Annotated in this window: 105 protein-coding genes and 1 tRNA gene (1 of these 106 cut by a window edge); 70 read left to right on the top strand and 36 right to left on the bottom strand. The window is 68.8% G+C overall.

Annotation, left to right across the window (positions count from 1 at the left end; all coding sequences use genetic code 11):
• The 14 genes from hisD to ACWD3H_RS13820 form a co-directional block, all read left to right on the top strand.
• Positions 1-213, top strand: partial view of a histidinol dehydrogenase gene (hisD, locus tag ACWD3H_RS13885; RefSeq protein WP_355550888.1) — the end only. Its footprint begins 1,095 nt before the window's first position; only the last 213 of its 1,308 coding nucleotides appear in the window; its start codon lies beyond the left edge, outside the window; the stop codon is at positions 211-213.
• A gap of 38 nt (positions 214-251) precedes the next feature.
• Positions 252-1,322, top strand: coding sequence for a histidinol-phosphate transaminase (locus ACWD3H_RS13880; RefSeq protein ID WP_355617863.1), 1,071 nt, complete (start codon positions 252-254; stop codon positions 1,320-1,322).
• Positions 1,323-1,324: 2 nt separating this feature from the next.
• Complete coding sequence (gene hisB / locus ACWD3H_RS13875; protein WP_037971621.1) at positions 1,325-1,939, top strand: imidazoleglycerol-phosphate dehydratase HisB; 615 nt, start codon at positions 1,325-1,327, stop codon at positions 1,937-1,939.
• A 28-nt stretch (positions 1,940-1,967) separates the two neighbouring features.
• A complete protein-coding gene (locus tag ACWD3H_RS13870) occupies positions 1,968-2,123 on the top strand; it encodes a hypothetical protein (RefSeq protein WP_355550884.1) in 156 nt (51 codons plus the stop codon).
• The gene (gene hisH, locus ACWD3H_RS13865; protein ID WP_350922862.1) at positions 2,117-2,752 is read left to right on the top strand and encodes an imidazole glycerol phosphate synthase subunit HisH; all 636 of its coding nucleotides are present in this window, start codon (positions 2,117-2,119) and stop codon (positions 2,750-2,752) included. The genes ACWD3H_RS13870 and hisH overlap by 7 nt, the downstream gene beginning before the upstream one ends.
• An 18-nt stretch (positions 2,753-2,770) precedes the next feature.
• Positions 2,771-3,112 (top strand): hypothetical protein, encoded by a 342-nt coding sequence (locus ACWD3H_RS13860; protein WP_355550881.1) that lies wholly within the window; start codon positions 2,771-2,773, stop codon positions 3,110-3,112.
• A 4-nt stretch (positions 3,113-3,116) separates the two neighbouring features.
• The gene (gene priA / locus ACWD3H_RS13855; protein WP_355550879.1) at positions 3,117-3,839 is read left to right on the top strand and encodes a bifunctional 1-(5-phosphoribosyl)-5-((5-phosphoribosylamino)methylideneamino)imidazole-4-carboxamide isomerase/phosphoribosylanthranilate isomerase PriA; all 723 of its coding nucleotides are present in this window, start codon (positions 3,117-3,119) and stop codon (positions 3,837-3,839) included.
• Between the two features lie 10 nt (positions 3,840-3,849).
• Positions 3,850-4,620, top strand: a complete 771-nt coding sequence (gene hisF / locus ACWD3H_RS13850; RefSeq protein ID WP_350922857.1) for an imidazole glycerol phosphate synthase subunit HisF — start codon at positions 3,850-3,852, stop codon at positions 4,618-4,620.
• Positions 4,621-5,029: 409 nt separating this feature from the next.
• The gene (locus ACWD3H_RS13845; RefSeq protein ID WP_451955195.1) at positions 5,030-5,230 is read left to right on the top strand and encodes a hypothetical protein; all 201 of its coding nucleotides are present in this window, start codon (positions 5,030-5,032) and stop codon (positions 5,228-5,230) included.
• A 168-nt stretch (positions 5,231-5,398) separates the two neighbouring features.
• Positions 5,399-7,726 (top strand): xanthine dehydrogenase family protein molybdopterin-binding subunit, encoded by a 2,328-nt coding sequence (locus tag ACWD3H_RS13840; protein WP_451955194.1) that lies wholly within the window; start codon positions 5,399-5,401, stop codon positions 7,724-7,726.
• A gap of 64 nt (positions 7,727-7,790) precedes the next feature.
• The gene (locus ACWD3H_RS13835; protein ID WP_451955193.1) at positions 7,791-8,759 is read left to right on the top strand and encodes an FAD binding domain-containing protein; all 969 of its coding nucleotides are present in this window, start codon (positions 7,791-7,793) and stop codon (positions 8,757-8,759) included.
• Positions 8,756-9,223, top strand: coding sequence for a (2Fe-2S)-binding protein (locus ACWD3H_RS13830; RefSeq protein WP_451955192.1), 468 nt, complete (start codon positions 8,756-8,758; stop codon positions 9,221-9,223). The genes ACWD3H_RS13835 and ACWD3H_RS13830 overlap by 4 nt, the downstream gene beginning before the upstream one ends.
• A gap of 118 nt (positions 9,224-9,341) precedes the next feature.
• Positions 9,342-9,875, top strand: coding sequence for a SigE family RNA polymerase sigma factor (locus tag ACWD3H_RS13825; RefSeq protein ID WP_355550863.1), 534 nt, complete (start codon positions 9,342-9,344; stop codon positions 9,873-9,875).
• A complete protein-coding gene (locus ACWD3H_RS13820; RefSeq protein ID WP_451955191.1) occupies positions 9,872-11,065 on the top strand; it encodes a hypothetical protein in 1,194 nt (397 codons plus the stop codon). Before ACWD3H_RS13825 ends, ACWD3H_RS13820 begins: the two co-directional genes overlap by 4 nt.
• Before the next feature lie 18 nt (positions 11,066-11,083).
• Here ACWD3H_RS13820 and ACWD3H_RS13815 read toward each other — a convergent pair whose 3' ends face one another.
• The 4 genes from ACWD3H_RS13815 to ACWD3H_RS13800 form a co-directional block, all read right to left on the bottom strand.
• A complete protein-coding gene (locus ACWD3H_RS13815; RefSeq protein ID WP_451955190.1) occupies positions 11,084-12,490 on the bottom strand; it encodes a glutamine synthetase family protein in 1,407 nt (468 codons plus the stop codon).
• A 111-nt stretch (positions 12,491-12,601) separates the two neighbouring features.
• Positions 12,602-13,180, bottom strand: coding sequence for a hypothetical protein (locus ACWD3H_RS13810; RefSeq protein WP_451955189.1), 579 nt, complete (start codon positions 13,178-13,180; stop codon positions 12,602-12,604).
• 317 nt (positions 13,181-13,497) lie between these two features.
• Positions 13,498-13,659: a hypothetical protein gene (locus ACWD3H_RS13805; protein ID WP_169750203.1), complete on the bottom strand. Its 162-nt coding sequence runs from the start codon at positions 13,657-13,659 to the stop codon at positions 13,498-13,500.
• A gap of 434 nt (positions 13,660-14,093) precedes the next feature.
• Complete coding sequence (locus tag ACWD3H_RS13800) at positions 14,094-14,726, bottom strand: TIGR03085 family metal-binding protein (protein WP_451955188.1); 633 nt, start codon at positions 14,724-14,726, stop codon at positions 14,094-14,096.
• A 168-nt stretch (positions 14,727-14,894) separates the two neighbouring features.
• Between ACWD3H_RS13800 and ACWD3H_RS13795 the strand changes: the two genes are divergently transcribed.
• Complete coding sequence (locus ACWD3H_RS13795) at positions 14,895-16,694, top strand: ABC transporter ATP-binding protein (protein ID WP_451955226.1); 1,800 nt, start codon at positions 14,895-14,897, stop codon at positions 16,692-16,694.
• Positions 16,691-18,463: an ABC transporter ATP-binding protein gene (locus ACWD3H_RS13790; RefSeq protein ID WP_451955187.1), complete on the top strand. Its 1,773-nt coding sequence runs from the start codon at positions 16,691-16,693 to the stop codon at positions 18,461-18,463. Before ACWD3H_RS13795 ends, ACWD3H_RS13790 begins: the two co-directional genes overlap by 4 nt.
• A gap of 65 nt (positions 18,464-18,528) precedes the next feature.
• Here the strand turns inward: ACWD3H_RS13790 and ACWD3H_RS13785 are convergent, their stop codons facing one another.
• The 4 genes from ACWD3H_RS13785 to ACWD3H_RS13770 are packed head-to-tail and all read right to left on the bottom strand — an operon-like array spanning position 18,529 to position 21,916.
• Positions 18,529-19,086, bottom strand: a complete 558-nt coding sequence (locus tag ACWD3H_RS13785; protein WP_451955186.1) for a GNAT family N-acetyltransferase — start codon at positions 19,084-19,086, stop codon at positions 18,529-18,531.
• Positions 19,083-20,078: an ABC transporter substrate-binding protein gene (locus ACWD3H_RS13780; RefSeq protein WP_451955185.1), complete on the bottom strand. Its 996-nt coding sequence runs from the start codon at positions 20,076-20,078 to the stop codon at positions 19,083-19,085. The genes ACWD3H_RS13785 and ACWD3H_RS13780 overlap by 4 nt, the downstream gene beginning before the upstream one ends.
• Before the next feature lie 27 nt (positions 20,079-20,105).
• Positions 20,106-20,870, bottom strand: coding sequence for an amino acid ABC transporter ATP-binding protein (locus tag ACWD3H_RS13775; protein WP_451955184.1), 765 nt, complete (start codon positions 20,868-20,870; stop codon positions 20,106-20,108).
• Positions 20,867-21,916, bottom strand: a complete 1,050-nt coding sequence (locus ACWD3H_RS13770) for an amino acid ABC transporter permease (RefSeq protein ID WP_451955183.1) — start codon at positions 21,914-21,916, stop codon at positions 20,867-20,869. Before ACWD3H_RS13770 ends, ACWD3H_RS13775 begins: the two co-directional genes overlap by 4 nt.
• Before the next feature lie 334 nt (positions 21,917-22,250).
• Here ACWD3H_RS13770 and ppk2 point away from each other — a divergent pair, with 334 nt between their 5' ends.
• Positions 22,251-23,198, top strand: a complete 948-nt coding sequence (gene ppk2, locus ACWD3H_RS13765; protein WP_451955182.1) for a polyphosphate kinase 2 — start codon at positions 22,251-22,253, stop codon at positions 23,196-23,198.
• A gap of 11 nt (positions 23,199-23,209) precedes the next feature.
• Here ppk2 and ACWD3H_RS13760 read toward each other — a convergent pair whose 3' ends face one another.
• The 4 genes from ACWD3H_RS13760 to ACWD3H_RS13745 form a co-directional block, all read right to left on the bottom strand.
• A complete protein-coding gene (locus ACWD3H_RS13760; protein ID WP_451955181.1) occupies positions 23,210-24,019 on the bottom strand; it encodes an ABC transporter permease in 810 nt (269 codons plus the stop codon).
• Positions 24,016-24,891, bottom strand: a complete 876-nt coding sequence (locus ACWD3H_RS13755) for an ABC transporter permease (RefSeq protein WP_350922819.1) — start codon at positions 24,889-24,891, stop codon at positions 24,016-24,018. The genes ACWD3H_RS13760 and ACWD3H_RS13755 overlap by 4 nt, the downstream gene beginning before the upstream one ends.
• A 121-nt stretch (positions 24,892-25,012) precedes the next feature.
• The gene (locus ACWD3H_RS13750) at positions 25,013-26,245 is read right to left on the bottom strand and encodes an ABC transporter substrate-binding protein (RefSeq protein ID WP_451955180.1); all 1,233 of its coding nucleotides are present in this window, start codon (positions 26,243-26,245) and stop codon (positions 25,013-25,015) included.
• Between the two features lie 16 nt (positions 26,246-26,261).
• Entirely contained in the window at positions 26,262-27,290 is a 1,029-nt protein-coding gene (locus ACWD3H_RS13745) for an ABC transporter ATP-binding protein (RefSeq protein ID WP_350922814.1), read from the bottom strand.
• 151 nt (positions 27,291-27,441) lie between these two features.
• On the opposite strand from ACWD3H_RS13745, the gene ACWD3H_RS13740 reads away from it, so the two are divergent.
• The 15 genes from ACWD3H_RS13740 (at position 27,442) to ACWD3H_RS13670 (ending at position 38,960) form a co-directional block, all read left to right on the top strand.
• Positions 27,442-28,197: a FadR/GntR family transcriptional regulator gene (locus ACWD3H_RS13740; RefSeq protein ID WP_350922812.1), complete on the top strand. Its 756-nt coding sequence runs from the start codon at positions 27,442-27,444 to the stop codon at positions 28,195-28,197.
• A 29-nt stretch (positions 28,198-28,226) separates the two neighbouring features.
• The gene (locus tag ACWD3H_RS13735) at positions 28,227-28,934 is read left to right on the top strand and encodes a cache domain-containing protein (RefSeq protein ID WP_451955179.1); all 708 of its coding nucleotides are present in this window, start codon (positions 28,227-28,229) and stop codon (positions 28,932-28,934) included.
• Positions 28,924-29,271, top strand: a complete 348-nt coding sequence (gene hisI / locus ACWD3H_RS13730) for a phosphoribosyl-AMP cyclohydrolase (RefSeq protein ID WP_350965339.1) — start codon at positions 28,924-28,926, stop codon at positions 29,269-29,271. The genes ACWD3H_RS13735 and hisI overlap by 11 nt, the downstream gene beginning before the upstream one ends.
• Positions 29,268-29,843, top strand: coding sequence for a Trp biosynthesis-associated membrane protein (locus ACWD3H_RS13725; RefSeq protein WP_355559863.1), 576 nt, complete (start codon positions 29,268-29,270; stop codon positions 29,841-29,843). Before hisI ends, ACWD3H_RS13725 begins: the two co-directional genes overlap by 4 nt.
• Before the next feature lie 182 nt (positions 29,844-30,025).
• Entirely contained in the window at positions 30,026-30,454 is a 429-nt protein-coding gene (locus ACWD3H_RS13720) for a DUF4190 domain-containing protein (protein ID WP_451955178.1), read from the top strand.
• Positions 30,455-30,545: 91 nt separating this feature from the next.
• Positions 30,546-30,986: a DUF2752 domain-containing protein gene (locus ACWD3H_RS13715; protein ID WP_451955177.1), complete on the top strand. Its 441-nt coding sequence runs from the start codon at positions 30,546-30,548 to the stop codon at positions 30,984-30,986.
• 169 nt (positions 30,987-31,155) lie between these two features.
• Positions 31,156-31,965 (top strand): indole-3-glycerol phosphate synthase TrpC, encoded by an 810-nt coding sequence (trpC, locus tag ACWD3H_RS13710; RefSeq protein ID WP_350922798.1) that lies wholly within the window; start codon positions 31,156-31,158, stop codon positions 31,963-31,965.
• 78 nt (positions 31,966-32,043) lie between these two features.
• On the top strand, positions 32,044-33,213 hold the full coding sequence (gene trpB / locus ACWD3H_RS13705) for a tryptophan synthase subunit beta (RefSeq protein WP_355559925.1): 1,170 nt from the start codon (positions 32,044-32,046) through the stop codon (positions 33,211-33,213).
• A gap of 58 nt (positions 33,214-33,271) precedes the next feature.
• Positions 33,272-34,066, top strand: a complete 795-nt coding sequence (gene trpA / locus ACWD3H_RS13700) for a tryptophan synthase subunit alpha (RefSeq protein WP_355559872.1) — start codon at positions 33,272-33,274, stop codon at positions 34,064-34,066.
• A 217-nt stretch (positions 34,067-34,283) separates the two neighbouring features.
• A complete protein-coding gene (locus ACWD3H_RS13695) occupies positions 34,284-34,814 on the top strand; it encodes a MauE/DoxX family redox-associated membrane protein (RefSeq protein WP_355559874.1) in 531 nt (176 codons plus the stop codon).
• Entirely contained in the window at positions 34,814-35,578 is a 765-nt protein-coding gene (locus tag ACWD3H_RS13690) for a DsbA family protein (RefSeq protein WP_451955176.1), read from the top strand. The genes ACWD3H_RS13695 and ACWD3H_RS13690 overlap by 1 nt, the downstream gene beginning before the upstream one ends.
• Before the next feature lie 26 nt (positions 35,579-35,604).
• On the top strand, positions 35,605-36,714 hold the full coding sequence (gene lgt / locus ACWD3H_RS13685) for a prolipoprotein diacylglyceryl transferase (protein WP_451955175.1): 1,110 nt from the start codon (positions 35,605-35,607) through the stop codon (positions 36,712-36,714).
• The gene (locus ACWD3H_RS13680) at positions 36,711-37,430 is read left to right on the top strand and encodes a VIT1/CCC1 transporter family protein (protein WP_451955174.1); all 720 of its coding nucleotides are present in this window, start codon (positions 36,711-36,713) and stop codon (positions 37,428-37,430) included. The genes lgt and ACWD3H_RS13680 overlap by 4 nt, the downstream gene beginning before the upstream one ends.
• Positions 37,427-38,266 carry a hypothetical protein gene (locus tag ACWD3H_RS13675; RefSeq protein ID WP_451955173.1) on the top strand — a complete coding sequence of 280 codons (840 nt, stop codon included), beginning with the start codon at positions 37,427-37,429 and terminating at the stop codon, positions 38,264-38,266. The genes ACWD3H_RS13680 and ACWD3H_RS13675 overlap by 4 nt, the downstream gene beginning before the upstream one ends.
• 73 nt (positions 38,267-38,339) lie before the next feature.
• Complete coding sequence (locus ACWD3H_RS13670) at positions 38,340-38,960, top strand: hypothetical protein (protein WP_350965323.1); 621 nt, start codon at positions 38,340-38,342, stop codon at positions 38,958-38,960.
• On the opposite strand, the gene ACWD3H_RS13665 is transcribed toward ACWD3H_RS13670, so the two are convergent.
• Positions 38,926-40,608, bottom strand: a complete 1,683-nt coding sequence (locus ACWD3H_RS13665; RefSeq protein WP_451955172.1) for a bis-aminopropyl spermidine synthase family protein — start codon at positions 40,606-40,608, stop codon at positions 38,926-38,928. The two genes, ACWD3H_RS13670 and ACWD3H_RS13665, sit on opposite strands and share 35 nt — an antisense overlap.
• Positions 40,609-40,807: 199 nt before the next feature.
• Between ACWD3H_RS13665 and gltB the strand changes: the two genes are divergently transcribed.
• From gltB to ACWD3H_RS13650, 3 genes are all read left to right on the top strand, one after another.
• Entirely contained in the window at positions 40,808-45,313 is a 4,506-nt protein-coding gene (gene gltB / locus ACWD3H_RS13660) for a glutamate synthase large subunit (RefSeq protein ID WP_451955171.1), read from the top strand.
• Between the two features lie 88 nt (positions 45,314-45,401).
• Positions 45,402-46,880, top strand: coding sequence for a glutamate synthase subunit beta (locus ACWD3H_RS13655; RefSeq protein ID WP_355559893.1), 1,479 nt, complete (start codon positions 45,402-45,404; stop codon positions 46,878-46,880).
• 237 nt (positions 46,881-47,117) lie between these two features.
• Positions 47,118-48,788: a S8 family peptidase gene (locus ACWD3H_RS13650; RefSeq protein WP_451955170.1), complete on the top strand. Its 1,671-nt coding sequence runs from the start codon at positions 47,118-47,120 to the stop codon at positions 48,786-48,788.
• Between the two features lie 67 nt (positions 48,789-48,855).
• Here ACWD3H_RS13650 and ACWD3H_RS13645 read toward each other — a convergent pair whose 3' ends face one another.
• Complete coding sequence (locus ACWD3H_RS13645) at positions 48,856-51,000, bottom strand: ArnT family glycosyltransferase (protein WP_451955169.1); 2,145 nt, start codon at positions 50,998-51,000, stop codon at positions 48,856-48,858.
• Between the two features lie 222 nt (positions 51,001-51,222).
• On the opposite strand from ACWD3H_RS13645, the gene ACWD3H_RS13640 reads away from it, so the two are divergent.
• Both ACWD3H_RS13640 and pyk read left to right on the top strand, forming a co-directional pair.
• On the top strand, positions 51,223-51,642 hold the full coding sequence (locus ACWD3H_RS13640; protein WP_451955168.1) for a hypothetical protein: 420 nt from the start codon (positions 51,223-51,225) through the stop codon (positions 51,640-51,642).
• A gap of 259 nt (positions 51,643-51,901) precedes the next feature.
• Complete coding sequence (gene pyk, locus ACWD3H_RS13635; RefSeq protein ID WP_355559905.1) at positions 51,902-53,332, top strand: pyruvate kinase; 1,431 nt, start codon at positions 51,902-51,904, stop codon at positions 53,330-53,332.
• A gap of 80 nt (positions 53,333-53,412) precedes the next feature.
• Here pyk and ACWD3H_RS13630 read toward each other — a convergent pair whose 3' ends face one another.
• The 4 genes from ACWD3H_RS13630 to ACWD3H_RS13615 all read right to left on the bottom strand — a co-directional run bounded on the left by ACWD3H_RS13630 (position 53,413) and on the right by ACWD3H_RS13615 (position 55,897).
• Entirely contained in the window at positions 53,413-54,219 is an 807-nt protein-coding gene (locus ACWD3H_RS13630) for a maleylpyruvate isomerase family mycothiol-dependent enzyme (RefSeq protein WP_451955167.1), read from the bottom strand.
• Positions 54,220-54,328: 109 nt separating this feature from the next.
• A complete protein-coding gene (locus tag ACWD3H_RS13625) occupies positions 54,329-54,919 on the bottom strand; it encodes a GNAT family N-acetyltransferase (protein ID WP_451955166.1) in 591 nt (196 codons plus the stop codon).
• A gap of 70 nt (positions 54,920-54,989) precedes the next feature.
• Positions 54,990-55,760 carry a helix-turn-helix domain-containing protein gene (locus tag ACWD3H_RS13620; protein WP_451955165.1) on the bottom strand — a complete coding sequence of 257 codons (771 nt, stop codon included), beginning with the start codon at positions 55,758-55,760 and terminating at the stop codon, positions 54,990-54,992.
• A 64-nt stretch (positions 55,761-55,824) separates the two neighbouring features.
• Positions 55,825-55,897: transfer RNA gene (locus tag ACWD3H_RS13615), tRNA-Leu, on the bottom strand.
• Positions 55,898-55,990: 93 nt separating this feature from the next.
• Here ACWD3H_RS13615 and ACWD3H_RS13610 point away from each other — a divergent pair.
• The 6 genes from ACWD3H_RS13610 to ACWD3H_RS13585 all read left to right on the top strand — a co-directional run bounded on the left by ACWD3H_RS13610 (position 55,991) and on the right by ACWD3H_RS13585 (position 62,001).
• The gene (locus ACWD3H_RS13610; protein ID WP_350922756.1) at positions 55,991-56,605 is read left to right on the top strand and encodes an ANTAR domain-containing response regulator; all 615 of its coding nucleotides are present in this window, start codon (positions 55,991-55,993) and stop codon (positions 56,603-56,605) included.
• 337 nt (positions 56,606-56,942) lie between these two features.
• Positions 56,943-58,115 carry a branched-chain amino acid ABC transporter substrate-binding protein gene (locus tag ACWD3H_RS13605; protein ID WP_451955225.1) on the top strand — a complete coding sequence of 391 codons (1,173 nt, stop codon included), beginning with the start codon at positions 56,943-56,945 and terminating at the stop codon, positions 58,113-58,115.
• Between the two features lie 158 nt (positions 58,116-58,273).
• Complete coding sequence (locus ACWD3H_RS13600; protein WP_350922754.1) at positions 58,274-59,242, top strand: branched-chain amino acid ABC transporter permease; 969 nt, start codon at positions 58,274-58,276, stop codon at positions 59,240-59,242.
• Positions 59,239-60,408 (top strand): branched-chain amino acid ABC transporter permease, encoded by a 1,170-nt coding sequence (locus ACWD3H_RS13595; RefSeq protein ID WP_451955164.1) that lies wholly within the window; start codon positions 59,239-59,241, stop codon positions 60,406-60,408. Before ACWD3H_RS13600 ends, ACWD3H_RS13595 begins: the two co-directional genes overlap by 4 nt.
• The gene (locus tag ACWD3H_RS13590; RefSeq protein WP_451935899.1) at positions 60,405-61,238 is read left to right on the top strand and encodes an ABC transporter ATP-binding protein; all 834 of its coding nucleotides are present in this window, start codon (positions 60,405-60,407) and stop codon (positions 61,236-61,238) included. Before ACWD3H_RS13595 ends, ACWD3H_RS13590 begins: the two co-directional genes overlap by 4 nt.
• Positions 61,228-62,001: an ABC transporter ATP-binding protein gene (locus tag ACWD3H_RS13585; RefSeq protein WP_451955163.1), complete on the top strand. Its 774-nt coding sequence runs from the start codon at positions 61,228-61,230 to the stop codon at positions 61,999-62,001. Before ACWD3H_RS13590 ends, ACWD3H_RS13585 begins: the two co-directional genes overlap by 11 nt.
• 71 nt (positions 62,002-62,072) lie before the next feature.
• On the opposite strand, the gene ACWD3H_RS13580 is transcribed toward ACWD3H_RS13585, so the two are convergent.
• Positions 62,073-62,633 carry a DUF4352 domain-containing protein gene (locus tag ACWD3H_RS13580; protein ID WP_451955162.1) on the bottom strand — a complete coding sequence of 187 codons (561 nt, stop codon included), beginning with the start codon at positions 62,631-62,633 and terminating at the stop codon, positions 62,073-62,075.
• 287 nt (positions 62,634-62,920) lie between these two features.
• On the opposite strand from ACWD3H_RS13580, the gene ACWD3H_RS13575 reads away from it, so the two are divergent.
• From ACWD3H_RS13575 to ACWD3H_RS13565, 3 genes are read left to right on the top strand one after another with little or no spacing between them, the layout of a single operon-like run.
• Positions 62,921-63,739 carry an ABC transporter substrate-binding protein gene (locus ACWD3H_RS13575; RefSeq protein WP_451955161.1) on the top strand — a complete coding sequence of 273 codons (819 nt, stop codon included), beginning with the start codon at positions 62,921-62,923 and terminating at the stop codon, positions 63,737-63,739.
• 3 nt (positions 63,740-63,742) lie between these two features.
• A complete protein-coding gene (locus tag ACWD3H_RS13570; protein WP_350922742.1) occupies positions 63,743-64,591 on the top strand; it encodes an amino acid ABC transporter permease in 849 nt (282 codons plus the stop codon).
• A complete protein-coding gene (locus tag ACWD3H_RS13565) occupies positions 64,588-65,349 on the top strand; it encodes an amino acid ABC transporter ATP-binding protein (protein WP_355565747.1) in 762 nt (253 codons plus the stop codon). Before ACWD3H_RS13570 ends, ACWD3H_RS13565 begins: the two co-directional genes overlap by 4 nt.
• A gap of 207 nt (positions 65,350-65,556) precedes the next feature.
• Here ACWD3H_RS13565 and ACWD3H_RS13560 read toward each other — a convergent pair whose 3' ends face one another.
• Positions 65,557-65,982: a PaaI family thioesterase gene (locus tag ACWD3H_RS13560; protein WP_451955160.1), complete on the bottom strand. Its 426-nt coding sequence runs from the start codon at positions 65,980-65,982 to the stop codon at positions 65,557-65,559.
• 61 nt (positions 65,983-66,043) lie between these two features.
• Between ACWD3H_RS13560 and polA the strand changes: the two genes are divergently transcribed.
• The 5 genes from polA to coaE all read left to right on the top strand — a co-directional run bounded on the left by polA (position 66,044) and on the right by coaE (position 73,423).
• Positions 66,044-68,737 (top strand): DNA polymerase I, encoded by a 2,694-nt coding sequence (polA, locus tag ACWD3H_RS13555; RefSeq protein ID WP_451955159.1) that lies wholly within the window; start codon positions 66,044-66,046, stop codon positions 68,735-68,737.
• 230 nt (positions 68,738-68,967) lie between these two features.
• A complete protein-coding gene (locus tag ACWD3H_RS13550) occupies positions 68,968-70,092 on the top strand; it encodes a polysaccharide deacetylase family protein (RefSeq protein WP_451955158.1) in 1,125 nt (374 codons plus the stop codon).
• Between the two features lie 220 nt (positions 70,093-70,312).
• Positions 70,313-71,809: a 30S ribosomal protein S1 gene (gene rpsA, locus ACWD3H_RS13545; protein WP_350922732.1), complete on the top strand. Its 1,497-nt coding sequence runs from the start codon at positions 70,313-70,315 to the stop codon at positions 71,807-71,809.
• Between the two features lie 246 nt (positions 71,810-72,055).
• Positions 72,056-72,505: a GNAT family N-acetyltransferase gene (locus ACWD3H_RS13540; protein ID WP_364210302.1), complete on the top strand. Its 450-nt coding sequence runs from the start codon at positions 72,056-72,058 to the stop codon at positions 72,503-72,505.
• A 318-nt stretch (positions 72,506-72,823) separates the two neighbouring features.
• Complete coding sequence (coaE, locus tag ACWD3H_RS13535) at positions 72,824-73,423, top strand: dephospho-CoA kinase (RefSeq protein WP_355565759.1); 600 nt, start codon at positions 72,824-72,826, stop codon at positions 73,421-73,423.
• A gap of 395 nt (positions 73,424-73,818) precedes the next feature.
• Here the strand turns inward: coaE and ACWD3H_RS13530 are convergent, their stop codons facing one another.
• Entirely contained in the window at positions 73,819-76,656 is a 2,838-nt protein-coding gene (locus ACWD3H_RS13530) for a BTAD domain-containing putative transcriptional regulator (protein ID WP_451955157.1), read from the bottom strand.
• A gap of 541 nt (positions 76,657-77,197) precedes the next feature.
• Between ACWD3H_RS13530 and ACWD3H_RS13525 the strand changes: the two genes are divergently transcribed.
• Both ACWD3H_RS13525 and ACWD3H_RS13520 read left to right on the top strand, forming a co-directional pair.
• Positions 77,198-82,930 carry a LamG-like jellyroll fold domain-containing protein gene (locus ACWD3H_RS13525; protein ID WP_451955156.1) on the top strand — a complete coding sequence of 1,911 codons (5,733 nt, stop codon included), beginning with the start codon at positions 77,198-77,200 and terminating at the stop codon, positions 82,928-82,930.
• Between the two features lie 145 nt (positions 82,931-83,075).
• A complete protein-coding gene (locus ACWD3H_RS13520) occupies positions 83,076-83,951 on the top strand; it encodes a hypothetical protein (protein ID WP_451955155.1) in 876 nt (291 codons plus the stop codon).
• Positions 83,952-84,123: 172 nt separating this feature from the next.
• Here ACWD3H_RS13520 and ACWD3H_RS13515 read toward each other — a convergent pair whose 3' ends face one another.
• Positions 84,124-84,345: a DUF397 domain-containing protein gene (locus ACWD3H_RS13515; protein WP_451955154.1), complete on the bottom strand. Its 222-nt coding sequence runs from the start codon at positions 84,343-84,345 to the stop codon at positions 84,124-84,126.
• A gap of 134 nt (positions 84,346-84,479) precedes the next feature.
• Between ACWD3H_RS13515 and ACWD3H_RS13510 the strand changes: the two genes are divergently transcribed.
• Positions 84,480-84,698, top strand: a complete 219-nt coding sequence (locus ACWD3H_RS13510; RefSeq protein ID WP_451955153.1) for a hypothetical protein — start codon at positions 84,480-84,482, stop codon at positions 84,696-84,698.
• 320 nt (positions 84,699-85,018) lie between these two features.
• On the top strand, positions 85,019-85,591 hold the full coding sequence (locus tag ACWD3H_RS13505) for a hypothetical protein (protein ID WP_451955152.1): 573 nt from the start codon (positions 85,019-85,021) through the stop codon (positions 85,589-85,591).
• Positions 85,592-85,701: 110 nt separating this feature from the next.
• On the opposite strand, the gene ACWD3H_RS13500 is transcribed toward ACWD3H_RS13505, so the two are convergent.
• The 3 genes from ACWD3H_RS13500 to ACWD3H_RS13490 all read right to left on the bottom strand — a co-directional run bounded on the left by ACWD3H_RS13500 (position 85,702) and on the right by ACWD3H_RS13490 (position 87,402).
• Positions 85,702-86,073, bottom strand: a complete 372-nt coding sequence (locus ACWD3H_RS13500) for a hypothetical protein (RefSeq protein WP_451955151.1) — start codon at positions 86,071-86,073, stop codon at positions 85,702-85,704.
• Between the two features lie 298 nt (positions 86,074-86,371).
• A complete protein-coding gene (locus ACWD3H_RS13495) occupies positions 86,372-86,593 on the bottom strand; it encodes a DUF397 domain-containing protein (protein WP_451955150.1) in 222 nt (73 codons plus the stop codon).
• Positions 86,575-87,402: a helix-turn-helix domain-containing protein gene (locus tag ACWD3H_RS13490; RefSeq protein ID WP_451955149.1), complete on the bottom strand. Its 828-nt coding sequence runs from the start codon at positions 87,400-87,402 to the stop codon at positions 86,575-86,577. Before ACWD3H_RS13490 ends, ACWD3H_RS13495 begins: the two co-directional genes overlap by 19 nt.
• A 252-nt stretch (positions 87,403-87,654) precedes the next feature.
• Here ACWD3H_RS13490 and ACWD3H_RS13485 point away from each other — a divergent pair, with 252 nt between their 5' ends.
• Complete coding sequence (locus ACWD3H_RS13485) at positions 87,655-88,074, top strand: ATP-binding protein (protein ID WP_451955148.1); 420 nt, start codon at positions 87,655-87,657, stop codon at positions 88,072-88,074.
• The gene (locus ACWD3H_RS13480; protein WP_451955147.1) at positions 88,071-88,307 is read left to right on the top strand and encodes a hypothetical protein; all 237 of its coding nucleotides are present in this window, start codon (positions 88,071-88,073) and stop codon (positions 88,305-88,307) included. Before ACWD3H_RS13485 ends, ACWD3H_RS13480 begins: the two co-directional genes overlap by 4 nt.
• Before the next feature lie 196 nt (positions 88,308-88,503).
• Here the strand turns inward: ACWD3H_RS13480 and ACWD3H_RS13475 are convergent, their stop codons facing one another.
• Positions 88,504-89,898 (bottom strand): hypothetical protein, encoded by a 1,395-nt coding sequence (locus ACWD3H_RS13475; RefSeq protein WP_451955146.1) that lies wholly within the window; start codon positions 89,896-89,898, stop codon positions 88,504-88,506.
• A 406-nt stretch (positions 89,899-90,304) separates the two neighbouring features.
• Here ACWD3H_RS13475 and ACWD3H_RS13470 point away from each other — a divergent pair, with 406 nt between their 5' ends.
• From ACWD3H_RS13470 to ACWD3H_RS13455, 4 genes are all read left to right on the top strand, one after another.
• Complete coding sequence (locus tag ACWD3H_RS13470; protein ID WP_451955145.1) at positions 90,305-91,882, top strand: hypothetical protein; 1,578 nt, start codon at positions 90,305-90,307, stop codon at positions 91,880-91,882.
• A 388-nt stretch (positions 91,883-92,270) separates the two neighbouring features.
• Positions 92,271-92,687 carry an ATP-binding protein gene (locus tag ACWD3H_RS13465; RefSeq protein ID WP_451955144.1) on the top strand — a complete coding sequence of 139 codons (417 nt, stop codon included), beginning with the start codon at positions 92,271-92,273 and terminating at the stop codon, positions 92,685-92,687.
• Between the two features lie 21 nt (positions 92,688-92,708).
• The gene (locus ACWD3H_RS13460) at positions 92,709-92,903 is read left to right on the top strand and encodes a hypothetical protein (RefSeq protein WP_451955143.1); all 195 of its coding nucleotides are present in this window, start codon (positions 92,709-92,711) and stop codon (positions 92,901-92,903) included.
• A gap of 712 nt (positions 92,904-93,615) precedes the next feature.
• Complete coding sequence (locus ACWD3H_RS13455; protein WP_451955142.1) at positions 93,616-94,554, top strand: N-acetyltransferase family protein; 939 nt, start codon at positions 93,616-93,618, stop codon at positions 94,552-94,554.
• 47 nt (positions 94,555-94,601) lie between these two features.
• Here the strand turns inward: ACWD3H_RS13455 and ACWD3H_RS13450 are convergent, their stop codons facing one another.
• On the bottom strand, positions 94,602-94,856 hold the full coding sequence (locus tag ACWD3H_RS13450; protein WP_451955141.1) for a dihydrofolate reductase family protein: 255 nt from the start codon (positions 94,854-94,856) through the stop codon (positions 94,602-94,604).
• Entirely contained in the window at positions 94,853-95,902 is a 1,050-nt protein-coding gene (locus tag ACWD3H_RS13445) for a sigma-70 family RNA polymerase sigma factor (RefSeq protein ID WP_451955140.1), read from the bottom strand. Before ACWD3H_RS13445 ends, ACWD3H_RS13450 begins: the two co-directional genes overlap by 4 nt.
• Before the next feature lie 425 nt (positions 95,903-96,327).
• Between ACWD3H_RS13445 and ACWD3H_RS13440 the strand changes: the two genes are divergently transcribed.
• Positions 96,328-97,065: a hypothetical protein gene (locus ACWD3H_RS13440; protein ID WP_451955139.1), complete on the top strand. Its 738-nt coding sequence runs from the start codon at positions 96,328-96,330 to the stop codon at positions 97,063-97,065.
• Positions 97,066-97,260: 195 nt separating this feature from the next.
• Here the strand turns inward: ACWD3H_RS13440 and ACWD3H_RS13435 are convergent, their stop codons facing one another.
• The 3 genes from ACWD3H_RS13435 to ACWD3H_RS13425 are packed head-to-tail and all read right to left on the bottom strand — an operon-like array spanning position 97,261 to position 100,916.
• Positions 97,261-98,034 carry a sporulation protein gene (locus ACWD3H_RS13435; protein WP_451955138.1) on the bottom strand — a complete coding sequence of 258 codons (774 nt, stop codon included), beginning with the start codon at positions 98,032-98,034 and terminating at the stop codon, positions 97,261-97,263.
• A gap of 17 nt (positions 98,035-98,051) precedes the next feature.
• Positions 98,052-99,302 carry an SPFH domain-containing protein gene (locus ACWD3H_RS13430; RefSeq protein ID WP_355549394.1) on the bottom strand — a complete coding sequence of 417 codons (1,251 nt, stop codon included), beginning with the start codon at positions 99,300-99,302 and terminating at the stop codon, positions 98,052-98,054.
• A 48-nt stretch (positions 99,303-99,350) separates the two neighbouring features.
• Positions 99,351-100,916 carry an SPFH domain-containing protein gene (locus tag ACWD3H_RS13425; RefSeq protein ID WP_355549392.1) on the bottom strand — a complete coding sequence of 522 codons (1,566 nt, stop codon included), beginning with the start codon at positions 100,914-100,916 and terminating at the stop codon, positions 99,351-99,353.
• Between the two features lie 199 nt (positions 100,917-101,115).
• Here ACWD3H_RS13425 and uvrB point away from each other — a divergent pair, with 199 nt between their 5' ends.
• Both uvrB and ACWD3H_RS13415 read left to right on the top strand, forming a co-directional pair.
• Complete coding sequence (gene uvrB / locus ACWD3H_RS13420; protein WP_355549389.1) at positions 101,116-103,227, top strand: excinuclease ABC subunit UvrB; 2,112 nt, start codon at positions 101,116-101,118, stop codon at positions 103,225-103,227.
• A gap of 159 nt (positions 103,228-103,386) precedes the next feature.
• A complete protein-coding gene (locus tag ACWD3H_RS13415) occupies positions 103,387-103,980 on the top strand; it encodes a hypothetical protein (RefSeq protein ID WP_451955137.1) in 594 nt (197 codons plus the stop codon).
• Here ACWD3H_RS13415 and ACWD3H_RS13410 read toward each other — a convergent pair.
• The 4 genes from ACWD3H_RS13410 to ACWD3H_RS13395 form a co-directional block, all read right to left on the bottom strand.
• Positions 103,946-104,563 carry a hypothetical protein gene (locus ACWD3H_RS13410; protein ID WP_451955136.1) on the bottom strand — a complete coding sequence of 206 codons (618 nt, stop codon included), beginning with the start codon at positions 104,561-104,563 and terminating at the stop codon, positions 103,946-103,948. The two genes, ACWD3H_RS13415 and ACWD3H_RS13410, sit on opposite strands and share 35 nt — an antisense overlap.
• 52 nt (positions 104,564-104,615) lie before the next feature.
• Positions 104,616-105,215 (bottom strand): DUF4126 domain-containing protein, encoded by a 600-nt coding sequence (locus tag ACWD3H_RS13405; RefSeq protein ID WP_355549383.1) that lies wholly within the window; start codon positions 105,213-105,215, stop codon positions 104,616-104,618.
• Positions 105,216-105,476: 261 nt separating this feature from the next.
• Positions 105,477-106,610, bottom strand: a complete 1,134-nt coding sequence (locus tag ACWD3H_RS13400) for an NAD(P)H-dependent flavin oxidoreductase (protein WP_451955135.1) — start codon at positions 106,608-106,610, stop codon at positions 105,477-105,479.
• 92 nt (positions 106,611-106,702) lie between these two features.
• Positions 106,703-107,482: a DapH/DapD/GlmU-related protein gene (locus ACWD3H_RS13395; RefSeq protein WP_451955134.1), complete on the bottom strand. Its 780-nt coding sequence runs from the start codon at positions 107,480-107,482 to the stop codon at positions 106,703-106,705.
• A gap of 156 nt (positions 107,483-107,638) precedes the next feature.
• Between ACWD3H_RS13395 and ACWD3H_RS13390 the strand changes: the two genes are divergently transcribed.
• From ACWD3H_RS13390 to scpB, 6 genes are all read left to right on the top strand, one after another.
• The gene (locus ACWD3H_RS13390; protein ID WP_451955133.1) at positions 107,639-109,309 is read left to right on the top strand and encodes a CTP synthase; all 1,671 of its coding nucleotides are present in this window, start codon (positions 107,639-107,641) and stop codon (positions 109,307-109,309) included.
• Positions 109,306-109,953 (top strand): NUDIX domain-containing protein, encoded by a 648-nt coding sequence (locus tag ACWD3H_RS13385; protein ID WP_451955132.1) that lies wholly within the window; start codon positions 109,306-109,308, stop codon positions 109,951-109,953. The genes ACWD3H_RS13390 and ACWD3H_RS13385 overlap by 4 nt, the downstream gene beginning before the upstream one ends.
• A gap of 12 nt (positions 109,954-109,965) precedes the next feature.
• Positions 109,966-110,892, top strand: a complete 927-nt coding sequence (locus ACWD3H_RS13380) for a tyrosine recombinase (protein WP_451955224.1) — start codon at positions 109,966-109,968, stop codon at positions 110,890-110,892.
• Positions 110,893-110,991: 99 nt separating this feature from the next.
• Complete coding sequence (locus ACWD3H_RS13375) at positions 110,992-111,939, top strand: ParA family protein (protein WP_326638505.1); 948 nt, start codon at positions 110,992-110,994, stop codon at positions 111,937-111,939.
• Positions 111,940-111,969: 30 nt separating this feature from the next.
• A complete protein-coding gene (locus ACWD3H_RS13370; protein ID WP_350964019.1) occupies positions 111,970-112,794 on the top strand; it encodes a segregation and condensation protein A in 825 nt (274 codons plus the stop codon).
• A complete protein-coding gene (gene scpB, locus ACWD3H_RS13365; protein ID WP_355549373.1) occupies positions 112,787-113,365 on the top strand; it encodes an SMC-Scp complex subunit ScpB in 579 nt (192 codons plus the stop codon). Before ACWD3H_RS13370 ends, scpB begins: the two co-directional genes overlap by 8 nt.
• 131 nt (positions 113,366-113,496) lie before the next feature.
• On the opposite strand, the gene ACWD3H_RS13360 is transcribed toward scpB, so the two are convergent.
• On the bottom strand, positions 113,497-113,999 hold a 503-nt coding region (locus tag ACWD3H_RS13360; RefSeq protein ID WP_451955131.1), incomplete at its 5' end, for a hypothetical protein.

Here is a 113,999-nt window from a genome sequence, read left to right as displayed (position 1 = left end):
GGTTCCAACCACGTGCTGCCCACCGGCGGCTGCGCCTGCCACTCGTCGGGGCTGTCGGTGCAGACGTTCCTGCGTGGCGTGCACGTCGTCGACTACAGCCGCGAGGCCCTGGCCGGTGCCGCCGCCCACGTGTGCGTGCTGGCCGACACCGAGGACCTGCCGGCGCACGGCGCGGCGATCAGGGCGCGGTTCGCCTGGGAGGTGCCCTCGTGAGTGCCCTTCCCTTTCCGGTTCGAGGTGGAGATCCCGTCGTGAAGCTCGAAGACCTGCCGATCCGAGACGATCTCCGGGGGCGCACGCCGTACGGTGCCCCCCAGATCGACGTCCCGGTCAGGCTCAACACCAACGAGAACCCCTACGGGCCCTCGGACTCGCTGGTCGCCGAGCTGGCGGAGGCCGTACGGGGCGTCACCGCCGACCTCAACCGCTATCCCGACCGCGACGCGCTCGACCTGCGCCGGGAGCTGGCCGGGTACCTCGGTCACGGCCTCGCCGTGGAGCAGGTCTGGGCCGCCAACGGCTCCAACGAGGTGCTCCAGCAGATCCTGCAGGCCTTCGGCGGCCACGGCCGCGCCGCGATGGGTTTCGAGCCGTCCTACTCGATGCACCCGATCATCACCACCGGGGCCTCGACCGAGTGGATCTCCGGGGCCCGTGAGGACGACTTCGGGATCGACCCGGGCAAGGCGGTCGCCGCGATCGAGGAGCACCGGCCCGACGTCGTCTTCCTGACCTCGCCCAACAACCCGACCGGCACCGCTTTGGACCCGGAGGTGATCGCCCGGATCGTCGAGGCGGCGCCGGGCATGGTGGTGGTGGACGAGGCCTACTTCGAGTTCGCCCGGACCGGCACCCCGTCGGCGCTGACCCTGCTGCCGGACAATCCCCGGCTGATCGTCACGCGGACGATGTCCAAGGCGTTCGCCATGGCCGGCACCCGGCTCGGTTACCTGGCCGCCCATCCGGCGGTGGTCGAGGCGTTGCTGCTGGTCCGCCTGCCGTACCACCTGTCCACGCTCACCCAGACGGCGGCGCGCGTCGCGCTCGCCCACCGCGCCGAGCTGCTCGGCGCCGTCGACGAGTTGCGGGCCGAGCGCGACGCCATCGTGGACTGGTTGCGCGCCCGGGGGCTGAAGGTCGCCGACTCGGACGCCAACTTCGTGTTGTTCGGGCTGTTTCCGGATCGGCGCGCGGTGTGGCAGGGCCTGCTGGACCGCGGGGTGCTGATCCGCGAGGTGGGACCGCCCGGGTGGCTGAGAGTGTCCATCGGAACGACAGAGGAGATGGCGGCGTTCCGCGCCGCCCTGGAGGAGATCCTGTGAGCATCACTGCCGGCGGCGAGGCCGCACCGCGTCGCGGTCGCGTCGAGCGCGTCACCAAGGAGACCTCGGTGCTGGTCGAGGTCGACCTCGACGGCACCGGGAACGTCGAGGTGTCCACCGGTGTCGGGTTCTTCGACCACATGCTGAACCAGCTCGGCAAGCACGGGCTGTTCGACCTGGTCGTGAAGACCGAGGGTGACCTGCACATCGACGCCCATCACACGATCGAGGACACCTCGCTCGCGCTGGGCGCCGCGTTCCGTGAGGCTCTGGGCGACAAGTCGGGCCTGCGGAGGTTCGGCAACGCCTCCTGCCCGCTGGACGAGTCGCTGGCGGAGGTCACGGTCGACCTGTCGGGGCGGCCCTACCTGGTGCACAGCGAGCCCGAGGGCATGGCTCCGATGATCGGCCCGGAGTACGACACGACGATGACCAGGCACATCCTGGAGTCGTTCGTCGCCCAGGCCGCCATCTGCCTGCATGTGCGCGTCCCCTACGGCCGCAACGCCCACCACATCGTGGAGGCGCAGTTCAAGGCCCTGGCCAGGGCGCTGCGGGCGGCATCCGAGCGTGACCCGCGTGCCACCGGGGTGCCGAGTACGAAGGGCGTGCTGTGATTTCTCCCGGCCGGAGGGGGCGGAGACGGTGAGCGACAACTGGTCGGCCATCGCGATGGTGTTCGTCGCGCTCTTCTTCGTGGGCGGGATCGTCTCATTCCTCAAACAGGGTCTGAAGAAGGGCGCGGTGCTGCTCGCCGCCCTCGCGGCCCTGGCGACCACGGCGGCGGTGCTCTGGTGGTGAAGAAGGTAACCGTTCTCGACTACGGCTCGGGCAACCTCCGTTCGGCGGAGCGCGCGCTGGCCCGGGTCGGCGCGGAGGTCACGGTGACCGCCGACTACGAGGCGGCGATGGAGGCCGACGGGCTCGTCGTCCCCGGCGTGGGGGCGTTCGCCGCGTGCATGGCCGGGCTGCGCGCGGTGCGGGGTGAGCGGATCATCGCGCGGCGCCTGTCGGCCGGGCGGCCGGTGCTGGGCATCTGTGTCGGCATGCAGATCCTCTTCGAGGCGGGCGTCGAGCACGGCGTCACGACCGAGGGCTGCGGGGAGTGGCCGGGCACGGTGGAGTCCCTGGAGGCGCCGGTCCTGCCGCACATGGGCTGGAACACGGTCAAGGCGCCCGCCGAGACCGTGCTGTTCGCCGGGCTCGACGCGGATACCCGCTTCTACTTCGTGCACTCGTACGGCGTGCGGACCTGGAAGCTCCAGGCGGGGCCCGGGTTCGCCGACCCGCTGCTCACCTGGGCCGAGCACGGGGTGCCGTTCGTCGCGGCGGTGGAGAACGGCCCGCTGATGGCCACCCAGTTCCATCCGGAGAAGTCGGGCGACGCCGGAGCCCAGTTGCTCACCAACTGGCTCGGGACCGTCGGGTGAGTTTTTGATGGGTCTTTGATGAGTAAGGAACGGGCCAGGCGCAGGGCCGAGCGGGAGGCCGAGCAGGCGCGCTTGGCCGCGCTGCGCGCAGCGCGGGAGGCGCGGCTGGCGCGGCGGCGCGAGCGCATCGGCAAGGTGACCGCGTTGCTGCCGGGCAGGCCCGTCCGGATCGTCTCCCAGGGGGGCATCATGGCCCGCCGCCGCCGGGCGCAGAACGGCGTCGCGGCGGTGCTGTTCCTGATCGTGCAGGTGATCGTCTGGCTGCTGTGGTCCTCGTGGGCGGCGCGGTTCGGCGTGCTCGTGCTTTCCTTGCTGTTCGTTCCGCTTTTTCTCACCCTTGTCTTCGACCGGAGGTCTTGAACAGATGTCGCTTGAGCTGCTCCCCGCCGTGGACGTCGCCGACGGTCAGGCGGTCCGCCTGGTCCAGGGCGCGGCCGGCACCGAGACGTCGTACGGCGACCCCCTGTCCGCGGCGCTCGCCTGGCAGGAGGCCGGTGCCGAGTGGATCCACCTGGTCGACCTCGACGCGGCCTTCGGCCGGGGCAGCAACCGCGAGTTGCTCGCCACGGTGGTCGGCGCGCTGGATGTGAAGGTGGAGCTGTCCGGGGGCATTCGTGATGATGTCTCCCTGGAGCTCGCGCTGGCCACCGGCTGCCGCCGGGTGAACATCGGTACCGCGGCGCTGGAGAACCCCGTCTGGTGCTCCAAGATCATCTCTGAGTACGGTGACCGGGTCGCGATCGGCCTCGACGTCCGGGGGACCACCCTGGCCGCCCGGGGCTGGACCCAGGAGGGCGGCGACCTGTGGGAGGTGCTGGCCCGGCTGGAGAAGGACGGCTGCTCCCGCTACGTCGTCACCGACGTCACGAAGGACGGCACGCTGCGCGGTCCCAACCTGGACCTGCTCCGCGAGGTCTGCTCCCGTACTGACAAGCCGGTGGTCGCCAGCGGCGGGGTCTCGTCCCTGGAGGACCTGCGCGCGCTGGCCTCGCTGGTCCCGATCGGCGTCGAGGGGGCCATCGTGGGCAAGGCGCTGTACGCGCAGGCCTTCACCCTCGAAGACGCCCTCGCCGCCGTCCGTTCGTGAGGAGTCGTCGATGAGTGTCGCGGTACGAGTGATTCCCTGCCTGGACGTGGACGCCGGGCGGGTGGTCAAGGGCGTCAACTTCGAGAACCTGCGCGATGCCGGAGACCCGGTCGAGCTGGCCCGCCGCTATGACGCGGAGGGGGCCGACGAGCTGACGTTCCTCGACATCACGGCCTCCAGCTCCGACCGGTCGACGATGTACGACGTGGTCAGCCGGACGGCCGAGCAGGTGTTCATCCCGCTGACCGTGGGTGGGGGAGTGCGTTCGGTCGAGGATGTCGACAGGCTGCTGCGGGCGGGCGCGGACAAGGTGGGGCTGAACACCGCGGCGATCGCCAGGCCCGAGCTTCTGACCGAGGCCGCGCAGCGGTACGGGGCGCAGTGCATCGTGCTCTCGGTGGACGCCCGCCGGGTCGTCGACGGGCCGCCGACGCCGTCCGGTTTCGAGGTGACCACGCACGGTGGTCGCCGGGGGACCGGGATCGACGCGGTGGAGTGGGCTCGGCGGGGTGCCGAACTGGGGGCGGGGGAGATCCTGCTCAACTCGATGGACGGTGACGGGACCCGGGACGGCTACGACCTGGAGATGATCCGGGCGGTACGGGCCGTGGTGTCGGTTCCGGTGATCGCCAGTGGTGGTGCGGGTTCTGTCGCCGATTTCCCTCCGGCGGTGGAGGCTGGGGCGGACGCCGTGCTGGCGGCGTCGGTGTTTCACTTCGGGCAGCTCAAGATCGGTGATGTGAAGGACGCTTTGCGGGGGGCGGGGTATCCCGTTCGCTGACGTCGTTCGCTGACGTCGTTCGTCGTTCGTCGTGCGGCGAGTGGGCGCGTCTGTTTGGTCTTGCCGGTCAGCGTGGTTCGCGCTGCGGTGGGCCGGTGTTCCGGGCGGCCGTCGTGGCGGGGTCTGGTTCTTCAGGCCTCCGGCCTGCTCGGGCGTTTGGGGTTGCGCTTTCTTATACGCCGCCCGGAACACCGGCCCACCTCCGCGCACTTGGTGCTGTTCGTATGGGGTACGGGCCGTAGTCACTTTGTTTCCGGCCGCTCAGGGTGCGTCCTGATGCTGAAGCCTTCGCCTGGGGTGGGTTGAGGGGCGGGCGCCGTAGCTGAAGCACTGCTGCGAGAAGGAGCTCAGGGGGTGGGCTTCCTTCTCGGGGCTGGTTGGGGGTGGGGGTTGGGCGGAGCTGGGCGCTGTGGTCGAACTGCTGCTGTGGGGAGGAGTTCAGAGCCGGGCTTCTTCTTTGGGGCTGGTGGGGTTGGTTGGGGTGGGGGGCGTGGTTGCGGTGCTGCTGGGAGGAGGGGCTCAGGGGCTGGGCTGCTCCCCGGCTTCTCCGAAGCTTGAAGTGGTCGTGCCCTCTTCATTCATTTTATTGATTTGTGAGATCCGGGGATGATTCCTCGTTTGAAGTGAGTGGTTGTCTTGGCGTGGGTGTAGTGGATTTTTGGGGAGATTTGTGCTGTTGGTCTGATTCCAGTGAGCTTTGGGGCAAAGTAATATATAAGTTTTATGGGCATTATGTGAGTTAGAATTGCCGAGCCGAATCCGGGGGGTGGAGGACGTCGTGGCACATGACTGGGCTAGGCGGGAAGACGCGCGGCTGCTCACCGGTCATGGCCGCTACGTCGCCGACATCGCGGTGCCGGGATGCCTGGACGCGGCGTTCGTACGGAGTTCTGTGGCACACGGCCGGTTGCGCGAGGTGGACTGCGCTCCGGCTCGTCGGGTTCCCGGGGTGCGGGGGGCCTGGGCGGCTGCCGATCTTCCGGGGTTGCCGCCGGTTCCCCTGACGGCTCTCGCCGGGATGTCCTCGGCGGAGGTGGTGGCGGGGCGGGTGTGGCCGTCGCTGGCTGCCGACCGGGTGCGGTACGCGGGTGAGGCGGTCGCGGTGGTGGTCGGGGAGGACCGCTACCGGGCCGAGGACGGGGTGGCCGAGGTCGTCGTGCGGACGGATCCGCTTCCGCCCGCGGTGTCGGTGGCCGAGGCCCTGGACGGCTCTGTTCCGTTGTTCGAGGGCTTGGACAACGTGGTGCTGGAACGGTCGGTCGGTGTGCCGATCGACGAGGCCGTCTGGGGGCGGGCGGCGGTCGTGGTGGAGGCGCGTTACCGCCAGCAGTTGCTGCTGCCGTCGCCGATGGAGTGCCGGGCGTTCCTCGCGGTCCCCGAGGAGGACCGGCTGACCGTGTGGTGCTCCCATCAGGCGCCGTACCGGCTCCGGCGGGAGCTGGCCGGGGCGCTGGGCCTGCCCGTTGAGCGGATCAGGGTGGTGACACCCGACAGCGGCGGTGCGTTCGGGTCGAAGAGCGCCACCTTTCCCGAGTACCTCACGGTCGCCTTTCTGGCGGTGACGCTGGGGGCGCCGATCCGGTGGATCGAGGACCGCGCCGAGTCGCTGCTGGCCGCCACCCGGGGCCGGGGGCAGGACCAGCGGGTCCGGCTGGCCGCCGACGCCGAGGGGCTGCTGCTCGCGTACGAGCTGAGGATCGACGCCGACGTGGGGGCCTATCCGCACATCGGGGCGGGGCTGCCGATGCAGACCGCCCGGATGGCCACCGGCGCCTACGCCACGCCCCTGGTGCACGCCACGGTTCGTTCGGTGCTGACCACCACCATGCCGACCTACCCCTATCGCGGCGCCGGGCGGCCGGAGGCGGCGTTCGCGCTGGAGAGGTCGATGGACGTGCTGGCCGATCGGCTGGGCATGGACCCGGCGGAACTACGGCGACGCAACTTCATCCCACCCGAGCGTTTCCCGTACGAGACGCCCACCGGCAGGCGCTACGACAGCGGGAACTACGCCGGGGCGCTGGATCTGGCGCTGAAGACCCTCGACTACGACGGGTGGCGGGCCGAGCGGGCCCGGCGCCGGGCCTCTGTGACCGCCCTGCCCCTGGGCATCGGGCTCTCCTGCTACGTCGAACGATCCGGAGGTGAGGAGGGTGGTCTGCACGAGTTCGGCGGCGTCGAGGCGTGCCCGGACGGCACGGTGATCGCCAGGTGCGGCACCGCCTCCAGCGGGCAGAGCCACGAGACGACCTTCTCCTCGCTGGTGGCCGCCACCCTCGGCCTGGACTCCTCGCGGGTCCGGTTCGTGGAAGGAGACACCGACGAACTGGCCGACGGGGTCGGCTCGTACGCCAGCCGCTCGGCACAGGTGGGCGGCCCGGCCCTGCACCGCGCGGCCACCGCGCTGATCGACCTGGCGCGGGAGCGGGCCGCGCGGCTGTGGCGGCTGCCGGTCGGGGAGGTGGTCTGGTCCGGCGGCAGGCTGAGCTCCCGCACGGACGACGCGGTCGCGCTGGACCTCGGTGAGCTGGTGCGGGTCACCGGGTCGTTGCGGGTGGACGAGCGGTTCGAGTCGGGTATGGCGTTTCCGTTCGGCACCCACGCCGCCGTCGTCGAGGTCGACCCGGGCCTGGGCACCGTACGGGTACTCCGGCTGGTCGCGGTGGACGACTGCGGGGTGATGCTCAATCCGGCGGCGGTCGCGGGGCAGGCCAGGGGGTCGATCGCGCAGGGGATCGGGCAGGCGCTGTACGAGGGGGTGCCCTACGACGAGGCCGGGGTGCCGCTGCTGCCCTACGGCCTGTTGGACTACCTGCTGCCGACGTTCACCGAGATGCCGCCGATGGAGGTGCGGGAGACCAGCACTCCGACGCCGTGGACACCGCTGGGAGCCAAGGGAGCCGGGGAGTCGGGGTGCATCGGCACTCCCGCGGCCATTGTCAACGCGGTCGCCGACGCGTTGGGGGTCACCGATCCTGACCTGCTGCGGATGCCGCTCACCCCGGACGTGGTGTGGCGGGCGGCCCGCGCCGCGACGGTCGCTTCCTCGGCGGTCGGCTCCTCGACGGGGTCGACGGTGGGTCCGACGGTGGGGGAGGGGTCGTGAGGCCCGTTGTCTTCGGCCATGTCGTGCCGGCCACCGGCGCGGGTCCGACGGTGGGGGAGGGGCTGTGAAGCCCGCCGCTTTCGACTACCTCGCACCGGAGACCGTACAGGAGGCGGTGGGCGCGCTCGCCGAGGTCGGGGAGCGGGCGCGGATACTCGCCGGCGGGCAGAGCCTGATCATGGAGATGCGCTGTCGGCGCTGTCTGCCGGAGTTGGTGGTGGACATCAACCGGGTCCAGGGCCTCGATCAGCTGCGGGTGCAGGACGGCGGGTTGCAGGTCGGGGCGCTGGTCCGGCACCGTGCCTTCGAGTCGCCCCGGGTGGCGCCCGGTCCGCTCGGCAGGCTGCTCTCGCGCACCGTCGTCAACATCGCGCACCCGCCGATTCGCGCTCTGGGCACCATGGCGGGCAGCCTGGCCTGGGCGCACCCCGCCGCCGAATGGGGCGCCATCGCCGTCGGCCTGGACGCCGACATCGAGTTGCGCGGGCGCGCGGGCGCGCGAGTGATCGCAGCTCGTGACTACTTCCACGGTCCCCACCGGACCGAGTGCCGGCCGCAGGAGATGATCACGTCTGTCCGGCTCCCGCTGCTCGACGACACCGTCGGGGTCGCGTTCGTCGAGCACCGGCGGACGCACGCCGGCTTCGCCCAGATCGCCGTCGCGGTGGCCCTGACCGTGCTCGACGGAGTGATCACCCAGGCGTTCATCGGACTCGCCAACGCCGCGGACAGGCCGGTACGAGCGCACGCCGCCGAACTGTCGTTGATCGGCGCCGAGATCGGCGCCTCCTTCTTGGGCCCGGCCCTCTTCGGTTCGGCTCGCTCCTACCCGGCGCCGCCTGACGGCCATCCGTTCGATCACGCCGCGCGGATCGCCGCCGAGGGTGACGCCGACCCCTGTGCCCAGCCGTACGCCGACGTCGAATACCAGCGGCAGGTCGTCGCCGTCCTCGTCGGCCGTGCCCTGTACCAGGCGGCCTCGGATCGGCAGGCGCACGCCGGACATGACGGATCAGCGGGGGAGCGGCGATGAACATCACGCTCACGGTGAACGGCCGGGTGCACCAGCTGGACGTGGAACCCCGGCGCGCCCTTGGCGACGTGTTGCGTGAGGACTGCGGGCTGACCGGTACGCACCTTGGCTGTGAGCAGGGAGTCTGCGGTTCGTGCACGGTCGTGGTCGACGGCCGTGCGGTCCGTTCCTGCCTGCTGCTGGCCGTGCAGTGCGACGGGCGTTCGGTGCGTACCGTGGAGGGGTTGGCGGGCCGCGACGGTGAGCCGCATCCGCTCCAGCGGGCGTTCTCCGCCGAGCACGCGCTGCAGTGCGGTTTCTGCACGCCGGGGTTCCTCATGCTCGCCGTCGCCGCGCTGGAGTCCGACCCCGCGATCGTCGAGGATCCGGAGCGGCTGCGGGAACTCCTCACGTCCAACCTGTGCCGGTGCACCGGGTACGAACCCATCCGGCGCGCGATCGAGAGCGCGGCCAAGGCCCTGTAGTGGTTCGTCGGCGTTTCCCGGCTCCTGGGGCGCACGTTCGCGCAAGTCGTTTAATTCGGGTCTGCCACCCAACCTTCTTGCTCCTCGTCGGCGTTTGTACCAGTCGGGAGGAGAAATATTGGATCGCAATGACAGCTTCCGTGAATTCGTGGACGCTCACCAGCAGTCGTTGATGCGCACGGCGTACCTGCTCACCGGAGACGCGCATCTTGCCGAGGACCTGCTGCAGAGTGTCCTGATCAAGATCATCAGGCGCTGGTCGAAGGTGCTGAGCCTTGACAGGCCGGAGGCGTACGCGCGGAAAGCGCTGGTGAACCAGTACATCTCATGGCTGCGGCGCCGGACCGGGCGCGAGCTTCCGCGGGCCGACCCGCCCGAGGTGGCCTATTCGAGCGAGGACTCCACGGTCATCCGGATCGTCGTGCGCCAGGCGCTCCTGCGGCTGCCCCCGAAACAGCGCGCGGTGATCGTCCTGCGTTTCTACGAGGACCGCACCGAACGTGAGACCGCCGAGCTGATGGGCTGTTCGGTCGGCACGGTCAAGAGTCAGGCCCATCAGGCACTGAACCGCTTACGAGTCCTGGCGCCGGAACTGGCCCCCAAATTCTCCGAACTGGAAGATCAGGCCGATACTCAGGAGGCACACCGATGACCTGGCTGCGGCAGGTGCTCGACGACATCGCCGAAGACTCCCCAAGGGTGGATCTGGCCGAGCGGACGATCAGAATCCACGAACGCAGGCGCCGGACCGTCACCGCACTCGTCGCGGCCGTCACGGTCACCGTCATCGTGCTCGGCGCGACGGCCGGGGTGCGGCTGCTGCCCACGGAACGGCAGGACTCCTCCGGGACCGGCGGAGTCGCCGATCTGCCGGACCGGGGAGTGGGCCCGCTGAGCCACGCGTACAAGACCTTCTGCAACCCGTCCGAAGGCGCGGCCCCGCCGGACTGCAGGGACGGCGCCTGGCGGGTGGTCACCCGCGCGGGAAGGACCTACCACGTTCCCGACGCGCTGACCGGCTTCAGCAGCCCGCTGGCGATCAGCCAGGACGGGCGCAGGATCGCCTACTACGCCGTCAAGGAGAGCACCTTCAAGGTCCGTGAGCTGGACAGCGGCGACGAACTGGCGGCTCCCGTCAAGATCCCCACAGCGTGGCTCGGCTCCGTCTCCCACCTCCTGATGTCCGACGACAGCCGCTTCCTGGCGTTCACCAAGCGTCCTCCCCTGAAGGACCCGGCCATGCTGATCGACATGCGCGAGCGGATGACCCGGCCGCTGCCGAACGGGGGGAATCCCATCGGCATCTCCAAGGACGGCGACACCGTGATGCTGGCGGAGTATTCGCCCAAGTCCCGCCTGCAGATGATGTCCCACCTGTGGACGACGTCCACGGCCGGAAACCAGGCCGCGGTCACCCTCCCGCGGGCCTACAAGTTCGGTGCGCTGGCTCTCGACGGCGAAACGGTCGTCGGACTGGAGAACCGTATGACCAGTAGCTCCAAGCCGTGCCTGACGGGTGCCCTCGCACACCTGGACGCGAGGACCGGCAAGGTGCGCCGGAAGGTCACGGTGAGCGGCCTGCCCACGAAGACCCACAACGTCTCCCTGCGCGCCTGGCTGAACCCCAGGGAGATCACCGTCATCGCCATTCCCAACCCGGTGTGCATGGGCAAACGGCTTCCCGCGGCGGATGACGCCCCGGCCACGACGACCGATCCGCCCTATGTGACCGTCACCGCCTATGCGCTGAACGTCGGAACCGGCAAGGCGCGGCGAATCGGCGGCTACACGGCGCAGGACTTCTTCGGCCTGGTCCTGCCGGGCCACGAGGGGACGCTCTGACGGCATCCGGGCCTTCGGTTAGAAGACCCGGAAGTGGTGGAACAGCTCGTAGGCGGTGTTGTGGGCCGCGAAGGAGCGGGCCTCGGAGCGTTTGACGGCGAGGTAGGCGGAGGCGCGCAGCGGGCCGAGGGCGTGCATGAGGAGTTCGTCGGCCTCCAGGGCGTCCAGGGCCTCGTCCAGGGAGGCCGGAAGGCGGGGGACCTGGCCGGCGGGGAGGGTGGCGGGGTCGACGCCGACGGGGGCACCGGGGTCGAGCCGGCGGCGGATGCCGTCCAGGCCGGCGTGGATGACGGCGCCGAGCGACAGGTAGGGGTTGGCCGAGGAGTCGGAGGGTTTCAGCTCCAGGTTGGTGGACGCCGCGGCGTCCCGGCCGGTGGGGGAGCAGATGCGCACCGCGGCCTCGCGGTTGTCCATTCCGTAGCAGGCGTACGCGCTCGACCATGCCCTCGGGGTGAGACGCCGGAAGCTGTTCACCGAGCCGCAGGTCAGCGCGGTGAGCGCGGGCAGGTGGGCGATCAGGCCGCCGATGAAGTGGTAGGCCGTGACCGACAGGCCGTACCGGTCGGAGGGGTCGGCGAAGACGTTGGTGCGCAGGGCGGGGTCCCAGAGGGACAGGTGCAGGTGGGTGCCGTTGCCCGCCTGGTCGGCAAGGGGTTTGGGGGCGAGGGAGGCCCACATCGACATGCGGGTGGCGACGCCCCTGACGGTCTCGCGGTAGATCAGGTGGTTGTCGGCGGCGTGCAGGGCGGCGGCGTGGCGGATCGACAGCTCCTGCTGGCCGTGGCCCAGTTCCGGGTGGTAGTGCTCGACCCGCAGGCCCTGGCTCTCCAGGGCGTGGACCAAAGTCGTCGCGTAGTCGTGGGCCTGGTTGAAGCCGGTCGTCGAGTAGCAGAGGCTGTCGTCGGCGGGGACCAGGCGGTCCAGGCCGCCCTCGGGGTCGGGTTCGCGGCGGCCGAGGGTGAACTCGGGTTCGAAGGCGGCGACGAGGACACGGCCCTCGTCGGCCAGGGCGGCCACGGCCTCGCGCAGGAAGGTGCGCGGGCAGGCGGGCCAGGGGGAGCCGTCGACCTGGCGCAGATCCGACAGCATGGCGGCCGAGCCGGGGGCGTAGGGCAACTGGACGAAGGTGGTCGGGTCGGGGACGAGACGGACCTCGCCGACCGGGCCGAGCCCCTTGACGTCCTGGAGTTCGTCGAGCATGTTCATCGCCATCATCGCGACGGTGTGCCCGATGCCGGTACGGAGCCGTTCGGCCAGCAGGGAGTGGGAGGTGGCCTTACCCCTGATCACGCCGCCGTGGTCGGCGTACAGGAAGCGGATCAGTTTGATGCCGTCGGTGTTGACGCGTTCGGTGACACGTTCGATGACGCGTCGTGTCGCGGAGTCGAGCGTGTCGGCTCCGCCGGCGTCGTGATGATCTCCCACGCTTTCTGCGTAACACGTCTCCGGGGAGAGTGGAAGCACCTTGGTGTTTCCCTCGGATCGGTTCGGGGGGTTCCAGCGGTCTTTGACCTGTTGTTATGTGGTGGAACCCTGCTAGCGCAGGGTGTTCGGCGTCGCGGGGGCAGCCGGAGGGAAAGAGGCCGGGGCCGAGGGGAGCGGGCGGGCGCAGCGGCAGGTGATGGTGATCGTCACCGCGCCGGTGGCGCAGGCGCCGGAGGGAGTGCACGCCTCGACCGGGACCGTCCAGATGCCGGGCACCCGGGAGGCGCCGCCGAGCAGGCCGTCGGCGTCGAGCGTGATCCCGGTGGGCAGCAGGGTGGGGTCGGCCACCCTGAAACCGAGCGTCGCGCCGGTCGGGTTGGCCAGGGTGATCCTGCCCTTCAGTGGCCGGTCGACGGGGGCGCCGAAGTGGCCGAGGAACGGGTGGGCGGAGGGCGGCGAGGGAACGGCGCCTCGCCCGACGGGCCGTTCGGTTCCGTCACCGGCCGCCGTCCCTACCGTTGCCGGGCCCTTGAAGCCGGACGCCGGGGTGGAGGCCGGTGACGGGGCGGGGGACGGTGTCTGGACGGATGCAGGGGTCGCGAAGGCGACCTGTGAGGTCGCCGGTAGGCCGAACGTGACGGCTCCGGCGATGAGCGACCCGACCAGGAAGAAACCCCGCGTGCCCCGCATGAACGATCCCCCCGTACGAGAAACGGACCTTCCCCTCAAGGTGCCGGAAAGATCATCAAGGGAGTGCCGTGATGTTTCCCGTGGTCATCCATGATCGGGTCAGGGCGTTCGCCGCGCGGCTCTGGGCGGCGGGTGGGGTTTCGTCGGGGGCTCACGGGCAGGGGGGGTGGCGGCCTACGGCGATCCTTGTGATGCGCTCTCGGGATCGGCGAAGCAGACGGTGCGGCGGTCTGGTGTCGGGGGAGTGTGGCGCTCCCCCGTGGATCGGTCAGGAGCGCGGATGACATGGTTCGGGGCGGGCGGTTCCCGCCGGTCGGTCAGCTAAGTACTCGTGTCACGAACAGAGCCAACTGGTCTGCTCCCCTCACGATCCCGTCGAAGACTCCGTTGACCGCGCCCGCCGCCTCGGCGGGCTTGGTGAACAGATAGAAGACCACGAACGCTACCCCGAGGTAGGTGAGGACCTTCTTGACCTGCATGGGGGCCTCCTGGCAGTTCCAATCCCAGCCGTATATACCCGAATTTTATCGATCTTTGGCATCTGCGGCCCGGGTGGCTCCCGGATTTTGATGATCATACCCATCCCACGGGGGCGAACCATGGTCTGGTCGCGAGTTTGGCATAGGTCACACCAGCCATCGTGCGGTGGCCGGGGCGCTCCTGTCCAATCCTCACAGCCAGGTATACCGGTAGGGCTAGGGGGAGGCGGTGGGATCGCGAATACCGGTGTGCGGTGACCCCTGCCGAAAAAACCAAGGGGGCTTGGTGTCTGGTGGCATCCGGTCGCCCCGGGCCCCGGGTGAGACCGCGGGCCGATCGCGCGACGCCTGGCGTGTGCGTGTCCCGGCTCGTCACGATCTCGCACGGGCCGTGAGCGAGCCGGTCGGGCGCACAGCCGCCGGGGTGGGGCCGCTCAGACGCCCAGGGGGGCGTCCATCAGCCTGGCCACCGCCTCGTCGTCGCCGCTCAGGTCGACCTTGGCGTGGGCCTGGCGGCCGAAGCAGAACAGCAGCAGTTCCCCGGCCCGGCCCGTCACCTCGACCTGTTGCGTGGCGTCCTTGGAACCGCCGATGGCGACGCCTCCGCCGATGCGGTGCAGGACCACCCGGACGGGGGAGCGGCGGAGGAACACCCGGATGCCGGCGCGGATCTGCTTCCAGAACCTCTCCTCAAGGTCGGCGGGCAGCTCGCGCGGCTCCCAGACCCGCTGTGCGCGCCGCACGTCCTCGTGGTGGATGAAGAACTCCGCCGTGTTGACGGTCTGGTCGAGGCCGGGAAGGCGGTAGAGCCCGGACGGCCCCGAGCGCACGAGCTCGACGAGGCCCGGGTAGCCCTTTCTGGTCTTCAACGACTCCTGCACCCGGTCGGTGTATCCGGCCAGCGGCTTGAGGAGGATGCCTCCGAGCGCGTCGGCGCGGCGCTCGCGCAGGACGAGGTGGGCGGCGAGGTCGAAGGTGGTCCAGCCCTCGCAGAGCGTAGGGGCATCCGGGCCGAGCTGGGCGAACAGGTCGCTGAGCGCGGCGCGTTCGGCACGGGCGTGATTCATTTGATGATCCTAACAAGGTCGTTGTGTGAGCAACCAGAGGTGTGGGTGCGATCTTGTCGGAGGTGGTTCGGGAATAACCGCATGATCCAGGGTGATAGGGACTTAGGTAGCAATGTTTCCCGTCGAAAGGACACCTCCCGCGTGGCGAGCAAGGTGACCACCGCAGTCATGCGACAGGGGTTCGGTGTCCTCGGGGTGGCGATCCGGGCTGAAAAGCCGATCTTCGCTGCCGCGGTGCTGTCCAGCGCCCTGTACGGCCTGATGACCGTCGCCGCGGCGTGGGCGCTCGGCTGGGCGACCGACCATGTCGTGCTGCCCGCCTTCGAGAACGGGCGGATCACGACCGGCGCGCTGGCCTTCGGCGCGCTCCTCATCCTCGGGGTCTCCCTGCTCAAGGCGCTGGGCGTGGCGGGACGGCGGTATTTCGCCGGGGTCATGCAGTACCGGATGCAGGCCCGCTCCCGCCGGGACGTCACCCGGCAGTATCTGAGGCTCCCGCTGGCCTGGCACCACAGGCACCCGACCGGGCAGCTGCTGTCGAACGCCGGCTCCGACGTCGAGGCCGCCTGGGCGCCGCTCGCGCCGCTGCCGATGGCGGTCGGCGTCGTGGTGATGCTGGTCACCGCGGCCGTCGCAATGGTGATCACCGACCCGATCCTCGCCCTCGTCGGTTTCCTGGTCTTTCCCGCGATCGCCGTGCTCAACCTGGTCTACCAGCGAAGGCTCAACCCGCTGGCCACCCGCGCCCAGCAGCTGCGCGCCGAGGTCAGCGAGATCGCCCACGAGAGCTTCGACGGCGCCCTGGTCGTCAAGACCCTCGGCCGCGAGGACGAGGAGACCGCCAGGTTCCTGGCCAAGGCCCATGAGCTGCGCGACGCCAACATCGCCGTCGGCCGGGTCCGCGGCCTGTTCGACCCGGTGCTTGAGGCGCTGCCCACCCTGGGCGTGCTCGCCGTGCTGCTGATCGGCGTGATGCGGCTGGAGAGCGGCGCGATCGGCTCCGGCGTGCTCGTCCAGGTCGCCTACCTGTTCACCCTGCTGGCCTTCCCGATCCGCGCGCTGGGCTGGGTGCTCGCCGAGCTGCCCCGGGCCGTCGTCGGCTACGGGCGGATCAGGGCGGTGCTCGACGCGACCGGCTCCATGGAGCACGGCGCCGTCGAGCTGACCGGCGCCGACCCCGCCAGGCTGGAGGTCCGCGACCTCGGTTACGCCTACGGCGGCGGTGACGGTGACGGTGACTTCCCCGTCCTGCACGACGTGAGCCTGGAGGTCGCCCCCGGCCGCACCGTCGCCCTGGTCGGCCCCACCGGGTCCGGCAAGTCCACGCTCGCCCAGACCTTCGTCCGCCTGGTCGATCCGGCGCGGGGCACCGTCCTGCTGGACGGTACGGACCTGCGCGAGGTCACCAGGGGCGGGGTCAGCGACGCGGTGGCGTTGGTGCCGCAGCAGACGTTCCTGTTCGACGACACCGTACGGGGCAACGTCACCCTCGGCCTGCCGGTCGGCGACGAGGACGTCTGGGCGGCGCTGCGCCTGGCCCAGGCCGAGGGGTTCGTCAGCGCCCTTCCCTCGGGGCTGGACACCAAGGTCGGCGAGCGCGGCACCAGCCTCTCCGGTGGCCAGCGCCAGCGGATCGCGCTGGCCCGCGCGCTGGTGCGCCGCCCCCGGCTGCTCGTCCTGGACGACGCCACCTCCAGCGTCGACCCGCAGGTCGAGGCCAGGATCCTGTACGGGCTGAGGGACGCGGCCCAGGCCTCCACGGTGGTCGTCATCGCCTACCGGATGGCCACCATCGCCCTGGCCGACGAGGTCGTCTACCTGGAGCACGGCCGGGTCGTCGACCGGGGCGGCCACGCGGAGCTGCTCGCCCGCTGCGCGGGCTACCGCAATCTGGTCACCGCCTACGAACGTCAGGAAGCCGAGCGCGAGGCGCTCGACGCCGAGCAAGAGGAAGAGGTCAGCGCTTGAGCTCGCTTCAGGGGGTCGAGCGTTCCGGGGTGGCCACCGTCAGGCACGGGCTGTCACTCACGCCGGAGTTCCGCAAGGGGCTGGCCGGAACGCTCGTGCTGGCCGTGGTCGCCACGGTCGGCAAGATCATCGTACCGATCGCGGTCCAGCAGACCATCGACACCGGGCTCGGCGGAGCGACCCCCGACCTGGCCTACGTGCGCACCGCGGTGCTGCTGTGCGCCGCCGCCGTGGCGCTCACCGCGCTGTGTGGATACCTGATGAACGTCCGCCTCTACCGGGCCACCGAGTCCTCCCTGGCCGCGCTCAGGGTGCGCGGCTTCCGGCACGTGCACGACCTGTCGGTGCTCACCCAGAACTCCGAGCGGCGCGGCGCCCTCGTCTCCCGGGTCACCGGCGATGTCGACCAGATCAGCACGTTCATGCAGTGGGGCGGGCTGATGATCATCATCACCCCGGGGCAGCTCCTGGTCGCCACCGTGCTGATGTTCGTCTACTCCTGGCAGCTCACCCTGGTGGTGTGGGCCTGCTTCCTGCCGCTCATGGTCGTGCTGCCGCGCTTCCAGCGGTGGCTCTCCGGCGCCTACACCCGGGTCCGCGAGCGCACCGGCGACATGCTCTCGGCGGTCAGCGAGTCGGTGGTGGGCGCCGCGGTGATCAGGGCCCACGGCTCCGAGGCCCGTACGGCGGAAAGGCTCGACGTCGCGATCGACGCCAACAAGGCGGCGCAGGCCCGCACCCAGCGGATCGTCGCGACGGTGTTCCCGCTGACCGAGATCGTCGCCTCGGTGGCCCTGGCCGCCGTGGTGCTGGTCGGGGTGCGGCTCGGCCTGGCCGGCGAGATCACCGTGGGGAGCCTGGTCGCCTTCCTGTTCCTCATCACGCTCTTCGTCTCGCCGATGCAGATCGCCACCGAGGTGCTCAACGAGGCGCAGAACGCCGTCGCCGGATGGCGGCGCATCCTCGGCGTGCTCGACACCCCGCCCGACGTCGCCGACCCCGGCCCGGAGGGCGTCGAGCTGCCGCGCGGCCCCATCTCGGTCTCCTTCGAGAACGTCGGGTTCGCCTATCCCGGCGGGGTGCCGGTGCTGCACGAGGTCTCGGCGGACATCCCGCCCCGCTCGCGGATCGCCGTGGTGGGGGAGACCGGTTCCGGCAAGACCACCTTCGCCAAGCTGCTCACCCGCCTGATGGACCCCGTCTCGGGACGGATCACGGTGGACGGCCACGACCTGCGGACCGTCAGGTTCTCCTCGCTGCGCCGGCGCATCGTCATGGTCCCGCAGGACGGGTTCCTGTTCGACGGCACCCTGGCCGAGAACATCGCCTTCGGCCGCCCCTCGGCGACCGAGGAGGAGATCCGGCTGGCCATGACCGAGCTGGGGCTCGCCGACTGGCTGGAGGGGTTGCCCGCCGACCTGTCGACCAGGGTGGGCCAGCGCGGCGAGTCGCTGTCGGCCGGCGAGCGCCAGCTCGTCGCGCTCGCCCGCGCCTACCTGGCGGATCCCGACCTGCTGCTGCTGGACGAGGCCACCTCCGCGGTGGACCCGGCGACGGAGGTACGGCTGGCCCGCGCCCTGGAGGGGGTCACCCGGGGCCGCACCGCCGTCTCCATCGCCCACCGGCTCTCCACCGCCGAGGCGGCCGACGAGGTGTTCGTCTTCGACCGGGGCCGGATCGTGCAGCGCGGCCCGCACGCCGAGCTGGTACGGCAGCCGGGCGTCTACGCCGACCTGTACGCCTCCTGGGTCTCGTCGGCCCGTTCCTAGGAAGTCGGGGCGGTCGGTGTCCGGCAGACGTCCTCTCCGGCGCTCCCCGGCGGGCGGTGGCACGGTCAGCCGGTCCGCGCTTCCCGGATGGTCTTCTCGAAGGGGTGGGGGCCGATCGTCTCGGGATCGGCGTCCTGGTCGTAGAGCGGGGTGTATCCGGTCGCGAGATACAGCCCGGCGGCCTCGGGCTGGCGGGGACCGGTGGTCAGGTAGATCTTGCGGTAGCCCTGCCGTGCGGCCTCCCGCTCCAGCTCCCGGACGACGGCGACGCCCAGGCCGCGCCGCCGGTGACCCGGGTGGGTCCAGATCCGCTTGAGCTCGGCGGTCTCCTCGTCGCGGCGGAAGAACGCGCCCCCGGCGACGGTCTGTCCATCCTCGGCGAGGATGAGGAACGCACCCCCCTGCTCAGGGGCGAACCGCTCGTCGGGGTAGCGGTTGATCTCCTCGTTGGGGCCGTACCGGCTGTTGTACTCGGCGTGCAGGTCCTCAAGGAGCGGCCTGACCCGCGGGTCGCGGACGGCCACGTGGTGCACCTCGACGGTTGTGCCGGTCCGTCGTGGCAGGGGTGTCGTCCGGAGGATGTTCTCGGCTCCGGGGGCGGGCCTGGTGGAGTCGACCGTCACTTGGGCTGCCTCGGCAGGCCGGGCGGGTTGATCAGCGACTTGGGCAGCGCCTCGTTCTCCAGGCCCCAGCGCTTGAGCACCTCAAGATACCTGCCGTTCTCGATCAGCGTGTTGATCGCCTCGTTGACCGGCTGGACCAGGCCGTTGCCCTTCAGGGTCATGACCGCGATCAGGCCCTCGACCGACCCGCCGCCCGAGAGCGTCCCGACGATCCTGCTGTCGCCGCCGACGGCGACCTGGTAGGCGATGGGCGGGTTCGGGCCCAGGTAGGCCTGGATGCGGCCGGATTTCAGGGCGAGCAGGACGTCGCCGTACTTCTGGTAGTACTGGATCTGCGCGGCCTTGAGCCCGGCCTTCTGGTTCTGCGCGTCCCACTCCAGCAGGATCTTCTCCTGGTTGGTGCCCGATCCGACCGACACGTTCAGCCCGGCGATGTCGGCGGGCTTCTCGATCTTGGTGATCGGGCTGGAGGCGCCCACCTGCCAGGCGAGCTGGTCCACCCGGTAGGTGGCGAAGTCGTAGATGTCCTTGCGCTCCTCGGTCACCGTGACATTGTTGAGCACCGCGTCGTATTTGCCGGACTTGACGGCCAGGAACAGGTTCTCCCAGGAGGTGTTCTCCTCCCTCACCTTCAGGCCCAGCACGTCGGCGATCAGATGGGCGATATCGGTCTCCACCCCGATCAGGGTGGTGTCGTCGTCGGCCAGGGACACCAGGGGCGGCGCGCCCTCGCCGTTGAAGCCCACGATGAGCTCGCCCTTGGACCGGATCGCCTCGGGGACCTTGGCGGCGATCGCGTCCACCTTGTCGGCGCGGATCCGGTTCTGCTCCGGCGAGGTGTTGATCCTGACTCCGCCGGCCGTGGGCGGGGCGGCGGATGGGACCGCGGCACTGTCGGTGGTGCCGGCGGAGGGCTCGGCGGTGCCGCAGGCGGCGGCGAGGAGGAGAGGCAGGGCGATGGCGGCGGGGGCGAGCCTCGATATGAACGACATGTAGATCCTTGTTCAGGTTGGGCGGGGTCAGAGGACCTTGCTGAGAAAAAGACGGGTTCGCTCGTGCCTGGGGGCGTCCAGCACCTCGGCGGGAGGGCCCTGCTCGACGATCCGGCCCTCGTCCATGAAGACCACCGTGTCGGCGACCTCGCGGGCGAAGCCGACCTCGTGGGTGACGACGATCATGGTGGTGCCGCTCCCGGCGAGGTCCTTCACCGTGTCGAGCACCTCACCGACGAGTTCGGGGTCCAGCGCGGACGTCGGCTCGTCGAAGAGGATGACCTTGGGCTCCAGGGCCAGGGCGCGGGCGATGGCCACCCGCTGCTGCTGGCCGCCGGAGAGCCGGCCGGGGTAGGAGTGGGCCTTGTCGGCGAGCCCGACGCGCTCAAGCAGCCGGGTCGCCAGCGCGTTCACCTCCGCCTTCGGCCTGCGCTGGGCCGAAAGGGGCGCCTCGGTGACGTTCTGGTGCACGGTCAGGTGCGGGAAGAGGTTGAAGTTCTGGAAGACGAAACCGATCTTGGTTCGCTGCCGGAGGATCTCGCGCTCGGGCAGTTCGTACAGCCGGTCGCCGACCCTGCGGTAGCCGACCAGCTCGCCGTCGACGCTGATCGACCCGCTGTCCACCTTCTCCAGGTGGTTGACGGTGCGCAGTAGCGTCGACTTGCCCGACCCCGACGGGCCCAGGATCACCGTGACCTCGCCGGGGTCGACCCGCAGGTCCACCCCGCGCAGCACTTCAAGCGACCCGAAACTCTTGTGCACGCCCCGCACTTCGACCATCGCGGTGCTCATGCGCGGCCCCTGCCGTAGTACCGCTCGATGTAGTGCTGCGCGACGGACATCACCGAGGTCATGACGAGGTACCAGATGGTCGCGACCAGTAGCAGGGCGATGACCCGGCCGTTGCGGTTGTAGATGACCTGTACCTGGTAGAAGAGCTCGGGCAGGGCCATGATGTAGACGACCGAGGTGCCCTTGACCAGGCCGATGATCTCGTTACCCGCGGTCGGCACGATCGACCGCATGGCCTGCGGCAGGACGATCCGGAACAGCTGCCTGGTCCTGGGGATGCCCAGTGCGGCGGCGGCCTCCCGCTGGCCGTGGTCCACCGAGAGCAGCCCCGCCCGGACGATCTCCGCGGCGTAGGCGGCCTGGTGCAGGGCGAGGCCGAGCGCGGCGGCGGTGACCGGGCCGATCAGGTCCATCGTGCCGATGTCGAAGAACGCCGGGCCGAACGGCACGCCGAAGGAGATTCTCGGATACAGCAGGGCCAGGTTGTACCAGAACAGCAGCTGCAGGATCAGCGGGACCGACCGGAACAGGGCGATGTAGCCCCAGGCGACCGAGTTGAGCAGCGGGTTCCTCGACAACCGCATGAGCGCCAGGACGGTGCCGAGCAGGAAACCGAAGACGATCCCCAGCGCGGTCAGCTCCAGCGTGAAGACGACGGCCCGCAGCACGGAGGGGGCGAACAGGTATTCCCCGACCACCTCCCACTCCCAGGCCGGGTTGGTGATCAGCGCGCTGGCCACCATGGCCAGCAGCACCGCGATGCCCGCGGCCGCCACCCACCGCCAGGGGTGACGGGTGGTGACCACCTTCGGCGGAGGCTCGCCGGTCCCTGTCTCTCTCGTGTCTCCCCTGTCGCCCGGTGCTCCGCCCGCCGGGAGGGTGGCGGTCCGGGCGGTGGTGGAGGCGAGCAGCACCCGGTTCCCCCCGTACCCGCGGTGGGTGCGCACCCGAGCGCCCGCCGCCGGGGCGGGGGGCGGTGCCTTCGCCGCCTTCGCGGCGGCTCCGTGCGTGTCACCGCCGTCGGTGCCTGAGAATTCGACGGGCATGGTTGAGGCCTTTCTGGCTGGTTCGTCCAGGAGGAGGGGGACGGGCGCGAGGGGGGCGTCGCCGGCGAATCGTCAGAAGGTCAGCGGTGACACGAGGGGAGGCGGAGGGGGCGCGGGTCAATGTGCCCGCGGACCGTCGGCCGGAGCTCTGGGCGCATGACATCACTTCAACACACGCTCATAATCCCGTCAAGACCTACTGGTTTAGTGGGTTTTATATGGCACCGAACGAGATCGGTGCAAACCGGACCGCCCGCCGATGATTAGCCTGCTCAAAGCGAGGTAGAGGGCAAGGCGAGGGCGGATCCCATGTCCGCCCGAGGGGAAGGGAACGATGGCAGAGGCGGAGCCCGCGGAGGAGCGGTTCCCCGTTCTGGACCTCCGTTCGGCGCTGGCCCGCGGGGACCTGCTCGATGACCTGTCCAACCTGCGGGTCGACGACGATGACGACGACGACCCCGTTCTGATCCGCCTGGACGGCACCCCCGTCGACACCTGGCGGGAGAAGTATCCCTACGGGGAACGGATGAACCGGACCGAGTACGACCGGCTCAAGCGGCTGCTCCAGATCGAGCTGCTCAAGCTCCAGTACTGGATCAAGGACACCGGGGGACGCCTGGTCGTCCTCTTCGAGGGGCGCGACGCGGCGGGCAAGGGCGGCACGATCAAGCGGTTCATGGAGCACCTCAACCCCCGTGGGGCGAACGTGGTGGCGCTGGAGAAGCCGAGCGAGCGCGAGAGCACCCAGTGGTACTTCCAGCGCTACGTCTACCACCTGCCGTCCGCCGGAGAGATGGTCTTCTTCGACCGTTCCTGGTACAACCGCGCCGGGGTCGAGCGGGTGATGGGCTTCTGCACTCCCGGGGAGTACCTGGAGTTCCTGGAACAGGCGCCCGAGTTCGAGCGGATGCTCGTCCGCGACGGCATCCACCTGGTGAAGTTCTGGTTCTCGGTCTCGCGTTCCGAGCAGCGCACCCGGTTCGTGATCCGCCAGGTCGATCCGGTACGGCAGTGGAAGCTGTCGCCGATGGACCTGCAGTCGCTCGACAAATGGGAGGAGTACACCGCCGCCAAGGAGGACATGTTCGTCCACACCGACACCGAGGAGGCCCCGTGGACGGTGATCAAGAGCAATGACAAGAAGCGGGCCAGGGTCGAGGCCATGCGCCACGTCCTGAGCCTTTTCGAGTACGAGAACAAGGACCACGAGGTCGTCGGCACCCCCGACCCCAGGATCGTCGTCCACGCCGCCGACGTGCTCGACGACGACCGCGCCCGCTGAGCCGTCCCCGCTCAGCGGACTCCCGCGCCACCGCCCGACAGGCGCTGGGCAAGATAGATCGGGACGACCGAGGCGACGATGAGAGCCGCGGCGACCACGTTGACCACGGGCGCCTGGTTGGGGCGGAACAGGTTCTCGAAGATCCACAGAGGCAGGGTCCTGACCCCGGCCCCGGCGGTGAACGTGGTCACGATGATCTCGTCGAAGGACAGGGCGAAGGCCAGCAGCCCGCCCGCGAGCAGTGCCGAGCGCATCATCGGGAAGGTGACCAGCCGGAACGTGGTGAAGGTGTCGGCGCCCAGATCGGCCGAGGCCTCCTCCAGGGAGGTGCCCGTACGCCGCAGCCTGGCCAGCACGTTGTTGTAGACGGTCACCACACAGAAGGTGGCGTGCCCGACGATCACGGTGAACAGCCCCAGACTCACCCCGAACGGGCTCAGCACCGCACGAAAGGCGTTGTTGAGCGCGATGCCGGTGACGATGCCGGGCAGCGCGATCGGCAGCAGGACCAGCAGCGAGACCGCGTTCTTGCCGAAGAAGTCGTAGCGCTGGATCGCGAAGGCCACCATCGTGCCGAGCACCAGGGCGATCACCGTGGCGCCCGCCCCCGCCTGGACCGAGGTCCACAGCGCGTCGCGCACGCCGGTGGAGTTCCACGCCGCCTCCCACCACCGCACGGTGAACCCGCTGGGCGGCCAGGCGAACGTCCGGTCGGTGTTGAAGGAGTTGAGCACCACGATCAGCAGCGGAACGTAGACGACGCCGAGCCCGGCGGCCAGCATGGCCCACAGCGCCGTGCGCGCCGTACGGGACAGGTTCACAGGTTCTCCAGGGCACCGGTGCGGCGGACCGCGGCGAGGTAGACCAGCATGATCATCACGGGGACGGTGGCGACCGCGGCGGCGAAGGGGAGGTTGTTGGCCGCGCCGATGTTGTCGTAGACGACGTTGCCGATCAGCTGCGAGGTGCCGCCCACGATCTTCACGGTGATGTAGTCGCCGAGCGACAGCGAGAACGTGAAGACCGAGCCCGCGAGCACGGCGGGGAGGGCGAGCGGCCACACCACGGTGCGAAACGTCCGCCAGCCACGCGCCCCGAGGTCTCCGGCGGCGTCCAGCAGCGAGTCCGGCAGCCGCTCCAGCCCCGCGTAGATCGGCAGGATCATGTACGGCAACCACAGGTAGGACAGGGTGAGGACGGTGGCGGTCAGCCCGTACCCCCAGCCGAGAAGGCCCTCGGAGCCGAGCATCACCCGCCAGGCGTACGCCTTGACCAGGTAGGAGGCCCAGAGCGGGGTGAGCACGGCGATCACCAGCCAGCGCTGGGCGCGCGGCGAGGCCAGCTTGGCCATCGCGAACGCCATCGGGAAGGCGATCAGCAGGTCGATCAGCGTCACCGCGACCGCCACGCCCACCGAGCGCAGCGCGATCGTACGGTAGACGTCGGCGGTGAGCAGGTCCTGGAAGTTCCCCCAGGTCGGCACCCTGACCAGGTCGCCGGTGAAGGTGTCGGTGCTCCAGAAGGCCGTCACGAACAGGGCGGCCAGCGCGCCGAGATAGGCGAGGCCGAGCCAGAGCGCGGGGGCCGACAGCAGCAGCGAGAGCCGCACGCCCGCGTGCCGGTGCAGGAAGGCCGCGAGCCTGCGTCGAGGGGTGCGGGGCGGTGTGGGTCTCGCCGGTGCCGCGATGTTCAACGTCGGCTCCTTCCCGGTCAACGTCGGTTCTCTCCCCGGGCGAGGCGGGCTTCCGGCCCTTCTCGCGGGGCGGGTGCGGCGGGCACCCCGGTGCCCGCCGCACGGGTGGTTCCGGCGGGGCTCAGCCCTTGATCTCGGTCCAGGCCCTGGTCCACTCGGAGTAGTCCTTGCACGTGACGTCGGTGCGCCCGTCCAGGCACTGGGCGATGGGGGTGGTCCAGTACCAGACCTTCGAGTAGTAGTCCTCGTCGGTCGCGTGGAAGGTGTCGCAGTGCTTCGGGTCGGCGGTCAGCTCGCAGGACTTCGCGTTCGAGGGCGCCTCCCCGAAATACTCGGCGACCTGGGCGTTGGCCTGGGGCGAGATGATCCAGTCGAGCCACCGGTAGGCGCAGTTCGGGTTCTTGGCGGCGGTGGCGACCATCCAGGTGTCCGACCAGCCGGTGGCCCCCTCCTTGGGCAGCGTCACCTCGACCGGTGCCTTGTCGGCCAGGGCCACATTGGCGATGACCTGCCAGGTGGTGCCCAGCACGGAGTCACCGCTCTTGAAGGCCTGGACCTCCTTGGTGTAGTCGGACCAGTACTCGCCGACGATCTTCCTCTGCTGCTTGAGCAGGTCGACCGAGGCCTGGAACTGCCCCTCGTCCAGGGAGTACGGGTTCTTGATGCCGAGTTCGGGCCTGGTCGCCATCAGGTACAGCGCCGCGTCCGCGATGTAGATCGGGGAGTCGTAGGCGGTGATCTTCCCCGCGTACGGCGAGGCGGGATCGAACACCGCGCCCCAGGAGTCGGGTGCGGGCTTGACCTGGTCGGTGCGCCACATGAGCAGGTTGGCCCCGCGTCCGTGCGGCACGCCGTAGGCGGCCCCGCCGGCCGAGTTCCACGCCTTGTCCTTCAGGCCGGCGAAGACGTCGGCGTAGTTCGGGATCAGGGCGGTGTTGACCGGGGCGACGGTCCCGCCGGCGATCAGCCGCAGCGAGGCGTCTCCCGAGGCGGAGACCGCGTCGTACTCGCCGGTCTTCATGAGGTTGACCATCTCGTCGGAGGTGCCGGCGGTCTTGGAGTTGACCTGGCAGCCGGTGGCCTTCTCGAACGGGGTGACCCAGTCGACCTTGGGGTCGTTGCTCCCGTCCTCGACGTATCCGGCCCAGTTGACCAGGTTGACCTGCCCCTCTCCCGGGCCCAGCGACTGCAGCGCCTCGATCTTGGGCGGGGTGAAGCCGGTCTGGCCGGGGGCGGCGGCGGAGGCGCCAGGTGCGGGCGCGGAGCCGGTGCCGCAGGCGGTGACGGTGGCCAGGGCGAGCGCGGAGAGGACGACCGCGCTGTGCCGGGTGAGAATCCGGGGGGTGGACCGCATGGGATGACGACCTTTCTTACGGGACGATCGCGAACTCGTGCCGGCGGTGCCAGATGAGCCGGACCCTGGTGCCACGCAGGCCCATCACGTCCATTGACGAGACCTGCAGGTTCTGCTGGAGTGCGATGAGCCGCCCGCCCGCGTCGAGCTCGACCACGAACCGGGTCGCGGGGCCCGCGTAGACGACCTCGGCGACGGTGCCCGTCGCGCTGTGCTCCGTGCCGTCGACCGTCTCGTCGAGGCCGGCGAGGCGCAGCTTCTCCGGGCGCACGCTGAACGTGCCCTCCCGGCCGAGCACCGCCTGCGCGGCCTGGCCGGAGATCAGGTTGGAGGTGCCGACGAACCCCGCGACGAACGTGCTCGCGGGCCTCTCGTAGATCTCGGCCGGGGTGCCGACCTGCTCGATCCGCCCCCGGTCGAACACCGCCACCCGGTCGCTCATGGTCAGCGCCTCCTCCTGGTCGTGGGTGACGAACAGGAAGGTGATGCCGACCTCGCGCTGGATCGACTTGAGCTCGACCTGCATCTCCTCACGGAGCTTGAGGTCCAGTGCGCCGAGCGGCTCGTCGAGCAGGAGCACCCGGGGACGGTTGACCAGGGCGCGGGCCAGGGCGACCCGCTGCCGCTGGCCGCCGGAGAGCTGGTTCGGCCTGCGCCGCTCCATGCCCTCCAGCCGGACCGAGGCCAGCGCGGCCAGTGCGCGCTCGCGCCGCTCGGCCCGGGGGACCCGCTTGACCCGCAGGCCGTACTCCACGTTGTCCGCCACGTTCATGTGCGGGAACAGCGCGTAGTCCTGGAAGACCGTGTTGACGTCGCGCTCGAAGGGGGCGAGCCGGGTGACGTCGACTCCGCCGAGCTCGACGGTGCCCGCGCTGGGCGTCTCGAAGCCGGCGATCATCCGCAGCACCGTCGTCTTGCCCGAGCCCGAGGGGCCGAGCATGGCGAAGAACTCGCCGTCGGCGATGTCGAGGTCGACGCCGGTGACCGCGTCCACGGCCCCGAAACTCTTGCGGAGGCCGGTCAACCTCACCGCTGGGTCTGACATGACCGAAAACATATGAGGTTAGATGTTTGATGGCAAGAGCCGTTCGGACATCACCGTCGAGGGGGGCGCGGAGTGAGATCCTCGCGGCGGTGCCGGCCGCGCGCGGGCGGCACTCGGGGGACCCTGGACGGGACCCCAGGTGGGAGACTGTATGACCGTCGAAGGCGAGGGAGGGCGCATGGGCATGGCAGACATCTCCGGTGGTGCCCGTCTGGCCGCGTTCGCGCCGGTCGACAGCACCGCGCGGGTCGACGCCGTGGTCAGGCGGCTCACCGACGCCATAGTGCTCGGCCTGGTGGCCGACGGCGAGCAGTTGCCCAGCGAGGCGGAGCTCGCCGCGCAGCTGGGCGTGTCCACGGTCACGCTGCGGGAGGCCCTGATGGCCCTGCGCCAGCAGGGCATGGTCGAGACGCGGCGGGGGCGCGGAGGCGGTAGCTTCGTGCGGGCCCCGCGTGAGGCTCCCCGGGCACTCGATCGACTGTGCGCCTTCACCGCGGAGGAACTCCGCGACCTGGGCGACCACTACGCGGCCATCGCCGGGGCCGCCGCGAGGCTGGCCGCGCAGCGGGCACTGCCGGAGGACATCGCGCCGCTCCGCCGCACGCTGCAGGAGATGGCCGGCTCCCGCGACCAGGCCCACCTGCGCAGGCTGCACGGGCGTTTCCACATCGAGGTGGCCGCGGCCTCCCAGTCGGCACGACTCACTCAGGAAGAGATCAGGTTACAGGCTGACATCGGACCATTGCTCTGGTCCGCTCACGGGGGAGACGATGGAACGTCGGCTCGGCACCACGCCATCGCCGAGGCCATCCACCGCGGAGACGACGACCACGCCAGGCTCCTGGCGGAGCGGCACGTGCTCGACGCGATGGAACACCTCATCGAGCTGCGTCTGCGGGAGCCGTGATCGTCGGATGCCTGGGGCGGATGGATCAAGTGAGTGAACACGGTGCGCTGCTGGCGCCCGGCGGCGCGGCCGAGGCGGCCGTAGCCGTCGGCGGCATCGTCGAGGATGTCTTCGAGGGGCTTCACCAGGTGCGCGACGCCGTGGTCGGGCTTGTGGGCACCGCGCCGGTGCGCGGCGACCTGGCCGCGCTGCGCCCGCTGCTCTTTCCCCGGCTGGGCGGGCTGATCTCCGGCATCGGGTTCATCGCCGCGCCCGGCCTGCTCATCGACGCGCCCTGGTATCTGGAGTGGTGGCAGGAGGGCGCCTCGGGGGAGCCCGTGCAGCTGCTCCGGGACATGGACCCCTCCAGCAGCGCCTTCTACGACTACACGCACTGGGACTGGTTCGCCGGTCCGCGCTCCGGTGCCGAGCGCACTCTCACCGGCCCGTACGTGGATTTCCTCTGCAGCACCGAGTACTCCCTGACCCTGTCGGTGCCCGTGCTGAAGGGCGGGGAGTTCATCGGCGTGGCGGCGGCCGACGTGTTCGTGCGCCGCTTCGAGGTCGCCGTCTCGCCACTGCTTCGCAGGGTGGGAGGACCGGCCTTCCTGGTGAACGCGCACGGCAGGGTGGTGGCCTCCACCACTGCCAGATGGCTCGCCGGGTCGGTCTTCAGGGGAGCCCCCGGTCTGCTCGCTAGGCCATGCCGGACGCTACCCCTCTCCCTGGTTGCGGCACAATTGCCGCATGCCCCTTGACCCTGCCATCGCGGCCCGGCTGAAGCGCACCACCGACGGGCTGGTTCCCGCCGTCGTCCAGCAGTACGACACCGGCGAGGTGCTCATGCTCGCCTGGATGGACGACGAGGCGCTGCATCGCACGCTCACCACCGGCAGGGCCACCTACTGGTCACGCAGCAGAGGGTCCTACTGGGTGAAAGGTGACACCTCAGGCCACGTCCAGCACGTCAAGTCCGCCGCGCTCGACTGTGACGGCGACACCATCCTGCTCAGGGTCGACCAGGTGGGGGCCGCCTGCCACACGGGCGATCGGACCTGCTTCGACGCCGACGAGCTGGTGGTGACCCGGGCGTGACGGCCAAGCGGGAGCTGTGGACCTGGCTGGCGGCCTGCGTGGCCGGCGCCGCGCTCGTGCTGCTCGCCGCCGGGCGCGACTGGTTCACCGTGACGTACGGCACCCGCGAGGTGGCGGTCCCCGCCGCGGAACTGGCCCCCGCGCTGGGGCCCGCGGCCTGGGCGGCACTCGCCGCGGTGGTCGCCGTGCTCGCGACGGCAGGCGTGTGGCGCAGGGTCGTCGGCGTGGTGATGGCGCTCTGCGGGGCCGGGGTGGTGGCCGCCTCCTGGTGGGGGAGCGGCGCGAGCGCCGCGCTGCGGATCTCCGCGGAGCAGGCGCCGGTGGTCGTGGACTCCGTGCCGCGGGTCGCCTCGGCCGTCGTCTGGCCGATCATCGCCTCCGCAGGGGGGCTGCTCCTGCTGGCCGGGGGAGTGACGGCCCTCCTGCGGGGCGGCCGATGGCCGGGCATGTCCGATCGCTACAACCGCCAGGGCTCCGCCCCCGCCGAGAGCGCCCCCAGTGAGCGGGCACTGTGGGACGCCCTCGACGAGGGCACCGACCCGACGGTCGATCAGGACCCCCGGGAGCGCTGACCTCGGCGGAAACGCGGCCTCCGCGCGCTCGGTGCGTTCTCCTCGATGCCGCGGTCCGAGATCCGAGGTCCGGGGGGTGTGCGCCCCGGCTACGACTTGCTTACAGGGGCGCCCGGATTCCTTCGGCCCGGGAGTGTTTTCGCTAGGATTTCGCCCGCAACTTAGATAAATGGGAGTCATTCATGAGCTATGGCAATCAGCCGGGTGGTTACGGGCAACCCCCGGGAGGCGGTGGCTATGGCTCTCCGGGTGGTTACGGTTCGTCCGGCGGTTACGGTTCGTCCGGTGGTTACGGCCCGCCGCCCGGTGGCGGTTACGACGCCTACGGCGGTTACGGCGCGCCGCCTCCCCGGGGTAACAACGGCATGGCCATCGCTGCGCTGATCATGGGGATCGCGGGGCTGTTCCTCTGCGGCCTCACCTCGATCGTGGGCGTGGTGCTGGGCCACATCTCGCTGGGGCAGATCAAGCGGACGGGCGAGGAGGGGCGGGGCATGGCCATCGCCGGCCTGGTCCTGTCCTACTTCGGGATCGCGTGCTGGCTGGCGGTGCTGGCCTGGCTGATCGCGGTCGGCGCCATCGTCGGCAGTGCCTCCCTGACGGGTGTCTGACCTGACGGGTGTCGACCTGACGGTCGTCTGAGGCGGGTCCGCGTCCGGCGCGAGTAGGGTGGCCGGTGAGGGGGTGCCGACGGCCGTGCTCATGGGGAAGATCGCTGGTTCACGCGCGCGGGCCGTGCTGGCGCCGCTCGGTACCGCGCTGGTGGCGGGTGCCGCGGTCGCGTTCGTCGGGGCGGTCGACCCGAACGAGCCCGGTCACTACCCGACCTGCCCGTTCCTCATGCTCACCGGTCTGTACTGCCCCGGCTGCGGCGGCCTGCGGGCCGTGCACGCGCTCGTGCACGGCGATCCGGTGACGGCGCTGGGGCTCAACCCGCTCGTCACCCTCATGGTCCCGGTGCTGGTCGTGCTCTGGGGTCGCTGGGCGCTGCGTGCCTGGTGGGGCGGTCGGTCCGGGAGAGAATCGGGTGGGCCGCCCGTGGCGAAATCCATACGTCCGGCCTATGTCTGGTTATTTCTTGCTTTAATGATCGTGTTTTGGATAGTACGAAACCTCCCTTTTGGGGAATTCTTGGGCCCATAGTCGCCTTTGTGCTTCACCCAGTGGCGGGGCGACCCCGGCCGGGCCGATAGCATCGGCGGGACAAGGGCAGTCGATCGGGAGGGGCCTTACTCGTGAGCGAGCGGAGCGAGCGAACCACGGACACGGCAGCGTTCGCGAACCTGGCCTCTGAACTTCGCGGGGAGGGCAAATGAGCGTGCTTGAGGAAATCCTCGAAGGAGTCCGCGCCGACCTGGCCGAGCGGCAGGAGAAGGTGACGCTGGCCGAGCTCAAGGAGCGGGCCGGGCGGGCGCCCGCCCCCCGTGACGCCTACGCGGCGCTGGGCGGCGACCAGGTGGCGGTCATCGCCGAGGTCAAGCGTTCCAGCCCGTCCAAGGGCGCGATGGCCGCGATCGCCGACCCCGCCGCGCTGGCCGGCGACTACGAGTCGGGCGGTGCCCACGTCATCAGCGTGCTCACCGAGCGACGCCGCTTCGGCGGCAGCCTGGACGACCTGGCCGCCGTGCGCGCCGTCGTCGACATCCCGGTGCTGCGCAAGGACTTCATCGTCACCTCGTACCAGCTCTGGGAGGCCCGTGCCTACGGCGCCGACCTGGCGCTGCTGATCGTGGCGGCGCTCGACCAGAACGCGCTGGTCTCGCTCATCGAGCGGGCCGAGTCGATCGGGCTGACCCCGCTGGTCGAGGTGCACACCGAGGAGGAGCTCGACCGGGCGCTCACCGCCGGAGCCAAGATCATCGGTATCAACGCGCGGAACCTCAAGACGCTTGAGGTGGACCGCGACGTGTTCGCCAAGCTCGCCCCCAAGGTTCCCGACGGGATCATCAAGATCGCCGAGTCGGGCGTGCGCGGCCCCCATGACCTGCTCGCCTACGCCAGGGCGGGCGCCGACGCCGTCCTGGTCGGCGAGAGCCTGGTGACCGGCAAGGATCCGCGGGCCGCCGTGGTCGACCTGGTCACCGCCGGTGCCCACCCCGCATCCCGACCCGAGGGGCAGTAAGCAGTGACAACGCACGAAGGAACCGTCCTCACCGCCGCGGACCTCGCCGGGAACGGCCTCCACGGCAACGACCCGGACATCCACGGCAAGTTCGGCGTCTTCGGCGGCCGCTACGTGCCCGAGGCGCTCATCCCGGCTCTGGACGAGGTCGCGGCGGAGTACGACAAGGCGAAGAGCGACGTGGCGTTCCTTCGGGAGTTCGACCACCTGCTGCGCACCTACGCCGGGCGGCCGACCACGCTGACCGAGGTGCCCCGCTTCGCCGAGCAGGCGGGGGGTGCCCGGATCATCCTCAAGCGCGAGGACCTGACCCACACCGGTGCCCACAAGATCAACAACGTGCTCGGCCAGGCCCTGCTGACCAAGCGCCTGGGCAAGACACGGGTGATCGCCGAGACCGGCGCCGGCCAGCACGGCGTCGCCACCGCGACCGCCGCCGCCCTGATGGGCCTGGAGTGCGTGATCTACATGGGGGCCGTCGACTGCGAGCGTCAGGCGCTCAACGTCGCTCGCATGAAGCTGCTCGGCGCCACGGTCGTCCCGGTCACCAACGGCAGCCAGACCCTCAAGGACGCCATCAACGAGGCCTTCCGCGACTGGGTCGCCAACGTCGACCGCACCCACTACCTCTTCGGCACCATCGCCGGGCCGCACCCGTTCCCGGAGATCGTCCGCGACTTCGCCCGCATCATCGGCGTCGAGGCCCGCCGTCAGATGCTGGAGCTCACCGGCGGGCTGCCCGACGCGGTCGCCGCGGCGGTCGGCGGCGGGTCCAACGCGATCGGCATCTTCCACGCCTTCCTCGGGGACACAGGCGTCCGGCTGCACGGCTACGAGGCGGGCGGCCGGGGCCTGGAGAGCGGCGAGCACGCGCTCACCCTCACCGCGGGCTCCGTCGGGGTGCTGCACGGCTCGCGCACCTACGTGCTGCAGGACGAGGAGGGCCAGACCGTCGAGTCGCACTCGATCTCAGCCGGGCTCGACTACCCGGGCGTCGGCCCCGAGCACGCCTGGCTCAAGGACACCGGCCGCGCCACCTACCACGGCATCACCGATGCCGAGGCGATGGAGGCCTTCTCGCTGCTCGCCCGCACCGAGGGCATCATCCCCGCGATCGAGTCCTCGCACGCGCTCGCCGGAGCCCTCAAGCTCGGTCGCGAGATGGGTCCCGAGGCGACGATCCTGGTCAACCTCTCGGGGCGGGGCGACAAGGACATGGGCACCGCGATGAAGTACTTCAACCTCTGACTACCGACTTGCCTCCCCTCCGGTGTGCCGGAGGGGACGAACCGCAACGGAAACCACGATGACGACTCTTCAGACGGTGTTCGCCAAGGCCAAGGCGGACGACCGCGCCGCCCTCATCGGATATCTCCCCGCTGGGTTCCCCAGCAAGGAGGGCGCGATCGCCGTCGCCACCGCCATGGTGGACGCCGGCTGCGACGTGATCGAGATCGGCCTGCCCTACTCCGATCCCCTCATGGACGGCCCGACGATCCAGGACGCCGTGCACCGGGCGCTGACCAACGGCACCCGCATCGCCGACGTGCTGCGCACCGTCGAGGGCGTGGCCAAGACCGGTGCCGCCACCCTGGTCATGACGTACTGGAACCCGATCGACCGCTACGGCGCCGACCGCTTCGCCCGTGACCTGGCGAACGCGGGCGGGGTGGGCACCATCACACCCGACCTGACCCCCGAGGAGGCCGGGCCCTGGCGCGAGGCCAGTGCCGGGGCCGGGATCGACACGGTCTTCCTGGTCGCGCCCAGCTCCACCGAGGCCCGTATCAAGGCGGTCGTCGACAGCTGCACCGGCTTCGTCTACGCGGCCTCGCTGATGGGCGTCACCGGTGCCCGCGACTCGGTCGGCGCGGCCGCGCAGGGCCTGGTCGAGCGCACCCGCTCGCACACCTCCCTTCCGGTCTGCGTCGGCCTGGGCGTCGGCACCGGCCGGCAGGCCGCCGAGGTGGCGGGTTACGCCGACGGCGTCATCGTGGGGTCGGCGTTCATCCGCCGCGTTCTCGACGCGCCGGACGAGGCCTCGGGGCTGGCGTCGGTCCGTGAGCTGGGCGCCGAGCTGGCGGCGGGTGTCCGCGGCTGACGAGCCCGTTCGAGAGCGGCTCCCTTACTCGAAGAAAGGGGCCGCTCCCGCTCCCGCTTCCGTGCCTGCCAGGCAGGCTTATTCGATGCTTATCAGGCTCGTGATGAGGTTTTCCTCGAATACCTGGCATTCGCCGAAGACGTCTGTGGCCGGGGCTTGGAATAGGAGAATGGTGCTCGTGACCTCTGATAACCCCGCGCCCAATAGGTCGCGTATCGTGATTTCAGCGCTACCCTGGGTAACGACCGTCTCACGGCTGGTGCTGGCGGGAGTGCTGATCGTCGCGGGTTGGGGCAAGATCGGCACTCCGGTGCTCTCGGTTCAGGCGGTCGAGGCATACGATCTGCTCCCCAAATCGCTCGCCACGGCGGTCGGCTACGGCCTGCCGATCCTGGAGATCGTCGTGGGGTTGTTGCTGGTCGTCGGGCTGCTCACCCGAGCGGCGGGTGTCATCTCGGCGCTGCTTATGCTGGCGTTCGTCATCGGCATCGCCTCGGCGTGGGCGCGCGGGCTGCGCATCGACTGCGGCTGCTTCGGCGGTGGCGGTCAGCTGGCGGCCGGGGTGGAGCCCGACTACCTCATCGACATCCTGCGTGACTTCGGTCTCTTCGGACTCGGCGCGTTCGTCGCGGTCTTCCCCCCGGGCCGCTTCGCGCTGGACTCCGCGCTTGGGCTCACCCCGGGCGAGGAGTCGTACGAGGACGTCGAGAGCGATGACGAGGAGCTCCAGGAGAAGGAGGCTTACTGATGGGCAAGGCCGCGCGGGAGCAGTCGGCGCGTGATCGGATCAAGGCGCAGCGCGAAGAGCAGATGCGGAGGGACAAGCGAAAGCGTGTGGCGACCATCGTGACCGTGGCCGTCGTCGCGATCGCCGCCGTCGGCGGTGGCTGGTGGTTCGCCGCCCAGAGCAGCAAGTCCGAGCAGGTCGGAGCCTCGCTCGCGCCGATCACCGTCGCCGGGGACGGTTCGGTGGTCATGGCCAGAGCGGGTGTGGAGAAGCCGGTCCTGGACGTCTTCGAGGACTTCCAGTGCCCCGCCTGCAGGGCGCTGGAGGAGACCAGCGGCCCAACGATCAAGAACCTGGCGGCCGAGGGCAAGGCCAAGGTGGTCTACCACCCGATCACGATCTTCCAGGAACAGACCAACAAGGGGATCACCCGGGCCAACTCGCTGCGCGCCGCGTCGGCGATCCGCTGCATCCCCGGGGGCGCCCCGTGGATCGCCTTCCACGACAAGCTGTTCAAGAAGCAGCCCTCGGAGCTCGTGGAGGGTTTCAAGATCCCTGACCTGATCGCCTGGGGCAAGGACGCCGGGGTGACCGATCCCGGCTTCGAGGCGTGTGTGACCAGCCAGGAGAAGGCGCCCGCGCACATCGCCTACAGCACCAAGGTCATGGAGTCCCAGAAGCTCACGGGCACCCCGACGCTGAAGCTCAACGGCGTCGAGTTGGCCACGAACGTGGCTTTCAAGCCGGCCGAGCTACGCCAGGCCGTTCTTGATGCCGCCAAGTAGCCCGGGACACGGTAACGTCACCTGACATGCCCCTCGCCTCGATTCCCAGCCCCTCCCAGGGGGTCTGGTATCTGTTCGGCGTGGTCCCCATCCGGGCCTACGCACTGTGCATCGTGCTCGGCGTCGTCGTCGCGGTAGTCATCGGCGAGCGCCGCTGGCGTGCCCGCGGCGGTGAGCCGGGGACGATCGTGGATCTCGCCGTCTGGGCCGTGCCGTTCGGCCTGGTCGGTGGACGCCTCTATCACGTCATCACCGACTGGCAGCTCTACTTCGGGCCGGACGCACCCAACGAGCCGATCGAGGCGCTGTTCATCTGGAACGGCGGCCTGGGCATCTGGGGTGCCGTCGCACTGGGTGGAGTGGGTGTCTGGCTGGGGTGCCGCAACAGGGGCATCTCCCTGTCCGCGGTGGCCGACACCGTCGCCCCCGGGATCGCGGTGGCCCAGGCCATCGGCCGCTGGGGCAACTACTTCAACCAGGAGCTGTTCGGCAGCCCCACCGACCTGCCGTGGGGTCTGGAGATCGACCCCGACCGGCCGGGCACGGTGCCGGGCGAGGCCACCTACCACCCGGCGTTCCTGTACGAGTCGATCTGGGACCTGGGCCTGGCGCTGGTTCTCATCTGGGCAGGGCGCAAATTCGCGCTCCGCCACGCCCGCCTGTTCGCGCTCTACGTCGCCGGCTACACCGTGGGCCGCTTCTGGATCGAGGGGCTGCGGGTCGACAGCGCCCACCACATCCTCGGCCTGCGGCTCAACCAGTGGACCTCGATCATCCTGTTCATCGGGGCGCTGGCCTACTTCTGGTACGCCAGGAACAAGAGCAACGCCGAGCAGGTCCGTCCGCTGCCCGATCCGGCCGCCGAGCCCGTGCAGGGCGAGACAGCCGACACGGACAAGGGTGAGGCCGGGGCCGACACCGATGCCGAGCCGGTCATCACCCCGGCCGCCTCGGACGGGGAGGACACCGCCGACCCGGCTCACCCGTCCGGCCTGGCCGACCCCGACGAGAGCGGCGGCACGGCGAAGGAGGACGGTGAGCCGCGGCTCACCTCCGGCACGCTCACGGCCGACGACTCGGTCGATCCGGCCCACCCGTCCGACCTGGCCGACCAGGAGGAGAAAGGATCCCGGTGAGCGGCGACGACTCGGGGGGCCGCGCCGAGATGCACCACCGGCATCGCGACGTCAACGGCGGCTGGCTGCGGCCGTCGGTGTTCGGCGCGATGGACGGCCTCGTCTCGAACTTCGCCCTGATCGCCGGTGTCGCCGGCGGCACCGCCAGCACCACGGTCATCGTGCTGGCCGGGGTCGCGGGGCTGGCGGCGGGCGCGTTCTCCATGGCCGGGGGTGAGTACGTCTCGGTGGCCAGCCAGCGGGAACTCGCCCTGGCCGAGATCGATGTCGAGCGGCGCGAGCTTGAACGCCACCCCGAGGCCGAGCAGCAGGAGCTCGCCAAGCTCTACGAGGACCGGGGCGTCGAGCCCGCCGTGGCGGCCGAGGTGGCCCGGCAGATCTCGATGGACCCCGACCGGGCGCTCGAGGTGCACACCCAGGCCGAGCTGGGGGTCACCGCCCAGGATCTGCCCTCGCCCAGGATCGCCGCGATCTCCTCGTTCCTGTCGTTCGGCGTGGGCGCGCTCCTGCCGCTCCTGCCGTACCTGCTCGGGGTCACCAGCCTGGTGACCTCGGCGGTGATCTCCTGCCTGGCCCTGTTCGGCGCGGGCGCGCTGGTCTCCCGGGTCACCGCGCGCAGCTGGTGGTACAGCGGGCTGCGCCAGCTCCTCGTCGGCGCGGTCGCCGCGGCCCTGACCTTCGGCCTGGGCACCCTCCTGGGAGGGGTCGGACTGTGACCCCCCCGGCCGGCCCGCCCGCCACACCCGCGCGCAAGCGCCGCCGCACCTCCGCCAGGGCGCGGACCGAGGACATCACCCGGCTGGACGAGTGGGGGCTGACCCGGCCCCAGCAGCGGCTGCTGATGATCTTCGGGGCGGTGGCGGGCGTGCTGGTCGCCGCGGTCGCCCTCACCCTCGCGATCTCCGCGATCGGCAACGACTTCGTGCCCGAACGGGCCACCGCCTCGGTCATCGGCACCGAGCCGAGGCCCGACGTCTACAAGGGCTGGCCCTCCTCCAAGGTGTTCGCCCCGATCTCGCAGAGCAAGGCCGACCCCAAGCCGCTGACGGTCAAGGACCTCTTCGCCACCAGGACCCTCAAGGAGGGCAGGGTCACGCTGAGGCTGGCGGCCACCCGCCTGGAGGCCGGCTGTGCGATGGCGACCTGGGGGCAGGGGCTCGCCGACCTGCTCGCCCAGGGCGGGTGCACCCAGGTGGCCAGGGGCCTGTACGTCAGCGCGGACGGCCGCTACGTCGCGCAGTACACCCTGTTCAACCTCCGCGACACCGCCTCGGCCGACACGCTGGTGAACACGCTGACCACCCTGCACCGAGGCGGCTGGGTCCGGCCGCTCCAGGCGGGCAAGGCCGTCTTCCCCGCCGGGGGTCACACCGAGTCCAGCGGGCACGCCATGGGGCACTACGCGGGCCTGGTCTGGATCGGCAGGACCGACGGCGTCGATCCCGGGCCGAAGGACGACTTCGTCTCGCTGGCTCTGACGGTCCGCGGCGTGGAGAAGGCGATCTTCCGCCGCATCGTCGCCGCCTCCCCCGCGCCCGCCCCGTCCAAATAGTCCCCGCCGTCCCCGTGTCCGCCCCGGCTCAGTGGTCCCTGACGTCCCGCCTGTCGAAGTAAGCTCTTTCCCCATGCGCAAGTGGATCGCCGTCACCGTCGCCGTGCTGGTCGTGGTCGCCGGGGTGGCGGCCTTCCTCCTGCTGGGGGGCAGGCCCGACCCGCGCGCCGCCGTCCTTCGCGCGGAGCCCAGTACGGCCCACTACGCGCCCATCGCGACCCGCGCCCTCGACCCCCAGCCGCTGACCGTCGCCGAGATGTTCCCCGGCCCCTCGGTGTCGGCGGGCACGACCAGGCTCGCGCTCAAGACCACCGAGACCCTCGCCGACTGCGCCGAGGCGGCCTGGGGGAGCGCGCTGGACGCGCTTGACGGGTGCACGCAGGTGCTGCGGGCCCGCTACGAGACCGAGGACGGCGAGGTCTCCGGCCAGTTCCTGATTTTCAACCTCGCGGACTCCGCCGCCGCGGACAGACTCGTGGCGGCGCTCAGGAGTGACGGCTTCGTCCGGCCCGCTCCCGACACGCCCGAGGGTTTCGACGGCTCACGCAGCTGGGCACAGGCCCGTGCCCTGGGGCATTACGCCACGGTGAGCTGGGTCGCCCCGGTGGTCGAGGGGGGTCAGGTGGATCTCACCTACCCGCAGGTCGCCGTGGACGGCCTCAGCCTGGCGATCCAGCGCCGGCTGGTGCGCTGAGGGAGCTCTCCACCGCGGCCCGGAGCTCCAGTAGCCGGTGGGCGGGCAGTTCGAGGACCGTGACGTCGTCCGCCCACGGGGCGACGGCGGCGATGACCGCCCTGGCCTGCTTCTTCGTCAACTCGCCCCTGACCTTGATCAGGGCCTCGCGCCAGGTGTTGGCGAGCTTGCCGTGCGCGTTGTCCAGGACGCGGCGCAGGATCCGGGCCGTGTCGTCCTGGTGAGGCGTCGTCCGTACGGCGCGTACGGACGTGCCCTCGACGGTGAGGTCGTAGACGGGGGCGAGCAGGTCGGCGGGGAGGTTTCCGGGGGCGGCGGCCAGGGTGACCCGGACCTCCCCGGCGCGGGTGGCCAGCAGCAGCCGGGGCAGCGCGGCCTCCAGCCCGGCCGGTACGGAGATCGCCACCCTGGCCGGGGCACTGGCGTAGGGTTTGGCCAGCCAGGTCGCCAGGCGCGCCCTGGGGGCTCTGGGCAGCACCTCGCGGGGCCACTCGCCCACCAGCACCTCCGGGACGAACCCGCCCTCGAAACCGGCTGCGGAGGCCACCGTGGAGTCCACAGTGGAGGTCACAGTGGACTCCACGGACTGGGGACCCTGCGTGTAGATGGCGGTGCCGGAGGAGTCGGTGCGGGCGGCCGCGGCCGGCCAGGTCCTCGTGGTGGGGCGCAGGACGTACAGGTCGGCGGCCGAGCCGATGGCCTCGGCGCCGAGGTAGCGGTTGAAGTCGGGGTAGATCGCCTCGTTGACCAGGTTGAGCTGGGACAGGGCCTGCTGCACCTTGAGGGCGAGCGCGGGGGTGCGCTCGCTCGCGCCGTACGCCAGCATGATCCGGCCCTGCTCGCGGTCGCGCAGCCCCTCCGCGCAGCGGGCGACGAACAGCCCGACCCCCTCGGGGGTGTAGGGCGGGTCGGTGATCGCCAGATCGGCCCAGGCCTGCGTGGAGGCGGGCAGTCCCAGGCGCAGGTCGGCCCAGCGGGTCCGCACGGCCAGCCCGAGCCGGTCGGCCTGGCCGGCGATGTAGGCCAGGATGCGCTCGTCGACGTCGACGACCGTCACCTCGACGCCGGGGTGCAGCATCGCGGTGGCCAGCGAGGTCAGGTCGTGGTCGCCCACGCACAGCAGCCGGGCGCCGTCCAGCCAGAACCGGGCGTCCAGCAGCAGCGCCCGCCGGACCACGGTGTCGCCGGTCGCGGCGACGTGGTCCAGCGTGTGGCGGCCCCGGGGGGCCTTGGCGATCAGCTCGTCCATCCGCGCGACCAGTTCCGCCCGGTCGGAAAGGAGGTGCGCCACCGGGTCGGCCGGTGCGAGGGTGCTCACCTCCTGCCCGGCCCAGTGGGCGGGAAGCCTGAAGCGGTCGCCGGAGCGTTCCAGCTCCCCGTCCACCTCGCGCAGCAGCGCCTCGATGGTCCGCCGCGACGTCGCGGTCCGCCTGACCAGGTCGGCGAGAGTCCACCAGCGGCCGTCGCCCAGCGCGGCCAGCGCGATCCTCAGCCGCCTGCCGTCGACGCCCAGCCGGGCGACGAGCGCCCTGACCCCCTCGTGGGCGGCCGGGCCGCCCGGCACCTCCGACACGCCCGGGGTGTGCGCGGTTCCGGTGTTTGTCAGGCCGGTGTGGTCGCCCGATTCGGCGGGGGCGCTCGGTTCCATTCGGCCACCTTAAAGCCCGGACCTGGAATGTCGTGCCATCAGCGCGTGTTAAACAAACCGGGCGAATCGGTGCCAAATAGGTGTGACCTGACCGGGTAGGCCGGTATCCGGCAGGGTACGGTAACCTCTACCCACCACGCAGCAGGGCCAACGTCGTCCCTTGCTTGTTCCAAAGAAGCAAGACGACGGGAGGGATTCGATGCCCGCTGCCCACCTCGGCTTTCCCGAGCCCCAGGGCCTGTACCACCCCTCGCACGAGCACGACGCCTGTGGCGTCGCCATGGTCGCGGACGTGGCCGGTCGCCGCAGCCACGACATCGTCGCGAAGGCACTGACCGCCCTGTGCAACCTCGATCACCGAGGAGCCCAGGGAAGCGAGCCGGACACCGGCGACGGCGCCGGGATCCTGACGCAGATCCCCGACACCTTCTTCCGCACGGTGGTGGGCTTCCCCCTGCCCGTGGCGGGCGCCTACGCCGTCGGCACGGCCTTCCTGCCCGCCGACGCGCCGGCCCGCGCCGGGGCGGTGCGGCTGATCGAGGAGATCGCCGAGCAGGAGGGCCTGACGGTCATCGGCTGGCGCGACGTGCCGACCACCCCCGACCTGCCCGGGCCGAGCGCCCGCGCGGTGATGCCGTTCTTCGGCCAGCTGTTCGTGACGTCCCCCAACGGCGAGACCGGCCTGGAGCTGGACCGGCTGGCCTTCTGCCTGCGCAAGCGGGCCGAGCACGAGGCGAACGTCTACTTCCCCTCGCTGAGCTGCCGGACCATCGTCTACAAGGGCATGCTCACCCCGCTGCAGGTCGAGCAGTTCTTCCCCGACCTCAGCGACGAGCGCTACGAGACCGCGATCTCGCTGGTCCACTCGCGTTTCTCCACCAACACCTTCCCCTCATGGCCGCTGGCGCACCCGTACCGCTACATCGCCCACAACGGTGAGATCAACACGGTCAAGGGCAACCGCAACTGGATGCGGGCCCGCGAGGCCATGCTGCGGACCGCGAACCTGCCGGGAGACCTGTCGCGGCTCTTCCCGATCTGCGACCCGGCCGGCTCCGACACCGCCTCCTTCGACGAGACCCTGGAACTCCTGCACCTCGCCGGGCGCCGGCTGCCGCACGCGGTGCTGATGATGATCCCCGAGGCGTGGGAGAACCACACCGAGATGGACCCCGCCCGGCGGGCGTTCTACGAGTTCCACTCCACCCTCATGGAGGCCTGGGACGGCCCGGCCTCGATCACCTTCTCCGACGGCACCCTGGTCGGCGCGGTACTCGACCGCAACGGCCTGCGCCCGGGGCGGTTCTGGGTCACCACCGACGGCCTGGTCGTGCTGGCCTCCGAGGCCGGCGTGCTCGACATCGCCCCCGAGGACGTGGTCCGCAAGGGCCGCCTGCAGCCCGGCAAGATGTTCCTGATCGACACCGAGCTCGGCAAGATCATCGAGGACGACGAGATCAAGGCCGAGCTGGCGGCCGAGCTGCCGTACGCGGACTGGCTGCACGCCGGGCTGGTCCGCTTCGAGGAACTGCCCGCCCGCTCGCACGAGGTCCCGACGCACGAGGCACTGATCAAGCGGCAGCAGACCTTCGGCTACACCGAGGAGGAGCTGCGGATCATCCTGGCGCCGATGGCCAGGGCGGGCGCCGAGCCGATCGGCTCGATGGGCACCGACACCCCCGTCGCGGTGCTCAGCGAGAAGCCCCGGCTGCTGTTCGACTACTTCAGCCAGTTGTTCGCGCAGGTCACCAACCCGCCGCTGGACGCGATCCGGGAGGAGCTCGTCACCTCCCTGGCCACCACCATCGGCCCCGAGGGCAACCTGCTCGACCCGGGCCCGGCCTCCTGCCGCCAGCTGGTGCTGCCCTACCCGGTGATCGACAACGACGAGCTCGCGAAGATCATCCACATCAACGACGAGGGCGCGCTGCCGGGCTTTCGCCCGCACGTGGTCCGTGGCCTGTACGAGGTCGCGGGCGGTGGCGAGGCACTGCTCGGCCGCATCGAGGAGATCCGCGCCGAGGTCTCCGAGGCGATCGAGAGCGGGGCGCGGATCATCGTCCTCTCCGACCGGGCCTCCTCCGACGTGCTGGCGCCGATCCCGTCGCTGCTGCTCACCGGTGCCGTCCACCACCACCTGATCGCCGAGAAGACCCGCACCAGGGTCGGCCTGGTCATCGAGACCGGCGAGGCGCGCGAGGCGCACCACATGGCGCTGCTCATCGGCTACGGCGCGGGTGCGGTCAACCCGTACCTGGCCATCGAGACCGTCGAGGACATGGTCGACTCCGGTGTGCTGCGGGTCGACAGGCACAAGGCCGTGCGCAACCTCATCAAGGCGTACGGCAAGGGCGTGCTGAAGGTCATGTCCAAGATGGGGGTGTCCACCGTCGCCTCCTACACCGGTGCGCAGATCTTCGAGGCGCTCGGCCTGAGCCAGGAGGTCGTCGACGCCTGCTTCACCGGGACCACCTCCCGGCTGGGCGGTGTCGGCTTCGACGTCCTCGCCGAGGAGGCGGCGCTGCGCCACCTGCGCGCCTACCCCCGGGCCGAGAACGCCCACCGCCGCCTGGAGGTCGGCGGCGAGTACCAGTGGCGCCGCGAGGGCGAGCCGCACCTGTTCAACCCCGAGACCGTCTTCAAGCTGCAGCACGCCACCCGCTCGCGCCGCTACGAGATCTTCAAGGAGTACACCGGCCTGGTGGACTCCCAGGCGGAGCGGCTGATGACGCTGCGGGGCCTGTTCAAGCTGAAGGAGGGGGTCCGCGAGCCGGTGCCGATCGACGAGGTCGAGCCGGTCAGCGAGATCGTCAAGCGGTTCTCCACCGGCGCCATGTCGTACGGCTCCATCTCGATGGAGGCGCACGAGACACTCGCCATCGCGATGAACCGGCTGGGCGGCAAGTCCAACACCGGTGAGGGCGGCGAGGACCCCGAGCGGCTCCACGACCCGGTCCGCCGCTCGGCCATCAAGCAGGTGGCCTCCGGCCGGTTCGGCGTGACGTCGGAGTACCTGGTCAACGCCGACGACCTGCAGATCAAGATGGCCCAGGGCGCCAAGCCCGGCGAGGGCGGCCAGCTGCCCGGCCACAAGGTCTACCCGTGGATCGCCAAGACCCGGCACTCCACCCCGGGCGTCGGTCTCATCTCGCCGCCGCCGCACCACGACATCTACTCCATCGAGGACCTCGCCCAGCTCATCCACGACCTGAAGAACGCCAACCCCGCCGCCCGCGTGCACGTCAAGCTGGTGGCCGAGGTCGGCGTCGGAACGGTCGCGGCGGGCGTGTCCAAGGCCCACGCCGACGTCGTGCTCATCTCCGGCCACGACGGCGGCACCGGTGCCTCCCCGCTGACCTCGCTCAAGCACGCGGGCGCCCCCTGGGAGCTCGGACTGGCCGAGACCCAGCAGACGCTGCTGCTCAACGGCCTGCGCGACCGGATCACCGTCCAGGTCGACGGCCAGCTCAAGACCGGCCGCGACGTGGTCATCGCCGCGCTGCTCGGCGCCGAGGAGTACGGCTTCGCCACGGCACCCCTGGTCGTCTCCGGCTGCGTGATGATGCGCGTCTGCCACCTGGACACCTGCCCGGTCGGCGTCGCCACCCAGAACCCCGAGCTGCGCAAGAGGTTCACCGGCAAGCCCGAGTTCGTGGTCAACTTCTTCGAGTTCGTCGCCGAGGAGATCCGCGAGTATCTCGCCGCGCTGGGCTTCCGCAGCCTGGAGGAGGCCGTCGGCCACGCCGAGCTGCTGGACACCACCTCGGCGGAGAACCACTGGAAGGCCGCGGGTCTTGACCTGGCACCGATCCTGCACCAGCCCGAGTTGCCCGCCGGCGCCTCGCTCCGCCGCGTGGTGGGGCAGGACCACGGACTGGCGAGGGCGCTGGACAACACGCTGATCCAGCTCGCGGAGGGCGCGCTCAAGGACGGTTCCCGGGTCACCCTCGAACTGCCCATCCGCAACGTCAACCGCACCGTCGGAACCATGCTCGGTCATGAGGTGACCAAGCGGTACGGCGGCGCCGGCCTGCCCGACAACACCATCGACGTGCGCTTCACCGGATCCGCGGGCAACTCCTTCGGCGCCTTCCTGCCCAGGGGCGTCACGCTGCGGCTGACCGGCGACGCCAACGACTACGTCGGCAAGGGCCTGTCCGGCGGCCGGATCTCGGTCCAGCCGCACGAGGCGGCCCCGCTGGAGGGGCACATCATCGCCGGCAACGTCGGCCTGTACGGCGCGACCTCCGGCGAGGCGTTCATCCGCGGCGTCGTGGGGGAGCGGTTCTGCGTCCGCAACTCCGGCGCCACCGCGGTGGTCGAGGGCGTCGGCGACCACGGCTGCGAGTACATGACCGGCGGCAAGGCGGTCATCCTCGGTCCGACCGGCCGCAACTTCGCGGCCGGCATGTCGGGCGGCGTCGCCTACCTGCTCGACCCCGACGTCGAGCGGGTCAACCGCGAGATGGTGGAGATCGAGGAGCTCGACGAGGCCGACTCCGAGACGCTGCGCGAGATCGTCGAGGCGCACCTGGCCGAGACCGGCTCCACGGTGGCCAAGGCGCTGCTGGCCGACTGGGACCCGTCCCGCTTCGGCAAGATCATGCCGACGGACTACAAGCGGGTCCTGCGGGCCGCCGAGTCCGCCCGGCTGGAGGGCCGCGACATCGACGAGGCGGTCATGACCGCCGCGGTCCAGGGGTGAGGCCGATGTCCACGCGCACCCCGGCCGGGAACCCCCGGCGACTCGTCCACACCGCTCAGGCTGTTCAGGGATAAGGGAGGTACGACCGATGGCCGACCCCAAGGGTTTCCTCACTCACGGACGAGAGCTGCCGACGCGCCGCCCGGTGGACGTCCGCATCCGCGACTGGCGGGAGGTCTACGAGGACTTCCCCAAGCCCGCGCTGACCAAGCAGGCGGCGCGATGCATGGACTGCGGCATCCCGTTCTGCCACAACGGCTGCCCGCTGGGCAACCTGATCCCCGAGTGGAACGACCTGGTCTACCGGGACGACTGGCAGGAGGCCATCGAGCGCCTGCACGCCACCAACAACTTCCCGGAGTTCACCGGCCGCCTGTGCCCGGCTCCGTGCGAGGCGGCGTGCGTGCTCGGTATCAACTCCGACCCGGTCGCGATCAAGCGGGTCGAGGTCGAGATCATCGACCGCGCCTTCGACGAGGGCTGGGTCACCCCCCAGCTCCCCGCCTCGAAGACCGGTAAGCGGGTCGCGGTCGTCGGCTCGGGCCCCGCGGGCCTGGCCGCCGCGCAGCAGCTCACCCGCGCCGGGCACGACGTGGTGGTGTTCGAGCGCGCCGACCGGATCGGCGGCCTGCTCCGCTACGGCATTCCCGAGTTCAAGATGGAGAAGCGGCACATCGACCGCCGGCTCGCCCAGATGCGGGCCGAGGGCACCGAGTTCCGTACCGGCGTCAACGTCGGAGTCGACATCACGGCGGCGCGGCTGCGTGCGGAGTTCGACGCGATCGTGCTGGCCGGCGGCGCGACCCAGTGGCGGGACCTGCCCGTCGCCGGGCGTGACCTGAAGGGCATCTACCAGGCGATGGAGTTCCTGCCGCCCTCCAACAAGGTCCAGGAGGGGGACTTCCCGGTCTCGCCGATCAGCGCCGAGGGCAAGCACGTCGTCGTGATCGGCGGCGGCGACACCGGCGCCGACTGCATCGGCACCGCGATCCGGCAGGGGGCCGCCTCGGTCACCCAGCTGGAGATCATGCCCCAGCCTCCGGCGGAGCGCCCCGGCAGCCAGCCGTGGCCCACCTTCCCCATCCTGTTCAAGATGGAGAGCGCCCACGAGGAACTGGCCGACGGCGGCGGCGACCGGGTCTACGCGGTCTCCACCACCGAGTTCGTCGGCGACGCCGACGGCAACGTCAGGGCGCTGCGCCTGGTCGAGGTGGAGGGTCCCGGCAGCGGGTTCAAGCCGGTGCCCGGCTCAGCGCGGGAGATCCCCGCCGAGCTGGTCACCCTGTCGATGGGCTTCGTGGGACCGGAGAAGAAGGGCCTGCTCACCGAGCTCGCCGAGGTCGCCGAGGGCGAGTTCTTCGACGCCAGGGGCAACGTCGCCAGGGACAGGGGTTACATGTCCTCGGTCGACGGCGTCTTCGTCGCCGGGGACATGGGCCGCGGCCAGTCCCTGATCGTGTGGGCGATCGCCGAGGGCCGCTCGGCCGCCTCGGCCGCGGACCGCTACCTCACCGGCCAGACGGCCCTGCCGGTGGCGATCCCGCCGACCGCGAGGCCACTGGTCTGAGCACAGCCGGTCTGAACACTGAGTAGGTTGTATTTGGTCCGTGTATGTCACGGCCGGTATGAGCACGTCACAGCGTTCCCGGGTGCGGCGCCGCCCGCCGCACCCGGGAACGCCGTGTGCACCGGCTGTTTCACTGACCCCTTCACGGAAAAATGCGTAGAGCGGATGTTGAGTTCGCTTTGTCGCGCGTACCGCTGAAGGATAAATTTTCGTGATCAGGCCAGGTGCGGAGGATCGATGAGACGCGGGATCAGAAGCCTGACGGGCGCGGGAACGGTTCTCGCCCTGGCGGCCACTCTCACGGCGGGAGCCCTGGACGGCGGGGTCACCACGGTCGCGAGCCAGGCCCGCGAGTACCTGGTCTTCTACGCCGACGGCGCCCACGACCGCGCGATCGACGCGATCGACGCGAGCGGCGGCACCGCGCTGTCCACGGAGACGAGGCTCGGCTACGTCGTCGCCAGCGGCCCAGGCTCCCGGTTCGTGGAGAACCTCGCCGGCAGCGACGCCGTCGTGGGCGTCTCCTCCGACCGCAGGATCGGCTCCACCACCGCGATCCCCGGGACAGGAGCCCCCGCGGCCCTCGGGCAGAGCGGTACTCCAGGCATCCGGGAGACCGGAATCGGCGCACCGGAGCCGCTGGCCGAACGCCAGTGGGACATGAAGATGATCGGCGCCACCGCGGACGGCTCCCACGCCACCGCCCCCGGCAGCAAGAAGGTGCTGGTCGGCGTCATCGACACCGGCATCGACGGCAGGCACCCCGACATCGCCCCCAACTTCAGCTACGCCCTGAGCCGCAACTTCGTGACCGACCGGCCCAAGGACCCCAACGGCAAGCTCCTCGACGGGCCCTGCGAGTTCAAGGACTGCAAGGACCCGGTCGACTGGGACGACGACGGCCACGGCACCCACGTGGCCAGCACCATCGCCTCGCCGGTCAACGGCCGGGGCGTCGCCGGAGTCGCCCCCGGGGTCACCCTGGTGAACCTGCGCGCCGGCCAGGACTCCGGCATGTTCTTCCTCAAGCCCAGCATCGAGGCGCTCACCTACGCCGCGGACGCCGGGATCGACGTGGTCAACATGAGCTTCTACGTCGACCCGTGGCTGTTCAACTGCAAGGCCAACCCCGCCGACTCCAAGGCCGAGCAACTGGAGCAGCGCGGCATCATCACCGGCATGCAGCGCGCCCTCGACTACGCCCGCAAGCGGGGCGTCACCCTCATCAGCGCCCTCGGCAACGGCTCCACCGACCTCGGCAGGCCCAAGACCGACAAGACCAGCCCCGACTATCCCAAGGAGACCGAGCGCACCCGCAAGATCGACAACTCCTGCCTCAACATCCCGGCCGAGTCCGAGGGCGTCATCTCGGTCTCCGCGGTCGGCCCGAGCAAGCGCAAGGCCTACTACTCCGACTACGGCGTCGAGCAGACCGACCTGTCGGCACCCGGCGGTGACGAGTTCGACGGCGGCCCCTCCTACGACACCACCAGGGGCATCCTGGCCGCCGCCCCGGAGTACGCACTGCGGGCCAAGGGACGGATCAGCGCCGACGGCACGCCGAAGGACACGTCGATCATTCGGGAGTGCCGCGACAACGTCTGCGCCTACTACCAGTACCTGGTCGGCACCTCCATGGCCGCCCCGCACGCCACCGGCGTGGCCGCCATCCTGATCAGCCGCTTCGGCAAGCCGGACAAGAGCGGCCTCACCATGCCTCCCGGCGACGTCCAGCGCCTGCTGTACGCCACCGCCACGAGCGAGGCCTGCCCCTCGCCCCGCAAGTACGTCTACAAGATCGACCTCTTGGCGGACGAGGTTCACAAGTGCGAGGGTTCGAAGGCGCACAACGGCTTCTACGGCCACGGCATCGTCAACGCCGCCAAGGCGGCCTCCGTCACCCCCTGAGGGCTTCACCAGGGCCCAGGTCCGTCCCACCCGCTGAGGCTCCGGCCCGGAGGGACGCACCTGGCCGTCAGGTGCCGCACCGATAGAGATCGGTGACGTCCTCCAGGTCGACCCGGGCGCAGCTCTCCTGGATCCAGGAGAGCCGGGGGTCGGCGTCGGCCCCCTGGCCGGTGAAGCCGGAAAGCTGGACGAACCGCAGGTCGCCCGCCGCCACCAGGCTCCGCAGTTCCGCCAGGTTCACCGCCTGGTCCGTGGCGTTGTAGCCGCCCATCGCGACCACGTCCTCGCCCGTCGCGATGATGTAGGGCGCGGCGCCGGTCGCGGAGAGCGTGGCGAGCAGGATCCGGGCACCGTCCCGGTTGGCCCTGACGTGGTCCAGCACGCGTTGCCGGTCGGCGGTCAGGGTTCCGGTGGAGACCCCCCAATCTGACAGCCCACCCCCCGTACCCCGGCGCCCGCCCCCGCCCGGCGCGAACGCCCCTCCGCCGTCCCTCCCGTCCGAGCCCGTACCGTCCTGCCGGGTCCCGTCGGGGCCGGTGCCGCCGGGACTCGCGCCGCCCCGTCCCGACAGGCCGCGGCTCGCGCCGGGGCCACCCCTGCCGGGCCCCGTACCGCCACCGCCGGAACCCGTCTCCGGTCCGGCGGTCGGGTTCACCCCGCCCATGCCACCGGGGCCGTCGAGGGGTTCGGCCGCCGACCACGCGGCGGGGGCGGCGAGCAGGGCGACCGCCGCCAGTACCGACGCGACCGTCGCGGTCCGCATCGCCCGGCGGCGGAACGCGCGCAGCAGGACCCGGCCCGCCAGCAGCCCCGCCACCCCCAGCGCCCCGGCCGCCGCCACCGCCGGGGACAGCCACGCCGCCCAGTCGGGTGTCCGCCGCACCAGAACGACGGACCACAGGGCCGTCGACCCCACCGCCACCGGCAGCAGCGCCCACGCCGCGCCCACCGGCCGCAGGTACAGCCGCCACATGGTCACCGCCCCCGCGCCGCTCAGCGCCGCCACCGCCGGCCCCAGCTGCGTCGTGTAGTACGGGTGGAAGATGCCCTCGGCGAAGCTGAAGACGGCCCAGCACAGCACCAGCCAGCCGCCCCACAGGACCCACCCCGCCCGAGTCGCCCCGATGGCCGCCGCACCGGGCCGCCCCTGCTCGCCCGGACCGGTCAGCCGTCCTCTCGTGACGTCCATGACGATCGCCGAGACCAGGGCCACCGCGCAGAACGGCAGCAGCCAGCTGATCTGCCCGGCCACCTGGTCGTTGAAGAGCCGGCCCCAGCCGGGATCCCCGCCCATGCTCGGCCCCGCGTTGCCCAGCCCCGTCCCGGCACCGTCGCGCGTCCCCAGCACCCGGCCCAGGCCGTTGTAGCCGACCACCAGGTCCCAGGCGCTGCCGTCCCTGCTGCCCCCGACGTACGGCTTGGCGCCCGGCCACAGGTCCACCGCGGCCACCCACGCCGTCGACGTCATCAGCATGACCGCACCCGCGGCGACCAGATGCCGCAGCCTTCTCGGTGAAGGCTCCGCGACCAGGTAGGCGCCGAGCAGCGCGGGGGCCACCACCCACGCCTGCAGCATCTTCGTGGTGAACGCCAGGCCCACCAGCGCGCCCGCCGAAAGGAGCCACGCCAGAGGCCGCCCCCGGCCACCTCGCGCACCGGAGGGCCCGACGGCCACGCCCTCCGCCGTCGGCCCGGCCACCGGTCCTGCCGTGCCGGTGTGACCCGCGCCCGCGGTGACGGCCCGGGTCACCGCGTAGGCGGCGCAGACCAGCAGCAGCACCAGCAGCGTGTCCGGGTTGTCGTTGCGGTTCACCGCCACCGTGATCGGCGTCAGGGCCAGCACCAGGGCAGAGATCGACGCCGCGGCGGGGCCGGCCCAGCGCAGTACGGCCCTGTGCAGCACGGCGACGGCCAGCACCCCCTCCACCGCCTGCGGCATGATCAGCGCCCAGCCGTGGTAGCCGAAGACCCGCACCGACAGCGCCTGCACCCACAGCGCTCCCGGGGGCTTGTCCACGGTGGAGACGCCCAGCGGGTCGAACGCGCCGAAGAAGAAGTTCGACCAGCTCCGGCTCATCGAACGGGCGGCGGCCGCGTAGTAGGAGTTGCCGTACCCGATCGAGTCGAGTGCCCAGCCGTACAGCACACCGCCGAGCACACACGCCGCGACCAGCGCCCACCTCGACCACCGCGGTTCTCTGCGCACATCCATGGCCACACCCTGCGGAAACCAGCTCAATGCCCGCTTGGCGTCCGATGAGGATCCGATGAGAACGCCGGCCGCGGGGGCGGGCTCCGGAGGGGCTTCCCGGCGGAAACTGTGCCCCGTTATGTTCGTTTTGTCACGTTCAAAAGAGGATCAACAGGTGGGTGGAGCGGTCAGGCCGGGGAAGGAGAACGGTTCTCCGGCTCCATCTCGTCACTGTGAGGATCCATGAGACTTCTAGCGCGCCCACACCAGCTTCCACCCCGAACCGCCGCCGGTGTGTTCATCCTGAACTCGGGGCTGAGCAAGTGGTCCGCCGACGAGGAGATCGCCGCGGGGGTCCACGGGATGGCGGTGGGGACCTACCCGTTCCTCAAGAACATCAAAGCGACGCGGTTCGTGAAACTGCTCTCCACCGCGGAGATCGCCCTGGGCACGGCACTGCTGGTCCCCGTGGTGCCCTCGCTGCTGGCGGGCGCCGGGCTGACCGCCTTCGCCGGAGGGCTGCTCGGGCTCTACCTCAAGACACCGGGCATGCGGGAGGAAGACAGCCTGCGCCCCACCCAGCAGGGCATCGTCCTGGCCAAGGACGTCTGGCTGCTGGGCATCGGCGCCGGACTGGTCGTGGAGGAACTCGTCTACGAGTGACCCGCGCCTCCGTCCCGTCCGGTCCGTCCCGTCCGGGGAGCAGGGCCGAACCGAGGGGTCTCCGACACCCGCGCTGTGGAACCTGAGGCCGCCAGGGGAGCGACTCGTGTACCTGATGAGAAAGATCGCGGTGCGGGTGACGTGCGGGGCGATTCGCAACCTTCCGTTCACCCAGGGTAGCGTTTGTGTCACCGAATTTTTCATCGCCGCCATGACCAACGTCACGACCAAGTGGTCTGTACCAATTAGGGTGGGATCCGTGACTCGTCGCGCGAAAATCGTCTGCACTCTCGGCCCAGCCACCTCCTCTCCCGAACGTCTCCGCGAGCTGATCGCGGCCGGGATGGACGTGGCCCGTTTCAACCTCAGCCATGGCAGCCACGAGCTGCACAAGGAGGTTTACGACAGGGTGAGGGAGGCCGCCGCCGAGCTCGGACGTGGCGTAGGTCTGCTGGCCGACCTCCAGGGCCCCAAGATCCGGGTCGGCAAGTTCGAAGAGGGCCCCGTCCGCCTCGGCTTCGGTGATGTCTTCACGATCACCACCGAGGAGGTCCCCGGCGACCGTGAGCAGGTCTCCACCTCCTACCAGGGGCTCCCCAAGGACGTCCACCCCGGAGACAGCATCCTGGTCGACGACGGCCGGGTCCGCCTGGAGGTGACCCGGGTCGAGGGCCAGCGCGTCACCACCCGCGTGATCATCGGCGGCATGATCTCCGACAACAAGGGCCTCAACCTGCCGGGCGTCAACGTCAGCGCCCCCGTCCTCACCGACAAGGACGAGACCGACCTGCGCTGGGCCCTGCGCACCGGCTTCGACCTGGTCGCGCTCTCCTTCGTCAGGCGTCCCTCCGACGCCGACGTGGTACGCAACATCATGGAGCAGGAGGGCATCCGCCTCCCGCTGCTCGCCAAGATCGAGAAGCCGCAGGCGGTGGAACGGCTCCCCGAGATCATCGAGGCCTTCGACGGCATCATGGTCGCCCGCGGCGACCTCGGCGTCGAACTGCCCCTCGAAGAGGTGCCCATCGTGCAGAAGCGGGCCATCGAGCTCTGCCGCGAGAAGGCCCGCCCGGTCATCGTCGCCACCCAGATGCTCGACTCGATGATCACCGCACCGCGCCCCACCCGGGCGGAGGCCTCCGACGTCGCCTACGCCGTCATGGACGGCGCCGACGCGGTCATGCTCTCCGGGGAGACCTCGGTCGGCAACTACCCCATCGAGGTCGTCGAGACCATGAGCCGCATCGCCACGACCGCGGAGAAGAGCTCACTCCAAGCCACCCACAGCCTCGACCGGCTGCCGGAGACCACCGGCGGCGCCATCGCCCGCGCCGCCGCCGAGGTCGGCGCCATCGTCGGAGCCAAGGCGCTGGTGGCGTTCACCATGTCCGGTGAGACCGCCCGCCGCCTGGCCCGCTACCGCTCACCGATCCCGCTGCTGGCCTTCACCTCCGCCAGCCACGTCCGCAACCAGCTCGCGCTGACCTGGGGCGTGGAGACCTTCGAGGTGCCGTTCGTCCACCACACCGACGACATGGTCCGCCAGGTGGAGGCCTCGCTGCTGGCCCACTCCCGCCTGGAGAAGGGCGACAAGGTGGTCATCGTCGCCGGCTCCCCTCCCGGCACCGCGGGCTCCACCAACGCCCTGCGCGTGCACACCATCGGGGCGGCGGTCTCCAACCCCTCCTGATCGACACACCGGCGTACGGCCACCGCTCCGGCGGTGGCCGTACCCGTCTTCGCCGGTCGTCGGAGGACGACCGGCGAACGTCAGATCCCCGGGAACACCCGGCGCAGGTCGTCCAGGGTGACGCCGTCACCGGTGACGGTCACCGACGGCGGGGTGTGCTCGGGAGCCAGCCTGCCGCCGAGCAGACGCACCCACGCCTCCGCCGGGAGCGACAGGGTGTCGGCAGGCTCGGGGACCTCGCTGAAGCCGACGGTCTCACCGAGAGTGAGGCCCAGCACCCGCTCGGGGTCACTCGTCTCGACCCGGAGGGTCGTGGCAAGGCGCGGATCGAGGGCGTCGGGCCTGCCCATGAAGCCGATCATGAAATCAAGCGGCCCGGAGTACAGATCGGTCAGCACCCCGCTCGTGTCCGGCGCCACGGTAGCCGCCGGGTCGAAGGCGACCATGATGTCCCAGGAGTGCACGGCGGCCTCGTTCAGCCGCATCCCGGCCACCAGAGCGACATCGCCGGGCGCGGGCAGGAAGCTCAGCTTGACCCGGAGCCGTTCGCGGGCGTCCGCGTCGAGACCCTCGAAGGTGGAGACGATCTCCGCGTCCACGACGAGGAAGTCCTTGGCCTGCCCCGCAGGGTCCTTCGCGTTCCAGCGATCCCAGACCTCGTGGTTGAAATCCCGGCCCGGGGCGTCCTGACCGCCCAGCGCCGCCCGCAACGCCGCCAGACCGATCTCGGCGCCGCTACCGAGGTGGCTGAGCACCTGGGCGACGGTCCACTCCGAACAGGCCGAAGGCCGGGTCAGGTCGGCGGCGTCCAGGCCGCGGACGAAGGCCGCCAGCCCGTCATGGGTGGCGCGCAGGGCCGCGATGGTCCTGTCAGCGAGTGTGCTCATGATTCTCCTACCGAGATGGAAGGAACACGGGTTGTCGTGATCGCCCCGATACTCTCCTACCCGCCGTCGCAGGGGTCACCATCATCCCGCCCCGCACCGGCACTCACGGTCAGGCCCCCTCGTACTCCCACGTCCGCAGCGCTATCGGCCGGCCCTTCTCCTCGGCGGGAACCGGTGGCGCGTCCGTCAGGCGGTATCCCGCCGCGCGGGCCACCGCCACGCTCGCCGCGTTACCCGCCTCGATCTCCAGCAACAGCCGCGACACCCCGACCGTGTCACGGGCGAACCCCGTCATCACCCGCACCGCCCCCCGCGCCAGCCCCCGCCCCCGGAAGGCGGCCCCCACGCTGTAACCGATCTCCGCGACATCCAGGCCAAGACCGCTCAACATCAGCAACACCTCACCCATGGGCTCACCCCCGTCCACGGTGATCGCCAACTGCAGCCGCTCCCCGGCCGCCCGCCGCTGCCGGGCACGTTCCAGATAGGCCCGCGCCGCCTGCGGGCCGAACGGCGAGACCAGCGGCGTCCAGTACGCCACCTCGGGGTCGTCGAACAGCTTCACCATCGCCCCCAGGTCGCCGTCCTCCCACTCCCGCAGCACCACCCCGTGCCCGCGGAGCCGCACCCCCTCCGGAAGACGCACCCGCCCGGCACCGGGACCGCCCAGCTCCGCCTGGCCGTTCTCCACGATTCCCACGCATCCCCCTCCGTCACGCCGTCTTCCGAGCAACCTACTCGCCCACCGGGCCGCCCCCCACCGAACCACCTCAGTACTTCGGCCCCACGAACTCGTCCAACCGCTCAACGGCCGCTCGCCTGGCCACGGAGATGGTGTTGGGCTTGGAATAACGCCATGCCACGCCCAGCATGTCGAGCGCTTCGCCGCAGAGAGCGAGGATGTCCCGGGACTCGTTCACGAAGAGGTAGCGCGGATACTCGTACCAGTGGGTCTCGCCGGGTAACTGCCGTCGAACGCGGTTGATGATGCGACAACCATCGGAGTGCATCAGCCCTCGAACGAGATGGCCCGGATTCGCTGTGACGATCTGACGTTGCCAGGCTTCCAGTTCGATCAGGCGAGTGTGCTTCTTCCCTGGCCCATGTTGTGGGAACAAGTGCGGCCAATGCTTGGAGAAGGAATTGATTTCGGTACAACCCTGTCTGGGCAGCATGCGGACCTTGTTGTCCGGTCTGATGGATATAAGTGCCTTAATGCACTCTTCCTGTAGTCCTGGCCATGTATCGGCGCACATGATGCGCAATGACCACACTTGCTTGGAAGGGTCGCCGATGGTGCTGATGTAGCCGTCTCCAAGGTAGAGGCCGAGAAGGTAGGCGTACTTGTCTGGTGGAGCGGGAAGTTCCGGAATCTCCAGGCAGCGAGGGCAGGAAGCCACCCGTTGGACTAGGTGGTCCGGACGTTCCCGCCATGCCCTGACGGTCGACCGTGAAATGCCGGTGCGGCGGCTGACCGCGCTGATCGTCTCGCCCGAGTCGAGGAGATTACGAACTCTTTCACGGATAGTTACGTCGTACATACGGAAAGTGTTTCAGCCGGGTACGACAAAAACCGCCCAGCCATGTGGCCGGGCGGCTGAAGCGTGCCCCGGGTGGGATTCGAACCCACACTGTGCGCTGTTTGAGAGCGCCCTCTCTGCCGTTGGAGTACCGGGGCTTGTTCAATTCAAGGTGAGCAATTGCATCATAACGCTCTCATGCCTCGCCCTGACGTGGTCCTAATCTAGCGGACGTCGGTACTCTCTTGCTCGTGAGTACGCAGCGGCGAGTGGTGATCGCGGAAGATGAAGCACTGATCCGTCTCGACCTCAAGGAGATGTTAGAGGAAGAAGGATACGAGGTCGTCGCGGAGGCCGGGGACGGGGAGTCGGCGGTCAAGCTGGCGATGGAGCAGCGGCCCGATCTGGTGATCCTGGATGTGAAGATGCCCGTCCTGGACGGGATCTCGGCGGCCGAGCAGATCGTGTCGCAGCGGGTCGCGCCGTGCCTCATTCTCACGGCCTTCTCGCAGCGTGACCTGGTGGAGCGGGCGAGGGACGCCGGTGCGATGGCGTACCTGGTGAAGCCGTTCACGAAGTCGGATCTGGTGCCGGCGATCGAGATGGCGGTCAGCAGGCATCAGGAGATCGCCGCGCTGGAGCGGGAGGTCGGGACGCTCTCCGAGCGGTTGGAGACGCGCAAGCTGGTGGAGCGGGCGAAGGGTCTGCTGATGGAGCGGCACGGGTGGAGTGAGCCGCAGTCGTTCCGGTGGATTCAGAAGGCGTCGATGGATCGCAGGCTGAGCATGCGGCAGGTTGCGCAGATCGTGGTCGCGGATGCGGATCGGGGCGGGGGCGGCTCCGAGATGGGGGCGGAGGAGCCCTGAATCGGACTCTCCGGTTCTTTCCGCAGGCCCGCGCCTGTCGGGGGTGTGGCTCGAGGAGGAGGCGATGTGGGCTTCCTGGGGGCCGGTGTGATGGCCGTGGAGGTGGCGAGGTCGCCGGTGACCATGGCTTTTGCGGCTGATAGCCGAAAAGGATCGGTGTTATAAAGAAACGGTAACGGCGGGCCGTCCTGTATCGACCCGTGACATCGGCTGGCTGTACTAACCGACACAACCCCCTGGCCACCCGCCAGGGAAGGGCATCTGTGAACCCGGTCCTGACGAGGGAACGGGCGAAAGGAAGGCAACCTTGCGGCCTAAGACTGCACGCCTCGGTGGAGTGCTTGCCGCCGGTGTGGCGCTCACCCTCGGTCTCGCTGCCTGCGGTGACGGTGGTACGGAAGCCACGCCGGCTGAGGGTGGCTCCAGTGCTGCCGCCCCCGGTACCATCAAGCTTGGCTTCATGGGAGACCTGACCGGCGCCAATGCCGGCATCGTCATTCCCCCCCGGAACGGTGCGAAGCTCGTCATCGACGAGTACAACAAGACCAACCCGGCTGTGAAGATCGAGCTGGTCGAATACGACAGCCAGGCGGACCCGTCGAAGGCGGTCGCCCTGGCCCAGCAGGCGATCAAGACCGACAAGATCGTTGGCCTGATCGGTCCTGCGTTCTCCGGTGAGTCCGCCCAGGTGGCGCCGGTGCTGGAGGAGGCGAAGCTGCCGAGCGTCTCGGCGTCCGCCACCAACGCCGCGCTGTCGACGAATGGTTGGAAGTACTGGCACCGGGTGCTGCCGAGTGACAACGTTCAGGGCCCCGGTATCGGTGACTTCATCGCGACGGGCCTCGCCGCGAAGAACGTTTTCGTCATCGACGACAAGTCCGAGTACGGCAAGCCGCTTGCCGACGCGGTCAAGGGCGCGCTTGAGGCCAAGAGCGTGAAGCTGACGACCGACTCGCTTGACCCGACCGAGAGTGACTTCTCCTCGGTGGTGAACAAGGTCGCGGCCGCCAAGCCTGACGCGATCTTCTTTGGTGGTTACTACGCCGCGGGCGGCAACCTGCTCAAGCAGCTCCGCGACAAGGGTGTCAAGGACGCGAAGTTCCTGTCCGGTGACGGTTCGCTGGACAAGGGTCTGATCGACGGCGCCGGCGCCGCGAACGCCGAGGGCGCGCTGGTCGGCTGCCCGTGCTACATCGCGACCCCGGATGTGACCGACGCCAAGGTGAAGGCGTTCGCCGACGCCTACAAGGCCGCTTACAGCGCGGACCCGGCGATCTACGCGGCCGAGGGTTACGACGCCGCGACGGTCTTCGTCGAGGCGATCAAGGCCGGCAACACCACTGCCGAGAAGATCAACGAGTTCATCGCCACGGTGGACTTCGCGGGTGTCTCCAAGCAGGTCAAGTTCGAGGCCAACGGTGAGGTCTCGGCGAAGGACATCTACATCTACCAGGTCAAGGATGGTGCCATCGGCCTGCTGGGCAAGGCCACCGAGGCCAAGCTGGGTTAGTCCGGCGCTGAAGGAGATTAGGTAGTCGGCGCGTGGGGAGCGGGAACGCGCAGTGCGTTCCCGCTTCTCGCGTACTTCCAGAGAGTCCACGAGGTTCTGCTGGAGGCGGTGTGCTACCCGGAAGTGCAGGCGACCCCCGCTAGAAGTGGTAAACCCTAGTGCTCAATGACTTCATCAATCAGTTCTGGCCGGCGACGATCGATGGCCTGGCCTTCGGCTCGATCTACGCCCTGATCGCGCTCGGCTACACCATGGTGTACGGCGTGCTGCGGCTGATCAACTTCGCGCATTCAGAAGTTTTCATGATCGGTACGTTCGGCGCGATGCTGGTGCCGTTCGTGTTCGGCATCAACTCGGCGCTGACCGGCATCGCGTTGGTCGGTGTCGTGTTGGCGATGATCCTGGCCGGCATGCTCGCCTCGGCGGGCACCGCGATCACGCTGGAGCGGATCGCCTACCGGCCGCTGCGCAAGCGCGGCGCGTCCCGGCTGGCGGCGTTGATCTCGGCCATCGGCGCCTCGATCTTCCTCCAGGAGTTGTTCGCGCTCCTGGTGATCCCGAATGTCTTCAACCGTCCGGAGCAGGGCCGTATCCAGATGGCCCTGCCCCGGCTGATGGAGCGGAGCGAACTTTTCTCGATCTTCGGGCACCCCGTCCGGATCGACCAGATATTCGTTATCCTCGCGGCGATCGGCATGATGATCGCGCTGGACGCCCTGGTGAACCGCTCGAAGATCGGCCGAGGTATTCGCGCTACCGCGCAGAACCCCGAGGCGGCCGTGCTGATGGGCGTCGACATCAACAGGATCGTCCGGATGACCTTCCTCATCGGCGGCGGCATGGCCGGTGTGGCGGGTGCGCTCTATCTGATCTCGTACGAGAACACGCACTACTTTGTCGGATTCCTCTTCGGTATCAAGGCGTTCACCGCGGCGGTCCTGGGTGGCATCGGCAACCTGCGCGGCGCCCTGGTGGGTGGAATCACGCTCGGGCTGGTGGAGAACTACGGAGCCATCTTCTTCGGCTCCGACTGGAAGCACGTGATCTCCTTCACCATCCTCGTCTTGGTCCTGATGTTCCGCCCCACCGGAATCCTCGGTGAATCACTCCAGCAGGCGCGCGCATGAACCAGAAGAATTCCCTGGCAGGTTTCCGCAATGGCCTCGGCCGCTTCGGCGACGCCATGCACGATCGCTGGCTGAGCACTCCCGGCTGGCAGCGCTGGGTGCTGTACGTGCTCCTGATCGTCGGGGCGCTGCTGCTGCCGTCGGAGAGTCTCGCCCCCTTCATGTCGCCCTACACCGACTGGGCGAGCATCCTGTTCTTCCCGATCGGGACGTATGTGGTCCTGGCGATCGGCCTGAACGTGGTGGTCGGTCAGGCGGGTCTGCTCGACCTGGGTTTCGTCGCGTTCTACGCCGTGGGCGGTTACGCGATGGCGCTGATCGGTACCCGGCTGGGCTGGAACTTCTGGCTCATCCTGCTGGTCGGCATCGGGATCTGTGCCCTGTCGGGCCTCACCCTGGGCGCTCCGACGCTGCGGTTGCGCGGTGACTATCTGGCGATCGTCACGCTGGGCTTCGGTGAGATCATTCGTATCACCGCCCGCAACACCGACGAGATCGGTGGCCCGAACGGCATCCGCGGCATTCCGCACCCGCCGAGCGTCGAGGACTTCCAGCTCTTCGGGATCAACTTCTCCGAGGTGTTCGGAGTGGATCCGCTCAAGTACGGGGTGCTGGATCCGCGTCCCTACTACTACCTGCTGGTCGCGCTGGCCGTCATCGTGATCATCCTGGTCAAGCGCTGGGAGAAGAGCCGGGTCGGGCGTGCCTGGGCGGCGATCCGTGAGGACGAGGACGCGGCCGAGGTCATGGGCGTGCCGACGTTCCGCTTCAAGATGCTCGCCTTCGCGATCGGTGCCTCCATCGGTGGCGCGATGGGCGTGCTGTGGGCGGCGAAGGCCATCTCGATCAACCCGAACGATTTCCAGTTCCTGCTGTCGGCGACGATCCTGGCCGCGGTGGTCATGGGTGGTTCGGGCAACCTGCCGGGTGTCATGCTGGGTGCCTTCCTGGTGGCCTGGCTGCCCGAGCGGTTCCGCGGCCTGCAGGAGTACCGCATGCTGATCTTCGGCGCGGTGCTGGTGGCGTTGATGATCTTCCGTCCGGAGGGTCTGCTGCCGTCGCGTCAACGCAAGGCGGAGTTGCAGGAGGGAACAGGCGGGATGGGTACGCTCGGGGCCGAGGTTCCCGGGCCCGATTCGCAGGTTGAGGAGGTGGCTTCCAAGTGAGCGCCGAGGTGAATCCGGCCACTGTGACCTCGGAGGTGGCACAGCCGGAGCGGAGCGGCCGCACCATGTTGGAGCTGCGTAACCTCGTGATGCGGTTCGGCGGTGTCACGGCGCTGCGCGAGGTCGACCTGACCATCAAGGAGGGGGAGATCTTCGCGCTCATCGGCCCGAACGGCGCCGGCAAGACCACGGTCTTCAACGTGGTGACCGGGGTCTACCAGCCGACCGAGGGCGAGGTCCGGTTCCTGGACGAGAAGATCAGTGGCGTCAAGCGCTTCAAGATCACAAAGCGGGGCATCGCCCGCACGTTCCAGAACATCCGCCTGTTCCACAACATGACGGCCATCGAGAACGTCATGGTGGGCGCGGACGCGCACCACAAGTCGGGCATGGTCAGCGTGGCGCTGGGGCTTCCCTGGCACCGCCGGGCCGAGCGCGACGGGCGTGCGCTGGCGATGGAGCTGCTCGACTTCGTCGGCATCTCGCACCGCGCGCAGGACCACGCCAAGAACCTGCCCTACGGTGACCAGCGCCGTCTGGAGATCGCCCGCGCCCTGGCGACCAACCCGAAGCTGCTGCTGCTGGACGAGCCCGCCGCCGGTATGAACCCGGCGGAGAAGGTGGCGCTGCAGCAGCTGATCCGGGACATCCGGGACGCCGGGCGGACGATTCTGATCATCGAGCACGACATGAGCCTCATCATGGGCATCAGTGACCGCATCGCGGTGCTGGACTTCGGCCAGAAGATCGCCGATGGCCTGCCGGACGAGGTGCGGACCGACCCCCGGGTCGTCGAGGCGTATTTGGGAGCTCCCGCCGATGCTTCTTGAGGTCAAGGACATCCATGTCCACTACGGCAAGATCGAGGCGCTCAAGGGCATCTCGGTCGAGGTGAACGAGGGCGAGATCGTCACGCTCATCGGGGCGAACGGGGCGGGTAAGACCACCACCCTGAAGACGATCTCGGGCCTGCGCCCGCTGTCGTCGGGGAGCGTCGTCTTCAATGGCGAAGACATCAGCAAGATGCCCGGCCACAAGCGGGTCATCGCAGGCCTGGGGCAGGCGCCCGAGGGCCGGGGCGTGTTCCCGGGCATGACGGTGCAGGACAACCTGCTCATGGGCGCCTACACCCGCTCGGGTGATTTCAGCGCAGACCTGGACGAGGTCTACGAGCTGTTCCCCCGCCTGAAGGAGCGCAGGACCCAGATGGGCGGCACGATGTCCGGAGGTGAGCAGCAGATGCTCGCCATCGGCCGCGCGCTGATGGCCAAGCCCAAGCTGCTCCTGCTCGACGAGCCGTCGATGGGTCTGGCGCCGCTGATCGTGCAGCAGATCTTCTCGATCATCGAGGAGATCAACCGCCGGGGCACCACGGTGCTGTTGGTGGAGCAGAACGCCCAGCAGGCGCTGAAGCTGGCCCACCGCGCCTACGTCCTGGAGACCGGGCAGGTGGTCAAGAGCGCGCCCGCGGAGGAGCTGCTCAACGACCCGGCCGTGCAGGCCGCCTATCTGGGCGGTGGAGCGGCGCACGACCTGGTCGAGGAGGCGGCGGGTGCTCCCGGCTCCGCCTCCGCTTCGGAGGAGCCGGCCTGATCCGTGCCTTCCACGGCAGGGGGCGGGCCCGCCGCGCGTCGGCGCGGCGGGCCCGCCCATGTCGGGGAGGCTCAGGACAGTGGCACCCGCACGCCGTCGGTGGTGCCCCCCACACCGAGGGGCGGGTCGCCGAACAGCCTGATCGCGGAGACCTGCGCCTCGGAGGGGATGTCGTACCACAGGTCCATTTCGATCCTGACCTGGGCGCCGAGCGGGAGGGTGTCCGGCTGGCGCTTGATGGCCTGCGCGAACTTGTCGATCGTGTGGACGGTGCCGTCGGCGGCGATGAGCTGCTGCCGCTTGGCGTCGAAGCGGGAGTTGGTGCGCCCGGGGTTCTCCACGAGGATCCGTACGACCACGTACTGGCCCTTGGCCTGCCACTCGGCGTGGCTGCCGAAGAAGCCGCTCAGGCCCTTCTGCAGGCCGATCACCTGGAACCGGGTGTCGCCGTCGGTCACCGGCGCGGCCCGGACGGGGCTCTCGCCCGGCCGGACCGGGCGCGGCGGGAGTTCGTAGGTCGGGGTGGGGGTGGCCGAGGGGGAGGCGGATGCGGCCGGTTCCCCTGCGGTGCAGCCGGACAGGACGGTGACGGCGAGAGCGACACCGGTGAACAGGATCAGGGGGGCGCGCACATCGGGCAACGTAACCGAGTCGGACCCCGAAGTTCAACGACCGGCCCGGCCGGCGTTGACGATCCGGCAAGTGCTCGCATCCCGGTCCGCGGCGGGAGCAGGGTGTGAATCGGGGGGCTCCTGACACGGTTGTTGTCCGAATTGTGTCATATCGGTGATCTGCACGATTATGCAGGTGATGGAGCATGACCTGCATTGAGGTATCCATAAAAGAAGCGACATTTGACCGTAAGGAGGCCTTTGTGGGCCTGAGTTTTGTTTCCCGTCGTGCACTCACGGTGGGCGCCATGGTCGTCGCCGGTGCGCTCGGCCTTGCGGCCTGCGGTGGTGGCGAGACCACCAGCGCGAGCCCGAGCGATGGTGCCTCGGCAAGCGCTCCCGCGGCCGCGGCCGGCCCGCAGGTGATCACTCCCGGCAAGCTGACCACCTGCACCAACCTGCCCTACGAGCCCTTCCAGTTCAAGGAGGGGGAAAAGGTCGTCGGTTTTGACGTCGACATCGTCGACCTGGCGGCCAAGAAGCTCGGCCTGACGCAGGAGATCGTCGACATCGACTTCGCCGTCATCAAGAGTGGCGCGGCGATGGCGGCGGGCAAGTGCGACGTGGCCGCCGCCGGTATGACGATCACCGAGGAGCGCAAGGCCAACATCGACTTCTCCGAGCCCTACTTCGACGCCACGCAGGCACTGCTGGCCAAGAAGGGAGCCGGCGCGGCGACCCTTGACGAGATCAAGGCCAAGGGCCTCAAGCTCGGCGCCCAGGCCTCGACCACGGGCCTCGACTACGTCAAGGGCAAGGGCATGGACCCGAAGGAGTTCGCCGACTCTCCCAAGGAACTGCTCGGTCTGCAGTCCGGGCAGGTCGACGTGATCGTCCAGGACCTTCCCGTCGTCCTGACCTGGCTGAAGAAGCCCGAGATCGCGGAGAAGTTCGAGCTGGTCGCCAGCCTCGACACCGGCGAGCAGTACGGCGTCGGCCTGAAGAAGGGCGCCGACCCGGTCCTGCTCAAGGCGATCAACGACGCGATCACCGAGGCCAAGGCGGACGGCACCTACGAGCAGATCTTCGTCAAGTGGTTCGGTAAGAAGCCCGGGGAGCTCGGCTAACCGATGACGGACCAGCCAACGACGACCGAGCCCACTCCCGGCGGGGGTGCTCCCGCCGGGAGTGGGCTCAGTCCCCGTAAGAGACAGCAGATCAGCCGGGCCGTCCAGTACGTCGTACTGGCGGCCGTGGCCGTCTTCCTGGCCCTGACCATCGAGTGGGGCGAGCTCGGAAAGAACTTCGCCAGGCTCGACGTCGCGGAGAAGACGCTTCCAGAGCTGTTCACGATCGCGCTGAAGAACACCATCATCTACTCGGTCGGTGGGTTCGTCTTCGCCTTCCTGCTCGGTCTGCTGTTCGCGCTGATGCGGATGTCGTCGGTGCGGCCCTACCGGTGGATCGCGATCGCCTACATCGAGATCTTCCGCGGCCTGCCCGCGCTGCTGATCTTTCTGCTCATCCTGTTCCTGCCCCTGGCCCTGAGCGGCTTCCAGGTGCCGGGCGGCACCTACGGCGAGGGCATCCTGGGTCTGACGATCGTCGGTTCGGCCTACATGGCGGAGACGCTCAGGGCGGGCCTTCAGGCGGTGCCCAAGGGGCAGATGGAGGCGGCGCGCTCGCTGGGCATGTCGTACACGCGGGCCATGGTCTCCATCGTCATCCCGCAGGCCGTGCGCATCGTGATCCCGCCGACGACCAACCAGTTCGTCTCCCTGCTCAAGGACTCCTCGCTGGTGCTGTTCCTCGGCGTCTCCGGTGACTACGTCGAGCTCACGAAGTTCGGCAACGACATGGCCTCGACCCACGCCAACGCCACGCCCATCCTGGTCGTGGGCGTGACATACCTTCTGGTCACCATCCCGCTGGGCTATCTCGCGTCCCGGCTGGAGAAGCGCCAGGCGAAGGGACGGTGACTCCGGTGAACCACGCGGTTGAGATCCGTGACCTGCACAAGTGCTTCGGCAAGCTCGAGGTTCTCAAGGGCATCGACTTCGCCGTCGACCCCGGCCAGGTGGTCTGTGTCATCGGCCCCTCGGGGTCGGGCAAGTCCACCCTGCTGCGCTGCGTGAACCTGCTGGAGCAGCCGACGTCGGGCAGGGTGGTCGTCCACGGAGTGGAGCTGACCGACCGCGACGTCGACATCGACGCCGCCCGCCGCGGCATCGGGATGGTCTTCCAGCAGTTCAACCTCTTCCCGCACATGACGGTTCTGCAGAACGTGATGATCTCGCAGCGCCGGGTGCTGAAGCGGGGCAGGGCCGAGGCCGAGAAGATCGCCAGGGAGAACCTGGACAAGGTCGGCATCGGTGAGAAGTGCGACGCCTACCCCACCCAGCTCTCCGGTGGCCAGCAGCAGCGGGTGGCCATCGCCAGGGCGCTGGCCATGAGCCCGGCGCTGATGCTCTTCGACGAGCCCACCTCGGCGCTCGACCCCGAACTCGTCGGTGACGTGCTCACGGTCATGCGCAAGCTCGCCGAGGAGGGGATGACGATGCTCGTGGTCACCCACGAGATGGCGTTCGCCCGCGACGTGGCCGACCGGGTGGTCTTCATGGACGGCGGCGTGATCGTGGAGGACGGCCCGGCGGAGCAGGTGATCGGCGCTCCGCGGCACGAGCGCACGAAGACCTTCCTGCGCCGGGTGCTCGACCCGACGCACACGGACATCTGAGTTCCGTCTCTCAAGGGCCCGCACCCGCCCGGTGCGGGCCTTCGCGCGATGAGGGTCGAAGTCCAGGGAGCCCGGGGGAGGCCTTTGGCGCCGTACGGAGCTTCCCCGACCCCGTACGTTTTCTACTCGGCCTCCCCGCGGGCATCGCCATCACCCACCGTAGCGGAAGCGTCGCTCGATGACGGCAAAAAGGCGGTCCGGGTGTGTTCAGACGTCGCGCAGCATGCAGGTGAGGCGCGCGCTGCACACCCGGCGGTCCCGCTCGTCGACGATCTCGATGTCGTAGGTGGCGAGCGTCCGGCCGCCGTGCAGCCGGGTGGCCACGCCGGTGACCAGACCCGAGGTGGCCGAGCGGTGGTGGGTGGCGTTGATCTCGATGCCCATCGCGATCCGCCCGGGGCCCGCGTGCAGTGCCGCGCCGACCGAGCCCAGCGTCTCCGCCAGCACGCACGAGGCACCGCCGTGCAGCAGGCCGTACGGCTGGGTGTTGCCCTCGACGGGCATCGTGCCCGTCACCCGCTCGGGAGTGGCCTCGGTGATCAGGATGCCCATCCGCTCCACCAGCGTGTTCTGGTGTGAGGCGGCCAGCAGTTCCTCGATGCGAGCGGCCTCGTCGGGGTCTGTCATGGTCAAGGGGACGTCTCCTGTCAGGTGAGTCAGGCGTTCTGTCGTACCAGGAGACTAGGCTTTCGCTGTGCCGAAGAACGAAGCGACCCCCACTCGTCCGTGTCTCCTGCTGCTGGATGGGCATTCACTCGCCTATCGGGCCTTCTACGCCCTGCCGGAGGAGAACTTCTCCACCACCACGGGCCAGACGACCAACGCGGTCTACGGTTTCACCTCGATGCTGGTCAACGTGCTCCGCGACGAGCGGCCGACCCACGTGGCGGTCTGCTTCGACCGTTCCGAGCCGACGTTCCGCCACGAGGAGTACGCCGACTACAAGGCGAACCGGAGTGCGAGTCCGGACAGCTTCCGCAGCCAGATGAGCCTGATCCACGAGGTGCTCGACGCGGTGCGCGTGCCGCACCTGTCGCTGGCCGGATACGAGGCCGACGACCTGATCGCCACCCTCGCCACCCGCGCCGCCGAGCAGGGCATGAACGTGCTGATCGTCACCGGCGACCGCGACGCGCTGCAGCTCGTCGACGAGCGGGTCACCGTGCTGATGACCCGTGTCGGCATCAGCAACATGACCCGCTTCACCCCCGAGGCCGTCCTGGAGAAGTACGAGCTCACCCCGGCGCAGTATCCCGACTTCGCGGCCATCCGCGGCGACTCCAGCGACAACCTGAAGAACATCCCCGGCGTGGGGGAGAAGACCGCGGCCAAGTGGATCCGCGAGTTCGGCTCGCTGGAGGAGCTGGTCAACCGGGTGGACGAGGTCAAGGGCAAGGTCGGTGACAAGCTCCGCGACCACCTCGACCAGGTGCTGATGAACCGGCGCCTGACCCAGCTGATCCGCGACGTCCCGCTGGAGCAGGAGATCTCCCGGCTGACGGTCGGCGCGGCCGACCGCGACGAGATCAACAAGATCCTCGACACGCTGGAGTTCCGCGGCGAGATCCGCGACCGGCTGTTCAAGACGATCGGCTCGCCCGAGGCGGAGACCGAGGAGGGCTTCGAGGTCGAGGTCGTCACCCTCGGCCCCGACGAGGTGGACCCGTGGCTGCGCGCGCTGCCCGAGGGCCGCGCCGGCCTGGCCTTCAAGGGCGCGTACGGCAGCGGCACCGGCCGCGTCGACAGCATCGCCGTCGCGGCGGCCGGAGCCGGGGCCGCGTTCATCGACCCGACCACGCTGACCGAGGCCGACGAGGCGGCCCTGCGCGCGTGGCTGGCCGACGCCTCGAAGGCCAAGGCGGTGCACGACGCCAAGGGCCCGATGCTCGCGCTGTGGGCGCAGGGCATGGAGCTGCGCGGCCTCACCTGCGACACCGCGCTCGCCGCCTACCTGGCGACGCCCGGGCAGCGCTCGTTCCCGCTGGAGGACCTCGTGCGGGTCTATCTGCGGCGCGAGCTGCGCAGCGAGGCCGACAACGGCGGCCAGACCAGCCTCTTCGACGACCAGGACGACGACGGCGCCCGCGACCTGGCCCTGCGGGCACTGGCGGTCGGCGAGCTCGCCGACGCGCTGGAGGCGTTCCTGGAGCCGCTGGGCGGCATCCGCCTGATGCGCGACGTGGAGCTGCCGCTCGTCACCGTGCTGGCCGAGCTGGAGCGGGCCGGCATCGCCGCCGACCGGGAGTATCTCAGCGGCCTGGAGGCCGAGTTCGGTGCCGCGGTCAAGCAGGCGGTCGAGGCGGCGCACGCCTCCGTGGGCGGTGAGCAGTTCAACCTGGGCTCGCCCAAGCAGCTTCAGGAGATCCTGTTCGTCAAGCTCAACCTGCCCAAGACCAAGAAGACCAAGACGGGCTACACCACCGACGCCCCCGCGCTGGCCTGGCTGGCCGCCCAGACCGAGCACGAGCTGCCGACGATCATGCTGCGCCACCGCGACCAGGCCAAGCTGAAGGTCACGGTCGAGGGCCTGATCAAGGAGATCGCCGACGACGGCCGCATCCACACCACGTTCAACCAGATCGTGGCGGCCACCGGGCGGCTCAGCTCGGAGAAGCCCAACCTGCAGAACATCCCGATCCGCACCGCCGAGGGCCGCCGCATCCGGCAGGGCTTCGTGGTCGGCAAGGGCTTCGAGACCCTGCTGACCGCCGACTACAGCCAGATCGAGCTGCGCATCATGGCCCATCTGTCCGGCGACGAGGCGCTGATCGCGTCCTTCGAGTCCGGGCACGACTTCCACCAGGCCACCGCGGCCCGGGTCTTCGACATCGAGCCCGAGCAGGTCACCGGGGAGATGCGGGCCAAGATCAAGGCGATGAACTACGGCCTGGCCTACGGACTGTCCGACTTCGGGTTGTCGGAGCAGCTCAACATCCCCGTCTCCGAGGCCAGAGCGCTCAAGGAGGGGTATTTCGAGGAGTTCGGCGGCGTCCGCGACTTCCTCAACGCGATCGTCGCGCAGGCCAGGAACGACGGCTACACCGAGACGATCATGGGGCGGCGCCGCTACCTGCCCGACCTCAACAGCGACAACCGCCAGCGCCGCGAGATGGCCGAGCGGATGGCGCTCAACGCGCCCATCCAGGGTTCGGCGGCCGACATCATCAAGGTCGCCATGCTCAACGTGCAGGGCGCGCTCAAGGAGGCGGCGCTCGGCTCCCGGATGCTGCTGCAGGTCCACGACGAGCTCGTCTTCGAGGTGGCCCCCGGTGAGCTGGAGACGTTGCGCGAGCTGGTCACGGACCGGATGAACGCCGCCTACGCCCTGCGTGTCCCGCTGGCCGTCTCGGTGGGCGTCGGCCGCACCTGGGAGGACGCCGGACACTGACGGCCGCACCCAGGGGGCCGGGGACCTCGCGCGAGCCGGTCGCCGACCGGATGAACGCCGCCTGCTCCTCCCCGCGGGTCCCGCCGGGTGCCGGGCACCGACGACCACCTCCGAGCGGGCGGGTGACCGCCTCTCATGGAGGGCTGAACTCCACCGATTGGTCGGGCCTGTCCGAGTCTGTTCTAGGCTGGTGATCCAGTCCGAATAAGCTCGATGGGCCTGGGAGTGTTGTGCGGAGTTCAATCCCCCTGACGCAGATCATCATGCTCACCAATGTGGTGGTCGTCGCGGTGGCGGTGGTGGTGCTCCTCGTGCTTCCCGCCCCACCTGCCCCATCCGGCGCCCCGGGCGCCTCCGGGGCGGGAAAGGCGGCGCCCGGTCCGTCCCAGCCGCCCGCGACGCCCTCGCCGACGCCCGACCTTCCCTCGGCCGAGCTGCCGCCGCCGGTCACCGCCACGGCGGAGTTCGCGCGGCAGGTGAAGGCCAACGAGGCCGGTATGGTCCCGATCCTGATGTACCACCGGATCATCGGCAAGCGGCTGGCGTCGATCGACCGCACGCCCGCCCAGCTGCGCAAGGAGCTGGAGATGCTCGCCAGGGACGGTTACGTGCCGGTCACCGCGCGGGAGTTCGCCGCCGGGAGGATGGACATCCCCGCGGGCAAGTACCCGGTGGTGCTGACCTTCGACGACGGTCACCCCAGCCACTTCGCGCTGGAGGCGGATGGCACCCCGGCCAGGAACACCGCGGTCGGAATCATCTATCAGGTGGCAAAGAAACACCCAGATTTCCGGCCCGTCGCCACTTTCTGGGTCAACCAGCAGCCCTTCGGCCTGCAGAACGCCAAGGATCAGGCGCGGGCCGTGCAGTGGCTGACCTCGCGGGGTTTCGAGGTGGCCAACCACACCTGGGGCCACCCCTACCTGCCGGGCCTGCCCAAGAAGAAGATCGCCGAGCAGCTCGCCAGGGTCGAGCGGCTGCTGAAGCAGCTCGGCGTTCCCCCCTCCGAGACGATGGCGCTGCCGTTCGGCGCGATGCCCCGTAAGAGGTCCACGGTGCAGTCGGGAAGGTGGCAGGGAGTCTCCTACCGGTTCAAGGCCGTCTTCCTGGCCGGTGCCGAGCCGTCGGTCTCGCCGTTCACCAAGAACTACGACCGGCGATCGGTCCAGCGGATCCAGAGCAATGGTAAAAAAGGCGAGTGCCGGAAATGGTGTTCCCAATACTGGCTGGAGTGGCTGAACAAGCACCCTCGCCAGCGCTACACGGCGGACGGCGACCCCGAGCGCATCTCCATCCCACGGGGGCTTCGGGGTAGTATCAGGGCTGACCGGAGACAGATGATCAACGCCTATTAGGCGAGATCGTTATCCTTTCGGCACGCGGGAGCGTAGTGTCGTCGGATTGACCATACCCGTCTCGTCTCATATGCTGATCGCTGCGTTGTGGGCTCGCGCGTGTCTCGGACGGAGTGGGCTCGCGCTCGATCACGCCGATGTGAATTCTTCGGCTGACGGTAAGAAGCCTGCCGCGCGTTCGCCACATCGACATCTGTCCGCGTTCGGAGCAACTCCACACATGACGAGCAGCACTGAGGCCACCTCGAGCACCCCGCAGGTAGCGGTCAACGACATCGGCTCCGAGGAAGAGTTCCTCGCAGCGATCGACCTGACCATCAAGTACTTCAACGACGGCGACATCGTCGAGGGCACCGTCGTCAAGGTCGACCGAGACGAAGTTTTGCTCGACATCGGCTACAAGACCGAGGGCGTCATCCCCTCGCGTGAGCTCTCGATCAAGCACGATGTCGATCCGGCGGATGTCGTCGAGGTTGGCGAGCACGTCGAGGCCCTTGTTCTCCAGAAGGAGGACAAGGAAGGCCGCCTGATCCTGTCCAAGAAGCGCGCTCAGTACGAGCGGGCCTGGGGCACGATCGAGAAGATCAAGGACGAGGACGGCATCGTCACCGGCACCGTCATCGAGGTCGTCAAGGGTGGTCTCATCCTCGACATCGGCCTGCGTGGCTTCCTGCCGGCGTCCCTGGTCGAGATGCGGCGCGTCCGCGACCTCCAGCCCTACGTGGGCCGCGAGCTCGAAGCGAAGATCATCGAGCTCGACAAGAACCGCAACAACGTGGTTCTGTCCCGCCGTGCCTGGCTTGAGCAGACCCAGTCCGAGGTTCGCCAGACGTTCCTCAACACCCTGCAGAAGGGTCAGGTCCGCAAGGGCGTCGTCTCCTCGATCGTCAACTTCGGTGCGTTCGTCGACCTCGGCGGCGTCGACGGTCTGGTTCACGTCTCCGAGCTCTCCTGGAAGCACATCGACCACCCCTCCGAGGTCGTCGAGGTCGGCCAGGAGGTCACCGTCGAGGTGCTCGACGTCGACATGGAGCGCGAGCGCGTCTCCCTGTCGCTCAAGGCGACGCAGGAAGACCCCTGGCAGCAGTTCGCCCGTACCCACCAGATCGGTCAGGTCGTCCCGGGTCGCGTCACCAAGCTGGTGCCGTTCGGTGCGTTCGTCCGCGTCGAGGAGGGCATCGAGGGCCTGGTCCACATCTCCGAGCTGGCCGAGCGCCACGTCGAGATCCCCGAGCAGGTCGTCCAGGTCGGCGACGAGATCTTCGTGAAGATCATCGACATCGACCTGGAGCGCCGCCGGATCTCGCTCTCGCTCAAGCAGGCGAACGAGGGTGCGATCGGCGCCGACGTCGAGTTCGACCCCACGCTGTACGGCATGGCGGCGACCTACGACGAGTCGGGCAACTACATCTACCCCGAGGGTTTCGACTCCGAGACCGGCGAGTGGCTCGAGGGCTTCGACAAGCAGCGCGAGGAGTGGGAGCGGCAGTACGCCGAGGCTCAGACCCGCTTCGAGGCTCACAAGAAGCAGGTCGAGGAGGCCCGCAAGGCCGAGGCCGAGGCGGGCGAGGCTGCCCCCACGTCCTACTCCGGTGAGACCCCGTCCACCGGTGCCAGCAGCTCCAGCAGCGGCTCCTCCGCTCCGGCGGCGGGTGCCCTCGCCTCCGACGAGGCTCTCGCGGCCCTGCGCGAGAAGCTCGCGGGCGGCCAGAGCTGACCTGTGCGGTAGAAGTTCCAACGGAAGGGCCCCGCTCCGGCGGGGCCCTTCCCGCGTTCCCGGCGTCTTTTCGGTACCGCGTGGCTGTTCGAGCCCTTAGACCCGATGCCTCCCCGCCGACGCGGCGTCTTGGGAACCGCCCTCCGTCGTGTCTCCTGGTTACGACCCGGTGTTCCGCGTAGCCCCGGGCGCTCTTCAGGGGGCCTCTGCGAACCTTGATCGCCCGCTAGGGTAGGTGCCGTGGTCATGATCGAGTGGGCGGAGCCCGAGGACGTAGGCGAGATCCTGACCGTGCAGCGCGCCGCCCACGTGGGTGAGGCCCAGCTCTACGGCGATCCCTTCATCGCGCCCCTGGTGGAGTCGGTCGACCAGGTCCGCAGCGCGGTCGAGACGGCCATCGTGCTCGTCGCCCGGGACCGGACGCGGATCGTGGGCGCGATCCGGGGCCGGATGTCCGGCACGACCTGCCTGGTCGGCCGCCTGGCGGTCGCCCCGGACAGGCAGGGCGCGGGGATCGGCGGCGAGCTGCTGGCGGCACTGCACGACGAGGCCGCCGCGGCACTCGCCTTCGATCTGTTCACCGGGCACCTGTCGGAGGGCAACCAGCGGCTCTACCGCCGTCACGGCTACCGCGAGACCCGCAGGGAGCGGATGAGTGACCACCTGACGCTGGTACACATGCGCAGGGAGCTGTAGGGACGTTCAGAGGCCCTCAGATACGGCGGACGACACAAAAGCCGCACCGGTACAAAAGGGGTGGCAGATGCCGCCTCCGGCGCCGCAGAGGACAGCTTTGGCCCGCCCGCCGACGGGCCACCGGGTGTGCGAGACGGGATGTGATGACCCGCCCCGGGCGACGAGGGAGACGCCGACCGTCCTGTGCGGCGGCGGAGAGCGGGGGCGTAAGCGGCGAGGCGCCTCAGGCGCGGTCGGGACGGTCTCCGGCCTGGCCCGGCGGAAGAATGTGAGGACCAGGCCGCCGGTGGGCGATCCGTACCGCGTATGCTGCGGATCATGTTGAAGGTGGGGCTTACCGGCGGTATCGGGTCGGGCAAGAGCGAGGTCTCCCGGCGGCTGGCCTGCCGAGGCGCCGTGGTCATCGATGCCGACAAGATCGCCCGCGAGGTGGTCGAGCCGGGGACCCCGGGCCTGGCGCGCGTGGTCGGGGTCTTCGGCACCGAGATCCTGCGCGAGGACGGCTCGCTGAACCGGGAGAAGCTCGGCTCGATCGTCTTCGCCGACTCCGAGAAGCTGGCCTCGCTCAACGCCATCGTGCACCCGCTGGTCGGCGCGAGGGTCGCCGAGCTGCAGGACCAGGCGGCCCCCGGCAGCATCGTGATCTACGACGTCCCGCTGCTGGCGGAGAACAGGCTCGCCCCCATGTACGAGGTGGTGATCGTCGTGGACGCCGCCGACGAGGTGCGCGTGGCCCGGCTGGTCGAGCTGCGCGGCATGAGCGAGCAGGACGCCAGGGCCAGGCTCGCCGCTCAGGCGACCCGCGAGGAGCGCCTGGAGATCGCCGACATCGTGGTGCCGAACGAGGGCACCCTGGAGGAACTGGAGGCCAGGATGGACGGCCTCTGGAAGGACCTCACCGCCCGCGCCGCCGCCTGAACGAGGTTCGGTCGGACAGCGGCCCCCGTTGTCGCACGCTCGCCCCACGATGTCGGGTGACGACGGTAGGCGGCTTGTGAACCACTGGAAAGGAGACGGCTCGGGACGCGCGCTTCGGGGCACTCCAACGCCGTCCGAGACATGGGTTGTGATTTGACGGTCGTTTCGTGGGCGACAGCAGGAGTCGGGAAGCAGCTGGCGGGGCCGCCATTTGGGAGCGGGTCCTGCGCCCAGCGGGTTAGCACGGTAAGCCGACCGGTTCGGCATCCGAACTCGTCGTGGTGTGCTTGCCCGTCACCGTGGCGGCACTGCTGCTCATCCCCTGAGAGGCGCCTTCGGGGCAGGCCCGCTGGCCCGCCCCGAAACCAGGGCATCGTCATGTGACACGGGTGCGGTCAGCTCAGACCGGCCTCAAGCATTCGCTTCTTGATCTCGTCGGCCTGGGGAACACCCATGGGGGCGAATATGCCGAACGCGGTCTCCCAGTGTTCCGCGGCCTCGGCTGTCCGCCCCAGGGCCCGCAACGTGTTGCCCAGTCCTTCGTGGGCGAATCCTTGCTGGTAGACGTCGTTCTCCTCGTCGGCGTAGCGGGCGGCGTCCCGGTAGTGTTCCAGGGCGGTCTGGGCGTCCCCGCCCGTGAGACAGGTTTCCGCGAGGCTACAGAGCATCTCGCCCTCCACCGGCCTGCTCCGCAGGCTCCTTGCGAGGTCGAGCGCCTGCTCATGGTGGTCGAGGGCTTCGCGGTAACGTTCCTGCTGCCGCAGGACCGTGGCGATGCCGTTGAGCGCGTCGACTTCGATGCGCTGGTTGCCCTGGTCACGACCCAGGAGCAACGCCTGCTGCAGACAGTCCAGGGCGGGCGCCGGCTCCTTCAGTTTCGCGTGGACGAGGCCCAGTTGGATGAGGCAGTAGGCCTCGTCGTACTCCCTGCCGGTTTCCCGCCAGTGGCTCACGCACTCCGACAGGATCTTGAGCGCCTCACCGAACCGGCCCATCGTGAAGTAGCTGATCGCCAAGGTGTCCATGGTGGCGAACTCATCGATCCGGTTCCCAAGGCTGCGGTTGAGGGTCAGGCCCTGCTCGCCGAGTTCTATGGCTCTGGCGGGGTGTCCGGCCAGGTACAGGGCGTAGCTCACGTGCCGCAGCGCCTTCGCCTCTCCCGCCCGGTCGCCGGACGTACGCCGGATCTCCAAGGCCTCCTCCTGGTGGCTGAGGTTCTCGGCGTATCGCCCGGTGAACATCTTGGCGTAGCCAAGGTCGCTCAGGATCTCGGCCTCGCCGGAGCGGTCACCGATCAGGCGGGCGGAGGACAACGCGATCTCGCCCGTCATGAGCAGGTCGTCAAGATGGTTTCTCGCGTAGAAGAACCATGACAACCTGCTGAAGGTCTGCCAGGCGTGGATGTGTCGATCTCGCCGCGCCGCATGGACGATCACGGCCACGAGAGTGTGGTGCTCTCGTTCCAGCCAGGCCATCGCCTCGTCGAAACCCGGGAAGTCCGGCGTCCCGTCCACCGGAGCGATCGCCAGAGAGGTGGTGTCGACGGGTGACAGATGGTCCATGGCCTTCAGAACCGAGTGCCGGTACCAGTCGAGTGTTCTCGTCAGGGCGTCGTCACGGTCGTCCGCGGCCTCGTCGTCGGCGCACCGCTCCTCCGCGTAGACACGCACAAGATCGTGCATCGACAGCCTCCGCTCACTGTCCTCCTGCAGGAGATGCGTGTTGACCAGCGTCTCGACCGTCGCGGCGGCGTTCTCGGGGGGCAGGCCGCTGAGGGCGGCCACGGCGTCCAGCCCGATGGACGGTCCCGGATGCAGGCTGAGTATCCGGAACACTCGCCGAGCCTGCGCGGGGAGGCTCCGGTAGGACACTTCGAGTGCGGTGCGAACACCAATCCCTGGATCCTCGTCGAGATCCAGGACGGTCAGCCGGTTCTCCTGCCGGAGCTTGCCGACGAACTCCCTGATCCGGGCAGGTGACCCGCCCGCGAGCTGTGCCGCCGCCAGTCGCAGGGCAAGCGGCAGATACCCGCAGAGCCGGGCCAGTTCGGCGATGACATCCGCCTCGCGAGCCGCCTCGCTTCCGCCCAGGAAGTTGTTGAGCAGCGCGATCGCCTCACCGGCCGGCAGCACATCAAGTGAGATGCCGTGCACGTCGTGGGTGACGGACAGGCCTCGCAGGGCGTCGCGACTGGTGATCACGACTCGGGAGGGCGAGGAGCCGGGCAGCAGGGGGCGAACCTGGTCCGGTGCGGCGGCGTTGTCCAGCACGATGAGCATCCGCCTGCCCGCCAGCAGTGACCTGTAGAGTGCCGCGCGTTCGTCGAGGTCGTGCGGGATCTCGTCCTCGACCACGCCGAGTCCACGGAGAAGCCGTCCCAGCGCCTGCCCTCCCGTGATGGCCCGCCCTCGTGAGTAGCCGTGCAGGTTGATGTAGAGCTGCCCGTCCGGAAACCGGGCGGAGACCCTGTGCCCCCAATGTGTCGCCAGGGCGGTCTTGCCGACTCCGGGGGTGCCCGCGATGGCGGAGATCACCACGGTTGTGCTGCCTTCCTCCCCGGACAGGAGCATGTCCAGCTGACGCAGCTTCTCCACCCGGCCGGTGAAGCGCGAGACGTCGGCGGGTAGCTGCCGGGGCACATGTGGTGCGGGAGGGGCCTGTCCCACCGTGGCGGTGCCGGAAGCGGAGTCTCCGGACAGGATCGTCTGGTGGATCCGGGCGACCTCCTCGCCGGGTTCCAGGCCGAGTTCGTCGCGGAAGTGCCTGCGGCAGATCCTGAACTCCTCAAGAGCCTCTGCCGTACGACCGGTGCGGTGGAGCGCGAGCATCAACTGGCCGCGCAGCTTCTCGTTCAGTGGATGCTCGGTTACCAGCAGACGCAGCTCACCGATCAACTCGGAGTGACGTCCCAGGGTGAGATCGGCTTCGACGCGACCGATGAGCGCGGCGAGGCGCTGCTCTTCCAGTGCCGCACCCTCCGTTGCCTGCAGTTCGGAGTGAGTACCGCCGAGGGCGGGGCCACGCCAGAGCGACAGCGCCCGGCGAAATCCCTCCGAGGCGCGGGTGGCATCACCCGTGGACAGCACGGAGCGAGCCAGCGCCGTCTCGGTGACGAAGACGTCGAGATCGGAGGCGCCCTGCCGCAGTCGCAGGGAGTAACCGGTGGGCGTGCTCATTATGGCGTTGCCGCCGGTGAGCAGGCGCCGCAGCGACCACAGATGATTGTGCAACAACCGTCGGCCGGAGGCCGGGACTTTCGTTCCCCACAGAGCCGTCAAAAGTCGATCGTGAGAGACCGTCCTGTTCGCCTGCAGGACCAGAACGGCCATCAAGGTCCGTTGCTTCGGCCCGACGATCGCGATCGAACGCCCGTCGCGCCAGACGTCGACCGGACCGAGAACGCGAATTTCCATGCCAACCCCCGACTGATCACGGTCGCCGCAGGACGGTGTTCGCCGACCATTCCGCTGATGTTTACCGTCGTACCTCTGCTCAACTGCACATTCCCTGCGAGAAACAGATAGTCGTGAATCGATTAACAAGATCACGACATCTTATATGACAAGATCAACAGCACCAACCGTGATGCTTGTGGCGATCATCACTGGTCAGGTGTTCCTGTTTCCGAACCCCCGGCCGGTCTCCCGCAATCATTGGAGGTAGTCGGTGGGGTTCCCCTTACCGAATCGCCCTTTCGCGCCGCCACGGCGTGAACCACCGAAGCGGACCGTATTTACGGTCGTAACCGTTTCGGCCCTGGCCGCATCACTTCTGGTGGCCGGTGGTTCCATCCCCGCACAGGCAGACCCCGGACCCGATAACCCGGCCGTTCCCGCCGTACCCAAGACGACGGAGTTCCCCCGCCCCGAGGATCCCGACGCGGTGCTGAGGGCCGCGCTTGAGGAGGCCAAAAAGCAGAACAAGCCGGTGGAGGTCCAAGCCGCCTACACCGAGGGGTCACGCACCTGGGCCTATCCCGACGGGCATCTGACGACACAGTCGTACGCCGGTCCGGCCCAGCTCAAGCAGGCCGACGGATCGTGGGCCTGGATCGACACCACCCTGGTGGAGCAGGACGGGGTCCTGAGACCCAAACTCGCCAAGGCCAAAGTCGAGTTCTCCGCGGGCGGCGCGGATCGTCCTTTCGCGTCCATGGAACGCGGTGACGGGCAGAAAGTCTCATTCAGCTGGCCGACCGAACTGCCCAAGCCGACCGTCGAGGGAAACGTCGCGACCTTTGCCAACGCGGCAGGTCAGGGAGCCGATCTCGTCGTCACGGCCCTGCCCACAGGATTCCGGCATGACGTGGTGTTACGGGAGCAACCTAAAGAGCCGGTGGAGTTCCGCATCCCGGTCGAGACAGACGGACTCGACTTCGCCGAAGGCAAGCGAGGCGGACTCGAACTCACCGATGCCAAGGGAAAACGAGTCGCGTCGGCAGCCGAGCCGGTGATAATTGATGCTGGTCCCAGTCCCGCCGAAACCAAAAACGCCGGTGTGGTTCCGCCGCGTACCGGAAAAATCGACACGCGGGTGGTGAAGGAGAAGGACGGCCAGGTATTGGTTCTCACTCCGGATCCGAAATTCCTCGCCGATCCGGCGACCAGGTATCCGGTCACGGTGGATCCCACCACCACGCTCACCCTGCAGAGCGACCTGGTGGTGAGCAACGCCGCCGGCGCCGACACCTCGCCCGCTTCGGAGAGGCTGGTGACGAGCATCGAACGCACCAACTCCGCAGGGACGCTCACCTACAGTCACTCGCTCCTCAAGTTCGACACCGGACCGCTGGTGGGCAGGTCCGTCGGCAGCGCCAGGCTGGACATGTACGCGGACCAGCTCGTGGGCTGCCGCTGGTACGGGCCCGCGGGGATCGAGGCCAAGCGGGTGACCTCGGCCTGGCCGCCGTACGTGGGCTGGAGTAACCAGCCGTCCGTGACCAGCTTCGGTTCGTCCGTCCAGCTCTGCCCGGACACGGCGTCGGTCGACGACAACGGCAACTGGATCCCGAGGACCTTCACCTGGAGCGTCACCGCGATGGCCCAGGCGTGGGCCGCGGGCCAGCCCAACGAGGGCATCCGGCTGTCGGGCAAGGGCACGACGGACCCCGCCCTGTACTCGGGATGGTGGGTCTACTTCCACTCGTCGGAGAAGGTCGGAGGCACCCGGCCGAAGCTGACCGTGTCCTACTTCCTGCCGCCGGAGATCCCCACGGTCACCGCCGAGTCGATCGACTCCATGGACGGGAACGACGCGATCGCCCGCAACACCAGCGTGAAGGTCGGCTTCAAGTCCAGCGTGCCAGAGGGCACCAACCTGGACTACACCGTCGCGGTCAACGACTCCACGATGCTGCCCCCGCCCGCCTTTCCCACCGGGCATGTGGCGCACTGGAAGTTCGACGAAGCCGCAGGGGCCACCGCCGCGGCCGATGCCAGCGGCAACAACCACACCGCCACCTACACCGGCAGCAGAAGAACGGCCACCACCGGCAAACTCGGCGGCGCGCTACAGCTGAACGACATGACCGGCAGTAACGGCTGCTGCATACCGGATTCCTACGCCGCCACCAGCAGGTCGGTGCTGAACCAGAACTCCAGCTTCAGCATCAGTACCTGGGTCCGCCTCAAGGACAGCGAAGCCGTCCAGTACGTCGCCGGCCAGGACGGCGACCCGTTCGGCCTGAGCATCTACTACCTCGGCGGCAGCTACCAGAAGTGGCGGCTACAGGTGTCCGGCACCGGCGGCACGACCGGTTACGGCGTCTGGGTCGACTCGGCCAAGCTGGCCACGGCCGACACCTGGACGCACCTGACCGCCGTGTACGACGCCGGCGCCTCCAAGATCCGCCTCTATGTCGACGGCGTGCTCTCCGGCGAAGCCGACTACCAGCCGTCCGAGACCGTGACCAGCGGCCCGTTCCGCGTCGGCGGCCACAAGTCGGGCCTCAACCTCCTGCAGGGCGCCGTCGACGACATGCGCCTCTACCAGCGCGCCCTGTCCCTGCAGGACATCAAGAAGCTGTACGGCGAGGTCGCCGCCACCAGCTACAACGCCAAGCCCTCCGGGCAGGTGATCGAGCAGACCTTCACCCTCGACAACCCGGCCAGCTTCAAGTTCGTCGTGCGGGCCTGCCGCAGCGGCGTCACCCAGCCCTCGTGTAACGAGAGCCCGGCCTACCGCATCACCAGCGACGCCCCGATGCTGCCCACCGACACCGAGACCGGCATGGCCGACCCGACCAGGCCGATCCTGTCGGGCATGGTGAACCGTCCCTCGGGCGGCCCGGTCACCGCCAAGTACTTCCTCTACGACAACGGCGGTTTCCCCGTAGGGTCCAGCCCGCTTGGCCGGCGTACCGTCAACGGTGGGGAGCGCGCCTCGTTCCAACTCCCGGAGAACACCGTCCAGGCGGGCCGGACCTACACCTGGCAGATGCAGGCGTGCGTGGGTCAGGAAAGCAGCACACCCGAACCCACCCCGACTCCGACTCCGACCCCCACTCCGACCCCCACCTCGGATCCCCAGCAGAAGGCACGCTGGGCCTTCGACGAGGGCAGTGGCACCGTCGCGGCCGATTCCTCCGGTAACGGTCGCACGGTCACGCTGAACGCGGCCTCGTGGGGGACAGGTAAGAGCCAGGGCGGACTGGTACTGGGTGGGACCTCCGGTTACGGGGCCACCAACGGGCCAGTGGTCCACACCAATGCCGGCTACACGGTCAGCGCGTGGGCCCGTCTGGACGCCACGACCAGGGAAGACGCGATAGTCAGCCAGGACGGCGCGGTCAACAGCGCTTTCAAGCTCGCCTACTCCTCCGGTGACAAGAAGTGGCGGATGGTCACGTACCAGTCCGACACCACCGGTGCCACCCCCGTGCGCGCCCTGTCCACCCAGAACGCGGTGGCCGGCCAGTGGACCCACCTGGCCGGTGTCTACGACGCGACCGCGAACAAGATCCGCCTGTACGTGGACGGTGTGCTGAACGCCGAGACCGCCTACACCAGCAGCTGGGATGCGACCGGCAACGTCCACATCGGCCGAACCAAGGCCAACGGCTCTCAGAACAGTTACTTCAAGGGCATCATCGACGACGTCCACCTCTACCAGAAGTCATTGACCGGAGCGGAGATCACCACCCTCTACAACGGCGCCGCCCAGGTCGCCACAGCATCAGCGGCGCCTGCCGATACTCAGGCCACAACCCAGAACGGCGAAGAGGTCTGCACCGCCAAGACCACCCCGGTCAGCCTCACGACTCCCGGCACCCCGACCGACCCACCCGCCGAAGACGTCCGGCATCTGACCCTGCTCAAGGACAACTTCGTCATCAAGACCGCCAAGGTCGACCCCACCGCGTGTGACGGGGCACCTTGTACGCTCCTTGATGACACGGTGATCCGAATCGGCGGCACCGGAATCGACAAGACCGCCGCGGTCATCGGAGTCAATCTCGATGAAATGCCGGACGGCGCGACCATCTCTGAGGGCATCCTTAAACTGGGCACTCCGATCTGTGCGACAAGCGCCTGCCCAAGCGACGCGATGATCACCGTTTCCCAGCTAAAGAGCCCTGTGACGAGTGAATCGAAGGGGGCGGACCTGGCTGGCGATGTGGATACAGGCACAACGCCATATACGCTGCCGCTGAGCGGTCCTCAGGCCGACATCGGCGACAGCGCCTTCTACTGGCTACTCCTCACATCCAACAAGGACGAAGTCATCGCCTTCGCCGCCCCCGCGTCAACCGAGCAGCCGTCTCTGGCTCTCACGTATCTTCCGGCCGGGGCCCCCAGCGAGGTGCTCAATCTGACTGCATCCGGCGGCGACGCCAGCGCTGTCGCAAGTTGGGGCCTGCCTGAATCCAACGGCAGCATCGCGATGCTGAATGGTTATGACGTTGAAGTAACGGACAGCGAGGGCGCCGTCGTTAAGACTCTCGACGTTACAGATCCGTATGCAGCTATCAGCTCCCTGACCAACAACAAGACCTATACCATCAAGGTCCGCGCCAGGACGGCATTCGGTAAGAGCGACTGGGAAACGACCACTGCCACCACCAAGGCTGTGCCGCCGCCACCGCCTCCCGGCGGCAGCAATGGTGGTGGGTCCTGCAACTTTGGACCTGCTGGTAATTCAGCTATGGCCGTAGCTGTTGAGGGGGCGTCAGGTGCTCAGGAGTACCTCGAACGGATTAAGGCGTATTACCAGGCCCAAGACGCGGTCCTCGAAGGCGAGGCTGAAACGATCTGGGATGCCGCCGGCGTTACCCCCAGTGCACCCTCTACGGCCAAGCTCTCCTTGCTGAACGCCGCCCTGGTTCAGGAGCACCAGGAATTGGAACAGGCCGGCAAAACCCGAACCGGGTCAACGGTTGAACTGGCCAACACAGTTGTACAGGCCATGCCCGACGGCAGTGTCCGCGTAACCACCGAGGTCAAGCGGAGTTGGTCCGAGACAGGTGCGAGCTCCACACCGAGCGTGGTCCGGGCTGAGTCGGTGGCGACCACGTCAGGCACGGTCGAGCCCAGCGAATCGACCTTGTCTATCTTCGTATTCGACCGGTGCGGTGGCCTCACCATCATCGATGTTCCACTGCCGAACTATCAGGACTCAAGCGACGGGCACGACCCTTGCTCTGGATTCGTCAATCCGGATGGGACATCCCAGGAGGTCTGTGGCGTTTCTGCGGGTAGTAGTGGGGGTGGATCCGCTGGGTCCCTTCCTTTGCCCAAGTCTCCAGGAAATTTCGCGCACAGATGCGATCACACTCCATACCAGATTTACTGCCAAGTGGTGCAGAACATAGGGAAGAAAAACTGGTTCCTCCAGTCCTCGATCGTCTCCGTATTGCCTCAGAAAGCGGATCTCTATCGCAGTCAGCCCCTCAAGTATATGGAGATGGAGAGGTTCGAGAACTGGTTCTTCCTGTTTCCGGGGAACTGGGCCGACTGGGATCCCAATAAACCTAGGCCTCCCTTTGCGGCAGCCCTTCTAAAAGCGCTGAAGAAATCATACGAAATCGAGGACAAAAAGGTTAAAGCCATGGAGATGAGAGCCGGGGCCTGCTTCCTGCATCATCTGAATCAATCGCAAATAAGCGGTGGGCTCACGTTCGGTCAATCAGAGAGCAGTGCGAACGTGGGGTTCACCTACGGCGGCGCGAGCGAAGGCGAAACGTGTATCAGTCGGGCCGAGAACAACTGGGCTGATTCTGTGCCGAACATCGTCGACGATAAGGCCACGCGCGCTGAAATCTGGATGAAGTGCATGGAGCAGAGCAGCAGCAACTGTCAGATAGACAACTACTCCCATCGGATGGCCAGTCGACTGAGGGTTGACTTCACATACAAGGAAGCCGGAAAGAATCATACGTATTATGCGAAGGCAGGTCACTCTTATCGCTGTGACATGAAGTCGACGGGGATTGTGTGGGGATGGGGGCATCCGATTAGGAATCTCAGGTGCGTTCCCGATAAACCGACCCTGTCCTTGAAGGACTCCTAGGAATTGGCGCGGCAGGGAGGCGCCCTCCCCGGGGAGGGCGCCTCCCTGCCGAATTTCGGATCGCAAAGCTGATGCGGATCTAAGACGTGTTCGGATTTCAAGAGACATGCATTCTTGAAGTACTGGATCACATGAGGAGGAATGCGTGAGTAGAGCATTGAATCCAGTGCGCGCCGCTTTGGTTGCGGTACTAATATGCGTGGTCGGGGTGGGTGTATGGCTGAATTCCACCTATTGGCGCGGCCCGTGGAGTCGATATTCCGATTCGGCTGACGCCCGTCGCGTATTGGTGAATGCGTTTGGCATTGCGAATCCGGGATATTACATCGACTTTTTTGGTTTGGATCCGGATGATTTCGATATCGATGGGGCGGGTGGTACGATCGATATGTTGATCAGTCCTAGAGTGCCAGATTTGAGGTTCACGCCGCAATGGTACCGTTCGGCAACCACAATCCATCTGGGCGCTGATCCCCTCGCCAAATGGGTGCCGCTGAATGAAACGCTGACCACTCAAGCTCTTGATAGTATCTCTAAATTAGATGCGGTTAGGACTGAGCGGCAAAGGCGATACACAAGCAGATTGCTGAGCGCGCTCAATTCTCCGGTGCACGCAACTGCGGTTGTGAGCTTGAAGGCTCCCGCAAGCGAAAAGGATCTCGACAGTGACTGGGGGATTTTCGATAGCCGAGTCAGTGCGATTGTTCTTAGTGCAAGCGGAACTGTCGATAAGAAACCGGTAACATGGTCGGGCAGTATATGCGATACACGCGGTTTCTCGTGCTCGGGCGGCCGAGCATCGCATGTGGAGGAGTTTCAGCGCTGGGCGTCTTCGCTTGAAGAAGAAGATGCTCAGGCCCTAAAGGCATTTGGTCTAGACTTGAGAGATATTCGCAGACATGCCCTTAGTGGGCTGATCCAAGGCTTCGTCATTACTGCAAGCTCAGAAGATCTTCGAAAGCTTCAGGATGATTCCCGAGTGCAGTGGCTTAGAGTGACTGATGTAATCCTGGAATACTGATCGCCCGGACTCGATTTGCTACTCAATATTGGCCTTGATTCGTCAGTAGTTCATGCTCGGTGATTGGCCCTGCGGCTTTCCTTTAATGTTCCTTGTGTCGTTGATGTGTGCCGTCGCGTGACGCTGCGAGGCACTAGGTTCCGAACTGAGTTGCCGGGAGCGATCTAACCAATCAGTCGAAGTGGCCCGATTTCACGGCGGTGAGGAAGGTGTGCCATTCGCCTGGGGCGAAGACGAGGGCCGGTCCAGCGGGGTGCTTGCTGTCGCGGATGGCGACAGCCCCCGGGAGGTTTCCGGCGACCTCGACGCAGTTTCCGCCGCTCCCGCCACTGAGGGAGCTCTTCTTCCAGACGGCCCTGGAGAGGTCGGGACCGGTCAGGTCTGCTGCTTCCATCGGCCCTCGCTTCTTTGATCATCTCTAGCGACTGTCCGGGACGAAGTGCCTCTGATCGGATCCTGTCATATCTATCCCAGACGACACTTACCAGACTGTGTTCCGCTGAAACTTCGCCTTCTCCCGCCGACTCTATGGAGACGGCGGTCGACGCGTCCGATCTGATCGTTCGCTATGGCAGGCACTGGCTCATCTCCGAGCCGGCCGGAGGCGGCTACTACGCCGTACGCCGGCACAGCCTGTCCGAGGAGTTTCTCGGCAGGAATGACCTGCCCAACGTGATATGCACGGCGCCCCTCGGTGAAATGGCACGCCGCCTGGAGACCGAGAGGAAGCGCGAGAATCGATTCTGAAATCAAGCGGGTGAATCACTGCCCTCAGCCCGATTCCGTGCGGCACGTCACCGCTCGCCCAGCGATTTAATTCGCGTGCCCGCGTGCCCGGGAGGCGGTGTTCACGTCCAGGGGCCAGGTATGAGTCGACAGGCCCTGTCGCTGATCTCATGACTTTGATCACTTCCCGAGTGCATTCAGACAAGCGGCGTCGAGGATTTCTTACCTCACCTGGCGGACGTGGTGGTGGAGCGGGCAGATCCTGCTGCGGAGCTGGAGAGCACATCACAAGATCAGCGACAGAGCCGAACTTTCCTCACACCTGTCGAGTCAAAGCCGGCATGAACAAGATTCAGAAGCTTGCCCTCCTGTCCGTACTGCCCGTCGCCGCGGCTCTGATGGCGCCCCCCGCCCAGGCTGCGGAGCGCCCCGCCTGTCCCGTCCCGACCAAGGCGGAGGCGAAGCGGTCCTTTGACAGCAAGACCGACAAGCCGCCCAGGGGTGTCACCGCCATCAAGGGGGTCCGCGTCAACCACATCCCGAAGGGCTTCACATACGGCCAGGTCGTCGTCAACAAGCACGATGGCATCACCGAGTACGGCTACCAGTGGAGTGACGACCGTTCCGACACGGACCCCCGGCAGCGGTCGCTGTGGGTCAGGGTGGTGTGCTGGCCGAAGGCGAGCGAGCCGGCGCAGCTCAAGAACGCGCCGTTTGACATCGGGAGGTTCTCCGGCGACACGAAGACCGTGAAGATCGGCGGCCGTCAGGTACTCACCCAGGTGGGTGACGGCGCGCTGGGCCACGGCCGGTACGCGGGCTGGGTCGAGCGCGAGGGCGTCGTCGTCACCGTGATGGCCAGCCGGCCCCTCGTACCCGAGCTGGCGAAGATCATCAAGGGCATCAAGCTCTGAGCCGGTCGATCCCGCCGTCCACGCGCAACTGCGGGGTGTCGTCCAGCAGGGGATCTGCGGCTCGGCCGCCCCGATGTGCTGGTCCTGCACCGGCACCAGGCCGAGCCCGATCAGCTCGAACCCCTCGAATCAGAGGGGAAAGGGGCAGCGCCCGCTGATATCCGGCCCTCCGCCTTCTTTCGGTCTTCGCCGTGATAGGCGCGCAGCTCGCGACGTGCCTGGTGACGGCTGCGGCGGCGCTCTTCGCGTCGGAAGTGGTACCACTCCCGGCCCCCGTCGCCATAGCTGAACAGGTGGTAGGCGTAGTCGGTGGCGCTCCAGTAACAGCCGCTCGTGCGGTGGTCCAGGGAGGCGTTGTCAGCGGTGATCTCGTTCGGCAGTGTGCACGGCCCGAACCGATGATCATGTACGGGCAGGCAGGTCGCCATCGGCGCGTCGGCCATCCGCACCCACCAGGGCCGGGTCTTGTCGGTCTTGCTCATACGGTCACCTTTCGGCTCCATGACGCCCCGGACTGGGGCTGTCGTAAGGCCGGATGCATCGTGACCACCTCCGACTTCGCGCCCGATATATCGGGACCGAAAGCGACGTTGCCGCTCAGAGAAACTGATTTCGACGTTACTACAAGCCGCAGGAGCGCACGTTACGCACTGCTGATGACACGGACCCGAGTGGAGGGCCTACGGGAGGCTCAAAGACCGACACCCGACCGCTGGAACGATCGGGTGCGTCTGATCCTCGGAGAAAGACGAAGTCGAAAGCCTGGAGTGGTCCTGCAGGTCAGTCGAAGTGGCCCGACTTAACGGCACTGAGGAAGGTACGCCATTCGGCCGGGGTGAAGGTGAGGGCTGGGCCGGTGGGGTTCTTGCTGTCGCGGATGGCGATGGCTCCGGGGAGGTTGCCGGCGACTTCGACGCAGTTTCCACCGCTCTCGCCGCTGAGGGAGCTCTTCTTCCAGGCGGCCTTGGAGAGGTCGAGGCCGGTCAGATCTGTTGCTTCCATTGGTCCCTCGCTTCTTTGATCATCTCTAGCGACTGGCTGGGACGAAGTGCCTCTGTTCGGATCCTGTCGTATCTATCCCAGACGACACTTACCAGACTGTGCTCCGCTGAAACTTCGCCTTCCCCGGCCGACTCTACGGAGACGGCGGTCGGCGCATCCGAGAGTTCGGCGAGAACGAATCCGGACAGCAGCCCTGTCGTGCAGGAGGTGTCGTGGGGAACGATCTGCACCTTCACGTTCTGCCAGTCGGCGGCGACGGCGAGATGGTCGAGTTGCTCGTACATGACCTCCGGGCCTCCCATAGGGCGGCGAAGCACCCACTCGTCGAGAAGCGCCCACAGGATGGTCGGGGTCTCCCTTTTGAAGATCAGCTGTCGTCGGATGCGAGCGCTGACCTGGTTTTCGACCTCCTGTTCCGAGGCGGCCAGGCCGCCACGGACAACGGCCCGCGCGTAGTTCTCCGTCTGGAGCAGGCCGGGGACCAGGAGCGGGTCCCAGCAGCGCAGCACGCGGGCGCGGGGCTCGATCTCTTCGGACCATCTGAGGAACCAGCGCGGCCCGGTGGGGGCGGTGATGTTCCGGCAGAGGTGGGTGAAGTGGTCGTCCGTCTTGAAGAACTCGTCGCAGCGGGCCGCCAGGTCAAGGCTGGGGTTCCGGTTGCCGATCTCGATGTGGCCGATGAGCGACGACGAGACGCCCAGGTGAGTGCCGAGCCGGGTCTGTGACAGACCCGCCTCCCTGCGGGCCCGTGCCAGCTCGCGGCCGAAGCGCTGGGCCGGTGTCAGTCGCGGGTCGAGGTCGTTTCCCATGTCATCTCTCCAACCTTTTGATGACGTCGGCCGTCAAATAAATGACAAATGGCTACACCATATGTAGGGGGTCGTCGTTCATTTGTCGGTCGATTCTTTCTGTAATGGCAGCCTAACTCTGTGCACTCTGTGGTGCCAAGCCTTTATCCGGACGATGTCAAGGAACTAAATGGACAATTCGCCCGGTTAACGGAGACATTGTGACAGGCGAATTCATGGCGTCTGTGACCTCGCAGGAATAGCGGTGATCCAATGGGCGCTGAAGCGGTTCCCGCGCTCGGTCTGCTGGGCAGTGTCGAACTGCCCGGGGTGGCCGAGTCGGTCGGCGCGGCCCGGCGATACGTCAGGGGCGTGCTGGAGAACTCGGGCCGGCGGGATACGTACGACGCCGAGCTTCTGGTCAGCGAGCTGGTGTCGAACGCGGTAAGACACTCGGAGTCGGGACGCGCCGGCGGGCTGGTGACGATCGTGGTCGCGAACTGCGGCGAGACCGTCCAGATAGCGGTGGCCGACAAGGGCTCCGCCACCTGCGCGCCCGAGATCCCGGCCGAGCCGGACCAGGACGCCGAGGGCGGCCGTGGGCTCTGGCTGGTCAGTGAGGTGGCCCTGTCCTGGGGCTGGCACGAGGGCACGGCGGGCCGCGTCGTCTGGTTCCGGCTGGCGCGACGGTGACCGACGTGCCGGCCCCCGGGGAGATGGCCATCCTGATCGCCCGGTACGGCAGGCAGTGGCTCATCTCCGAGGCGGCCGGAGGCGGCTACTACGCGGTACGCCGCCATGGTCTGTCCGAGGAGAGTGGCCTGTCCAACGTGATGTGCACGACCACCCTCGGTGAAATGGCCCGCCGCCTGGCAGCCGAGAGGAGGCGCGAGAATCGGTCGCCGGGGCAGTCGTTCGCGGGCTGAGGTTCGGCGGTCGAGCAGGCCGTTGATTCAATCAATCGCGAGGCGTCATATGTTGACGACTGCCCGCGCCCCCGCCCTTTCCTTAAGCGACCAAATGAGGTGTCAGGGGTGCGTAATCCATATGCCTATCGGGAGGGCGAATCAATGCCCCGGACCGCTTCGAGGAGTGAGGCGGCCCGGGGCGGGAGGCTCACCGCTAGTCGGGGCAGTAGAACCAGTAGCGGGCCTGACCGGACACGCTCGCGTACGGCTCGTCGATCTCAAGGCGCCAGTACCCCTGCTCCCCGCGCCGGCCGGTGGGCACCGTCCACTGTTTGGACACGTCGACGGTGCCGGCCGAGGTGAGCGTCAGCGAGGTCCACGGGTCGCGGACCCAGGCGTTGTTCGTCTGGGCGCTCTTGCGCGCGTACGCGTAGCGGATGGGGCCCGGCCCCAGCGCGGTGATCGAGCCCTTCAATGTGAAGATGGCGGGCTTGGGCAGCTCGCAGCTCTCCTGCTCGCTGGTGAACTCGACCTGGGTCAGATTCGGCGTCGCGAGGGGCCGGCAGGTCGTGGACCAGGCGGCCAGGCCGGACATGAGGGGGGTGGAGCTCAGGTCAAGGAACAGGAGCGCCACCTTCCCGCCCGCTGGGCGTTGCCGCGGCAGTCGCGGGCCGTCGACGTACTGTGTGCCGTCGTTCTCCGTGATCTGCACGGTCTGCACACCGCTCCCGAGCAGAGGTTGTTCGTTTTCGTCGACCCACTGGTAGCGCGTCGTCCCCTTGCCGGAGGTGATCTTGGCGCGCAGCGGGGTCGAGAAGTCCGGGCCGCACGGGCCGTCGTAGTTCAGCTCGCTCACGGTGGCGATGTCGACGGGTGGGGTCGCGCAGGTCGTCACGCTGCTTCGATTCGGGCCGCGGTACGAGGCGGGTGCGGTGATGGCGAGGTGGTAGTTGGTCGAACCCGTGCGCGTGCGGAGCAGGACGCCGGCGATCTCGCGGGATCCCGGGCCGTCGAAGACGAGTGTCTGGGGCTCGTTGCCCGGTAGTGGGGCAGATCCCCACCCTGTTCCACTTCTTCGCCATTCGTAGGTGACCGTCTGCGCGATCGGCGAGGTGATCACTGCCTTGATCGGGGTGGTGACCTCCGATCCGCACAGTCCCTGGAAGTCGGTCGCGGCCTCGACGGTCACCTGCGCGTCCTGGCAGGTCCGGCTGATCGTGACCTGTACCGGCTGACCGTTGTCGACCCAGCCGCCGTCGCCGTTCCACATCATGCCGACGACAGTGATCTGTCTGGTCCCCGACTCGGGCACCGGGACCAGGAATTCCACCGTGCCGGATCCGTCCTGGTCCTGCTGGTAGCGGACGAGGTCGGCAGCGGACTGGAGATCACTCACCTCGTACCTCAGATAGGTCTCGCCTGGGCCGGTGTAGGTCAATTGCGCGGTCACCTTGACACCGTTCTCGGCTCCCCGGCACAGCCCGGTGTAGGTGGGGTCGGCCTGGACGCTGTGGACGACCAGCTGCCTCACTGCGGTGTCCGCCTGGGCGGGGCCCGGTAACAACGCGGCGAGCAGGCCGAAGACGAGCAGGGTTATGACACGTTTCATAGCACCTTTGTTTCACCAATGAGATGTCATGGACGGCGGCGACCGATGCCCCGGACGGGCCACGACATTGCGCCGTGGCCCGTCTGGGCACGTGCCGTCGACTCCGGTGTGTGTCGCGAGGTCTTCCCCGAGCTCACTTCGTTCGCCACCCTCTTCTCCGGCGGCGGCACCCTGCCGTCGCATGCTCGCCCACGGCGCTGGGAAGCGGCTTGTGGACCACTGAAAAGCCGAGATACGGGGTTCAAGACAGCGGTCCGGGCCGTCCTCGCATGTGGCGGCCTGGCAGTCACTTCGTGGGCGACAGCGCGAGCCGGAGACCAGCCAGGGGTCTCCATTCACGTACAAGTGAGCAACAAGCGGCGGTTGAGACCTTGGTCTGGTTTCAGGCGTTCCCGAAAGAGGATCCATGCGCTTACGAAGATCGTTCCTGACCGCCGCGATCGCGCTGCTCGCTCTGGTCTGCGTGCCCGCCCTGCCGGCCCAGGCGTACCCGGTACAGGGCGACCTGCCCTGGTCGGTGCTGCTGTGCAAGTTCGCCGATCGTCCGGAGGAGCCCAGGCCCCCGCAGTTCTTCCGGGAGCTGTTCACCGACGCGGGCAAGGGCCTCGGCGGGTTCGCCGACTACCTGGCCGACCAGTCGGGCGGCCGGACGAGCGTGGCGGGATCGGTGGTGAAGGGCTGGTACACGATGCCCTTCACGCTGGAGCAGGCCAGGACCAAGGACCGGTGGCAGCGAATCGAGGACTGCGTGCAGACGGCCGCCGCCGCCGGCTACACCGTTCCGTCCAACCACTGGACCGCCGTCATGATCAACGCCCCGGTGGACTCCGGCAGCTGGGGAAAGCGGGTGCTGCTGGACCCGCTCGCCTGGAACCTCGGCTTCACCACCCACGAGTTGCTGCACGGCTACGACAGGGACCACTCCTTCTCCGACGACCCCACCTACCGCAACGCCGACTGGTCCCAGATCGGCGAGTACGACGATGAGTGGGACATCATGAGCGCCATGCACATCCACACGTACGAGACGGAGAGGTTCGGCACCAGCGCGGTCGGCCTCAACGGTCCCACCCGTGACGAGATGGGCTGGCTGGAGCCGCACCGGATCGTCACGCTCGGCGCGGACGGCGTGGCGAGCCGGACCGTGCGCCTCGTACCGCTGGATCAGCCCAGCAAGGTCGGCACACGGATGGTACGCGTCCCGTTCGACGCCGCCGACCCGTTCCACTACTACACGGTGGAGTTCCGCAAGAAAACCGGCCAAAGCGCCGGCATCCCCGCCGACATCGTGCTGCTGCACGAGGTCAAGAACGGCGTGTCGTACCTGCTGAAGGACCGGATAACGCGCAATCCCGTGACGTCGCTGAACACCAACGGGGTCAGCATCTCGATCGACTCCGTGGGGCAGGACGAGGCGGTCGTCACGGCCAGCGCCAACCTCACCCAGAAGTGCCTGAACGGCTACGTCCACCGCAAGGCGACGTATGACGACCTGGTGTGCGTGACACCGGCCGTCTATGAGCAGACCCAGGCCGACACCGCGGACGCCGCCAACTGGGAGGAGAACGGCAAGTGCACCCCCTCGTACACGCGGCGACTGGCCACGCCGTCTGACAAAGTGTGCGTGCCCGCCGGCACGCGCCGTCAGGTGGTCTCCGACAACGCCATCGCCGCCTCGCGGATCAACCCGGCCAGGCTCGTCCTGGGGCCCAACGCCTGCAAACCGGGCTTCGTCTGGCGGGGAGCCGACGACTTCGACCAGGTCTGCGTCACCCAGGATGTCCGCGACCAGGTGATCGCCGACAACATGATGGGGGCCGGTCGCTGGACGAACGGCCCGGACGGGCCGCGTAGTTGCATCCAGGGCTACGTCTGGCGTGAGGCGTTCGCCGGCGACAACATCTGCGTGACACTCGACCGGCGCGAACGCGCCCTGCGTGACACGCACACCTCCTGGGAACGGGTCCTGCGCCCAGCGGGTTAGCGGCCACCTTCATCAAATGAAACGGTTGGATATGTGATTCTCCGAGGGGGACGGAGTCTCTGATCAGACACTTGGCATGGGAGCGGTCGGTCGAAGTGGCCCGTTCCGGCTCGCGGCCGAAACGCCGAGCCGGTTTCAGGCGGGAGTTGAGATCTTCGTCTCGCAGGTGATGAGGCCGGCCGTCAAATAAATGAAAAATTGCTACGCCCCACGTCTTGATTTTTGGCCGCTCCGTTCTGCGATGGCGGATCGACTGTGTGCACCCTGTAGTGCCAAGCCTTTGTCTGGGAGATGCCGAGGAATTGAATGGACATTTCGCCCGGTTGGTGGAGGCATCGTGACAGGCGTTTTTGAGCGACTGGCAGTTCGCAGGAATGGTGATGACCCAATGAGTGCCGAAGTGGTTCCCATGCTCGGTCTGCTGGGCAGTGTCGAACTGCCCGGGGTGGCCGAGTCGGTCGGTACGGCCCGGCGATATGTCAGGGGCGTGCTGAAGAACTCAGGTCAGCGGGATATGTACGACGCGGAGCTCCTGGTCAGCGAACTGGTCTCGAACGCGGTAAGACATTCGAAGTCGGGGTGCGCCGGTGGGCTGGTGACGGTTGTGGTGGCGAACTGCGGCGAGACCATTCAGATAGCGGTGGCCGACAGCGGGTCCGCCACCTGTGCCCCTAAGGTGCCGACCGAATCGGACGAGGACGCCGAGGGGGGCCGCGGTCTCTGGCTGATCCGCGAACTGGCCCTGTCGTGGGGCTGGCACGGGGGTACGGCGGGCCGGATCGTCTGGTTCCGGCTGGCGCGGTGATGATCGGCCGACCCCGGAGAGATGGCCATCTTGACCGTCCGGTACGGCAGGCAGTGGCTCATCTCCGAGGCGGCCGGAGGCGGCTACTGCGCGGTCCGCCGCGGTCTGTCCGAGGAGAATGGCCTGCCCAACGCGATGCGCGCGACCACCCTCGGCGAAATGGCCCGCCGCCTGGCAGTCGAAAGGAAGCGCGAGAATCGACCGGCGGGGCACTGACTCACGGGCTCGTACTTTTCTCTTCGGCCGAGGACGGAATGCCCTTGTACTGGGACTGCAAGGGTCCCATGTTCTGCTCGTACTGCTATAGCGGCAGCTCCGTCGTCACGAAAACTTTTCACTCATGGGCCGCCTCACTCCGCCCGGAAGGCGACGCTCTGCTGCGGCAACCCGGGCTCAGCCTGGACTGGATTTCCAAGGCGGTGAGTGCGGGAAAAATCTATGGCTACATAGAAACTGCGGAGCAGAGATCGGAGCGATTGCGATGTTAAAGAGGGATCTGCTTTCTCCCGTCCTTGACGCATCGGACTTCGCGGTCCAACGGTCTCCTCTGCGCCTGGATACCCAGAGAGCAGGGAGCCCTCCACTGTCATCCCGTATGGCGCGCTGCCGATGAACGGTCCTGAGCCCTCCACCACTCCTGTGCGACGCCATTCCTTCAACGGTGAGCGACCAGGCGCGGCCCAAGCCCCTACGCCACACGCGCGGACGTGCCCTTTCAAGATCTAAAATCAGTGGCCGGTGGGGGAGCGGGAAGGCTAGGTTCCGGTGGTGACGGCTGCCCCCGAATCGGCAGAGGTTTCTCCCCGCGGCACATGGTTCATCAGGACCGGTGTCGTCTCGGTCCCGCTGTGGCGGCCGGACGTGAATCCCCTCGGTGAGCCCCCGGTAGGCGGCGTCGGTCGTAAGAGGCGGTAGCCGGTTGCCCGCCGTGGCGGGCAATCTACGGATCTGCGGGTGGCCCGGCCGCCTTGAAGTCATCGGAGATGGAGATATCTTGTCGATTCACATTGATCCGCTGGCCGATACCAGTCCGGGTGCGTCCAGCCGTCGCCTGGTGTGGCTGGCCTCTGACGGCGATGGAGTCCCGGTGGGATCGGCGTTTCTGCGCCTGTTCACCCGTGAGGGCCAGGACCACCTGGCCGAACTGGAGCTGAACGTGCATCCCGCGGAGCGGCGCAAGGGCGTCGGCTCCGAGTTGCTGGCGCGGACGGTGGCGGGCGCCGAGCGGGAAGGGCGGCGCTGTGTGCTCGCCCAGGTTCGGGCCGGTACGCCGGGTGACCGGTTCCTGGCGGCCAGGGGGTTCAGGAAGGTGCTCGCCCTGACGTACACCAGGCTGGTGCCGGCCCAGGCAGGCGTGGACACGGTCGCCGACCGGCCGCACGCCGGGTATCGGCTGTGTTCTTGGGACGGGACGGTGCCGGACGACCTGGCCGACACCTTCGCCGCCTCCCGCCGGGCCATGGACGACATGCCGATGGACGACGCCGACTACGGTGTCGTGGTCTGGGACGTCGAGCGGGTCAGGGCGGCCGCCCAGGCCATCGAGGACCGCGGCGAGTCGCTTCACACGGTCGTCGCCATCGACGAGTCCGACGGCTCGATCGCCGGGTTCACCGAGTTGGTCGTCCCCGGCGACGGCAAGGGGGACGGCCAGCACTACGGTACGGGAGTCCTGCCAGAACACCGCGGACGCGGCCTGGCCAGGTGGATGAAGGCCGAGATGATCCGGCAGGTCCGTGAACGCTATCCGGACCTGGGCGGGCTACTGGCGGACACGGCCGACAGCAACACCCACATGCGGGCCGTCAACGACTCGCTCGGCTACCGGCCCACCCACAAAACCTTCCAGTACCAGCTGGACCTGTGAGGTTCCCGGTGGTGGCCGGGCGTCCCGCCGCCACCACCGGGAACGGCTCAGCCGACGACGCGGAACCGGATGCTCGTCGCGTGCGGCACCTCGGTCAGCTCGACGCGTTCGAGCTTGACGTTGGTCCCGCCCGGGTGGTCGAACAGCCGGACGCCGTCGCCCAGCATGACGGGCACGACGAACACGAGGATCTCGTCGAGCACACCCGCCTCAAGGCACTGCCGGGCGGTGTTGGCGCCGAGGATGTTGACGTACCTGTGTGGTTGACCCGTTCTGAGACGGCGGATCGCGCGAGAACTCATCGGTGTTCGGGAAACAGCGTCGTGGGCAGGGCGAACGCCGGGAACAGGCCGGGGTCGTGGAAGGCGGTGGCCTCCACGATCCGGTCGTCCTCGATCCGCATCACGGAGATCCCGAAGGCGCTGTAGGCGGGCTCGCCGGGGCGCCGTACGTAGGCCGCCAGGGCCGGCTGCCGGTTGGCCCGGGTGGGCACCATCCGGAACCGGCCCACGTAGTCGGGTGAGCCGGTGTCCCAGCTCGCCGCCAGCGCCGTCATGACCGCGTCGCGCCCCCGGAACCACATGGGCCACGGCGGCATCGCCGTCCGTACGTCCTCGGCCAGCAGGTCGGCGACCGCGGCGAGGTCGGCGCGTTCCATCGCGTCCATGTAGCGCCGCAGCACCGCCCGTTCCCGCTCGGTGGGCTCGGCCGACGGCGCCCAGTCCAGGCGGTGTTCCGGCAGGTGCTCCTTCAGCGTCGTCCTGGCTCGCTGCAACGCGCTGTTCACCGAGGCCACGCTGCCCTCCAGCAGCGTCGCGGTCTGCTTGGCGGGCCAGCCGAGCACGTCGCGCAGGATCAGCACCGCCCGTTGCCGGGGCGGCAGGTGCTGGATCGCGGCCAGGAACGCCAGCTCGACCGTCTCCCTGGTGACAGCCACGAAATCCGGCTCGGTATCGCTCGGCGCGACCGGCTCCCACAACCGGTCAGGGAACGGCTGCATCCACGCGATGTCGGTACGGGGCGGCAGCGAGACGCTCGGATCCGACGGCCCGGACAGGTACTGGGGGAGCACCCGGTGCGCCCGGCCGTCGAGGACGTCGAGGCACGCGTTCGTCGCGATCCGGTACAGCCATGCCCGGAACGTCGAGCGCCCCTCGAAACCGCCGAGGCTCTTCCACGCGCGCAGGAACGTCTCCTGCACCAGGTCCTCCGCCTCGTCGAACGAGCCCAGCATCCGGTAGCAGTGCACCCGCAGCTCACCCCGGTGACGCTCGACGAGCGCCGCGAACGCGGGCTCGTCGCCCGCCCGCGCGGCGTCCACCACCGCGTCGCCGTCACCCGTGCCCATCAGCAGCCCCTCGCCCCTACCCCGGCCGCCGGCCGAAGTCTGGCAGAAACCCTACGACAGACTCGCCCTGCACCTGGAACTCGGCGGTGAGGGTCGACTGATCCTGTCGGGCCTGCCGAACGTCTCGCCCCGCTGACCCGTGCCGAGCTCCTGTTCGCCTTCGGAACAGCGATTCCGCAGGTGGATGACGAAGGATTTCGCGTTCCGAGTCCTCCGCCGCGCGTCTTCACGTCGTCCTGCGAAACCGGGGCCGTGCTTGAGGTCGCCCTGGTTTCGGTACCTCTCGGACGGTCTGGCGATAGGGTGCACACGTGCGTTGATCTTCCGGGCGGCGGCCAGGCGCCGCCGCGGACGGCGTGGGCGACCCCGGCAGACGGGGCCGCCCCGGCAGGCATACCCGCCACCATCCCACCGGAGATCACGCGATGCCCGCTCAGCGGCCCCTCACCTACCACGCGTTCGTCGAACTCGCCGCCGCCGACCCCGCCGTCGTCGGCCTCGTCCTCAAGGGCTCCCACGCCCACGACGACATGACCACCGACCACTCCGACCACGACCTGTACGTGGTTCTCGCCGACAGCGCGACTACGGACCTCACCCGGTTCACCGGCCACCGCACTCCCGAGCTCGACCTCGTCATCATTTCCCTCGCCGAGTTCCGCGCGGCCGGAATGCCAGGCTTCGAGCGCTACGCCCTCGCCCGCGCCCGGGTCGTGCTCGACCGGCTCGACGGAGGCATCGCCCGGATCCTGGCCGCCAAGGCACGGCTCGATGCCGATGAGGCGTTCCGGGGCTCCGGTGAATGGCTCGACGCCTATGCCAACTCCCTCTACCGCTCCGTCAAGAACGACCGTGACGGACACGCGCTCGCCGCCCGTCTCGACGCCGCCGACAGCATCCGATTCTTGCTGGAGCTGCTCTTCGCGCTCGACCGTCGCCCATGTCCCTACAACAGGTACCTGGAATGGGAGCTCGCCCGATACCCGCTGCCCGGCTGGGACACCGAAATGCTGCTGGACGCCGCGGACCACATCTTGGGAACGGGCGACGTGCCCCTGCAGCGGCGCCTCTTCGCCCAGGTCGAGTCGGCGGCCCGCCGCGCCGGGCACGGCGCGGTGCTGGACGCATGGGGTGAGGACCTCGACCTGATGCGACCGCGATAGGGCATGCCGCGAACGGCCCCCGCGGTGCCGCTCGCGCCTCTGGATGCGGCTTGCCTGTCCCAGAGGATCGAAAGCGGGCTGCCAGGCCGGCGTACGAGTCGTGGTGCGAGGTGGTTCCCGTCTCCCGGTGGCCGGACAGGCCGCGGCCCGGCCACCGGGTGGTGGTGGCCGGGCCGGGACCGTGACGCGAAAAGGTCAGAACCAGCCGCGCTTCTGGGCCATGGCCTGGAGGCCGGCGCGCAGCGACTGCTCCACCTGGCCCGGGTGGTCGTTGTAGTGGACGGTGAAGCGGCTGTAGGTGTCGTGGCTGGAGGACAGGAAGCCGCCGCGCTTGTCGGCCTCCAGGATGACGTCCATCGCCTGGGGGCCGGCGATGAAGGTCAGCTCAAGCTCGTTGAAGTGGCGGTGGTACTCACCGCCCGCGTAGTACTCGATCTCCTGGAAGAACGGCATCCGCGAGCCGTGCAGGGTGCCCCGCTCCAGGTCGGCCTTCTTGAAGCGGAAGCCCATCCGGTCCAGCGCGCTGAGCAGGTGGTCCTGGGCGGGCAGCGGGTTGACGAACAGCGGGTCGAGGTCGCCCTTGTCGAGCGCGCCGGCCAGGGCCAGCTCGGTGGAGACGCCGAGCTGCATGCCGCGCAGCGGGTGGCCGCCGATGGCGCTGATCGGGGTCTCCCAGGGGACCTGGATCTGGAAGGGGGCCGACTGCGGGGCGCCCGCGGCCAGGTGGAACGGTCCGGTGATCTGCTGGCGCAGGAAGCTGTAGGTCGACTTGTACTCGTTGTCACCGCTCTCGACCTCGACCACGGCGGTGAAGTCGATGAAGATGCCCTCGACCTTGTAGTCGGAGCCGCCGCCGCGGAAGTTGACCTGCCCGCGCAGGACCTCGCCGGGCCGCACGTGCGAGTTCTGCAGGACCGTGTCGACCTCGACACCCGCCCCGAACGCGGCCATCAGCTTGCGGAACACCATCTTGACTCCAGGTTTTCTCAGGGGATTTGGTTCGGAGGGGCGACCTGGCCGTTGCCGCCGCCCAACTGGGGCAGGAGCTGGGCCAGAAGCAGGGTGGACAGCGCGGAGGTGTCGCCGGAGGCGCCGGTGGTGCGGACGACGACGGGACGAGGTGCGCTCTCCGCGAGTTTGGCGCCCACGTCGAGCCTGCGGCGGGCCAGCTCGTACTGGAGCACGGCGCGGTTGTCGCGGTAGGAGTCGGCCAGCCTGCGCAGCCCCTTCGCCTCGTTCTCGGCGGAGGTGAGCTCGGCCCGGCCCTTGGCCTCGATCTCCCAGCGCACCCGCTGTGCCTCGGTCTCGTGCTCCTCCAGCATGCGGGCGACGTCCTTACGCGCTGTGTTGGCGGCGGCTCGTACCTCGACGATACGCGCGTCCCGCGTCTTCTTGGAGCGTTCGATCTCCATCAGCAGGGTGTCGATCCTGCGCTTGCGGGTGAGCTCCCACTCGCGCTCGAAGGCCGACAGCTCCTTGGCGACCTTCTCCCGGGTGGCCAGGTGCTGCTGGTACTGGTCGGGCAGCTGCACGTCGGGGATGTTGGCGCCGGTGATCCGCACGCCGTATCGGCCGAGCTGGCGGGTGAGGAGTTCCTGCATGTCGCCGACGTCGGAGCCGCGCAGGTCGTAGGCGCGCTCGGTCCGCACCAGGCGGCTGCGCTGGCGGATGGCGTCCTGTACGGCGCTGCTGAGCACCAGGTCGAAGTTGCCGGCGCCGATCGTACGGACGAAGGCCACCGGGTCGACGATGCGGAACTTCAGGAAGAACTCGATCGACTTGAGCGGGACGTTCTCCGCGGTCGGGCAGGCCACGATCGGCGCGGAGTAGGGGATCTCGGTGGAGGTGTCCACCACCGCGTCCACCCGGTCCCACGGCAGCCACAGGTAGTGACGGCCGGGAGGCAGCGTGCCGACGATGGCGCCCCACCGGCTGCGCACGCCGGTGGTGCCCTCCTCGATCTCGATGATCGCCCGGCGCCAGAGCCAGATCAGCGCCACCACCAGGAAGAACACCGCGCCGACCGCGGCCAGCAGGGAGAACACCCCGTCGGCGAGCGCGGCCGTACCCGCCAGGTAGAGGGCGAAGAACAGCAGTGTCACCCAGGCGAAGCCGCGCCGGTCCTTGGGGATCACCACCGGGACCAGCTGGCCCGACTCGCCGCCGCGCAGCAGCTGGCGGATCTCCGACCAGGAGGCCAGGGATTCCTTGATCTTGGAGAATTCTCCGTTGCTCACTGGGTCCTCACCGCTCCTCGTTCGCCTCGTGGTCCGTTCCGGTGCACGTCAGTCCTCATCTCGTACGGGAGCGGCGACGTCGGCGGGCGGGTTGAGCAGGGCGGCGATCTCCGCCCCGCGCTCCTCGACGCGGCCGCCGATCTCGGCCATCCGCGCCCTGATCGCGGCCATGTCCGCCTCGGAGAACAGCTGCGCCTCGCGGCTGCCGACCAGCTGCCTGGCCAGCGCGAGCAGGTCGAGATCGACGTCCTCGCCGACCTGCACCAGGCGCGGCAGGTGCGAGGCGACGGACTCCAGCTTGTCGAGCAGGTCCTGCTGGAACCGGTAGTCGAGGATCTCCGGCGCCTCGGCGGCGCTCAGCGCGCGGATGTCCAGCGCCTGGGCCTCCAGTAGCGCCGCGTTGGCCTTGGCGGTGGACTCCGCCTCCACCAGCCGCTGGCCCGCCTGGGCCTTCGCCTGGTGCGAGGCGCGCTCCAGCGCGGTGTCCATCCGGGCCTGGTACCCGGCGATCTCGGCGTGGATGGCCGACAGCTGCTCCTGCAGGCCGGCCAGCTCCTTGATCAGGTCGCCCTCGTTCTGCTCCTTGCGGAGCTGGAGCTCGTACTCGTAGGTGTACGCCTCCTTGGCGACCCTGATCATCTCGGGGGCGGCCAGGTCCATCCGGTACTCCTGGCTGGACGGCTCGGCGTGCGTGATGTTGACGTCGGTGAGCCGCACGGCGGGCAGGAACTGCTGGTTGAGGTTGTCCAGCATGCCCATCGTGCTCTCGCCGACCAGGTCGTAGATCTCCTCGGCGCGCTGGGAGTAGATCAGCGAGCGGGTGACCTCGCTGATGGCGTTCTGCAGCTTGGCCTGGAAGCCGCTGACCGAGCCGAGCACGAAGATGAACTCGGCCGGGTCCTCGATCCGGAACTGCAGGAACAAATCGACGCTGGCCTTGACGCCCTGCTGGGTGGGAGCCTCGCGGATGGGCGCGTTGAAGGGGTACTCGCGGGTGGTGTTGACGATGTAGCTGACCCGCTTCCACGGGTTGAACAGCGTCACCCGGCCCGGCTCGGCGATCTGCACGAGCTTGCCGAACTTGGTGATCAGGGCCTTGCAGCCCTCGGGCACCATGACCACGCTCCTGCGCCACCACAGGAACACCGCGGCCAGCACCAGCACGGCCCAGTAGTGCGGGCCGAACAGCACCCGCGCCCCGTCCGGGAGGCCGGTGGCGACCAGCCCGACCAGGCCGAGGCCGGCCAGCACCACCAGCGGGATGATCACCTTGGCGGCGCCGCTCTTGGGGATGACCACGGGGGAGATGACGTGGACGGGCTCGCCGTGCTGGCCGTTGCCGCTGAAGCTCCGGTTGACGATCTCGCCCGCCTCGTTGAGCGGCGCGCTGCGGGCCTCGATGACCGTGCCCAGGGAGGCGCCCTGGTCACGGGCGGCGGCGAAGTCGGAGGGGTTGAGCGCGAAGCCCTCGCTCCCGGAGCCCCCGGGACTCCCGGTGGCCCCGGCGGCCTGCCCGGTCACCTGCCCGGCGAACTGTCCGACGGCCTGCCCGACCACCTGGCGCATGTCGCCGCCCTGCCCTATCGTCTGGGCCGCGGCCCTCGCGTACTGCATGGCTTCTCTTGGCCGGGACATCACACCTCCGAGGTAGTCATATGTCGAAAGCTCGATATATCACGCTTTGTAAGCGCAGGCACGCCGGCCAGTAAAGAGGACCCCGCTTGCGGTTCACTTGCTTTGCGGTTAAGCCGGTCGCCCCGGCGGGAGACCGTACGGAGAAGGATTGTCGGTCACGCCGCCTACAGTGGAACAGGTGAGGCCGGTAACAGATTTGCAGCGCAAGGTGGCCCCCTTCGAGGTCGTCACCGACATGACCCCTTCGGGCGACCAGCCCACCGCGATCGCCGAGCTCGAACGGCGCGTCAAGGCGGGTGACAAGGACAACGTCCTGCTGGGCGCCACGGGTACGGGCAAGACCGCCACGGTCGCCTGGCTGATCGAGCGCCTCCAGCGGCCCACCCTGGTCATCCAGCCCAACAAGACGCTCGCCGCGCAGTTCGCCAACGAGCTGCGCGAGATGATGCCCAACAACGCGGTCGAGTACTTCGTCTCCTACTACGACTACTACCAGCCCGAGGCATACGTCCCGCAGAGCGACACCTACATCGAGAAGGACTCCTCGATCAACGAGGAGGTCGAGCGGCTGCGCCACTCGGCGACCAACTCGCTGCTGACCCGCCGCGACACGATCGTGGTCGCCTCGGTCTCGTGCATCTACGGCCTGGGCACCCCGCAGGAGTACGTCGACCGCATGGTCAGGCTCAAGGTCGGCCAGGAGATCGAGCGCGACAGCCTGCTCCGCCGCCTCGTCGACATGCAGTACACCCGCAACGACATGGCCTTCACCCGGGGCACCTTCCGGGTGCGCGGCGACACCGTCGAGATCATTCCCAAGTACGAGGAGCTCGCCGTCCGCATCGAGATGTTCGGTGACGAGATCGAGAAGCTCTCGACCATGCATCCGCTGACCGGCGAGGTGATCACCGAGGACACCGAGCTCTACATCTTCCCGGCCTCCCACTACGTCGCGGGCGCCGAGCGGATGGAGAGCGCGGTCCGGGGCATCGAGGCCGAGCTGGCCGGGACGCTGGAGACCATGGAGCGCCAGGGCAAGCTCCTTGAGGCCCAGCGGCTGCGCATGCGCACCACCTACGACCTGGAGATGATGCGCCAGATCGGCACCTGCTCCGGCATCGAGAACTACTCGCGCCACATGGACGGCCGCGAGCCGGGCAGCGCGCCCAACACCCTGCTCGACTACTTCCCCGAGGACTTCCTGCTGGTCCTGGACGAGTCCCACCAGACCGTCCCGCAGATCGGCGCGATGTACGAGGGGGACGCCTCCCGCAAGCGCACGCTCGTCGACCACGGCTTCCGCCTGCCGTCCGCGATGGACAACCGCCCGCTGAGGTGGGAGGAGTTCCTGGAGCGGATCGGCCAGACGGTCTACCTGTCGGCCACCCCGGGCCCCTATGAGCTGGGCCGCTCCAAGGGCGACGTGGTCGAGCAGGTCATCCGGCCGACCGGCCTGATCGACCCCGAGGTGATCGTCAAGCCGACCAAGTCGCAGATCGACGACCTGATCCACGAGATCCGCACCCGCACCGAGAAGGACGAGCGGGTCCTGGTCACCACGCTGACCAAGAAGATGTCCGAGGACCTCACCGACTACCTGCTGGAGCTCGGCATCCGGGTCCGCTACCTGCACAGCGAGGTCGACACCCTGCGCCGCATCGAGCTCCTGCGCGAGCTGCGGATGGGCGAGTTCGACGTGCTGGTCGGCATCAACCTGCTCCGTGAGGGCCTCGACCTGCCCGAGGTGTCGCTGGTGGCCATCCTCGACGCCGACAAGGAGGGCTTTCTCCGTTCGGAGACCTCCCTGATCCAGACCATCGGCCGCGCGGCCAGAAACGTCTCCGGCCAGGTGCACATGTACGCCGACCGGATCACCCCCTCCATGGAGCGGGCGATCGACGAGACCAACCGCCGCCGGGCCAAGCAGACCGCCTACAACGAGGCCAACGGCATCGACCCGCAGCCGCTCCGCAAGAAGATCGCCGACATCCTCGACTCGCTCAACCGGGAGGACGCCGACACCGCCCAGCTCCTCGGCGGCAGCGGTCGCCAGCAGTCGCGCGGCAAGGCACCCGTCCCCGGTTTCGCGGTCAAGCAGGCGGGCCAGCACGCCAGGGCGATCGCCGGAGAGATGCCCAGGGCCCAGCTGGAGGCGCTGATGGAGTCGCTCACCGAGCAGATGCACCAGGCCGCCGCCGACCTGCAGTTCGAGGTCGCCGCCCGGCTCCGCGACGAGATCAAGGAGCTCAAGCGGGAGGTCCGCGACATGCGCGAGGCCGGCGTGTCCTGACACAGGCGTGAACGTGTCCCTCGTCTTCGGAAGCCACCGGTGGCTCACCGCGAGGACGACCCGGGCCAGGAGAACGAGGGGAGACGGGCGGCCGAGGCGGTGTGAAGCCGGTGTGAAAACGGCTCGCCCATCGGCGATGCGGCCGGATACGGTCGCGGGATGCGACGATGTGTCGGCTGCGGCTGCTGGGAGTACGGCGGGGCGCCCGGCTGTGACCGGTGCGCGGCGCTGGTCGACCGGATCGTCGAGGACGGCTGGCGGGTGTTCCTCCGGGACCGGTTCGGTGTGGCCGAGCTGCCCGCCGAGGAGGAGCCGGCGATCGCCGAGATGGTCGCCGACGAGCCCGACCGGCACGACTGGCGGGTCGTCGACGGCGCCCTCGACCGGCTGACCTGCTCCGGCTGCGGGGCCCCGCTGGGCAGGGGGCCACGGGGCTGCCCGCCGTGCGACCTCGCCGACGGCTTCCGCTACTCGGCGATCGAGACCGACCGTCCGAACGTCCCACCCGGCAACGAGCACGCGATCAGGGTCGGCGTCTCGGTGATCCGCGCGGGCCACCGGCAGTCACCACGCGCCCTGCTCGGCTGGCGCCTCGGCCTGCCCGCGCTGCTCGACGGCTTCCTCCCCACCACCGAGGCCCAGGCCCTGCGCGCCCGCATCAACACCGGCGCCACCTACGACGACCTCGCCGGTCTCTACGCCGACTTCACGAAGCCGGTCAGTGGTGGAGGTCGTCCGGGAGGGAGCGGTTGATCGTGGTGCGTTTGTAGAGCTCGTCGATCTGGTCCAGCGGGTCGGGGGCCCGGCGGCGGGCCTCGATCTCCAGGTCGGTGCGGTCCTGGATCTGGTCGATGCCCCCGGCCGAGTGCGCCATCTGGTCGTTGCGCAGGTCGGCCCTGATCCGGGCGCAGGACGTGGTCAGCTTGGCGTGGTGCTCGCGCAGGCGGCCCAGCGCCGTGTGATCGATGTAGGGCGAGACCCGCCGCTCCTGGGCGTAGTGGGCGAGCTGGGCGTCGAGCTGCTCGGCGTGCGCCGCTATCTCCCCCACCAGCTGAGGCAGATCGCCCAGTCCCCAGCCGTCGCGCAGCGCGTGGTCCACCGCCTGACGGGTCAGGGAGATCTCGCGCCGCAGGTCAAGACGCATCCGCTCGGTCTCCGCGGCGTCACCGGTGCCCATCGCGGCCATGTGGGAGGCGACCCGGGTAGAGACGCTCTTGGCCTTCTTCGTGGCCTTCTTGCCGACCTTGACCAGCAGATAGATCCCGACTGCTCCCAGGAGAAGGAAGAACAGCAGGATCACCAGCAGGATCATGAGGAATTCGCCGATCGGAACCACCTCCCCACGGGGGTTGTACGAGATGTTTAGAGCATAGTCCGCGAACGCGGCCTCATTGCAGGCTCGGGTCGGCCACCCGGCTCCGCCTCCGTCGCCGTATTCTGCGGGTCGCCCACCAGGCGAGCAGTGCCAGCCCCGCCACCACCAGGATGACCAGGACGGGCAGGAAGATCGCCACCAGGCTGATGCCCAGTGCCCCGGCGTCCTCGACGGTGCTGACCACGGGCGCGCCCACCCCGGCCGTGGTGGCGTTCACCACGGGCCTGGCGGTCGTCTTCATGATGTGCACGGCCAGCGCGATCCCGATGCCCAGCACCCAGCTGAGCCAGGGGTTGTGGCTCATCCAGGTCGAGCCGTCCAGCCGGGCCGCGGCCTCGGTGGCGCTGAAGACGACGCCGCCGGAGGCCGGGCGGACGACGGTCTGGATCATGTCGTTGACGCTGTCGACCACCGGGACCTTGTCGAACACGAACTCCGCCAGGAGCAGCACGCCGATGATCCCGAGCACCCAGCCGTTGGAGAGCCAGGCGAACTCCTGCGGCAGCCGTATCTGGTCTGTGAAGTTGGCGAGCAGGCCGACCACCAGCAGCGGGATGTAGGCGTTGAGCCCGGCCGCGGTGGAGAGCCCAAGGCCCGTCAGTGCCGCGAGCATCGCACCTCCGTTGTCCTCTCTTCTGCTTCCTCCAACGTTTCACGGTGGCTGATCGATCCCGCTCGGTTCCCTCTCCCGGTATCGCTCCGGTCTCGGTGGCCGCTCCGGTGAGCCGGGGAGGGTCCCGGGTGACCAGGGGATACCGAAAGGGTCCATCGGGCGTCACCGAGGCCGAGGAATCCGTCGAAACCGGGACGCGCTGAAACAGCTGAAACAGAGGAGCCCGAGAAGAGGGAGAGCAGGGGAGACTGGGGGAGCCGGTCAGGTGCCGGTGAGGCGGTCGAGGCGCTCGACGGCGGCGGCGAACTCCTCGATCATGTCGTGGACCACCCGGCGGGCCGGTCTGATCTGGTTCATCTGCCCGACGACCTGCCCGACGAAGTAGGTGGCGAGCTCCGCGGCGCCGGGGGAGCCGCTCTCGGCGGCCCTGCCGATCCTGGCCATCGCGCCCTCGGCGAGGAGCATCTGCAGCGGCATCGGCAGCGCGCCTGGACTCTCCGGGGCCCCGTCCCACTCGTCGGTCCAGGCGGATCTCAGCTGCCGGGCGGGCTTGCCGGTCCGCGACCGGGACCGCACGGTGTCGGAGGAGGTGGCGGCCAGCATCTTCTGCTTGACCAGGGGCAGGGTCTCGGCCTCCTCGGTGGTCAGCCAGACCGAACCGCACCACACCCCCTCGGCGCCCAGCGCGAGCGCGGCGGCCATCTGGCGGCCTCCCGCGATGCCGCCGGCCGCCAGCACCGGGACGTCCACCGCGTCCACGACCTGGGGGACGAGCACCATCGTGGAGATCTCGCCGGTGTGGCCGCCCGCCTCGGAGCCCTGGGCCACGATCACGTCGGCTCCGGCGGCGACCTGGCGGCGGGCGTGCTCGACGGTACCGACCAGCGCCGCGACCGGCACCCCGGCCTGCCTGGCCTTGGCCGTCATCTCCGGCGGGGGCGGGCCGAGCGCGCTGGCGATGAGGCCGATCGGGTGCTTGAGCGCCACGTCGATCAGCCCGGTGGCGCCCTCACTGGTCACCCGGCGCCCCATCTCGTCGGCGCGGCCGGCCATCGCGCCGCTGAGCGTCTCAGCCCCGCCCACCCCGTACTTGCCGAGCAGGTGTGCCACGAAGTCCCGGTGCCGCTGGGGGATGTGGTCGGTGAGGCGGATGCTCCGGTCGCCGGCCGAGGCGTCGATCCTGCCGGGCACGAGCACGTCCACCCCGTACGGGCGGCCGCCGACGCGCTCGTCGATCCAGCTCAGCTCGGTGTCGAGTTGCTCGGGGGAGTAGGCGACGGCGCCGAGCACGCCGAACCCGCCCGCGTTGGTCACCGCGGCGACCACGTCGCGGCAGTGGCTGAAGGCGAAGAGCGGGAACTCGACGCCGAATCTCTCACAGATCGCGGTCCGCATGATGTGACCGTAAGTCGCAGAACCTTGTTCGGTCCAGTGTCGTGACCGGGCGTGGAACCGGGTGGTCGCGATCCCCGTGGCGGAGGGGAGCGTCAGGCGGTGTGGACGGGGTCGGCGGGGGGAGGCGGCACGGCCGGTCCGGCCAGGGTGCCGGGCGACTCTGCGGTCTCGCCCCCCGGGCCGCCAGAGGTCCCCGGGCCGCCGGAGGTCTCCGGGCCGGGGGCCTCCGCGCCGCCGAGGTGAGGTGGCAGCCAGCCTTCGCCGGGGACGTAGTGGCGTACCACCTTGGCGGGGATGCCCGCGATCACGCTGTGGTCGGGGAACTCTCCGCGCACCACGGCCCCGCCCGCCACCACGCACTGCCTGCCGATCCGGGTGCCCGGCAGGATGATCGCGCCGGTGCCCAGCCACGATCCCGACCCGATGGAGACGGGGTTGTTGCGCGGCCACTGACGGCCGATCGGCATCTCGGGGTCGTCGTAGACGTGGTTCTGGTCGGTGATGTAGACGTACGGGCCGGTGAAGACGTGGTCGCCGATGTCTATCGACTGGTGGCCCACGATGTGGCTGCCCCGGCCGATGGAGCAGCTTCCGCCGATCCGTACGATCGAGTTCGGGCCCAGGTCCACCCCGGGGCCCATGCCCGCGGAGATGGAGACCCGCTCGCCGATCAGGGCGTGGTCGCCGATCTCGATCCAGGCCTCGCCGAAGATGGCCCCGACCGGGAACGACAGGCAGGCGCCCTCGCCGAGGCGCCGGAACCGGTATCCGGCAGGGCTGGCGGGGCTGACGGCGCCGGCCGCGCGGACCGCCGCCCAGAGTCGGTGGATCAGGCTGCCCACAGCACGCCGTACCACCCCACGAAGTGACATAACGGATCAAGTTACTGCTTGGTTAGGTTTGGTAGGAATGCGGGTGGGGGTTGTTCGGGCACTTCGCCGGTGCCGTTTGATATTCTGAGAGCCCGTGGACCTGTAGGCCATTCACAAGGGTGTGCCGACTGATCTTCAACGACCACGGGAGCCTTCTTGCGCAGCGCCGCACACACCAAGCATCTGTTCGTCACAGGCGGCGTCGCCTCCAGTCTGGGTAAGGGACTGACGGCGTCAAGCCTCGGGCGTCTTCTCAAGCTGCGCGGCCTGCGGGTCACCATGCAGAAGCTCGACCCCTATCTCAATGTCGACCCCGGCACCATGAATCCGTTCCAGCACGGTGAGGTCTTCGTCACAGACGACGGCGCCGAGACCGACCTCGACGTCGGCCACTACGAGCGGTTCCTCGACACCGAACTGCACGGCTCGGCCAACGTGACCACCGGTCAGGTCTACTCCAACGTCATCGCCAAGGAGCGACGCGGCGAGTATCTCGGCGACACCGTGCAGGTCATCCCGCACATCACCAACGAGATCAAGGACCGTATCCGGTCGATGGCCGGTCCCGACGTGGACGTGGTCATCACCGAGGTCGGCGGCACCGTGGGCGACATCGAGTCGCTGCCCTTCCTGGAGGCCGTCCGCCAGGTCCGCCACGAGGTCGGCCGCGACAACGTGTTCTTCCTGCACGTCTCGCTGCTGCCGTACATCGGGCCGAGCGGAGAGCTGAAGACCAAGCCGACCCAGCACTCGGTCGCCGCGCTGCGCAGCATCGGCATCCAGCCCGACGCGATCGTCCTGCGCTCCGACCGCCCGGTCACGAACGCGATCAAGCGCAAGATCAGCCTCATGTGCGACGTCGACGAGGACGCGGTCGTCTCCGCCGCCGACGCCGCCAGCATCTACGACATCCCCAAGGTGCTGCACGCGGAAGGCCTGGACGCCTACGTGGTGCGCCGCCTCGGCCTGCCCTTCAGGGACGTCGACTGGAAGGAGTGGGAGCAGCTCCTGCGCCGGGTGCACCGCCCGGCCAACGAGGTCACGATCGCGCTCGTCGGCAAGTACATCGACCTGCCCGACGCCTACCTGTCGGTCACCGAGGCGCTGCGCGCGGGCGGTTTCGCCAACGACGCCCGCGTCAACATCCGCTGGGTGAAGAGCGACGACTGCGAGACCCCCGAGGGCGCGGCCCGCGAGCTCGACGGCGTCGACGGCGTCCTGGTCCCGGGCGGCTTCGGGGTGCGCGGCATCGAGGGCAAGGTCGGCGCGATCCGGCACGTCAGGGAGAACAAGATCCCGCTGCTCGGCATCTGCCTGGGCATGCAGTGCATGGTCATCGAGGCGGCCCGCAACCTCGCGGACATCGAGGACGCCGGCAGCACCGAGTTCGACGCGGAGACCACCCACCCGGTCGTCTCCACCATGGCCGACCAGCAGGACGTCGTCTCCGGCGAGCGCGACATGGGCGGCACCATGCGGCTGGGCCTCTACCCGGCCAGGCTCGGTGAGGGCACCCTCGCCCGCCAGCTGTACGGCATGGCGAAGGTCGACGAGCGCCACCGCCACCGCTACGAGGTCAACAACTCCTACCGCGAGCAGCTGGAGAAGGTCGGCATGGTCTTCTCGGGCCTCTCACCGGACGGCCGCCTGGTGGAGTACGCCGAGCTGCCCACCGATCTCCACCCCTTCTTCATCGGCACCCAGGCGCACCCGGAGTTCCGCTCCCGGCCGACCCGCGCGCATCCACTGTTCAAGGGCCTGATCGGCGCCGCCCTGACGTACGCGGAAACCCGTGGCACCGTCGCCAAGGCCGGGCGGGGCAAGTGAGCGACACGCGAGGAGGGCGGAGCGAGGACGTCCTGGAGGTCCTGGACGTTCCCGAGGAGTGGAAGGTCACCTCCTCCACCGAGCACTTCCGCGCCCGGGTCATCACCGCCGTCACCGACGCGGTGGTCATGCCGGAGGGCGATGTCGTCAACCGTGACTACGTGGTCCACCCCGGCTCCGTGGCCGTCGTCGCCCTCGACGACCGGGAGCGGGTCCTGATGATCCGCCAGTACCGCCACCCCGTCAGGCGGCTGCTGTGGGAACTGCCCGCGGGGCTGCGCGACGTCCACGGAGAGTCCCTGCAGGCGGGGGCGGCCCGCGAGCTCGCCGAGGAGGCGGGCTACCGGGCGGGCACCTGGCACACCCTCGTCGACGCCTTCATCTCGCCGGGAATGACCGATGAGCGCACCCGGATCTTCCTCGCCAGGGACGTCGTTCCCATTCCCGAGGGGGAGCTGGACTTCGTCCACCGGCACGAGGAGGCCGACATGCCGGTGGTCTGGATTCCCCTGTCCGACGCGGTTCGGCGTGCCATGGCGGGAATGATCCACAATTCCCAAGCCGTGGCCGGTATTCTCGCCGCATACGCCGCTTCGGCGGATGGATTCGCCTCGCTGCGGCCCGCCGACGCACCGGAGGCATGACAGGAGGACACCCTGAGCGAGACGGAGGCCGTCCTCTTGCGCTACCTCGCCCACCTGGCGGGGGAGCGGGGCCTGGCAGCCAACACACTGGCCTCCTACCGCCGTGACCTCCTGCGATACGTGGAGCACCTCAAGCACCGCGGCCGCGTCACTTTCGCCGAGGTCGCCGAGGGCGACGTCGCCGCCTTCGTGGCGGCACTCAGGGAGGGCGACGGGGAGCATCAGGCCCTCGTCGCCGCCTCGGCGGCGCGGGCCGTCTCCGCGGTGCGCGGGCTGCACCGCTTCGCGCTGAGCCAGGGCCTCTGCCGCCATGACCCCGCCCGCGAGGTGCGCCCGCCGCGCCAGCTCAGGCGGCTGCCCAGGGCGATCAGCGTCCGCGACGTGGAGCGACTGATCGCCGCCTCCGGGCCCGACGGCGCCCCTCTCACCCTGCGCAACCGGGCACTGCTCGAACTGCTGTACGGCACCGGCGCGCGTATCTCCGAGGCCGTCGGGCTCACCGTCGACGACGTCGAGTTGGGGGCGGAGGCCCAGCGGGTGCGGCTGCGGGGTAAGGGCGGGCGCACCCGGCTGGTGCCCCTGGGCGACTTCGCGGGGGAGGCGCTGGGCGCCTACCTCACCCGTGCCCGCCCCTGCATCGCCTCCCACGGCCGCGGCACCTCGGGGCTCTTTCTCAACGCCAGGGGCGGCCGGCTCACCCGGCAGGGGGCCTGGGAGGTCCTCCAGGGCGCTGCCGAGCGCGGCGGGCTCGAAGGAGTGTCGCCACATATGTTGCGACATTCGTTCGCAACCCACCTCCTTGACGGCGGTGTGGACGTTAAGGTGGTTCAGGAACTACTCGGCCACGCCTCGGTGACCACCACCCAGGTGTACACGCAGGTCACGGTCGACAGGCTCCGGGAGGTCTATGCCGTGGCGCATCCGCGCACGCGGGATTGACCTTCCTTATGTCCGGGCGTGCCGCCTTGCCGCATACGTGTTGACGCCATAGTGTCCGTCCGGACGGTCCGGTTAGAGGCCGTCAGGGAGGTTCGACTGGTGACTGTGACCACCGACGGTTCTATCCGGGGAGCGGCCCCGGCAAACCCCGAGAATCCCTGGGGCGACACCAAGACCGCCGGGACCCCTCGCAGTGGGGGAGTCCTCGGCCCGACCGGGCGTCCCCGCCCTGTTTTCCCCGACCCGCCCCCTCGCACCGTGCACGGACCGGCGAGGGTCGTCGCCATGGTCAACCAGAAGGGCGGCGTCGGCAAGACGACCACCACGATCAACCTGGGTGCCGCGCTGGCGGAGGCCGGGCTCAAGGTTCTGCTGGTCGACTTCGACCCGCAGGGCGCCCTCTCGGTCGGCCTCGGGATCAACCCCCTCCAGCTCGACCTGACGGTCTACAACCTCCTCATGGAGCGGCAGATCACGGCCAGGGACGTGCTGCTGGAGACCGGCGTCGAGGGCATGGACCTGCTGCCCAGCAACATCGACCTGTCGGCCGCCGAGGTCCAGCTCGTCACGGAGGTCGCCCGCGAGCAGGTGCTCGGCCGGGTCATCAAGCCCCTCCTGCCCGAGTACGACGTCTGCCTGATCGACTGCCAGCCCTCCCTGGGACTGCTCACGATCAACGCGCTGGCCTGCGCGCACGGCGTCATGGTGCCGCTGGAGTGCGAGTTCTTCGCGCTGCGCGGTGTCGCGCTGCTCATGGACACCATCATCAAGGTCCAGGAGCGCATCAACGACGAGCTGGTCATCGAGGGCCTGCTCGCCACCATGTACGACGCGCGCACCCTGCACGGCCGCGAGGTGCTGGCCCGGGTCGTCGAGGCGTTCGACGACAAGGTCTACCACACAGTGATCAACCGGACGGTTCGCTTCCCCGACGCGACCGTGGCCGGTGAGCCCATCACCAGCTTCGACTCCTCCTCGCTCGGCGCCAGCGCGTACCGCGAGCTCGCCAGGGAAGTTCTTGCCAGGTGGGCCGCGCTGGAGCGATGATCCCACCTGCCGGTACGGGACAATGGAGGGATGACCGAGCAGCCGAAGACCGCCGATGACACCTTCAAGGTGCATCTGGAGGTCTTCGAAGGCCCTTTCGACCTCCTGCTCGGTCTGATCTCCAAGCACAAGCTGGACATCACCGAGGTCTCGCTCAGCCAGGTCACCGACGAGTTCATCTCCTATATCCGGGCCAGGGGCCCGGAGTGGGACCTGGACCAGACGAGCCATTTCCTGCTCGTCGCGGCGACCCTGCTCGACCTCAAGGCGGCCAGGCTGTTGCCCGCCGGCGAGGTGGACGACGAGGAGGACCTGGCCCTTCTGGAGGCCCGCGACCTGCTCTTCGCCCGCCTCCTGCAGTACCGGGCCTACAAGGAGGTCGTCAAGGTCTTCTCCGCCAGGATGGCCGAGGAGGCGCTGCGCTTCCCGCGTACCGTGCCGATGGAGGCCGAGTTCGCGGGCCTGCTGCCCGAGCTGATCCTCGGCATCGGCCCCGACCGCCTCGCTGAGATCGCCCGGCGGGCCTTCGCCCCCAAGGTGCCCCCGTCGGTTTCCGTGGCCCACATCTACCAACCACTCGCCAATGTCCGCGATCAGGCGGTTATCCTTGTCGAGCGGCTGCGGCGGTTACGCCGGGCGACCTTCCGGGCACTCACCTCCGACTGCGCCGGCACCTTCGAGATCGTCGCCCGTTTCCTGGCGGTCCTGGAGCTCTACCGGGAGGCGGCCGTCTCCTTCGAGCAGATCGAGCCTCTCGGGGAGTTGCACGTGACCTGGACCGGCAGTGACGACGGTGACGTCGCCGTGGCCGACGACTACGACGAGACCCCGAAGAGAGAACCCGCCGATGACTGACGTGGCATCCGAGCCTGATCTGAGCGCCGGTCCTGACCTGCGCGCCGGGCTGGAGGCCATCCTGCTGGTGGTCGACGAGCCCGTCGCCGAGGTGACCCTCGCCCAGGTGCTGGAGCGGCCCGTCCACGAGGTCGGCAGGGTGCTCCGGGAACTATCGGCGGAATACACCGAAGCCGGGCGGGGTTTCGACCTGAGAGAGGTCGCAGGCGGCTGGCGTTTCTACACGCGGGCCGAGTGCGCCTCACTCGTGGAGCGGTTCGTCCGCGACGGCCAGCAGACGCGTCTGACCCAGGCCGCGCTGGAGACCCTGGCCGTGGTCGCCTACCGGCAGCCGGTGAGCCGGGCCCGGGTGGCGGCCATCCGCGGTGTCAACAGCGACGGCGTCATGCGCACGCTGGTGACGAGGGGGCTGGTCGAGGAGGCCGGCACCGAACCGGAGAGCCAAGCCGTGCTCTACCGGACAAGTTCGTATTTTCTCGAGAGGATAGGCCTGCGGGGGCTCGACGAGCTTCCAGAACTGGCGCCTTTCCTGCCCGACGACATGGAATCCCTAGAGGAGCAGAAGCAGTGAACAACAGCCGTAGTACCCCGTCCGGTGATGGACGCGGTCAAGGCCGTGGCGGAGCCCCGCGCGGTGGCAATCCCCGTGGGGGCTCGCAGTCCGGTGGATTCCGGGGCGGTTCCTCCCGGGGCGGATCCTCGTCAGGCGGCTCCCGTGGTGGTTCGCAGGGTGGTTTCCGTGCGGACGGTCCGCGTCGGGATGATCGTGGTGGTTTCCGCGCCGAGCGTGATGGTTCGCGCAGCTCGTCCGGCAGGTCCTCGGGTGGTTTCCGGTCCGACGGCCCGCGTCGTGACGACCGTGGTGGTTCGCAGGGTGGTTTCCGTGCGGACGGTCCGCGCCGGGATGATCGCGGTGGTTCGCAGGGCGGTTTCCGCGCCGATGGCCCGCGCCGTGACGACCGTGGCGGTTTCCGCGCCGATGGTCCGCGTCGCGATGATCGTGGTGGTTTCCGTGCCGAGCGTGACGGCTCGCGCGGTTCGTACGGGAGCAGGCCTTCGGGGGGTTCGCAGGGCGGTTACCGTGCGGACGGTCCGCGCCGTGACGACCGTGGTGGTTTCCGTGCCGAGCGTGACGGCTCGCGCGGTTCGTACGGGAGCAGGCCTTCGGGGGGTTCGCAGGGCGGTTACCGTGCGGACGGTCCGCG

This window comes from Streptosporangium sp. NPDC002607, assembly GCF_053592655.1.
The sequence above is the reverse complement of the archived record's forward strand: the minus strand, read 5'-3'. Positions and strand labels throughout refer to the sequence as shown.

What these genes read in the sequence shown, in the direction of transcription:
- ACWD3H_RS13860 (WP_355550881.1), top strand. Translation starts at nt 2,771, where the DNA reads ATGAGTAAGGAACGGGCCAGGCGCAGGGCCGAGCGGGAGGCCGAGCAG.
- priA (WP_355550879.1), top strand. Translation starts at nt 3,117, where the DNA reads ATGTCGCTTGAGCTGCTCCCCGCCGTGGACGTCGCCGACGGTCAGGCG.
- hisF (WP_350922857.1), top strand. Translation starts at nt 3,850, where the DNA reads ATGAGTGTCGCGGTACGAGTGATTCCCTGCCTGGACGTGGACGCCGGG.
- ACWD3H_RS13830 (WP_451955192.1), top strand. Translation starts at nt 8,756, where the DNA reads ATGAACATCACGCTCACGGTGAACGGCCGGGTGCACCAGCTGGACGTG.
- ACWD3H_RS13820 (WP_451955191.1), top strand. Translation starts at nt 9,872, where the DNA reads ATGACCTGGCTGCGGCAGGTGCTCGACGACATCGCCGAAGACTCCCCA.
- ACWD3H_RS13810 (WP_451955189.1), bottom strand. Translation starts at nt 13,180, where the DNA reads ATGCGGGGCACGCGGGGTTTCTTCCTGGTCGGGTCGCTCATCGCCGGA.
- ACWD3H_RS13805 (WP_169750203.1), bottom strand. Translation starts at nt 13,659, where the DNA reads ATGCAGGTCAAGAAGGTCCTCACCTACCTCGGGGTAGCGTTCGTGGTC.
- ACWD3H_RS13800 (WP_451955188.1), bottom strand. Translation starts at nt 14,726, where the DNA reads ATGAATCACGCCCGTGCCGAACGCGCCGCGCTCAGCGACCTGTTCGCC.
- ACWD3H_RS13795 (WP_451955226.1), top strand. Translation starts at nt 14,895, where the DNA reads ATGCGACAGGGGTTCGGTGTCCTCGGGGTGGCGATCCGGGCTGAAAAG.
- ACWD3H_RS13780 (WP_451955185.1), bottom strand. Translation starts at nt 20,078, where the DNA reads ATGTCGTTCATATCGAGGCTCGCCCCCGCCGCCATCGCCCTGCCTCTC.
- ACWD3H_RS13775 (WP_451955184.1), bottom strand. Translation starts at nt 20,870, where the DNA reads ATGAGCACCGCGATGGTCGAAGTGCGGGGCGTGCACAAGAGTTTCGGG.
- ACWD3H_RS13770 (WP_451955183.1), bottom strand. Translation starts at nt 21,916, where the DNA reads ATGCCCGTCGAATTCTCAGGCACCGACGGCGGTGACACGCACGGAGCC.
- ppk2 (WP_451955182.1), top strand. Translation starts at nt 22,251, where the DNA reads ATGGCAGAGGCGGAGCCCGCGGAGGAGCGGTTCCCCGTTCTGGACCTC.
- ACWD3H_RS13750 (WP_451955180.1), bottom strand. Translation starts at nt 26,245, where the DNA reads ATGCGGTCCACCCCCCGGATTCTCACCCGGCACAGCGCGGTCGTCCTC.
- ACWD3H_RS13745 (WP_350922814.1), bottom strand. Translation starts at nt 27,290, where the DNA reads ATGTCAGACCCAGCGGTGAGGTTGACCGGCCTCCGCAAGAGTTTCGGG.
- ACWD3H_RS13740 (WP_350922812.1), top strand. Translation starts at nt 27,442, where the DNA reads ATGACCGTCGAAGGCGAGGGAGGGCGCATGGGCATGGCAGACATCTCC.
- hisI (WP_350965339.1), top strand. Translation starts at nt 28,924, where the DNA reads ATGCCCCTTGACCCTGCCATCGCGGCCCGGCTGAAGCGCACCACCGAC.
- ACWD3H_RS13720 (WP_451955178.1), top strand. Translation starts at nt 30,026, where the DNA reads ATGAGCTATGGCAATCAGCCGGGTGGTTACGGGCAACCCCCGGGAGGC.
- ACWD3H_RS13715 (WP_451955177.1), top strand. Translation starts at nt 30,546, where the DNA reads ATGGGGAAGATCGCTGGTTCACGCGCGCGGGCCGTGCTGGCGCCGCTC.
- trpC (WP_350922798.1), top strand. Translation starts at nt 31,156, where the DNA reads ATGAGCGTGCTTGAGGAAATCCTCGAAGGAGTCCGCGCCGACCTGGCC.
- trpA (WP_355559872.1), top strand. Translation starts at nt 33,272, where the DNA reads ATGACGACTCTTCAGACGGTGTTCGCCAAGGCCAAGGCGGACGACCGC.
- ACWD3H_RS13690 (WP_451955176.1), top strand. Translation starts at nt 34,814, where the DNA reads ATGGGCAAGGCCGCGCGGGAGCAGTCGGCGCGTGATCGGATCAAGGCG.
- lgt (WP_451955175.1), top strand. Translation starts at nt 35,605, where the DNA reads ATGCCCCTCGCCTCGATTCCCAGCCCCTCCCAGGGGGTCTGGTATCTG.
- ACWD3H_RS13670 (WP_350965323.1), top strand. Translation starts at nt 38,340, where the DNA reads ATGCGCAAGTGGATCGCCGTCACCGTCGCCGTGCTGGTCGTGGTCGCC.
- ACWD3H_RS13665 (WP_451955172.1), bottom strand. Translation starts at nt 40,608, where the DNA reads ATGGAACCGAGCGCCCCCGCCGAATCGGGCGACCACACCGGCCTGACA.
- gltB (WP_451955171.1), top strand. Translation starts at nt 40,808, where the DNA reads ATGCCCGCTGCCCACCTCGGCTTTCCCGAGCCCCAGGGCCTGTACCAC.
- ACWD3H_RS13655 (WP_355559893.1), top strand. Translation starts at nt 45,402, where the DNA reads ATGGCCGACCCCAAGGGTTTCCTCACTCACGGACGAGAGCTGCCGACG.
- ACWD3H_RS13650 (WP_451955170.1), top strand. Translation starts at nt 47,118, where the DNA reads ATGAGACGCGGGATCAGAAGCCTGACGGGCGCGGGAACGGTTCTCGCC.
- ACWD3H_RS13645 (WP_451955169.1), bottom strand. Translation starts at nt 51,000, where the DNA reads ATGGATGTGCGCAGAGAACCGCGGTGGTCGAGGTGGGCGCTGGTCGCG.
- ACWD3H_RS13640 (WP_451955168.1), top strand. Translation starts at nt 51,223, where the DNA reads ATGAGACTTCTAGCGCGCCCACACCAGCTTCCACCCCGAACCGCCGCC.
- ACWD3H_RS13630 (WP_451955167.1), bottom strand. Translation starts at nt 54,219, where the DNA reads ATGAGCACACTCGCTGACAGGACCATCGCGGCCCTGCGCGCCACCCAT.
- ACWD3H_RS13620 (WP_451955165.1), bottom strand. Translation starts at nt 55,760, where the DNA reads ATGTACGACGTAACTATCCGTGAAAGAGTTCGTAATCTCCTCGACTCG.
- ACWD3H_RS13595 (WP_451955164.1), top strand. Translation starts at nt 59,239, where the DNA reads ATGAACCAGAAGAATTCCCTGGCAGGTTTCCGCAATGGCCTCGGCCGC.
- ACWD3H_RS13585 (WP_451955163.1), top strand. Translation starts at nt 61,228, where the DNA reads ATGCTTCTTGAGGTCAAGGACATCCATGTCCACTACGGCAAGATCGAG.
- ACWD3H_RS13575 (WP_451955161.1), top strand. Translation starts at nt 62,921, where the DNA reads ATGGTCGTCGCCGGTGCGCTCGGCCTTGCGGCCTGCGGTGGTGGCGAG.
- ACWD3H_RS13570 (WP_350922742.1), top strand. Translation starts at nt 63,743, where the DNA reads ATGACGGACCAGCCAACGACGACCGAGCCCACTCCCGGCGGGGGTGCT.
- rpsA (WP_350922732.1), top strand. Translation starts at nt 70,313, where the DNA reads ATGACGAGCAGCACTGAGGCCACCTCGAGCACCCCGCAGGTAGCGGTC.
- ACWD3H_RS13540 (WP_364210302.1), top strand. Translation starts at nt 72,056, where the DNA reads ATGATCGAGTGGGCGGAGCCCGAGGACGTAGGCGAGATCCTGACCGTG.
- coaE (WP_355565759.1), top strand. Translation starts at nt 72,824, where the DNA reads ATGTTGAAGGTGGGGCTTACCGGCGGTATCGGGTCGGGCAAGAGCGAG.
- ACWD3H_RS13515 (WP_451955154.1), bottom strand. Translation starts at nt 84,345, where the DNA reads ATGGAAGCAGCAGACCTGACCGGTCCCGACCTCTCCAGGGCCGTCTGG.
- ACWD3H_RS13510 (WP_451955153.1), top strand. Translation starts at nt 84,480, where the DNA reads ATGGAGACGGCGGTCGACGCGTCCGATCTGATCGTTCGCTATGGCAGG.
- ACWD3H_RS13505 (WP_451955152.1), top strand. Translation starts at nt 85,019, where the DNA reads ATGAACAAGATTCAGAAGCTTGCCCTCCTGTCCGTACTGCCCGTCGCC.
- ACWD3H_RS13500 (WP_451955151.1), bottom strand. Translation starts at nt 86,073, where the DNA reads ATGAGCAAGACCGACAAGACCCGGCCCTGGTGGGTGCGGATGGCCGAC.
- ACWD3H_RS13495 (WP_451955150.1), bottom strand. Translation starts at nt 86,593, where the DNA reads ATGGAAGCAACAGATCTGACCGGCCTCGACCTCTCCAAGGCCGCCTGG.
- ACWD3H_RS13490 (WP_451955149.1), bottom strand. Translation starts at nt 87,402, where the DNA reads ATGGGAAACGACCTCGACCCGCGACTGACACCGGCCCAGCGCTTCGGC.
- ACWD3H_RS13485 (WP_451955148.1), top strand. Translation starts at nt 87,655, where the DNA reads ATGGGCGCTGAAGCGGTTCCCGCGCTCGGTCTGCTGGGCAGTGTCGAA.
- ACWD3H_RS13475 (WP_451955146.1), bottom strand. Translation starts at nt 89,898, where the DNA reads ATGAAACGTGTCATAACCCTGCTCGTCTTCGGCCTGCTCGCCGCGTTG.
- ACWD3H_RS13470 (WP_451955145.1), top strand. Translation starts at nt 90,305, where the DNA reads ATGCGCTTACGAAGATCGTTCCTGACCGCCGCGATCGCGCTGCTCGCT.
- ACWD3H_RS13465 (WP_451955144.1), top strand. Translation starts at nt 92,271, where the DNA reads ATGAGTGCCGAAGTGGTTCCCATGCTCGGTCTGCTGGGCAGTGTCGAA.
- ACWD3H_RS13460 (WP_451955143.1), top strand. Translation starts at nt 92,709, where the DNA reads ATGGCCATCTTGACCGTCCGGTACGGCAGGCAGTGGCTCATCTCCGAG.
- ACWD3H_RS13450 (WP_451955141.1), bottom strand. Translation starts at nt 94,856, where the DNA reads ATGAGTTCTCGCGCGATCCGCCGTCTCAGAACGGGTCAACCACACAGG.
- ACWD3H_RS13445 (WP_451955140.1), bottom strand. Translation starts at nt 95,902, where the DNA reads ATGGGCACGGGTGACGGCGACGCGGTGGTGGACGCCGCGCGGGCGGGC.
- ACWD3H_RS13440 (WP_451955139.1), top strand. Translation starts at nt 96,328, where the DNA reads ATGCCCGCTCAGCGGCCCCTCACCTACCACGCGTTCGTCGAACTCGCC.
- ACWD3H_RS13435 (WP_451955138.1), bottom strand. Translation starts at nt 98,034, where the DNA reads ATGGTGTTCCGCAAGCTGATGGCCGCGTTCGGGGCGGGTGTCGAGGTC.
- ACWD3H_RS13425 (WP_355549392.1), bottom strand. Translation starts at nt 100,916, where the DNA reads ATGCAGTACGCGAGGGCCGCGGCCCAGACGATAGGGCAGGGCGGCGAC.
- ACWD3H_RS13415 (WP_451955137.1), top strand. Translation starts at nt 103,387, where the DNA reads ATGCGACGATGTGTCGGCTGCGGCTGCTGGGAGTACGGCGGGGCGCCC.
- ACWD3H_RS13405 (WP_355549383.1), bottom strand. Translation starts at nt 105,215, where the DNA reads ATGCTCGCGGCACTGACGGGCCTTGGGCTCTCCACCGCGGCCGGGCTC.
- ACWD3H_RS13400 (WP_451955135.1), bottom strand. Translation starts at nt 106,610, where the DNA reads ATGCGGACCGCGATCTGTGAGAGATTCGGCGTCGAGTTCCCGCTCTTC.
- ACWD3H_RS13395 (WP_451955134.1), bottom strand. Translation starts at nt 107,482, where the DNA reads ATGTCACTTCGTGGGGTGGTACGGCGTGCTGTGGGCAGCCTGATCCAC.
- ACWD3H_RS13370 (WP_350964019.1), top strand. Translation starts at nt 111,970, where the DNA reads ATGACCGAGCAGCCGAAGACCGCCGATGACACCTTCAAGGTGCATCTG.
- scpB (WP_355549373.1), top strand. Translation starts at nt 112,787, where the DNA reads ATGACTGACGTGGCATCCGAGCCTGATCTGAGCGCCGGTCCTGACCTG.